The sequence below is a fragment of the Desulfobacula sp. genome (assembly GCF_030145145.1).
Classification (GTDB): Bacteria; Desulfobacterota; Desulfobacteria; order Desulfobacterales; family Desulfobacteraceae; genus Desulfobacula.
Window position 1 is genome coordinate 57,672 of record NZ_JAQYWD010000009.1, and the last position, 94,781, is coordinate 152,452.

The 94,781-nt window shown below is 45.7% G+C and carries 88 protein-coding genes, 1 pseudogene and 1 riboswitch (1 of these 90 only partly in view); of the genes and pseudogenes, 42 read left to right on the forward strand and 47 right to left on the reverse strand.

From position 1 onward, the window contains the following. On the forward strand, positions 1 to 220 hold the 3' portion of the coding sequence (minE, locus tag Q1Q15_RS06700) for a cell division topological specificity factor MinE (protein WP_300457869.1). It extends 47 nt beyond the left edge of the window; only the last 220 of its 267 coding nucleotides appear in the window; the start codon falls outside the window, past its left edge; it ends in the stop codon at positions 218 to 220. A gap of 126 nt (positions 221 to 346) precedes the next feature. Here the strand turns inward: minE and Q1Q15_RS06705 are convergent, their stop codons facing one another. Both Q1Q15_RS06705 and Q1Q15_RS06710 read right to left on the reverse strand, forming a co-directional pair. After that, entirely contained in the window at positions 347 to 1,300 is a 954-nt protein-coding gene (locus Q1Q15_RS06705) for an MBL fold metallo-hydrolase (protein WP_300457870.1), read from the reverse strand. A gap of 35 nt (positions 1,301 to 1,335) precedes the next feature. Beyond that, positions 1,336 to 1,827, reverse strand: coding sequence for a response regulator (locus Q1Q15_RS06710; protein ID WP_300457871.1), 492 nt, complete (start codon positions 1,825 to 1,827; stop codon positions 1,336 to 1,338). A 475-nt stretch (positions 1,828 to 2,302) separates the two neighbouring features. Between Q1Q15_RS06710 and msrB the strand changes: the two genes are divergently transcribed. Then, positions 2,303 to 3,319, forward strand: coding sequence for a peptide-methionine (R)-S-oxide reductase MsrB (msrB, locus tag Q1Q15_RS06715; protein ID WP_363320889.1), 1,017 nt, complete (start codon positions 2,303 to 2,305; stop codon positions 3,317 to 3,319). Between the two features lie 67 nt (positions 3,320 to 3,386). On the opposite strand, the gene aspS is transcribed toward msrB, so the two are convergent. From aspS to Q1Q15_RS06740, 5 genes are all read right to left on the reverse strand, one after another. Then, complete coding sequence (gene aspS / locus Q1Q15_RS06720; RefSeq protein WP_300457876.1) at positions 3,387 to 5,174, reverse strand: aspartate--tRNA ligase; 1,788 nt, start codon at positions 5,172 to 5,174, stop codon at positions 3,387 to 3,389. 18 nt (positions 5,175 to 5,192) lie between these two features. Next, positions 5,193 to 6,449 (reverse strand): histidine--tRNA ligase, encoded by a 1,257-nt coding sequence (gene hisS / locus Q1Q15_RS06725; RefSeq protein ID WP_300457878.1) that lies wholly within the window; start codon positions 6,447 to 6,449, stop codon positions 5,193 to 5,195. Positions 6,450 to 6,557: 108 nt separating this feature from the next. Beyond that, positions 6,558 to 7,853, reverse strand: coding sequence for a histidinol dehydrogenase (hisD, locus tag Q1Q15_RS06730; RefSeq protein WP_300457880.1), 1,296 nt, complete (start codon positions 7,851 to 7,853; stop codon positions 6,558 to 6,560). A 236-nt stretch (positions 7,854 to 8,089) separates the two neighbouring features. Beyond that, positions 8,090 to 9,817, reverse strand: coding sequence for an aldehyde ferredoxin oxidoreductase C-terminal domain-containing protein (locus Q1Q15_RS06735; RefSeq protein WP_300457882.1), 1,728 nt, complete (start codon positions 9,815 to 9,817; stop codon positions 8,090 to 8,092). 521 nt (positions 9,818 to 10,338) lie between these two features. After that, positions 10,339 to 10,530, reverse strand: a complete 192-nt coding sequence (locus Q1Q15_RS06740; protein ID WP_300457884.1) for a hypothetical protein — start codon at positions 10,528 to 10,530, stop codon at positions 10,339 to 10,341. A 282-nt stretch (positions 10,531 to 10,812) separates the two neighbouring features. Between Q1Q15_RS06740 and Q1Q15_RS06745 the strand changes: the two genes are divergently transcribed. Beyond that, complete coding sequence (locus tag Q1Q15_RS06745) at positions 10,813 to 12,384, forward strand: PAS domain-containing hybrid sensor histidine kinase/response regulator (RefSeq protein WP_300457886.1); 1,572 nt, start codon at positions 10,813 to 10,815, stop codon at positions 12,382 to 12,384. A 31-nt stretch (positions 12,385 to 12,415) separates the two neighbouring features. On the opposite strand, the gene Q1Q15_RS06750 is transcribed toward Q1Q15_RS06745, so the two are convergent. The 7 genes from Q1Q15_RS06750 to Q1Q15_RS06780 all read right to left on the reverse strand — a co-directional run bounded on the left by Q1Q15_RS06750 (position 12,416) and on the right by Q1Q15_RS06780 (position 18,373). Beyond that, complete coding sequence (locus Q1Q15_RS06750; RefSeq protein ID WP_300457888.1) at positions 12,416 to 13,096, reverse strand: ABC transporter ATP-binding protein; 681 nt, start codon at positions 13,094 to 13,096, stop codon at positions 12,416 to 12,418. A gap of 18 nt (positions 13,097 to 13,114) precedes the next feature. After that, positions 13,115 to 14,275: an FtsX-like permease family protein gene (locus Q1Q15_RS06755; RefSeq protein ID WP_300457890.1), complete on the reverse strand. Its 1,161-nt coding sequence runs from the start codon at positions 14,273 to 14,275 to the stop codon at positions 13,115 to 13,117. Further along, positions 14,262 to 14,702: a hypothetical protein gene (locus Q1Q15_RS06760; RefSeq protein WP_300457892.1), complete on the reverse strand. Its 441-nt coding sequence runs from the start codon at positions 14,700 to 14,702 to the stop codon at positions 14,262 to 14,264. The genes Q1Q15_RS06755 and Q1Q15_RS06760 overlap by 14 nt, the downstream gene beginning before the upstream one ends. A 12-nt stretch (positions 14,703 to 14,714) precedes the next feature. Further along, complete coding sequence (locus Q1Q15_RS06765; RefSeq protein ID WP_300457893.1) at positions 14,715 to 15,182, reverse strand: DUF2318 domain-containing protein; 468 nt, start codon at positions 15,180 to 15,182, stop codon at positions 14,715 to 14,717. A 17-nt stretch (positions 15,183 to 15,199) separates the two neighbouring features. Continuing rightward, positions 15,200 to 15,703 carry a heavy-metal-associated domain-containing protein gene (locus Q1Q15_RS06770; protein ID WP_300457894.1) on the reverse strand — a complete coding sequence of 168 codons (504 nt, stop codon included), beginning with the start codon at positions 15,701 to 15,703 and terminating at the stop codon, positions 15,200 to 15,202. 203 nt (positions 15,704 to 15,906) lie between these two features. Then, positions 15,907 to 17,247, reverse strand: coding sequence for a sigma-54 dependent transcriptional regulator (locus tag Q1Q15_RS06775; protein ID WP_300457895.1), 1,341 nt, complete (start codon positions 17,245 to 17,247; stop codon positions 15,907 to 15,909). Then, positions 17,240 to 18,373, reverse strand: coding sequence for a HAMP domain-containing sensor histidine kinase (locus Q1Q15_RS06780; protein WP_300457896.1), 1,134 nt, complete (start codon positions 18,371 to 18,373; stop codon positions 17,240 to 17,242). The genes Q1Q15_RS06775 and Q1Q15_RS06780 overlap by 8 nt, the downstream gene beginning before the upstream one ends. A 250-nt stretch (positions 18,374 to 18,623) precedes the next feature. Between Q1Q15_RS06780 and Q1Q15_RS06785 the strand changes: the two genes are divergently transcribed. The 8 genes from Q1Q15_RS06785 (at position 18,624) to prxU (ending at position 26,275) form a co-directional block, all read left to right on the forward strand. Then, positions 18,624 to 19,904, forward strand: coding sequence for an L-serine ammonia-lyase, iron-sulfur-dependent, subunit alpha (locus tag Q1Q15_RS06785; protein ID WP_300457898.1), 1,281 nt, complete (start codon positions 18,624 to 18,626; stop codon positions 19,902 to 19,904). Beyond that, positions 19,901 to 20,995 (forward strand): A/G-specific adenine glycosylase, encoded by a 1,095-nt coding sequence (mutY, locus tag Q1Q15_RS06790; RefSeq protein WP_300457899.1) that lies wholly within the window; start codon positions 19,901 to 19,903, stop codon positions 20,993 to 20,995. Before Q1Q15_RS06785 ends, mutY begins: the two co-directional genes overlap by 4 nt. A gap of 188 nt (positions 20,996 to 21,183) precedes the next feature. Continuing rightward, entirely contained in the window at positions 21,184 to 21,771 is a 588-nt protein-coding gene (locus Q1Q15_RS06795) for a sigma-70 family RNA polymerase sigma factor (RefSeq protein ID WP_300457900.1), read from the forward strand. A 65-nt stretch (positions 21,772 to 21,836) separates the two neighbouring features. After that, positions 21,837 to 22,460, forward strand: a complete 624-nt coding sequence (locus Q1Q15_RS06800; protein ID WP_363320885.1) for a hypothetical protein — start codon at positions 21,837 to 21,839, stop codon at positions 22,458 to 22,460. 156 nt (positions 22,461 to 22,616) lie between these two features. Further along, positions 22,617 to 23,051, forward strand: coding sequence for an MOSC domain-containing protein (locus Q1Q15_RS06805; protein ID WP_300457903.1), 435 nt, complete (start codon positions 22,617 to 22,619; stop codon positions 23,049 to 23,051). A gap of 49 nt (positions 23,052 to 23,100) precedes the next feature. Continuing rightward, complete coding sequence (locus Q1Q15_RS06810) at positions 23,101 to 24,831, forward strand: YcaO-like family protein (protein ID WP_300457905.1); 1,731 nt, start codon at positions 23,101 to 23,103, stop codon at positions 24,829 to 24,831. Between the two features lie 235 nt (positions 24,832 to 25,066). Continuing rightward, positions 25,067 to 25,513, forward strand: a complete 447-nt coding sequence (locus tag Q1Q15_RS06815) for a flavodoxin domain-containing protein (protein WP_300457907.1) — start codon at positions 25,067 to 25,069, stop codon at positions 25,511 to 25,513. A 42-nt stretch (positions 25,514 to 25,555) separates the two neighbouring features. Then, positions 25,556 to 26,275 carry a thioredoxin-dependent peroxiredoxin gene (prxU, locus tag Q1Q15_RS06820; protein ID WP_300457909.1) on the forward strand — a complete coding sequence of 240 codons (720 nt, stop codon included), beginning with the start codon at positions 25,556 to 25,558 and terminating at the stop codon, positions 26,273 to 26,275. A gap of 123 nt (positions 26,276 to 26,398) precedes the next feature. On the opposite strand, the gene Q1Q15_RS06825 is transcribed toward prxU, so the two are convergent. The 5 genes from Q1Q15_RS06825 to Q1Q15_RS06845 form a co-directional block, all read right to left on the reverse strand. Then, positions 26,399 to 27,847 (reverse strand): diadenylate cyclase, encoded by a 1,449-nt coding sequence (locus Q1Q15_RS06825; protein WP_300457912.1) that lies wholly within the window; start codon positions 27,845 to 27,847, stop codon positions 26,399 to 26,401. A 3-nt stretch (positions 27,848 to 27,850) separates the two neighbouring features. Further along, positions 27,851 to 28,324 carry a DUF2914 domain-containing protein gene (locus tag Q1Q15_RS06830; RefSeq protein ID WP_300457914.1) on the reverse strand — a complete coding sequence of 158 codons (474 nt, stop codon included), beginning with the start codon at positions 28,322 to 28,324 and terminating at the stop codon, positions 27,851 to 27,853. A gap of 34 nt (positions 28,325 to 28,358) precedes the next feature. Further along, positions 28,359 to 29,318 (reverse strand): DMT family transporter, encoded by a 960-nt coding sequence (locus Q1Q15_RS06835; RefSeq protein WP_300457916.1) that lies wholly within the window; start codon positions 29,316 to 29,318, stop codon positions 28,359 to 28,361. Positions 29,319 to 29,615: 297 nt separating this feature from the next. Then, positions 29,616 to 30,551: a DUF4338 domain-containing protein gene (locus Q1Q15_RS06840; protein WP_300457918.1), complete on the reverse strand. Its 936-nt coding sequence runs from the start codon at positions 30,549 to 30,551 to the stop codon at positions 29,616 to 29,618. 269 nt (positions 30,552 to 30,820) lie between these two features. Then, positions 30,821 to 31,243, reverse strand: coding sequence for a universal stress protein (locus Q1Q15_RS06845; protein WP_300457920.1), 423 nt, complete (start codon positions 31,241 to 31,243; stop codon positions 30,821 to 30,823). A gap of 324 nt (positions 31,244 to 31,567) precedes the next feature. Between Q1Q15_RS06845 and Q1Q15_RS06850 the strand changes: the two genes are divergently transcribed. Continuing rightward, positions 31,568 to 32,821: an aminotransferase class I/II-fold pyridoxal phosphate-dependent enzyme gene (locus Q1Q15_RS06850; RefSeq protein ID WP_300457922.1), complete on the forward strand. Its 1,254-nt coding sequence runs from the start codon at positions 31,568 to 31,570 to the stop codon at positions 32,819 to 32,821. Between the two features lie 89 nt (positions 32,822 to 32,910). After that, positions 32,911 to 33,270: a ribosome-associated translation inhibitor RaiA gene (gene raiA, locus Q1Q15_RS06855; RefSeq protein WP_300457923.1), complete on the forward strand. Its 360-nt coding sequence runs from the start codon at positions 32,911 to 32,913 to the stop codon at positions 33,268 to 33,270. Here the strand turns inward: raiA and Q1Q15_RS06860 are convergent. Next, positions 33,267 to 33,905: a hypothetical protein gene (locus Q1Q15_RS06860; protein WP_300457924.1), complete on the reverse strand. Its 639-nt coding sequence runs from the start codon at positions 33,903 to 33,905 to the stop codon at positions 33,267 to 33,269. The two genes, raiA and Q1Q15_RS06860, sit on opposite strands and share 4 nt — an antisense overlap. Before the next feature lie 97 nt (positions 33,906 to 34,002). On the opposite strand from Q1Q15_RS06860, the gene Q1Q15_RS06865 reads away from it, so the two are divergent. From Q1Q15_RS06865 to Q1Q15_RS06875, 3 genes are all read left to right on the forward strand, one after another. After that, positions 34,003 to 35,007, forward strand: coding sequence for a methyltransferase (locus Q1Q15_RS06865; RefSeq protein WP_300457925.1), 1,005 nt, complete (start codon positions 34,003 to 34,005; stop codon positions 35,005 to 35,007). Between the two features lie 252 nt (positions 35,008 to 35,259). Next, positions 35,260 to 36,237 carry an SPFH domain-containing protein gene (locus Q1Q15_RS06870; protein ID WP_300457926.1) on the forward strand — a complete coding sequence of 326 codons (978 nt, stop codon included), beginning with the start codon at positions 35,260 to 35,262 and terminating at the stop codon, positions 36,235 to 36,237. A 46-nt stretch (positions 36,238 to 36,283) separates the two neighbouring features. Next, positions 36,284 to 39,598 carry an AAA family ATPase gene (locus tag Q1Q15_RS06875; protein WP_300457927.1) on the forward strand — a complete coding sequence of 1,105 codons (3,315 nt, stop codon included), beginning with the start codon at positions 36,284 to 36,286 and terminating at the stop codon, positions 39,596 to 39,598. A 13-nt stretch (positions 39,599 to 39,611) separates the two neighbouring features. On the opposite strand, the gene Q1Q15_RS06880 is transcribed toward Q1Q15_RS06875, so the two are convergent. The 8 genes from Q1Q15_RS06880 to Q1Q15_RS06915 all read right to left on the reverse strand — a co-directional run bounded on the left by Q1Q15_RS06880 (position 39,612) and on the right by Q1Q15_RS06915 (position 49,118). Beyond that, positions 39,612 to 40,127 carry a hypothetical protein gene (locus tag Q1Q15_RS06880; protein WP_300457929.1) on the reverse strand — a complete coding sequence of 172 codons (516 nt, stop codon included), beginning with the start codon at positions 40,125 to 40,127 and terminating at the stop codon, positions 39,612 to 39,614. 118 nt (positions 40,128 to 40,245) lie between these two features. After that, the gene (gene floA, locus Q1Q15_RS06885) at positions 40,246 to 41,220 is read right to left on the reverse strand and encodes a flotillin-like protein FloA (RefSeq protein WP_300457930.1); all 975 of its coding nucleotides are present in this window, start codon (positions 41,218 to 41,220) and stop codon (positions 40,246 to 40,248) included. A gap of 15 nt (positions 41,221 to 41,235) precedes the next feature. Further along, positions 41,236 to 41,712 carry an NfeD family protein gene (locus Q1Q15_RS06890; RefSeq protein ID WP_300457931.1) on the reverse strand — a complete coding sequence of 159 codons (477 nt, stop codon included), beginning with the start codon at positions 41,710 to 41,712 and terminating at the stop codon, positions 41,236 to 41,238. 16 nt (positions 41,713 to 41,728) lie between these two features. Then, positions 41,729 to 43,189 carry an NfeD family protein gene (locus Q1Q15_RS06895; protein ID WP_300457932.1) on the reverse strand — a complete coding sequence of 487 codons (1,461 nt, stop codon included), beginning with the start codon at positions 43,187 to 43,189 and terminating at the stop codon, positions 41,729 to 41,731. A gap of 139 nt (positions 43,190 to 43,328) precedes the next feature. Next, positions 43,329 to 43,814, reverse strand: a complete 486-nt coding sequence (locus tag Q1Q15_RS06900; protein ID WP_300457933.1) for a pyridoxamine 5'-phosphate oxidase family protein — start codon at positions 43,812 to 43,814, stop codon at positions 43,329 to 43,331. Positions 43,815 to 43,834: 20 nt separating this feature from the next. Next, a complete protein-coding gene (glnE, locus tag Q1Q15_RS06905) occupies positions 43,835 to 46,735 on the reverse strand; it encodes a bifunctional [glutamate--ammonia ligase]-adenylyl-L-tyrosine phosphorylase/[glutamate--ammonia-ligase] adenylyltransferase (protein ID WP_300457934.1) in 2,901 nt (966 codons plus the stop codon). 157 nt (positions 46,736 to 46,892) lie between these two features. Beyond that, positions 46,893 to 48,341, reverse strand: a complete 1,449-nt coding sequence (gene cls / locus Q1Q15_RS06910; protein ID WP_300457936.1) for a cardiolipin synthase — start codon at positions 48,339 to 48,341, stop codon at positions 46,893 to 46,895. 9 nt (positions 48,342 to 48,350) lie between these two features. Then, positions 48,351 to 49,118 (reverse strand): endonuclease/exonuclease/phosphatase family protein, encoded by a 768-nt coding sequence (locus tag Q1Q15_RS06915; protein WP_300457938.1) that lies wholly within the window; start codon positions 49,116 to 49,118, stop codon positions 48,351 to 48,353. 210 nt (positions 49,119 to 49,328) lie between these two features. Here Q1Q15_RS06915 and carA point away from each other — a divergent pair, with 210 nt between their 5' ends. Genes carA through Q1Q15_RS06935 form a run of 4 tightly spaced genes read left to right on the forward strand, consistent with a single transcriptional unit; the run spans position 49,329 to position 56,105 of the window. Beyond that, positions 49,329 to 50,471, forward strand: coding sequence for a glutamine-hydrolyzing carbamoyl-phosphate synthase small subunit (gene carA, locus Q1Q15_RS06920; RefSeq protein WP_300457940.1), 1,143 nt, complete (start codon positions 49,329 to 49,331; stop codon positions 50,469 to 50,471). Beyond that, positions 50,458 to 53,688, forward strand: a complete 3,231-nt coding sequence (gene carB / locus Q1Q15_RS06925) for a carbamoyl-phosphate synthase large subunit (RefSeq protein ID WP_300457942.1) — start codon at positions 50,458 to 50,460, stop codon at positions 53,686 to 53,688. Before carA ends, carB begins: the two co-directional genes overlap by 14 nt. Continuing rightward, a complete protein-coding gene (purF, locus tag Q1Q15_RS06930; protein WP_300457944.1) occupies positions 53,681 to 55,108 on the forward strand; it encodes an amidophosphoribosyltransferase in 1,428 nt (475 codons plus the stop codon). Before carB ends, purF begins: the two co-directional genes overlap by 8 nt. 1 nt (position 55,109) lies before the next feature. Next, on the forward strand, positions 55,110 to 56,105 hold the full coding sequence (locus Q1Q15_RS06935) for a radical SAM protein (protein WP_300457946.1): 996 nt from the start codon (positions 55,110 to 55,112) through the stop codon (positions 56,103 to 56,105). 72 nt (positions 56,106 to 56,177) lie between these two features. Here the strand turns inward: Q1Q15_RS06935 and Q1Q15_RS06940 are convergent, their stop codons facing one another. The 3 genes from Q1Q15_RS06940 to Q1Q15_RS06950 form a co-directional block, all read right to left on the reverse strand. After that, positions 56,178 to 56,342 (reverse strand): hypothetical protein, encoded by a 165-nt coding sequence (locus Q1Q15_RS06940; RefSeq protein ID WP_300457948.1) that lies wholly within the window; start codon positions 56,340 to 56,342, stop codon positions 56,178 to 56,180. Positions 56,343 to 56,440: 98 nt separating this feature from the next. Continuing rightward, entirely contained in the window at positions 56,441 to 56,641 is a 201-nt protein-coding gene (locus Q1Q15_RS06945) for a cold-shock protein (protein WP_300457950.1), read from the reverse strand. A gap of 101 nt (positions 56,642 to 56,742) precedes the next feature. Then, complete coding sequence (locus Q1Q15_RS06950; protein ID WP_300457952.1) at positions 56,743 to 56,865, reverse strand: hypothetical protein; 123 nt, start codon at positions 56,863 to 56,865, stop codon at positions 56,743 to 56,745. Between the two features lie 306 nt (positions 56,866 to 57,171). Here Q1Q15_RS06950 and Q1Q15_RS06955 point away from each other — a divergent pair, with 306 nt between their 5' ends. Genes Q1Q15_RS06955 through Q1Q15_RS06965 form a run of 3 tightly spaced genes read left to right on the forward strand, consistent with a single transcriptional unit; the run spans position 57,172 to position 59,968 of the window. Continuing rightward, complete coding sequence (locus Q1Q15_RS06955) at positions 57,172 to 57,618, forward strand: thioesterase family protein (RefSeq protein WP_300457954.1); 447 nt, start codon at positions 57,172 to 57,174, stop codon at positions 57,616 to 57,618. 24 nt (positions 57,619 to 57,642) lie between these two features. Further along, complete coding sequence (locus tag Q1Q15_RS06960) at positions 57,643 to 58,773, forward strand: SPFH domain-containing protein (protein WP_300457955.1); 1,131 nt, start codon at positions 57,643 to 57,645, stop codon at positions 58,771 to 58,773. Continuing rightward, positions 58,751 to 59,968 carry a hypothetical protein gene (locus tag Q1Q15_RS06965; protein WP_300457956.1) on the forward strand — a complete coding sequence of 406 codons (1,218 nt, stop codon included), beginning with the start codon at positions 58,751 to 58,753 and terminating at the stop codon, positions 59,966 to 59,968. The genes Q1Q15_RS06960 and Q1Q15_RS06965 overlap by 23 nt, the downstream gene beginning before the upstream one ends. Before the next feature lie 85 nt (positions 59,969 to 60,053). On the opposite strand, the gene Q1Q15_RS06970 is transcribed toward Q1Q15_RS06965, so the two are convergent. Continuing rightward, positions 60,054 to 60,236, reverse strand: a complete 183-nt coding sequence (locus tag Q1Q15_RS06970; RefSeq protein WP_300457957.1) for a hypothetical protein — start codon at positions 60,234 to 60,236, stop codon at positions 60,054 to 60,056. A 220-nt stretch (positions 60,237 to 60,456) separates the two neighbouring features. Between Q1Q15_RS06970 and Q1Q15_RS06975 the strand changes: the two genes are divergently transcribed. Both Q1Q15_RS06975 and hcp (Q1Q15_RS06980) read left to right on the forward strand, forming a co-directional pair. Then, entirely contained in the window at positions 60,457 to 60,996 is a 540-nt protein-coding gene (locus Q1Q15_RS06975; RefSeq protein ID WP_300457958.1) for a gamma carbonic anhydrase family protein, read from the forward strand. Positions 60,997 to 61,023: 27 nt separating this feature from the next. Next, a pseudogene (hcp, locus tag Q1Q15_RS06980) lies at positions 61,024 to 61,821 on the forward strand (hydroxylamine reductase); the annotation flags it as partial. 10 nt (positions 61,822 to 61,831) lie between these two features. Here hcp (Q1Q15_RS06980) and Q1Q15_RS06985 read toward each other — a convergent pair. Then, the gene (locus Q1Q15_RS06985; RefSeq protein WP_300457959.1) at positions 61,832 to 63,067 is read right to left on the reverse strand and encodes a DEAD/DEAH box helicase; all 1,236 of its coding nucleotides are present in this window, start codon (positions 63,065 to 63,067) and stop codon (positions 61,832 to 61,834) included. A 180-nt stretch (positions 63,068 to 63,247) separates the two neighbouring features. Between Q1Q15_RS06985 and Q1Q15_RS06990 the strand changes: the two genes are divergently transcribed. The 7 genes from Q1Q15_RS06990 to Q1Q15_RS07020 all read left to right on the forward strand — a co-directional run bounded on the left by Q1Q15_RS06990 (position 63,248) and on the right by Q1Q15_RS07020 (position 71,063). Next, on the forward strand, positions 63,248 to 63,859 hold the full coding sequence (locus tag Q1Q15_RS06990; protein WP_300457961.1) for an ATP-binding cassette domain-containing protein: 612 nt from the start codon (positions 63,248 to 63,250) through the stop codon (positions 63,857 to 63,859). Position 63,860: 1 nt separating this feature from the next. After that, the gene (locus tag Q1Q15_RS06995) at positions 63,861 to 64,655 is read left to right on the forward strand and encodes an ABC transporter permease (RefSeq protein WP_300457962.1); all 795 of its coding nucleotides are present in this window, start codon (positions 63,861 to 63,863) and stop codon (positions 64,653 to 64,655) included. Positions 64,656 to 64,664: 9 nt separating this feature from the next. After that, complete coding sequence (locus Q1Q15_RS07000) at positions 64,665 to 65,261, forward strand: bifunctional metallophosphatase/5'-nucleotidase (RefSeq protein WP_300457963.1); 597 nt, start codon at positions 64,665 to 64,667, stop codon at positions 65,259 to 65,261. A gap of 74 nt (positions 65,262 to 65,335) precedes the next feature. Then, positions 65,336 to 65,527, forward strand: a riboswitch (cobalamin riboswitch). A 136-nt stretch (positions 65,528 to 65,663) separates the two neighbouring features. After that, positions 65,664 to 65,939 carry a hypothetical protein gene (locus Q1Q15_RS07005; protein ID WP_300457964.1) on the forward strand — a complete coding sequence of 92 codons (276 nt, stop codon included), beginning with the start codon at positions 65,664 to 65,666 and terminating at the stop codon, positions 65,937 to 65,939. A gap of 698 nt (positions 65,940 to 66,637) precedes the next feature. After that, a complete protein-coding gene (locus Q1Q15_RS07010) occupies positions 66,638 to 67,150 on the forward strand; it encodes a cob(I)yrinic acid a,c-diamide adenosyltransferase (protein ID WP_300457965.1) in 513 nt (170 codons plus the stop codon). After that, positions 67,147 to 68,610 carry a cobyric acid synthase gene (locus Q1Q15_RS07015; RefSeq protein ID WP_300457967.1) on the forward strand — a complete coding sequence of 488 codons (1,464 nt, stop codon included), beginning with the start codon at positions 67,147 to 67,149 and terminating at the stop codon, positions 68,608 to 68,610. The genes Q1Q15_RS07010 and Q1Q15_RS07015 overlap by 4 nt, the downstream gene beginning before the upstream one ends. A gap of 185 nt (positions 68,611 to 68,795) precedes the next feature. Next, the gene (locus tag Q1Q15_RS07020) at positions 68,796 to 71,063 is read left to right on the forward strand and encodes a FapA family protein (protein WP_300457969.1); all 2,268 of its coding nucleotides are present in this window, start codon (positions 68,796 to 68,798) and stop codon (positions 71,061 to 71,063) included. Here Q1Q15_RS07020 and thpR read toward each other — a convergent pair. Both thpR and Q1Q15_RS07030 read right to left on the reverse strand, forming a co-directional pair. After that, on the reverse strand, positions 71,060 to 71,644 hold the full coding sequence (gene thpR, locus Q1Q15_RS07025; RefSeq protein WP_300457970.1) for an RNA 2',3'-cyclic phosphodiesterase: 585 nt from the start codon (positions 71,642 to 71,644) through the stop codon (positions 71,060 to 71,062). The genes Q1Q15_RS07020 and thpR overlap by 4 nt on opposite strands. Further along, on the reverse strand, positions 71,644 to 71,928 hold the full coding sequence (locus Q1Q15_RS07030; protein WP_300457972.1) for a MoaD/ThiS family protein: 285 nt from the start codon (positions 71,926 to 71,928) through the stop codon (positions 71,644 to 71,646). Before Q1Q15_RS07030 ends, thpR begins: the two co-directional genes overlap by 1 nt. Positions 71,929 to 72,237: 309 nt before the next feature. Here Q1Q15_RS07030 and Q1Q15_RS07035 point away from each other — a divergent pair, with 309 nt between their 5' ends. Together Q1Q15_RS07035 and Q1Q15_RS07040 are read left to right on the forward strand one after the other, a co-directional pair. After that, positions 72,238 to 74,355 carry a PAS domain S-box protein gene (locus Q1Q15_RS07035; RefSeq protein WP_300457974.1) on the forward strand — a complete coding sequence of 706 codons (2,118 nt, stop codon included), beginning with the start codon at positions 72,238 to 72,240 and terminating at the stop codon, positions 74,353 to 74,355. A gap of 3 nt (positions 74,356 to 74,358) precedes the next feature. Beyond that, a complete protein-coding gene (locus Q1Q15_RS07040) occupies positions 74,359 to 74,997 on the forward strand; it encodes a response regulator transcription factor (protein ID WP_300457975.1) in 639 nt (212 codons plus the stop codon). A 179-nt stretch (positions 74,998 to 75,176) separates the two neighbouring features. On the opposite strand, the gene Q1Q15_RS07045 is transcribed toward Q1Q15_RS07040, so the two are convergent. From Q1Q15_RS07045 to hcp (Q1Q15_RS07085), 9 genes are all read right to left on the reverse strand, one after another. Next, a complete protein-coding gene (locus Q1Q15_RS07045) occupies positions 75,177 to 75,629 on the reverse strand; it encodes a MarR family transcriptional regulator (protein WP_300457977.1) in 453 nt (150 codons plus the stop codon). 208 nt (positions 75,630 to 75,837) lie between these two features. Continuing rightward, on the reverse strand, positions 75,838 to 77,568 hold the full coding sequence (locus tag Q1Q15_RS07050) for a TRAP transporter fused permease subunit (RefSeq protein ID WP_300457979.1): 1,731 nt from the start codon (positions 77,566 to 77,568) through the stop codon (positions 75,838 to 75,840). A gap of 129 nt (positions 77,569 to 77,697) precedes the next feature. After that, a complete protein-coding gene (locus tag Q1Q15_RS07055) occupies positions 77,698 to 78,663 on the reverse strand; it encodes a TAXI family TRAP transporter solute-binding subunit (RefSeq protein ID WP_300457980.1) in 966 nt (321 codons plus the stop codon). Positions 78,664 to 78,838: 175 nt separating this feature from the next. Beyond that, entirely contained in the window at positions 78,839 to 79,159 is a 321-nt protein-coding gene (locus tag Q1Q15_RS07060) for a cupin (RefSeq protein WP_300457982.1), read from the reverse strand. Positions 79,160 to 79,215: 56 nt separating this feature from the next. Continuing rightward, on the reverse strand, positions 79,216 to 80,406 hold the full coding sequence (locus tag Q1Q15_RS07065) for an anaerobic nitric oxide reductase flavorubredoxin (protein ID WP_300457983.1): 1,191 nt from the start codon (positions 80,404 to 80,406) through the stop codon (positions 79,216 to 79,218). 98 nt (positions 80,407 to 80,504) lie between these two features. Beyond that, positions 80,505 to 81,311: a 4Fe-4S dicluster domain-containing protein gene (locus Q1Q15_RS07070; protein ID WP_300457985.1), complete on the reverse strand. Its 807-nt coding sequence runs from the start codon at positions 81,309 to 81,311 to the stop codon at positions 80,505 to 80,507. Next, positions 81,308 to 82,048 (reverse strand): 4Fe-4S binding protein, encoded by a 741-nt coding sequence (locus Q1Q15_RS07075; RefSeq protein WP_300457987.1) that lies wholly within the window; start codon positions 82,046 to 82,048, stop codon positions 81,308 to 81,310. Before Q1Q15_RS07075 ends, Q1Q15_RS07070 begins: the two co-directional genes overlap by 4 nt. Before the next feature lie 67 nt (positions 82,049 to 82,115). Next, positions 82,116 to 82,850: an HD domain-containing protein gene (locus tag Q1Q15_RS07080; protein WP_300457988.1), complete on the reverse strand. Its 735-nt coding sequence runs from the start codon at positions 82,848 to 82,850 to the stop codon at positions 82,116 to 82,118. Between the two features lie 112 nt (positions 82,851 to 82,962). Next, positions 82,963 to 84,606 (reverse strand): hydroxylamine reductase, encoded by a 1,644-nt coding sequence (gene hcp, locus Q1Q15_RS07085; protein ID WP_300457990.1) that lies wholly within the window; start codon positions 84,604 to 84,606, stop codon positions 82,963 to 82,965. A gap of 220 nt (positions 84,607 to 84,826) precedes the next feature. Here hcp (Q1Q15_RS07085) and Q1Q15_RS07090 point away from each other — a divergent pair, with 220 nt between their 5' ends. Continuing rightward, on the forward strand, positions 84,827 to 85,447 hold the full coding sequence (locus tag Q1Q15_RS07090) for a Crp/Fnr family transcriptional regulator (RefSeq protein WP_363320890.1): 621 nt from the start codon (positions 84,827 to 84,829) through the stop codon (positions 85,445 to 85,447). 82 nt (positions 85,448 to 85,529) lie between these two features. On the opposite strand, the gene Q1Q15_RS07095 is transcribed toward Q1Q15_RS07090, so the two are convergent. Then, positions 85,530 to 85,712 (reverse strand): hypothetical protein, encoded by a 183-nt coding sequence (locus tag Q1Q15_RS07095; RefSeq protein ID WP_300457992.1) that lies wholly within the window; start codon positions 85,710 to 85,712, stop codon positions 85,530 to 85,532. Positions 85,713 to 85,808: 96 nt separating this feature from the next. Continuing rightward, on the reverse strand, positions 85,809 to 86,801 hold the full coding sequence (locus Q1Q15_RS07100) for a YhdH/YhfP family quinone oxidoreductase (RefSeq protein ID WP_300457993.1): 993 nt from the start codon (positions 86,799 to 86,801) through the stop codon (positions 85,809 to 85,811). Positions 86,802 to 86,976: 175 nt separating this feature from the next. On the opposite strand from Q1Q15_RS07100, the gene Q1Q15_RS07105 reads away from it, so the two are divergent. The 7 genes from Q1Q15_RS07105 (at position 86,977) to Q1Q15_RS07135 (ending at position 93,713) form a co-directional block, all read left to right on the forward strand. Then, entirely contained in the window at positions 86,977 to 88,119 is a 1,143-nt protein-coding gene (locus tag Q1Q15_RS07105; protein WP_300457995.1) for an MFS transporter, read from the forward strand. Between the two features lie 111 nt (positions 88,120 to 88,230). Further along, the gene (locus tag Q1Q15_RS07110) at positions 88,231 to 89,436 is read left to right on the forward strand and encodes a THUMP domain-containing protein (RefSeq protein ID WP_300457997.1); all 1,206 of its coding nucleotides are present in this window, start codon (positions 88,231 to 88,233) and stop codon (positions 89,434 to 89,436) included. A gap of 27 nt (positions 89,437 to 89,463) precedes the next feature. Further along, entirely contained in the window at positions 89,464 to 89,631 is a 168-nt protein-coding gene (locus Q1Q15_RS07115) for a hypothetical protein (RefSeq protein ID WP_300457998.1), read from the forward strand. 257 nt (positions 89,632 to 89,888) lie between these two features. Further along, positions 89,889 to 90,089: a hypothetical protein gene (locus Q1Q15_RS07120; protein ID WP_300458000.1), complete on the forward strand. Its 201-nt coding sequence runs from the start codon at positions 89,889 to 89,891 to the stop codon at positions 90,087 to 90,089. A gap of 288 nt (positions 90,090 to 90,377) precedes the next feature. Further along, the gene (locus Q1Q15_RS07125; protein ID WP_300458001.1) at positions 90,378 to 91,019 is read left to right on the forward strand and encodes a succinate dehydrogenase cytochrome b subunit; all 642 of its coding nucleotides are present in this window, start codon (positions 90,378 to 90,380) and stop codon (positions 91,017 to 91,019) included. 10 nt (positions 91,020 to 91,029) lie between these two features. After that, positions 91,030 to 92,943, forward strand: coding sequence for a fumarate reductase/succinate dehydrogenase flavoprotein subunit (locus tag Q1Q15_RS07130; RefSeq protein ID WP_300458003.1), 1,914 nt, complete (start codon positions 91,030 to 91,032; stop codon positions 92,941 to 92,943). A gap of 17 nt (positions 92,944 to 92,960) precedes the next feature. Next, entirely contained in the window at positions 92,961 to 93,713 is a 753-nt protein-coding gene (locus tag Q1Q15_RS07135; RefSeq protein ID WP_363320891.1) for a succinate dehydrogenase/fumarate reductase iron-sulfur subunit, read from the forward strand. Positions 93,714 to 94,670: 957 nt separating this feature from the next. Here the strand turns inward: Q1Q15_RS07135 and Q1Q15_RS07140 are convergent. Next, positions 94,671 to 94,766: an SEC-C metal-binding domain-containing protein gene (locus Q1Q15_RS07140; RefSeq protein ID WP_300458011.1), complete on the reverse strand. Its 96-nt coding sequence runs from the start codon at positions 94,764 to 94,766 to the stop codon at positions 94,671 to 94,673. Positions 94,767 to 94,781 lie beyond the last annotated feature (15 nt).

Consider the following 94,781-nt stretch of genomic DNA (forward strand, 5'->3'; position numbering starts at 1 on the left):
AGATACGGCTAAAAAAAGGCTTCAATTCTCCTTAATATATGACAAGCTTGAAGTGAATGACACCACTTTAACGGATCTTCAAAAAGATATTGTAGCGGTTATTTCAAAATACTTTGAGATTGATAAAGACTCTCTTGAGCTGAAGGTTAAAAGAGACGATGAAGTATCTGCACTGGTGTTTAATACACCGATACTTCATGTAAAACGGAAAAGCGCATAACCCCTTCTTTCTTTTTTATCAAAGCACCAAATTGAGATGGCACCTTATTTTGGTGCTTTTTGTTTGTTGTTGGTCCCAGTCAAACCAGCCAACGGATGCCATTCATGGGATAGCCCAGTTGAATGGCTAAAGGACAATCCTGCTGCCGACACTGGAAAGCACAAACGCATCGGGCAGCTCTTCTGCAAACCGTGAAATAGCCTTGAAACCCGTACAATGCATTGGAGAGATGACCTGTAAAGACAGTTTTTTCATCTCTTCAATGGTGGGCTCTATGGACGGCTCCATCACCGCTCCACTCAGGTGAAATCCGCCAATCACAGCACAGACGTCCTGTTGACCGGTTAATTCCCGGGCATATGCGATAGCGTTGATGATGCCGGAGTGGGCGCACCCTGAGATCACCACCAGTCCCTTATTGTGAAGGTTTATGACCAGGGACTGGTCATCCCTAAAGGTGTCGGAATGAAACGCACCCTTTTGTTTTATTTGAGCCCCTGGCAGTCCTTTCTCAAAAGCGGTGATTCGGGGAATTTCACCGGTAACCAGAATGGTATCCCGGCCCAGCAGAAGGGGTGATTTGTTTTCCATTACATCTGCCCCCCACGATTTGAGTTCATCCCTGGAAGGAAAGGAAGGAAACGTTAATCGGTCATCTGAAGGAAATTGGATGGCGCGGGGTAGAAAAGCATCCGGATGCAGGATGACGCTGGTTTCTGCTCCGGTTAAATTAAGAATTTCCTTTAAGGCCCCGATATGATCCATATGGCCGTGGCTGAGAACAATCGCCTCAACATCTTTCAGTGTCAGCCCCAGATATTCAAGGTTGTAAGGAACGGCCACATTGGTATAACCTGCATCAAGAACAATGGCATGTGTTTCTCCCTCCACCCGGACTTTCACCAGCAGAGACAGGCCATGCTCAGCCAGCACGGTATTTTTTGGAATGACCCCCTCTTTGGCCAGGGGGGGCCGAATGATGGTCTCATTTCCCGGCAAAAGGACATCGGAAAAATTGTCCACAAGGGTTATCACCTCAACACTGTCTGCCGGACGCAACCATACAGTTTCTTTTTTCATTTATCCCCTCTCTTTCATTCGCATGGGTTCGGACTTTAATACAGTATTTTGTCGTTCCAGAATTTTTTTTCTTGTTCCCGCCAATTTGTTCCATGAAACCGTCGATCGTAGAATTCGCCAAGCCTGTAAAACATTTTTTCCCAGGGGTTTTTTTTGTTCTTCAATGCCGTAAGGACATCCGCAACAAAAACATCAATTTCAGCCATTTTATCTTTGGGTACAAAATAGGCAGCGCCTTCTTCGGCGGATTTTTTAAGGCTTTCTTCCGATAACGCATGGGCTGTGAGCATCAGCGCCGGTATTTTGTGGTCATTGGCAATTTTAAGCAACTCAAAGCCTTTTACGCCCATGATATCCAGAATGGCAATGTCATAGTACTGATCTTCCAGCAGCTGTTTGGCCTCCTCAAAGGAAGATGCCGTATCTAATCTACACATATCCAGCAGTTCAATTAACGACTCTAACACATCCGGTTCATCGTCTACGACAAGAATTTTTTTGCCGTTTAATATTTTTTTTGACGTCATTTTTGTATTCCTTTTTTTATAAGGGCAGTTTGAATCCGTTATCTTTAAAATTCATTTTGAATTTTATCATCAAATACAATTTTGTTCATTTTGTCAATATGCTTATCAATAACTCGCGTTTCGGTCTTCAGCTTTAATGGACAGGGCCAGGCTTTTTTATGGTGCTTTTTATGACTATTTCATGACCAAACAGGCAAAAAGTGCCCAAAAGAAAGCCTGATACCAGGCATATGTTTGTAGCCGTTATCTCTTTTTTTGCTTTGTGATACATTTGTGATTATTTTATCATTAAACAGTGATGGTTACGTTTATTTTAATGAGGAAACACGCTTAAACAAGGAGATGGATCATGAAAATAAAAATGATGATCTTGATAATCACAACGGTTTTTCTTTTTGGCTGTCAGTCCTTTGCCGAAAAGCCATCCTCCCCGGGAAATGAGATGAAGTCAGGGATGACCGAAATGAAAGCAGCTATGGATAACCTGGAAATGGCCACCTTTGCCGGAGGGTGCTTCTGGTGTACGGAATCGGATTTTGAAAAGGTTAAAGGTGTTAAAGACGTCGTGTCCGGATATACCGGCGGACATCAAATAAATCCCACTTACAAAGCCGTGTCCGCCGGAACCACCGGTCATACCGAGGCGATACAGGTCTATTATGATCCGGATATCGTCACGTACATAGATCTTTTGGATGTGTTCTGGCGGCATATTGATCCCACCGATCCAGGGGGACAGTTTGTCGACAGGGGCACCCAGTATCGGGCGGAAATTTTTTACCATAATGAGGATCAAAGAAGAAAGGCCCTGGCATCCAAGATGGCGTTGGAAACCGCCAGGGTGTTTGACCCCCCCATTGTGACCCCTATTACGAAATTTGACAAATTTTATACGGCAGAAGCGTATCACCAGGATTACTATAAAAAAAATGCATACCGGTATAAATATTACCGCTGGGGTTCCGGCAGGGATCAGTTTTTAAAAAAAGCATGGAAAGATGTGACAATGGAGAAAAAAACAAAGATGAGAAATGAGACAGCATCCATGACTGTGGCTGCCTGGTCAAAACCCAGTGATCCGGAAATTAAACAACGGCTGACACCACTGCAGTACAAGGTCACCCAGAACAATGGGACAGAGCAACCCTTTAACAATCTCTACTGGAATTATAAAAGAGAGGGTATTTATGTGGATATTGTTTCAGGAGAGCCGCTTTTCAGTTCTAAGGATAAATTTAAGTCCGGCACTGGGTGGCCCAGTTTCACAAAACCCCTGGAGCCGGATCATGTGATAGAGAAAATAGATAAAGGTTTTTTCACGGTTCGCACAGAGGTCAGAAGTAAAATAGCCGATTCTCACCTGGGCCATCTGTTTGATGATGGTCCGGCGCCCACGGGTATGCGATATTGTATTAACTCTGCGGCATTGAGATTTGTTCCCAAAGAAGACCTGCAAATGGAGGGGTATGGCAAATACCTTGGCCTGTTCTGAGTCGGCCGTCCATTAAGACAGGGGCCTTCCCCATAGTTGAGGAAGGCCCTGTTATTTTAAAAAATGGTTATTCTTCCAGTTTGGATACTTTGATGGCAAGCTCCTGGAGCTGTGCTGGTGAAGCCTTTGATGGCGCTTCCGTTAACAGGCAGGTGGCTTTCTGTGTTTTGGGAAATGCAATGACATTTCGAATGGAGTCTTCACCGCACAACAGCATCATCAACCGGTCCAGTCCAAAAGCAATTCCCCCGTGGGGCGGCGCCCCGGATGCCAGTGCATCTAAAAGAAATCCGAATTTTTCATTGGCTTGGGTGTCATCAATGCCAAGGCAGTGTAAGACCTTTGACTGGAGCTCTGGGGAATGAATCCGAATACTGCCGCCACCGATTTCAATTCCGTTCAACACCAGGTCATAGGCTCTTGATTTAACGGCAAGGGGATCGGACGTCAGCTTTTCAATATCTTCTTCCAGGGGGGCGGTAAACGGATGGTGCAGGGCCTGATAGCGTTTTTCCGTTTCATCATAATCCAGCAGGGGAAAATGGGTCACCCAGGTAAAATTATAGGTATCGTCGGAAATCAATTCAAGCCGTCTTGCCAGTTCGTTTCTTAGCTGACCAAGGGCCTCGTTGGTGATTTTCGGCTGGTCTGCCACAAAGAAAACAATATCCCCGGGTTCAAGGTCCAGTCGGTTTTTTAACGCCTCTTTTTCATGGTCTGTAAAGAATTTGGCAATGGGCGACTGCCATTCCGCTTCTTTAATCTTTATCCAGGCAAGTCCCTTTGCCTTGTAAACGGCTGCAAATTCAGTCAATTCGTCAATCTGTTTTCGGGTAAAGGTTGCACATCCTTTTGCATTAATGGCTTTAACAAGACCGCCGTTTTTTACGACATTGGCAAACACCTTGAATCCGGCATCTTTTACAATATCGGAGACCTCACACAATTCCAGGCCAAATCGCAAATCCGGCCTGTCCAGGCCAAATCTTGAAAGGGCGTCATCATAGGTGATTCTGGGAAACGGTGTGACAAGGTCAAGATCTCGTACGCGTTTAAAAATTGCCACAATCATCCCCTCGGCAATTTCCATGATCTGCTCTTCATTAACAAAGGACAGCTCCATATCGATCTGGGTAAATTCGGGCTGCCGGTCTGCTCTTAAGTCTTCGTCCCTGAAACATTTGACAATCTGGTAATATTTGTCAAACCCTGCGATCATCAATAATTGCTTGAACAACTGGGGTGACTGGGGCAATGCAAAAAATTCTCCCTGGTTGACTCTGGAGGGAACCAGGTAATCCCTTGCACCTTCAGGCGTGCTTTTGGTCAAAACAGGTGTTTCAATATCCACAAACCCTTTGTCATCCAGATAATTTCTGATGGCCATGGTGGCCTGATGTCTTGCCAGGATATTTTTTTTCAGCTGGGGCCGTCTTAAATCCAGGTATCTGTACTGCAACCGAATGGATTCCGAAGCTTCCACCCGGTCTTCGATGAGAAATGCCGGTGTTTTGGCTTTTGAAAAAATATACAGCTCATCTATCAACACTTCAATGGCACCGGTTTCCATATTCGGGTTGAGCATATCATCGGGTCGAGCAATCACCTTTCCTTTTACGCCAAGGACATATTCACTTCGAATGTCTCGGGCCTTTTCATGAACTGCTTTTGAATTTTCCGGGTTAAAAACGATCTGGGTGATACCTTCCTTGTCCCTTAAATCAATGAATATGACGCCTCCGTGGTCACGGCGGTGCTGAACCCATCCCATCAAAATAACGTGTGTATCAATATCCGTGTTCCTTAATTGGCAACAATGATGTGTTCTTTTTAGATTTCCTAGTAAATCAGTCACTTAAATATTTCCTCTATGTTATTTTTTAAATATCTTGATCAGTTCAGGAACCAGGGTTTCAACTGGGAGTGAAACCTGCTCTTTGGTATTCATGTCTCTTAAAATAATGGCATTTTGTATCAGCTCATCTTCCCCTGCAATTAATACATAATGGGCATTGAGTTTGTTCGCCCGTTTCATAAGGGCTTTCATGCTTTTTCCCCGAAAATCCATTTCCGTTCGGATGCCGTTCTGGTTCAATGCGCAGGACCAGTGATATCCTTTTTCCGTGGCCATATCCCCTAAACAAATGAGAAACAGATCAAGGGCGGTTGCTTGGGGTGCTTTGTCCAGCTGTTCCATGACCTCTACTAGCCGGTCAAATCCAATGGCAAACCCAATTCCCGGCGTTTGCGGGCCGCCCAGTTCTTTGACAAGGCCGTCATATCGGCCACCGCCTGCAACAGCACTCTGGGCACCAAGGGTGGTGGTCTGAATTTCCCAGGCGGTTCGGGTATAGTAATCCAGGCCCCGGACCAGGGATTTGTCCACGATAAAGTCAACCCCCTGGGTTTCAAGGGTTGTTTTGACCGTTGCAAAATGGTCTTCACAGTGATTGCACAGATGATCCAGGGTTGCCGGGGCATCCTGAAGGACGTCTTTGCAAGACGTGACTTTACAGTCAAGGATTCTTAACGGATTTTTATCTATCCGTCTCAAGCAGTTGTCACAAAGCCGGTCTTTTTTTGATGCAATAAAATCCAGAAGCGCCCGTTGAAAGGACGGTCGGCAGTCGGGGCACCCAAGGGAGTTCACATGTGCTGAAAGCCCGGTCAGACCCAGTCGTTTAAACAATTCGGTTAAAATGAAAATCAACTGGCTGTCAATATAGGCCGATTCGACACCAAAGACCTCTGCATCAATCTGATAGAATTGACGGTAACGCCCTTTCTGGGGCCTTTCCCGCCTGAACATGGGACCCATCATGAAAAATTTTCTGATGGGATCTGTGGCATACATCTTATGCTGGATGTAGGATCTGACAATGGAGGCGGTGGCTTCCGGCCTTAATGTGAGCTTGTCCCCTTTTCGATCGGCAAAGGTGTACATCTCTTTTTCAACAATATCGGTTGCCTCTCCGATACTTCTGGAAAAAAGCTGTGTTTTTTCAAGAACAGGAATCCGGATTTCTTTAAACCCGAAGGCGTCAAATAAACGTGTCGCTTCTTTTTCTACTTTCTGCCACAGGGCAATATTTTCTGGCAGGATATCTCTAAACCCTCGTATGGTCTGCATTGTTTTTTTCTTTTTCGCTAAAATTAGTATCAAAAAATAAACCAAACCTTATTTATATATTAAAATCAGACTGTTAGTCAATATATAAAATAAAGTTTTACTAAAGTGTCATTTTCTGATTTTGATGGAATTGGCATGGGCTCCCAACCCTTCGGTTTCCGCCAGTCGAATGACATCATCGGCCTCTTTTTTAAAAGCGGTTTCAGAATAATGGATCAAGCTGGTTTTTTTTGTAAAATGATCAACACTTAGGGCTGAAGAAAACCGGGCTGTCCCGGCAGTGGGCAGGACATGGTTGGGACCGGCAATATAATCCCCCATGGGTTCCGGTGTATAGGCACCCAGAAACAGGGCACCGGCATTCTGTATCCGGCCGATATAATCAAAGGGATCTTTGACGATCAACTCCAGATGTTCCGGGGCCAACCGGTTGGAAAGATCAATGCCGGTGTCAATATCCGGAACCAGCATAATGGCACCGAAGTGATCAATGGATTGCCGTGCAATCTCTTTTCTGGGCAGTTGTTCTATCTGTTGTTCAAGCGCGGTGATGGTATCGTTGGCAATGCGTTGCGAATCTGTCACCAGTATGGCAGACGCCATGACATCATGTTCTGCCTGGGACAGAAGGTCCGCTGCTAAAAATTGGGGATTGGCATGTTCATCTGCAATGATCAGTATTTCACTGGGGCCTGCAATCATATCAATGCCAACGGTTCCGGCAACAATTTTTTTGGCCAGGGTCACGTAGATATTTCCGGGTCCCACAATCACATCCACCTTTGGAATGGTTTGGGTGCCATAGGCCAGGGCAGCAATGGCCCAGGCGCTTCCTGCTTTAAAGACAGAGTGAATCCCGATTTTTTGGGCGGCAGCAAGGATGTGCGGGTTGATCTCTCCGTTTTCCATGGGCGGGGTCACAAGGTTGATGGACGGGACACCCGCGACTTTTGCCGGAATGCCGCCCATGAGTACCGAAGATACCAGGGGGGTTTTCCCGCCCTTTGCTCCCGGGGCATACACACCGGCCGCTTGAACGGGCGTTACCAGTTGCCCCACCATGACCCCGGGTCTGGGGGTATCAATCCAGGCGGTTGCTTTCTGTTTGGAATGAAAATAGTCCAGTTGATGGATAGACCGGTCCAGGGTCTTTAAAAACAAGGGATCAACACTTTTCATGGCCTTGTCAAACTCTTCCGGAGTCACTTTTAATGTGTCGATGGAGACGTTTTTTGAATCAAATTTGCGGGTGTACTCCACAAGGGCCGCATCTCCCCTTATTTTGACATCTTCAAGATATGCTTCAACCGCCTCATACTCCTGTTTTGAAAATCCTAAACCACGTTCTATGGTTTCTTTCACTCTTTTTTCTGCTTTTTTTGAAGGATATTGATATATTTTCATCTTTTCATTATTCCAAACACTAGGGGTTATACCGTCACATGGTCTTAAAATGACGTTAAATTTCAGACATATATAACAGCTTCAGATCCTTTTTATAGCAAAAGAAAAAGTATAAATCCATCAAATAAATGTGAACCGTGTGATTTCCAAAAAAAGGTTCCCCCGTCAGTTGAGTCATTAAAAAAAATAAGGGCAGAAAACCTGCCCTTATTTTGTCCATGGTATGCCGTATTTACTTAAAAGGTGAGGGTTTTTGATAATTCCTCGGTGGAGAAATCCCATTGTGTGTTATGGGGGGGAAAGGTCTCTGTAAACATTCCCGGCAGCTGATCATCTATCGTTGTAAAACCGGCTTTTTTATTGAATTCCCTTTCGTTGTTCAGGATGGATTTCCCCAGTTCCAGAACATCATCCGGTGTCAGGGAAAGGCCATGTTGTGCATTGATCATTTCCACGATGGTGGGAAGCCCGTCTTCATTGTCCAGAACGGCAAAGGCGACAAAGAGGCACAGCCCGGCGGCATCAATAGCAGCGGTGGCAATCTGAAGTCCCTGGGACAGTTCGATATTGCCTTGTTTTTTTGTGGGATCAACCGTTCCGCCAACGCCCAGGATGTTGGCCGTAACACCGTATCCTGCTGTATGATCTGCGCCCATGGGGGATGTGGCAAAGGTCACGCCAACCCCTTTGCAGGATCTTGGGTCATAGGCGGGAAGGGCCTGATTTTTAACCACCGGGATCCGGTCCACACCCAGGGCATCGCCTGTGAATGCGGCGCCATTGCCGATAATTTTGCCCTCCGGTGCTGACGCACCAATTTTGGACAGCAGTTCTATGGCGGCTTTGCCGTCACCCCAGGGAATCATGCCGCCTTCCATGGCAATCCCGATGGTGACACCCATCTCAATGGTATCAAGGCCGAAATCATCACACAGCCTGTCCAGCATGGCGATATCATCCAGTTCTTTAATCGTGGTATGGGCACCAAAGGCCCAGATGGTTTCATATTCAAATCCCGAGGTGAGATACTTGCCCGCTTTATCATGGTAAACATTTGAGCATTTAATCACGCAGCCAGGATGGCAGGCCTCTGTTGTAATGCCCCCTCTTTCCTCGATATTTTCCGCCATTTTTTCACCACTGATAGCCTGGGCATGCTCAAACCGACCGGATCGAAAGTTCTTTGTGGGCAGGGTGCCGGCTTCATTGATCAGATTGACCAAAACGGCCGTACCCAGAGCGGGAAGGCCCTGGCCGGTAACCGGATGCGTTCTTAACATGTCCACCCATCGTTTATTGGCGGCTTTGAAGGCATCGGAATCTTTAATGTCAACTCTTCCTGCGCCTTTATCGTCCACAACAATGGCTTTGATTTTTTTGGCTCCCATGACGGCACCCAACCCGCCTCTGCCGTGAGCCCGTCCCGGCCTCCCATTCATGTCCGCTTGTTGGATACTGGCACCCTTCAGGCATTGTTCGCCTGCCTGACCAATGCTTAAGACCCCAACGGATTTGCCATATTTTTTCCACAGGGCTTCCATGACGGCATAATTGCCTTTGCCCGCAAGATCGCCGGCATCAAGGAGCTCCACCCCATCCTTATTGATAACAAGGACACTAAACGCCGATGTTTGAGGCTTGCCTTCCAGGACAAGGGCGGTGATCCCCAGTCGGGCCAGTTTTTGTGAAACAAGTCCGCCGGCATTGCTCTCTTTAATCCCCCCGGTGAGCGGTGATTTGGCTCCGGCGGAAAGCCGCCCCGAATCTGCTGCAGGAGATCCTGCCAGGATACCGGGTGCAAAGATCAGTTTGTTTGCTTTCCCAAGCGGATGACAGGTGGCCGGCACTTCATCCAGTATCATTTTCGATGTGAGTGCCCGTCCCCCAAGACCGGCATATGCCTGTGGCACTTCTTCAAAACCAAAAGTTTTTTCCTGGGTATTTACCCTTAACAATTTCCCCATTTTTTCCTCCTTGGCAACGGTTAATAAAAATGATTCGCCAGTATTTTTTTAGTTGTTTTCTTCTGTCCGACGACGCGATTTTTCCCTTTTAGGTGTAGGTGTTGTCACTTTATCAACATGACCCTTTTGTCGATCCATGACGGCTTAAATGAGTATTCCACCAAATCCAGTAGAAATCAATGGGTATCATTTTTTTTTGCAAGGAATAACGTCAGTCCCCTTTGTTTTGTCTGCAGGGGATATCTTTTAATGAAGAAATATTTTATGCGGCAAAAGACTGGACTGCCAATCGCGCCAGGCCAGCAGAGAGTTTAGAGATTGAACACGTGGGCATCCATAACGCCCAATAAAATTTTACCCGGCCATGGCGGTTATTGCCATGGCCGGGACTGTGGTTAAAGCAGGGTATAGCCTGCTTCTTTCCAACCCGAGATTCCTTTATCCAGAACCTGGACATTGGTGTATCCCTCTTCCGTGTATTGTACGGCAAGACCTGCCGAAGACTTATCATCGGCTCAGCCTCAGTAAAAAATAATGCCTGTGTCTTTGGCAAGATCGGGTTTTAATTTTAAAAATTCACTCATTGGAATGGCCCCTTCAAGGTGGGCCTGGGTGTTGAATTTGTCATCATCATAAATGCAAACAAGTAAGGACAGGTTGGCGGTCACTTTTTTTTTTGCATCTGCTGCTGAAATTCTGTTCAAAGTTGTCATTTTTATCATACCTCCATGGGTTGTGAGTGTTATCCATGACTGCTGAGTCCATAATATAGGCATGAATTTTGATTGGGCAAATCGGTTTTCCGGCATACCCTCCCCAAGGCGTTAAAAATAATTTTCATTTTGTTAAAAGTCAGGGTTTTCCCGGATTGTATTTTTTTTTCAGGTGATATAAACTTGATTTTATCACTAGAATAAAAGAAATTATTCATAAAGTTTGTAATAACCAGAAAGGGTTCCAACCTTACTTAAAATGGTTAGAATACACTATTACGTATGACGAAAAAAAAACGACTTCTCCTAGTGGATAAGGAAGAGGGAGTTGTCATCTTCAAGAATATATTTGATACCATGGAGGCCATTGTTTATGTCTCTGATATAGAGACCCATGACTTAATCTACGCCAATAAAAAATTTAAAAAAACATTCGGGTGTGATGATCCAGACGCCCTTAATGGACGAAAATGCTGGCAGGTTACCCAGAAAGGCCAGACCGGTCCCTGTCCTTTCTGCACGAACAAACGCTTGATCTTAACCGATGGGAAACCGGGCGAACCGTATGCGTATGAATTTTGCAATACACGCAACCAGCGTTGGTACAGTATCGTTGACAAAGCCATTGAGTGGTATGACAAGAGAATTGTCCGGCTTGAAACGGCATTTGATATCACTGATAAAAAAGAACATGAAAAATTATTTCGGGAATTCGAAAAAGCCATTGAAACATCTAAAAAACTGGAAATCATGGGCACCCTTGCCGGTGGGGTGGCCCATGATTTTAACAATACCCTGTCCGGGATATTGGGAAACATCAATCTGGCACAGCTCAGCGCCTTTGACAGCAGCTCACAACATTATCTGGAAAATGCTGAAAAAGGGGTGATGCAGGCCAAGAGCATCTCATCAAAGTTGATCGCCTTTGCCAAAGGCAACAAACCGTTAAAAACAAAAATTGAAATTGAAACATTGATTCGTCAAATTCTTGAAACCAACCTTGATCCGAAAAAAATCCACGTTTCTTTTAAACCGGATAGAATTTGTGATGCCTTTTATGCTGACGCGGATCAACTTAAGGTGGCCATTGAAAATATACTTCAAAATTCAGTGGAAGCAATGGGGGGTATGGGCAGGATCGAGGTGGCCCTGACATCCCTGGCGCCTCCCCAAGACCCCCCCCGGATTACCATTTCCATTTCAGATTCAGGTTGTGGCATCCCCCGGGAGCAGATGGATATGATTTTCAATCCATACTTCACCTCCAAGCCCCTGGACCGGCGAAAAAGCACCGGCCTTGGACTGAGTGTTGCCTGGTCAATCATCACAAGGCACGGCGGTACGATTCATGTGGAATCAATCTTAAAAAAAGGAACAACCTTTCACATCATTTTGCCGGTTTTTGATAGAGCAACGGCAGAGGGCAGGATCAAGGAAACGCTTGAACAACCGGTTGAATCGGTTTTGAATAAGATGACAGCTCGGGTTCTGGTGATGGATGATGATGAACTGATTCTGGATGTCGTCTCCCGCCTGTTGATGCGGTTGGGATACGAAACCCTTGTCGCATCCAACGGGCATCAGGCCGTAGAAATGTGCAAAACAGCCATGGCCTGTGAAAGAAAGATTGATATTGCACTGCTGGATTTTGATATCCCGAACGGAATGGGCGGATTCCCAACCATGTCGCAGCTGAAGAAAACAGATCCGGATATCCGGGGGCTTCTCATTACCGGACACGATGATGATTTGGAAGTTAAAGATTTTCAGCAGTACGGCTTTAGCAGTATCCTTCACAAACCGTTTTCCATAACATACTTGGACGATAATATCAGGCACCTTCTGGCGCAATAAACATCCAGGATTTTTTCACCGTTTTTTGTTTTTACACAAAACATTTCCCGTCCTGGACCCTGATACATCTGCTTGCATAGGCTTCCATATCTGCGTTATGGGTCACCACAACAACCGTATGCCCATCAGTATTCAAAGATTGCAGCAATATCATGATATCTTTGGCTGTCTTTGAATCCAGGTTTCCGGTGGGCTCATCCGCCAGGATAAGGGGGGGCTTGTTTACAATAGCCCGGGCAATGGCCACCCGCTCCTGTTCTCCACCTGACAGTTGATCGGGCAGGCGGAGGGCTTTGGTTCCAAGTCCGACCCGGTCAATGACGGTCATTGCCATCTGGGTTTTCACCTTTTTTTTCTGGCCTGTGACCGCCATGGGAAGCGTGACATTCTCCAGTACGGTCAGATAGGGAATGAGTTGAAAAGACTGAAAAACAAAGCCGATATACTCACTCCTGAAATCTGCCCGTTGTTCTGCGGTTAAAGCATACAGATCAAGGGAATCTATGAAAACCTTTCCCTGGTTCGGATGATTGAGCCCCCCCAGGATAGACAGCAGCGTACTCTTGCCCGATCCGGACGGTCCCATGAGGGTGATGAACTCTTCATCATCAATGAAAAAATCCATCTGTTTAATGGCCTCTACCCGGGTATCCCCATTGAGATATGCTTTGTTTAACCCATGAACTTCGATTAAATGATTCGCCTGTGTCATTTTTATGGTTTTCCTATTTTAAAGCGCTCTTAATGCTTCGCTGGGGTCCATGTTACTGGCTTTAACCGCCGGGTAAAGACTTGCCAGCAGGCTCAGGGCAACGGCCATAAACAGGGAGACGATCCCAAGGGTTGAATTGATTCCGGCAAAGACGCCGTCTTTGATCACCATTGGAATGAGACTGCAGGCCATCAGGTTCCCGGTAACAAATCCCATTATGCCCCCAATGATCCCCAGCAATAAGGCTTCCAGTAAAATAATCTGCATGACATGCCCCCTTCTGAACCCAATGGCCCTGAAAATTCCGATTTCCCTGGTCCGTTCGTTGACGGATCCCATCATGGTGACCATGACCAGTAGGGAACCAATGAGAATGACGAGAATGGAAACCCCCAGGCTGAAAGACTTAAACATCTCAATGGACTGCATTTTGGACATGACAGCTTGTTTCATGGCGGTCACCTTTGCATGGGGAAATTTTTCTGCAATCTGCAATGTCATTTCTGAAATGGGACAACCCTGGCAAAATGCGGATATCTCCACCATTGAAAGCTTGCCTTCCTTTCCCAGAACTGTCTGTCCGGCAATTAGGCTCACCATAATGGCGTCATCCTCAGAAGCCCCGGTGGGCCTTAAAATAGCGGCGATGTTAAAAGCACGGTCTGAAAGGCGGATGGTATCTCCCACCTTATACCCCAAAAGGGCAGCCGCCCGGGAGCCCAGCATGACGTCATTCTCTCGTTCGGGAAACCTGCCTGCGCTTTTATGCCACCAGGTTTTCAAAGCCAGTTCTTGTTCAAACACGACACCCATCAACAGAACGGTTTTGTTTTTTACCGTGACAGGTCCCAGGACTTTCGGGGCGATGATGGAAAGGTTTTTATGGTTTTTTATGGTTCTGATGTCTGACAGTTTTTTCTGGTCAAATTCCCGAACCTGGTAGTTGACCCCCCCCACATTGATCCCGCCGTAATGGAGTGACAGGCGATCGCTTTTCGGGACCATGACAATATTGGCCCCAAACTGGTTGAGCCGCTGTTCAATATTCCAAGTCATGCTTTCTGTGATGGAAACAAGGGTGACAACCGTTGAAATACCCATCACAAGTCCCAGGACAAGGAACAGCATTTTGCCTTTTCTGCGTTGAATGTTACCCAAAGAGATATTATGGAGTTTCAAGGTCTTTCTCCTCCTGGTTCAAGGTGTTTTGATGTTGACGATGGTTGACCTGATTGAGCAGGGTTACCGTCAGGCCCTGCCGGTCAAACACCGCTGTGATATGGGCAATTTTTATCCGGCGGCGGTCATATGTGACCACAAGGCGGGGGGGATGCCTGCCATTATCAGTACTTTTTACACCATCAAGGGTATTGATTTCTGCGATGAGGCTTGCGGGCCAGGCAGATGCCGATTCCAGCTTGAAAATCGCATCCTCCAGATGACGTGTGGTCATATAGGACACAGCCTGGGGAACCGTGGCAATACTCAGTCCCATGAGGATGACCAACGATACGACCATGGCAATGGTGCCGAATCCCAAGCCTCTTTTTTTTATTCCCAGGACTTTTTCTCTTTTTCCGCGATATTTTTCCGGATCATATGCCATGGAAACTTCCTTTTATTTGAATTTGCAATACCAGGCATTGGTATTGATGTCCTGCATGGAAATGACCAGCATCTTCCCTGCTATTGTTCGTGCCAGCGGTGCCGGATTACATCCGCCTTTGACCACATTGATCCGTTCCGTGCCAAACCGCCTGTTGCAATTGGTGCAAATCATGACATTGCCGTCCTGAACATATCCTTTGCCGGATCGGTAACAGACATCACAGGAATCAATGGCGGCCCGGATCACCCCATCTTCACTTTGAACCAGAAAAAAATCTACCCGGGTTCCATCATCGGCGTTTACCTGAAAATAATGGGCTTTCCCATCATTAAGCGTTTTGATGGGAATCAACAAATTCCCTTCTGAAGGGGTTAACAGTTTAAATTTATTTCTAAAAAATGCAGATGCCGTGGTTCCCGCCAACAATAGTACGAGCAGGAGGGTGATGGGGAGGATTGTTTTATGAAATATGGTCATTGGGATTTCCTTATCGATTAAAGGGTTGATGGCGAAATACCCGGCAGGGTGCAGCAGGTATCCTCCGGTGGTGTGACCCGGTGGGATGAACCTCGATTTTCACCGCTGTTCCCGGGCGGACCTTCCCTGCTGCAGCAACGGCCGCCATTGGATGCAAAACCGGTTCTTCTGGAGTCAAGATGAGCAAAGGATTCTTTTTGAGAAATAATACCAATGGTTTCCAGCTTTCCCGGATACCCGATTTCAGAAAGTTTCCGGGATATTTTTTCATCCGTTAACGGGGCCGTGAAATCAATGGCAATTAATTTTCTGAACAGATTGGCCCCAAATCCTGAATACCCTTCCAACGATGCAAGGCGGTCAGCAATAATGGAAAAGCAGCTTCCACAGGACAGGTTGTCTATCTTTATAATTGCTCGATTTATCGGTTTGATCTGGGGAGGGGCAGCCCATGCCCACCCTGCCGGTAACACCATGCCCAATACAACAGATCCCCAAATGATATACAATGATTTCTTCACAGAACCCTCCTTTTTTGAATCTCTTTTTATGGCAACACACTCCCATAATTCAAAAGTTGTGCCAACAGGTCCTGTTTGATGAAATTGGATTCTAATGTACTGAAAAGCGCAGAAACGCGTTAAAAGGTGCACCCGGCAAAAGCCAGCGAAAAGAAAGGCAGTTGAAGACTATTCCCCAGGCAGGTGTGGAATAGTCTACAGGGTTAAAGGCCATACTTTTCCAGCCGGTATAAAAGAACGTGTCGGGGTATTTTTAACAACCTGGCTGCCTGGGAACGATTTTGATCCGCTTTTTCAAGGGCTTTTATAATATAAGTTTTTTCAATATCCTCTAAAGCAATGCCGTCATCGGGTATTACCGGTGAAAGGATATCTGCCAAGGGCTTGTTGACAATGAATTGAAGGTCTTCAGGTCCAATCACACGATGCTTTCTTAAAATAATACATCGTTCAACAACATTCTGCATTTCCCGGATATTCCCTGGCCATTGATAGGCTTCCAGTATCGCCAGGGCCTGGGGGGAGAAGAGAACATCCCGGGGGGCATCAAATTTTTTTAAAAAATGGTTTACCAGGGCAGGGATATCTTCGGTGCGTTCCCTCAATGGGGGGATAAAAAGGGGGATGACACTCAGCCGGTAATATAAATCTTCCCGGAAGGTTCCTTCTGTAATTTCTTTTTGAAGATCAAGATTGGTGGCCGCAATAATTCGGATATCAACACGCCTCACCCTTTCCGATCCCACCGGCTGGACTTCTTTCTCCTGGATGGCCCGTAACAGCTTTACCTGGATATCCGTCGTCAGTTCACCGATTTCATCCAGGAACAATGTCCCGCCGGAAGCGGTTTGGAAATGCCCTTTTCTGTCCTTTATGGCGCCGGTAAAAGATCCTTTCACATGGCCGAACAGCTCGCTCTCTATGAGTCCGGCAGGAATGGCCGCACAATTAATGGCCACCATTGGCCCCTGGCTTTTCGGGCTGTTCTGGTGTATCAGCCTTGCCAGCACTTCTTTGCCTGTGCCTGATTCACCGGAGATTAACACCGTTGCTGAACTGTTGGCTGCCCTGGATGCCGTGTTCAACAATTCTTTCATGACGGAACTGGCAGACACGATCCCCTGGGTACCGGTCAGGCGGTTAATTTCATTGGTCTGCAGTTTGGTTTTAAACCGTAATCCCCTCAGTTCCAATGCCTTTTTACAGGATAGAATCAGGGTATCCCGGTCAAAGGGTTTGGTGATAAAATTGAACGCCCCCTTGTTCATGGCCTGAACGGCCATTTCAATGGACCCGAAAGCCGTCATGATAATCACTGGGATATCCGGGGCCTCTTTTTTTATGTGTGTGAGAATTTCAAGCCCGTTCATATCCCCCAATTTAACATCTGTCACCACAAGGTCCGGAGAAAGGGTTTCGAAATATGCCAGGCCGTCTTTTCCCGACGCTGCTGTAACGACATTAAAGCCTTTTGCGGCCAAATTGTATTCTGTTAACCGTCTAAGACTTTGGTCGTCATCAATCAATAAGATTACATCAGACATGTTGGATACTTTCATTGTTTGAAAAAGGGGTTTCAGGTAAAAATATTGAAAAGCGGGCACCGCCCAGGGTAGCTCGGTCAATGGTTATGGTTCCCCCTAAGCGTTCAACCACCCGTTTTGAAATGGAAAGTCCAAGGCCGGTCCCGTTTTCCTTGAACGTGACAAAGGACTGGAACACCTCCTGGACAAGGTTTTCGTCTATACCGGGGCCGTCATCTGAAATTTGAATAAGGCCGCCGTTTTCGTGTTGACAAAAATCAATGATGATGCGGCCGTTTTTTTCCACCGCATCAATCGCATTGATAATGATATTCATCAACACTTGAATCATGGCGGCCTCATCTGTCAAAAACCGGTTTCCGCTGGTTGCCGGGTTGACGGAAACCTGGATGGCTTTTTCCTTAATCCTGGCATCAAGCAAAGAGACCACCCGGCGGATAATCGTCCCAACGGATTCCTGCCGGCCGCTGTCATTGTGATGGTGACCCCGGCAATATTCCAGGACATCGTTCACTGAATGATTCAGCCGTGAAATTTCAGAGCGCATGATGTTAATAAATTCATGTTTTGGATGGTCTTCGGATACTTCATCCGCCAGGATTTCAGCAGCCCCTTTTATGGAAGCCAGCGGATTTTTTATTTCATGGGCCAGGGAAGCGGACACATGGCCCAGCATGGAAAGCATCTGGCTTTGCCCCAGTTGTTTTTCCGCTTCTAACAGCTGGGAGGCCTGTTCGTGAAGGCGTTGATATGATCCGGTCAATTTTTCCGAAAGGGTTTTATATTTTTCCCTTAATTTGGTTTCCCTGCTGGAAATAAGGCCGATCACAATGCCTGCTGCCAGGTAAAAGACAATTTCCGACAATTCACTGAAATAGGCTTGCGGCCCTGCTGCCCAGAACATATAAAGATGCGGAACAAATGCCAGGCAGGACAGAACCGCAAGACAAATCCCTCCCCGCAACCCGTACAGGATGGCACCGATGGCAATGGGAAAATAGCTTAATCGACGGTAGGTGTCATGGTAAAAAATCATGTACCCCGGGGTAAGGGCGTGAAGGACACCAATCCCGGCAACAACGGCCAGGAGCAGGTAAAATAAAATACATTTCATATTGAGTTTCATGGCCAATCCTGGGAAGACAACACTATCCAGTTTTTAAACTCAATAGATCGTCGGGTCTGAATTTTGTGAGCGGTTTCCATGATATTCAAAGTATCTTAAGAAAACAGTGAATTTACAAGGGTTAATTCATCTTTTTCACAAATGGCTGACGCTGTTGCGAGAGAAAAAGGGGCCATGCTAACGGTCTGTTCTTGTTATTTATTATTAAACGGGTTAAAATTTTAAAATTAAACCTTGCAAAGGAATATATATGGACAACACGGATAACCGGTATAGAGACTATCTTGACATATTGCATGAAGAGCTTGTGCCGGCCATGGGCTGCACAGAACCTATTGCTGTCGCGTATGCTGCAGCCCGGGCCAGGGCGGTCTTGGGTATCCAGCCGGACCGGGTCGTGATTGAAGCCAGTGATAATATAATTAAAAACGTCAAAAGTGTGGTCGTTCCCAATACGGGCAGCCTAAGGGGTATTGAAGCTGCAGCGGTTGCAGGGATTGTGGCGGGTGATGAAGACAAGGTGCTTGAGGTTATCTCCTCTGTGGATGATGAAGGGCGGAAGAAAATTAAACATTTTCTTGAGAGCAGGGACGTAACAGTTTGTAAATCAACAAGCCCTTTGACATTTGATTTGCGTGTTACCGTTTTTAAAGGAGAGTCAAAAGCATGTGTGAAGATTTCCCACTTTCATACCAACATCGTCTTGATAACAAAAGATGATGAAATCATTTTCCAGAATCAGGACTGTGATGAGATCAATACTGCCGGCCTGACCGATCGTTCCATGATGAATGTGAAAGATATTCTTGACTTTTCCGAATCCGTAGACATATCTGAAGTCGAGGATCTGCTGCAACGCCAGATTGAATACAATACCCGTATTGCAGCGGAAGGTCTTAAGGGGGATTGGGGGGCCAATATTGGCTCCGTCCTGCTTGAAATCTGGGGGGATGACATAAAGACACGGGCGAAAGCAATGGCGGCTGCAGGATCTGATGCCAGAATGAGCGGATGTGGACTGCCGGTTGTGATCGTATCAGGGAGTGGGAATCAGGGAATCACCGCTTCAGTTCCTGTGATTGAATATGCCAAAGAACTGGGTGTTAAAAAAGAGGCTTTGTATAGAGCCTTGGTCGTGTCCAATCTGGTTACCATTCATCAGAAAACCGGCATTGGACGGTTGTCAGCCTATTGCGGGGCCGTCAGTGCCGGTGTGGGTGCCGGTGCTGGAATCACCTGGCTTCATGGCGGCCGATTTGTGGAAGTCGCCCACACAATTGTCAATGCCCTTGCAACGGTATCCGGGATCATCTGTGATGGTGCCAAACCGTCATGTGCTGCTAAAATTGCTGCTGCCATTGACGCGGGGATTTTAGGATTCCATATGTATCAAAAAGGGCAACAGTTTTATGGCGGGGACGGGATCGTCAAAAAAGGGGTTGAAAACACAATCGCCAGCATCGGCCGGCTTGGCCGTGATGGCATGCGTGAAACCGATAAAGAGATCATCCGCATCATGTTAGGAGAATGATTATCCCAGATTTAGACATCTGCCGGTTTCAAGAGAAACTGGTGACATGGTATCAGGCCCATCATCGACAGCTGCCCTGGCGGGAAAGCAATGATCCGTACCGTATCTGGATATCCGAGGTCATGCTTCAACAGACCCAGGTCAAAACGGTTATTTCGTATTTTTATAAGTTTATTCATCACTTTCCCACCCTTGACGAGCTGGCACAGGCGGACCTTGAAAGGGTCCTGAAAATGTGGGAAGGGCTTGGATATTATGCCAGGGCCAGAAATTTTCATAAAGCCGCCAAGCGCATATCAAAGGACTTGAACGGGATCATACCGGATGATTTTTCCCAATTTAAAACCTTACCCGGTGTAGGCGATTATATTGGTGCCGCCGTCCAGAGCATTGCCTTTGGCCATCCGTTTGCGGTTGTGGACGGCAATGTCAAACGGGTTCTGGCAAGGCTGTATTGCCTCAGGCATCCGGTGAACAAATCGTCTTCCCATCAATATTTTAAAGGTCATGCCGACCTTTTGCTGGAGAAAAAAGATCCAGGGACATTTAACCAGGCCATGATGGAACTGGGGGCATTGATCTGCACCCCAAGAAATCCGCAATGCACGGTTTGCCCTGTGTCCCAGTTCTGCAAAGCTTTTTTATCCGATAGAATGGACGAATACCCCCGGCGGGTTAAGGCTAAAAAGGTTCCCACTTACCATATTGCCGCAGGAATTGTCCGAAAAAAAGGTCAGATGCTGATCACCCGGCGGAAACTGGATGGTCTGTTGGGTGGATTATGGGAATTTCCAGGGGGAAAGCTTAAAACAGGAGAAGATGCTGCCTCGGCCTGTATTCGGGAGATACAAGAAGAAACCGGTATTTGTGTGCAAACAGACGCTCACCTGACAACCGTTCATCATGCCTATACCCATTTTAAAATTCAAATGGACATTTACTATTGTACCTATGTCTCCGGCAGCGTTCATTTAAACGGACCCATTGATTTTAGATGGATCAGGCTCAAAGAGCTTGACACGTTTGCCTTTCCAAAAGCCAACTTAAAGTTTATTCCCATGATCGAAGAAAACTTAAGCCATTCTGTTTGACGTTTGCTTTCAATTATCTGTACCGTTGTTTTTACCTGGAGCCGAAAGGAATCCATCTGATTTGGAATAAAAAAAAACATTTTCCCATCATAAATTCAAATATGTTTTGTCCTTAAATTAAATGCAAACAATTGAATTGATCCATAACCTGATTAGTATATGTAAAGGCAACATCAGGAAAGGATCATATGATATTTAAAAAAACCATATCCAGAAAAGAATTTAAAACGCTTACATATCCGCACATGAAGCTGTTATACAATGTAGCGCTTAGATACTGCGGGAATGTGTTTGATGCAGAGGATATTGTCCAGGAAACTTACTTGATGGCCTTTAATAAATTTCATCAACTAAGGGAAAAATCAAAATGTAAGTCCTGGATGTTAACCATATTGAGAAACAATTTTTTAAAAAATTATCAAAAACAGAAAAGTAGGCAAAAGCTGTCAGAGATCGATTACATAAATTTTTTAAAAACCAGTCTGTCTGTGGATACGGCAGAAAAAATGCTTGAAAAAGCAATGAATCAGCAACTGGTTCAAGAGGCAATAAATCAATTGCCGATAAAATATAAAGAGGTGTTGCTTTTGTATTACATGGATGAAATGTTGTATAAAGAGATTGCAGATGCCCTGGAAATTCCCATTGGTACAGTCATGTCCAGACTGACACGGGCAAGGGAAAGCGTAAAGATTATTTTATTGAAACAGATGACGTCATTGAATAATATAGTAAATGTTAATTTTAAGACAACCGGTACCCTTAAAAGAAAATGAAGTGTAACGATTTTCAACATTGGCTCTTAACCCGAGATATTTTTACGGATGAGGAAAACCCTGATGTGCTGGATCATCTGAAAGGGTGTGCCAGCTGTAGAAACCTTTATACCATTGATTCAAAACTTGAAGAGACTATCATACGGGCTTTTCACCAGCAGGAAGTCCCCAAGGGCCTGCCGGAACAGATTGAATTGAGCCTTGACCATGTGAAAAATCCCACTAGACTGACGCCGCATAAAATAGTCGGTTTTGCTGCTGGTATTGCCCTGGTGGTAATAATATCCATGGTGATGTTTAACAAGCCGTCTCATTATCAAACGCTTCAGCAATTGAGTGAAAAAGCCATTGTTAGGCATCTCAAAGGAGATATGACCCTGTCATTTGGTGCGGATGAAATTGAACAGGCCGTGGCCATGCTGAGCCAGGAACTCAAGTTTAAAGTTATTCTTCCTGATTTAAAGGCTCAGGGATATGTCCTGCTGGGGGGAAGGTGCTGTGTTCTCGGCAAATGCAAAACAGCATATCTTTTTTATAAGAAAAACGATAAAATTTGTTCCCTGTTTATTCTGGACTATGGGCACCTTGATTTTCAGATGGCTGAAGGCAGCCGGTTCAGCAACGATACAAAAGGCTGTCATACCGATATCTGGAAAGAAAAGGGACAGGTCTATGCAATGGTTTACTGATCCGAAGTAACACATTGCAGGTCTTGCCACATTGTGGTATTGTTTTGGGATATGGACAGTGGTTTACAAAAGGACACACGGGTGAAAGGGGGGATTGACAAATGCCTTTCTTCACAAAGGATAAGCAGACATCACGCTCTAGAACAAGGGGGTAAAATGAAAATTGTTTCCATTGCTGTCAGCAGGAAAAAAGGGACAACCAAAAAATGTATCCAACAGGCGGAACTCATAGAAAATCACGGGATCAAAGATGATGCCCATGCGGGTGACTGGCACAGGCAATTAAGTTTTCTGGCGTCGGAAAGTATTGAAAATGCCAGCAGCGAGGCGTTTAAACTGAGCTTTGGGGATTTTGCTGAAAATATCGCAACCACCGGGATTGATTGGAAAACACAACCCATTGGCCAACAGTTTAACCTGGGGGAAGATGCGATTGTGGAAATTACCCAGATTGGAAAAGAGTGTCATCAAAAATGTGCTATTTTTTATCGGACCGGGGATTGCATTATGCCCAAAGAAGGTGTATTTGCTAAGGTTCTCAACGGTGGCATCATTAAGGTTGGAGATAAGATAGAACGGGTTGTCAAATAAGATGGACAACCGGATGGATAAAAGATAAGGAATTTGTTAAGGACACTGCATGAGTTATAAGATCGAGTTAACCGATGCCTTTAAAGGCTATACCTATGATCAGGACAAAATCATGTCTCCGGAAGAGACGGTGGCAAGGTTTAAACAGAAAACAGGCCGCCTGAATCTTGATATTTTAAGCCGAACCCAGAGGATTGATAACGGACGGCTGGGCATACCGGTTTTTTTCAGTGAATGCGGCACCGATGCCATGCAGGTGATTGGAACTAAAAAGCAGATGGGCAAAGGCGGGACCCCTGACCAATCCGAAGCCAGTGCCGTGATGGAGCTTGCAGAACGATTTAGTTTTTTTTCGTTTATGAAACAAGAAGATCACTTTTTTTATTCAACCCCGAAACAAGTGGGAGAAAAAGCCCTTGCCTATGAACAGATCATAAAATCCGTTCATGATAACACCGAAGATGCCATGCGGGTAAAATCGATTTTTGATGACCTGCCGTTAAAATGGACCAACGGATATAACCTGACAAAAAAACAAGCCGTTCTGATTCCCTTTAACTGGTTCTACATGATTAATGAATTCAATGGTCCCAGTGCAGGGAATTGCACGGAAGAAGCCTTAAGTCAGGGGATTTGCGAACTGGTCGAGCGGCATACCTCTTCCATTATCAGCCATGGAAATTTGAAAGTTCCCCAAATTAATCTTGCCTCGTTCACAGACCCGCTGGTCATTGAGATGCTGGACAATTTTAAAAAAGAAGGGATAAAGGTCTATGCATCAGATTTTTCTCTGGACACGGGTATCTCCACCATTGGTGTCCTTGCCTGGGACCCTGCCACCTTTCCGGATTTAAGTGAGATTGTCTGGACGGCGGGAACATCACCGGACCCCCAGAAAGCCATGAGCCGTGCCCTTACGGAAACAGCCCAGCTTGCCGGAGATTTTAACACCGGTTCCAATTATGTGGCCAGCGGCCTGCCGAAATTTACCAATATTGAAGCGGCCCGGTTTATTACCCATCCTGGAAAAACAATCAACATGGATGCCTTGCCCGATCTTTCCAGTAACAACATTAAAACCGAGGTGGAAAACCTGATCCATGCCCTGGATAAACGGGGATATCAGGTGCTTGCCATCAGCACCCTGCATGATGACCTCAAGGTGCCGGCCTTTTATACGATTATTCCCGGCGCACATTTCCGGGAGAGAGCTGCTGCTGCCAGTGTGGGCATGTTTTCTGCCCGACTCATCACGGAAAGTTTTGATCCTGTCCAGGCCCTGTGCCGTCTGGACGACCTGGAAACGGCCTTGCCCGGCAAATACTATACCAGTTTTTACAAGGGCCTGATGCACAGCGCGATGGATGACCCCAAAACCGCGTTAACGGAATTTGAGGCGGCATTGAACCGGGATCCGGCACGGCTGAACATGCCCGATATCTGCTCCCATATGGGGGCCTGCCTAAAAGATCTTGAACACTATGAACGGGCCATCAAGGTCTGCCAACAGGGACTTGAAATTGATGCCCAGCGCCCGGATATGTTAAATACCCAGGGGGTCTGCTATTTTATGCTGAAACAGCATAACACCGCCATCACCTGTTTTGAAACAGCCCTGGAGGTAGACCCTTCCCTTGCCATCAACTATGCGAATATCGGTTCAAATTACAGGGAACTGGGCGAAAATCAGCTGGCCGTCAAATACTATGAAATGGCCCTGAAAATTGACCCATCCATAACCTTTGCCCGGGAGAATATTGAAAAACTGACCCCCTTCTAAGAGAAGAACTCAACGCTTCTTGATGTATCAAACACTTGTGCGCCGCTGAGACACAACCTGCAATACAAATTTGTATCAAAATGATATTTGGAACGATTAACATCAGAAATTCTCATCAAAATTCTGATGTTTTTCTTGTGGCACAAAACTTGTAGTGATATCCTCTGAAAATCAATTGTGTTTTAAGGTCCGTTGTGCATGGCGTTTAATCACTTAATGATAAGGAGAAAAAAGCATGAAGAAAGTATTGATAGCATATACCAGCAGAGCCGGTACCACTGAAAAAATGGCCAACTATTTGGCAGAAGGTATTCGAATGTCTGGAAATGAAACAAAAGTTGCAAAAATTTCATCGTTAAAAAATGAGAAGGACTTGTCCGGATTTGACGGATATCTTTTCGGATGCCCAACCTATCATAAAGATATGACCAGTGGAATGAAGCAATTTCTTTTTTTAGCTGAAAAAGCCAATTTAATCGGAAAGATGGGAGGCGCTTTTGGGTCTCATACCCATAGTGGAGAATCCGCCCCCATGATTTTTGACACCATGCAGCACGTCTTTAAAATGGATGTGCTGGACCTGGGGCCTTTAAATCTAACCGAAGCGATCATGGAAACGGATGAAGGCCTGAAAGCCTGTCAGCAATATGGGAAGGCATTGGGTCAGAAATTCGACGGGTAACCATTTCATCAACGGCTAATCATCAACTATAGGAGAGGGACGATGGCAGAAAAACTAAAGGCGGGATGTGCACGTCCGTCAGGTGGACCAGTGGAAGACCCATCCCCTGAGGAATCAACTGAAAATCAAACCCAGAAAAAGGAGACCAGGCCAATGATGCAAGTTGGAAAAAAAGCACCGGATTTTACGGCTCCCGGTTATCAGAACGGAACGTTTAATACGATAAAATTATCAGATTACCTGGGTAAATGGGTCCTTCTTTGTTTTTATCCTGGGGATTTTACTTTTGTCTGAGCAACTGAGATTTCAGCAGTTGCTGAAAAATACGCCGAATATCAGACATTGGGAGTGGAAGTATTGTCCATGAGTGTTGATAGTATGTTTGTACACAAAATGTGGGATGATCGAGAACTTTCCAAAATGGTAGAGGGGGGCGTGCCATTTCCCATGTTGTCTGATGCCGGCGGGAGAGTCGGTAAGGTGTATGGTGTTTATGATCAAGACGCCGGCGTGGAAATGAGGGGACGATTTATCATCGATCCGGATGGTATTGTTCAAGGGTATGAGGTCTTAACCCCGCCCGTGGGACGAAATATAAATGAAACATTGCGGCAGGTTCAAGCCTTTCAGCTGGTAAGGGCGACCAAAGGCGCAGAAGCAACCCCTTCCGGCTGGAAACCGGGCAAGATGACCCTCAAGCCCGGACCTGAACTGGTCGGGAATGTGTGGAAGGAATGGAAAACATCCATGGCCTTTGATTAACTCAACTTTCCGGGTTGGCCATGCTTGGGGTCAGGCTTTCCTTTAAAGCGGAAGACTGGAAGACATGAGAGGGGAACGGCAGCAGGGGGTTGTTTGTTGATTAAACTGCCCCGGGGATACCGTTTAGTCGCCGTCCTGTTTCCCTTCTGGTTTTTTTGAAATAAGATATTGAATCTGGATTTTATTGTTGTTTTCCAATTTAAGGGATGCCGGGTTTAAAACCAGACCAACCGAGGCTGTACCGGACTCCGTGAGTGTGTCCAATGAGATCGGTTCTGTGAAAAGGGTGGCCATGTCCTGGAGTATCAACCCCCCGCCAATGACCCGAATGGTTTGGGGAATGGCCTTTGCCTCTGTCATGACAAGCCCTTTGGGCAGTTTTCCTATCCAGTACGGCTGGATGGGGAGGTCTTTTTTCATCAGGGTATCCAGGCTGATATCCAGTTCTGTGGGGTCTATCTTTTTCAACCGGATCCCCGGGGGAAGTACAATGTTTTCCCGGGTGATGGACAGTTTGTTCATGCCGACCACAGAATGGGTCAGGTTGAGTTTGACCTTGATCTGATCCGGTTTGATGGCATTGATTAGCGGCTTGGCACCGCTGATCAAAAGCTTAACATTGGATGCAGAAGAAGAGATGATTTCCATTTTTTGATCCGGGTTCATAAACTCCACTGGAACATCCTGTGTGGCAAAGGTTTCCATCCCTGTTGAAAAGCGGAGCCAGATACCAGTAATGCAGAACAGGCAGATCGTTCCAGCCGTGACAAGTTCGATGGTCTGATGTCTAAATCCTTTTTTTGATGAATCATCTCCGGTATGTTCCCGGAGTTGTTTTTCAAGATCGGCCCGGTTTTTAATGGCATAGAATTGATTTTCTTTGAACAGGGAAACCTTTCCCCGTTCTTCTGAAACAACAATGACCAGAGCATCTGTTAATTCTGTCAGCCCGGAGGCCGCCCGGTGCCGGGTTCCGAAAAAAGAGGGCAAGTCCCCTCTTTTTGACAAGGGAAGAATCTGACCAGCGCTGATGATCCGATCCCCCTGTATGATCGTGGCACCGTCGTGGACGGGATTGTCGGGCCAGAAAATGCTCACCAGGATTTCCTGTGACAACCGGCCATTCAGCCGAACCCCCCCTTGAACGACCGAGGCCAGTCCTTGCTTTAAGGGCAGCACGATCATGGCACCGATTTTTTTTTCCGCCAGTTCATACACACTTTCAACAATGATATTCAAAGGGGTATGAAATTGATATCGGGGGATTCCCCATAAAATGGATTTCAGATCTTTGGTCTGCAGAACGCTGGAGATTTCATTTCTGAAAATAATAATGATAATAAAGGCTGCCACGGTAATAAAGCCCTGCATGGCCCAGTTGGTTATGATCAGGCCTAAAGGGACGGCGGTCTGACTGACGGCCCAGAGCGCACAAACGGCCACCAGTACCCGGATGACATTGGTTCCCCGGAAAAGCACATAGAGCCGAAATAAAATATAGCTGTTCAGCAGTATATCCAGTGCATCCTGCCAGCGAAGCCCGGAGAATAAATAAAAAAACGGTTCCATCATCAATCAGTCTGCCATGCTGAATCTTAAGGTTTTCAATAGGGTGTCATCAACATCCCGTATTTCGACACGCCAGGGCCCCTTGTCCGCATTCCGGATCTGCATACTGCTGAAAGAAGACCATTTGGGTGGAGAAAGGGTCAGCCGCATGGTGAAAATCAATTTATCTTTTTTATACCATTTGTGAAAAATATAGGTTTTTTCAAACACCGGATCAAAATTTGAAAAACAGAAAACCTCCCCCTGGGAGATGGAAAAAACCACGGCCGGGTTAACCGGTTTAAAATTTTCAATGGATTCACACATGACAGCCTGGGTCAATATCATTTTTGACGCTGACGGTTCTGAGCTGACAGCATAGGGGAGCCATAAGCAGATGACAACAATAATAAAAAGGGCGGGTATTGATTTGCCGGGAACCTGTAGTTTCATGTCTACCACTATATCGAATGCCGTATTTTTTTCAAGACTAAACCTCATGCATCCGGGAAAAAAGGGGGGGCAAACCGCTAATTTATGGGAAGCCTGGCAATTTTAAGTGAAGAACCATCAACCCGGTTGTCACCAGTGCCAGCGCGGCCAGAAGATGAGACGTCACAGGTTCGCCCAGAATTAGCCATCCAAAGCATACCCCGGCGATGGGCATCAAAAAAACAAATGAATGCAGTGAAGCGGCACCATATTGTTTTAATAATGTATTCCAGGCCACAAAGCCCAAAGAGGCGATGGCGATGCTCTGGTATAGCAGGGCCCAGATAATGGTCCGATCCAGTCGGATCACCATGGCTGGGTCCAATAGTACCCCGCAGGCCAGCAACAGGGGGGCTGCAAGCAAGAACGGATAGAGGACCAGGTGGAAGGGCTCAAAATCCTGGATCACCTTTTTTGTGAAAATGATTCGGCAGGCCCACACAAAAACCGCCGCCAGGACAATCAGGTCACCGGTCTGGTATCCAGATCCCATCCCTTCCTTGTCCATGAGGATCAAAAAAACGCCGGAAAACCCCATTAACATGCCCACCACTTTTCTGGGGGTGATACGGTCTCCGGGAATAAAAAAATGGGATAAAACAAGCACAAGAAAGGGGAGCAAATTGGTGATCAGGGCACCGTGGGAGGCATTGGTTTTGGTCATGCCAATGTAAAACAGGGACATTTGAGTCGCCAAAATCATTCCCAGGGTAAGGGTCGAGCCCCATAAGTGTTTTTGTATTTTTAACGGTTGCCGACTCAACAGGGCCCACAATAGGATAACAACTGCGGCAATGGCAAATCGAATACCTGCATTTGTGAAAGATCCCAATCCGGCCAGGGTGATTTTAACGGCCACAGGATTGGCACCGAATATGATGCACAATAAAACAATGGCGGTGGTGGTGACGGCTGAAAACTCATTTTTAGAGGTCATGGTCAGGTCTTTAAAGGGCTTCCTGGGTAAGTATTTTATCCCTGTCGGTTTTTTTGGCCAGGGCAAGCGCATCATCTGCTTATTTTATAAGGTCATCAAGGGTTATATCGGCATTTCCAACTCCTATTGCCCAGCCCGCAGCTACAGAATGACCTGTACGTCATGGCGTGATATCAAAAATATCATTGTATGTCAAAATATCAGCAAAAAGTGATTTGTAATTTCATCCATCTTTTACAAAACCTGCCGTCTTTCTTACCCGTTAACCGGTTGAAATCGCAGAGGACATGAAATCAAAGAAAATCAATCTCGGCCTTGCTGGTAGCTTCTGCCGCCAGTCGTTCGAGACGTTCTTCAGCATATTCAGTCAACAGATTGAGGTGTTTGGAGATCTTGCTCCCCCTCTCGGACCAAATTTTCTGAACATAGAATTTTGCGAAAATCTTTAATCAAAGGCCTCGTATAAATTTTTTTTGGGCTGGTTTTATATGATTTGTCCTTGCGGACGAGCCCCTTACCGGTGGTCATGCCAAGGTATTCCCAGTTGGCAGCTTGATAGCAGGTTCCATGGAAAAATTGTGGATCAACAAAGGTCTCCATTAAAACCGGCTGAAACCCCCATTTTTCATGCCAGTCATCTCGTATTCTGCGGGCAATCTTCCCCAATGTGTGACTGGCAAGATTCTTGATGGTGACCCAGGGAAAAATCAAAAATCGAGAGTTATTAATCACCCATGCCAAATTGTTCAGTCGTTGGTTGGTTGTCCATCCGATCCATTTGTCTCTTGCCTGCATTGATTTTGCTGCTCCTGAAAATAATATGCAACCCAGAGTGGTGTGGTCATTGTTGATGAAATACCGTATAACATATCCAAATGGCCGGCTATAGCCAAGATAATGATACCGCAACATATACTCATTCCAGAGTGTGATATTCTCCTTGTCTGTTACGACCTCCAGATGAATACTACAGAAATTACCGGCGATGCTATTGATAACTGGTTGGGGGTTCGTTCTGGAAGTGAATACGATGGTTTGTTTGTTTGGTTTGCCTTGAATTTTTTTTTCAGGAAGGTGCAAAATCCCCTTGGCTTCTAATTTTTCCAACATCTTCAGGCAGGCATCCTGTTTATTGCTGCCCGCAGCTGTCCGCCAGTTCAAATGTTCACAAATTGTTTCTGTTAATTCAGAACGACTTAAATTGGAAAACAGCTGGACAGTTTCCTGTACAATTTTTATTTCTTTATGGGTAACGGGACGACCGCAGCAAACCATGGCAGGATCCGTTTTGTCAAGCATCGCTTGGTTCCTTCTTGTTTGGTTCATATTTTTAGGGAGTAAGAATCTCCGTATATATTTTATCCACAGCACACATAAGAACCATTTGGTTCCGTTTGTCCCATCTGATGTCTCTTGAATGTTGGCGATGCTCTTCCCTGCGGCCCCGCACTGGATTCGGCAGGGGTGTCAGGGTTTTTATTAACGAAAGAAAGCCATCTGTCTTTGCATATAAATGGCTTCCGTTTTGAAGTTCGTCTGCCAAGGGTTTCAGTGCTTCAGTGCCAGCACTATTTTGTTATAAAAACGGGACATTCTGCCTTATGAAGCACCTGGTGGGCGACACTGCCGAGAAGCAATCCGGTAAAATCCGTAACCCCTCTTGACCCCATAACGATCAGGTCGATTTTTTCAATCCTGGCCACCTCGGGTATTTTGTTGCCTGGAGCCCCTTCAAGAATACGGATATCAAATGCGACATCTCCTTGTTGAAGCAGTTCTAAAAAGGGCTGGACAAGCGCTTCCGATGATTTGTTGATTTCATCAATGGCCTGCTGGAAATACGGTTCTGCCAGGACAATGGGAAACCGTGCATGGCAGTGCAGCAGGATGATTCTGGCATCTAACAGTTTTGCAAGTTCAATGGTATTCTGGGTTGAGCGCATTGAATGATCTGACCCATCAACCGGGTTCAGTATTTTTTTAATATTCATTTTCGCCTCCTTTTCAGCCTGTTTTGTTAAGGCTGATATCCTGTTCAAAGTATAATCTCTTTCCGAAAGAATGTCACTTGATTTGTCGACATAATAAAGTAAATATTGACAAAAAAAGCCGCCATTTGATACTTGATGTCTCAACTTTCGGAGTTGGTCATTTCTACATGGGGTCAGGCTTTCCTTATGGCACTTTTTACCCGTCTGGTTATGAAATAGTATAAAAAGCACAATAAAAAAAGCCTGACCCCATTGATTAAAGCTAACGTCCGAAAGTTGAGTGGATGTTTATCAAAGCAAAAGGACAAAAGGAATAACCGAATAATGCAAAAAAAAAATAATTATCATTTTGAAACACGGGCAATTCATGAAGGGGAAACAGGAGATGGATGGTCGGGTGCAACCCTTCCTCCCATTTTTCAAAGCGCTGCCCATTACCATGAGAGCGCCGAAAGCTTGAGCAAAACGTTTGCCGGTGAAACCCAGGACCATATTTATATGCGGTTGAGCAATCCGACAAACCGGTTTCTTGAACAAAAGCTGGCTGCCCTGGAATCCGGTGCAGGTGCTGTGGCAACAGGTTCCGGCATGGCCGCCATTAACAATGCCTGCATGACCCTGCTTCGATCGGGAGATGAATTTGTCGCCAGCAGATCTCTTTTCATGTCTTCCTATACACTTTTTACCACTATTTTTAAAAAATACGGCATTCGCGTTCGACTGGTTGATCCGTTGAATCTTGATGATATTGAGCAGGCCATCAATGAAAAGACACGCTTTGTTTATATGGAAACCATCACCAACCCGGGAATGGAAATTGCCGATATCAAACAGATTGCACAGATTTCCCACACAAAGGGCATCCCGCTGATGATCGATAACACCCTGGCTTCCCCCTGGCTTTGCCGGCCCATTGAACTGGGGGCAGACATTGTGCTGCATTCAACCACCAAGTACCTGTCCGGTCATGGCGGTGCACTGGGGGGCGTGGTGGTGGATGCCGGAAACTTTGACTGGACCCGTGAAAGATTTTCTGATTTTGCGCCCTTTGTTGAACAAAGGGGACGTCTTGCCTTTCTGCACCGGTTGTTCAAAGAGATTCATGTCAATTTTGGTACCACGCCTGCCCCCCTCCATTCCTATCTGACCGCCATTGGATTGAATACCTTAGGCCTTCGCATGGAACGTCATATGGAAAATGCCATAAGGGTGGCCGATTTTCTCAAAGACCAGCCAAAGGTTGAATGGGTCAATTTCCCGGGGTTTGAGGATCATGGGTGTCATGAGATGGCCAAAACACAGTTTTGCAACAAAGGCTTCGGTGCCATGCTGACCTTTGGGCTAAAGGATCAGGCAGCGTGTTTCAAGTTCATTGATCATCTGGATATGATTTTAAATATCGCCAATCTCGGTGACTGCAAAACCTTGATTATTCATCCGTATTCATCCCAGTATATTTCCTTTTCCCCGGCGCTTAAAAACAAACTGGCCGATCCTCAACTGCTGCGATTTTCCCTTGGTGTGGAGCATGCTGAAGATATTTGCAATGATGTCGCACAAGCCCTTGAGGCGATATAACCGGTGCGTGAGGGGATTAAATCCCTTGTGAGTGATTTTGGGATGTGGTAATGTGAAATACAGAAATTCACTTTTTTCAGGAGGTTCTTATGCACATATCCATTACATTTAAAAACATTGACTCTTCAGATGCCCTGAAATCAAAAATCCAAGAAAAATTTGGTCGGTTTGACAAAATGCTGGATAGCTCTACGGAAGCAGATGTTGTTCTCTCTGTTGAAAAAATTCGACACATAACTGAAATAAGACTTAAAAGTGATAAATTTCATATCCATGCCAAAGAAGCATCCGAAAACATGTATTCGTCCATTGACGCGGTGGCGGACAAAGTAAAATTACAAATTCAAAAGCACAAGGAAAAGCTTAAACGTCATCTGGCCGGTGACAAGCACAGCATTAAGAATAATCCATTAGACTCCGATTCTCCAGACAGTTTGCCGGACAATTAGGACGGGGTCGGCGGGGGGATCTTTCTAAGTTTTGGCTGGCCGCTGATATGGACGGTTCCACTTTCCGTATGGATACTGGTAAGATGCAGATCAATATGGAACTGGTCGTTGCATATTTGGGTGATAACGGGCTGGAACTTTTTAATTTCCATGGCATATTCCACCCCGTTGGCCAGTGATAGCAATTGAAGCAGGTTAGCCGCTATCTGTCCACCGTTGTTTTTATCCTGTTTTTGTGACAGATAAGGGGTAATATACAGCAGGCGGTTGGGCGGGTCATACCGTAAAGAAAGGGTGCAGTTGAAAACGACATTTAAGTCGCCGATATCCATCAACAGGGCCTGACGACCCAACCGGGTTTCAAATTTGATGTTGTTGCCCCGGAGATTCATGTCAAAGGCCACCTTATCCGAACCGATGGTGAGGTGCTCAATGGTGTGAATCCATAAGTCGCCTTTAAAATAAGGCCCTTTTTCAAGGTTCAGCGGTAAGGCCGCTTCAATCATATTGAGGATGACATTACGCGGAATGGTAAGGTGGATTTCATCCGTTGAAATATTTTGGGCATGACTGGTGCAAACGATTATCACCATAAGCCAACACATCAACAGTATGCCCGGATATTTATTTTTCATGGCAAAGAAAGCCTCCATTTTATCTGTTGTTTTTGATATTCAAAAATCGAATTCCAAGGACCTCGTCCGCATACAATAGCATAAAAAAGGAGTCATTATGAAATCATTTGAGTGGAATCCGGGAAGTCTTCTTGAAATGTCAGGCTATTATTGGAAAACCTGCACCCTTCATACGGGTGTAAAACTGGATGTTTTTACGACGATTGGATCAGAGGTCTTATCCGCTGATGATATCAATGAACGGCTGAGGACGGACAAAAGGGGGCTTGTCATGCTGTTGAATGCCTTGTCCGCAATGGCGCTTCTTGTGAAGGAAAATGACACCTATACCAATTCTCCCCCGGCCTTAACCTTTCTTTCAAAAACATCCAAACACTATATCGGGTTTATGATCCTTCACCACCATCATTTGATGGAATCCTGGCATAAAATGGATACCGCTATTCTTGAAGGCAAGCCCACCCGGAACCGGTCTTCTTTTTCCGATGATGACTGGCGTGAAAGCTTTCTCATGGGCATGTTCAACATGGGGATGGCCATTGCACCCGGCCTGTCAAAAGCATTGGATTTGTCAGGATGCAGGCGCCTGATTGATTTCGGCGGGGGGCCCGGGACCTTTGCCATTCATTTTTGCCTGGCCAATCCCGGATTGACCGCGTCTGTCTATGACCTTGAGACCACCCGCCCTTTTGCCGAAAGAACCATTAAACAATTTAATGCATCAGATCGGGTCGATTTTATTTCAGGAAATTATATTGAAGACGATATTCGGTTTCCCAATTCCTTTGATGCTGCCTGGCTTTCCCATATCCTTCACGGTGAAGGGCCTGATCAGGCCAGCGACATTATTCAAAAAGCGGTTTCAGCCCTGAAACCCGGCAGCAAAATTTTTATCCATGATTTTATCTTGAACGATACCAGGGACGGGCCGTTATTTCCCGCACTTTTTTCCATTAATATGTACCTGGGAACCCCGGAAGGCCAGTCTTACAGTGAGACTGAAATTTCAGACATGCTCACCGCAAACGGAATAAGTCATATCAAGCGGCTGTCTTTTGAGGGACCGACTCAATCCGGTATTATCAGTGGTATCCTGTCATGAAAAACTGGTTATCCCAAGGATTTTTGCCAATCTGCTTTCCGATCCCACTTGACCGATTGCCATAATTAGTTTGCCGTAAATAATTTTTGACTCATCAGATGTCTTGATGTATACTTGGCCCATATTGAACTTCATACGGCTATTTTTTCCATTTGATCGCGGATTCATCAAGTAAATTTCATGTGTTAACTATTTATCAACGGAACTGTCTTTTTCACAACACTTGGGTTTTATTAAAAGAAAGGAGCAGCTATGACGGATCAGTCCTCACAAGTATTTCTTCAGCGGGCACGGGTGATGACCTTAATCAGAAGAATCGCATTTGTCTGTTTTATTATCGCTGTTTTATATTCTTTGGCTGCGGTGGTGTATTCAACCAAGGTCATTTACAAGGTCAAGCTCAATTATGCGGTTATCCTTGAACAGTTTGGCGGGAAACGACAGGCGGTGACCGATCTTGGCTGGCATTACAGGCTTCCTTTTTTCACCCGACTTGAAAAAGAAGTCCCCTTGATGAATCAAAATTTGTATCTGGGTGGCAGTTCGGCCCCCATAAAAATTATTTCCCAGGAAAACGTCGCCCTTTGGACATCTGCTTTGATGACGTTTAAAATAACAGATTTAAAGGTCTGGGGGATTGAGAATCTTTCAGCTGAAATTCTTCTCCAGGGGGATTTTGATGGTATTGCCAAAGATACACTGCAAGCCCAGGAAGTCAATAAACTGATCAGTGAAAGGGAACGAATAAAAGAGATTATTTTCCAGGCATTGAAAAATCGCCCCATCAACAAAAACGGCCCGACCATCGAAGGAAAGTACGGGATTGAGGTGGTTAGTTTTGTGATCAATGAAACCCGGTTCGGCGATAAACTGGTTGAAGCAACCGAAGAGAAAAAACGACGTCAGCTCATCGCGGAAGCCGATAATTATGCGGCAGACCAGGAAGCCGAGAGGATTAAGAAATTGTATACAGCCTATCTAGAAGGGATCCGATCCCTCCACCTTGCCTTGGGCGGGTCTGACAAGCAACGTGTCAACCCGGCATTGTTTGAGTTTTTATCCCAGCAAAAATGGGCCACGGCCTATGAAAAAAATCAATCTGATCAAAAAACGTTTGTCCTCCATGGTGCAGGGCAACCACCTTCTTTAACCCTGCCTTCCCTGCCTGACTCCCGCCCCCCTGTCCTGTTGGGAGAAGGCCAGGCAACGACATTACCACAGGCTGATTAAAAAAACTTAACCCCAGGTTGATTTCATTTTATTCAGGGAGAAGGGTATGGCCAAAAGAACGACAAAAGAAAAAACATTGATCAGGCTTCCGGAAGAATCCATAAAGAAGTTAGAAAATCTTGTAAACGCATGGAGTTATGACACCAAAGCATTTGTCCGATCCCGTCTGAACCAGTACAAAGTTGTTCACCCCTTTATTTCATTTTTAAAAGAGTCCTTCTTTTTTCTCTTTTTTATGAGACGGAAAAAAAGAAAAATGAATGTGTTAAACAACCCGGAGATTCTCAGGGACTGGAAAAAGCGATTTTTATACTCCGGGGAGACAAACCCCGGCGCCTCCTGGAACATGATCATTGAAAAAGAACTGACAAAACCGGAATATCATTATTTGATTGCGGTGTTAGATAAAGAATTAACCGACCTCCATGTTCCCTTTGAACTGGAAGAAACGTTTGACAAGATATACCGGGTCCATATCCGGAAAGAACATATTGAAGACCCGGATGTTCCTAAAGCCCCCATCGTTCTCATAGAGGGCACTTCCGGCAGCGGCAAGAGTGCTACGGTCAGGGAAACATTGGAAAAGGTGGTGTTCAGGAATGAAGTGATTCCCATGGTGGACTGGAAAAAGAAAAAAGAAGAAATCCTGGCAAATCACAGTCTGTTTACCAGCCTGGAAGATGTGGACCCTGAATTTGCCATGAAGATTGCAAAAAAAAGAAAGCAGGTCTTTTACAGCCGCCTGGCTCAAATTCCGGTGTTACGGTTCCTGTTTAAAAAGCGAATCATGAACAACCTGACCTACTTTGAAGAACGCGGGATTACGGTGGATTCCTCTATTATCACACCCAATGACTATCAAACGGCGTTATCAGGAGAACCGGGTAATTATTTTAAACGGGCCATGGGTCACCCAAAAGTCACGTCCATCCGACACATCGAAGAAGCCCATTCTGCCTTTGGAAAGTCCGAGAGCTCCCCTGGCAGTGGCGGCGCTGAAAAACAGCAGCGGACCCTGATTGATACCTCCAATATTGTACTGGATGAAATTATTGAGGGAAGAAGAGACTGTTTCATTATTGCCACCAGTGACCAGACCCATCGATTTGATTCCGCCATATACCGGCGGTTTGTGGAAAAAGGGTGTATCATTGATATGGCCAAATACTGGATGAATGCAGAAAATTTGAAAAAAATTATTTACCTTGAAATCAAACGGCACCAGATCCCCACAACGTATGCCCCGGATTCCGACAGCCTTGATGATGCAACCCGGAAAATATACGAGGTGTTTAAAGAAAGAAGCCTTAAAATAAGCCCGGCCTACGTCAGAAAACTCATTGAATCCATTATCAATATCCGGGGGGATTTCATCCTTGATTTCCTGGATAGCAGTATCCTGGTCAGAAATGCATTTCAACTGGTGGCCAAAAATGTCTATGGTGAATTATACAACAAGGTCGTTGACCGAATGGATCGAACGGTTAAATGGGATGAGTATGTGGGGGATATCAAAGATAAATTTTCTGAAATGGCCAATAATTGTTTCAGTTATGGGATCAGTGAGGAAAAAGGTGTTGTTCTGACCGGACCGCCGGGCAGTGGGAAGACATTTCTTGTCCGGACATGGTTGTCTTCAAACCTCAAGGTTCATGATATTGCCACGAGCCCTTCGGCTCTCCAGGACCCGTCAAGCCCGGTTCACGGCGCTGTCTCAAATCTTGAAAAAGTCTATGATATTGCAAAAATGATTGCTCCCACGATCATTTTTTTTGATGAGGGTGATGCCCTGGCCCCCCGAAGAAGTGCCACAGGGGGTCAACCATCGGATGCATTAACCAATAAATTCTTAAATATTATTGATGGGGAAATTCCCCTCAATAAGGTCTTTACCGTTCTGACCACCAATCGTCTGGACATCCTTGATCCTGCCCTGATCCGTTCAAAACGATTAAAAACCCTTGAAATATCCGGCCACATGAGACAAAAAGACATCTTTGACATTATTAAAAAGCGATTTGAAACCCTGCCCCATAATCGCCAGTTTAAAATTGAAAAAATTATTGAGACCGCCCAGGGCATCTGTAACACCCCGGCGGACTATACGTCTTTTACGGAAAAGGCCATTGCCCTGTGCAGTACAGAATACAAGGTCCTGTTAAAGCTTCGCCAGTTGAAAAAATCCACCCAGGAGGAAAAATGGGATTTTATCAAGCTGAATTTTAAAACCATCATCGGCATTCTTGATGCGGTCAAGGCGCCCCCCCTGATAAAGTCAAACATTAAAAATGATATTAAAAATTTTGTTGCCCATTATGCCCAGATCCTTGTCTACGTCGATCATATCTATTCGGAACAAGACTATCCCCTTGTGGAAGCCCATCTGGAATCCGCGCGAAGGGAAATTTCTCAAAGTCCCGTAAGAAAAGGGTCTATCCAGCTCAATGAATTTCTGGAAACAGAGTTGAGCCAAGAACCCCAGGTCGGGTTTATCATTGGTGTGGGCGCCAATGATCTCACCGGGATGCTGCTGCCCATAGCCACCAGCCTCACTGGAAGAGTGGACGGATCCCAGATTATTGTCACGGGTGCGGTATCCTCTTCTTCAGCCAATTCGGCGGAACTTGACATGGCGGTTCAAATGACAAAACAATCTGCCCAGGAAGCGTTGACCATGGTGAAAAACTATATTCAGGAGTTGTCGCCCAATTACAGTATTCCATGGATTTTTGGAGATTTTTTACAGCGATATTCCATTCACCATCAACTGCTTTCCGCGTCCTATAATGTCGGGGGACCATCCGCGGGTTATGCCCTTGCCTTGAATACGCTTTCCGCATTGTTAAGAATTCCCCTGTGCATCGATTTTGGTATCACCGGCGCTCCCTGGACCAAAGGGGTTAGAAAAGATGAGGTTGGCGGTTCCGTCATTATCGGCGGGCACAGGAAAAAGACGGAAAAAGTGCTGTTATACCTGAGGAGAATGTACATGCCCTTACAGAATTATAAGGACCTTGAACCTGAATTTGTAATGGGATACTGGCAACGGAAAAAAGACATCATTGCCGTCACCCATTTTGCCGATTTAATGCCGGAAGTCCTGTTTCTGGATGACGAACATAACCAGAAGCGGGAAGATCTCATCGCGATGCGGATAAAATTGAAAAGCGAAAAATACTATGCCACAGAACGGACACCAAATCTTAAGGAAAACATTATCCAGACAAAAAAGGAAATGAGAAAACGGGCGGAAAATGAAATATTAAAGCGGGTGGGTGCCATCCGAAACTATCTTACAGATCCTGACAGGGAAAGATATATCTCCCATGAAAAGATTTTTAAACAGTATATGGAAGAATAACGGGCCACTTTTTTTATTCATCCCTTAATCCCACGGGTTTGGATAGGATTTCCAACCAGATAACGGCATTTTGAAGGGGGTTGGATTTGAAACAATAAGGCCCTTCCAACCGGCGTATGGGTTTCCCGGGAGACCCGGATTCTCTCCGGGACCGATACCGAGGTCTTTCTTCCGGCAAAACCCCCTTTTCAGGAGCGACCTTGTCCGGGGGGACAAGGGGCGGGGTGCCATCCATATCCGCATCTTCACCGGTGGTGTCCATATCAGAAGCACCATCATTGTCTTCGGCCAGTGTATCCCACAAGGTATCCGGGGTCTTTTCTGTTGGTTGGGATTGCTGGCCCTGTTGTTCAAGTCCCTGGATAAATTGGCTGATCTGTTCACCGACCCGGTCAAGCAAGGAGGGATTCTTTTTCGGTGTTTTCGGTGCTGCCGTCTTTTTTTTTCGAGCCTGAAACTGCTTTAAAATGGATGGCAATATAAAAAAGCCAATAATAAAAAGAATGGTGATGATGGAATCAAAATCCATGGGGGAATCCTTTTAGCTCAACTTTCGCGTTTGGTTATTAAAGTGAAAGACCGAAAGTTGAGTTTTCAAGTAACCGGTCCCTGGCCCGTTATCGGGTCAGGGGACCGGCTTGTTTAAGTTATTTTTCAGGGCCTGATTCCGGTGTGGCAATCTGGTCCCGCATCCGTGTATCTGCAGAAATATTTTTCATTCTATAATAATCCATGATCCCCAGATTACCGCTTCTGAAAGCTTCTGCCATGGCCAGGGGCACCTGGGCCTCAGCTTCAACAACCTTGGCCCGCATTTCCTGAACCCGGGCTCTCATTTCCTGTTCCTGGGCAAAGGCCATGGCCCGTTTTTCCTCGGCTTTTGCCTGGGCAATTTTCTTGTCGGCCTCGGCCCGGTCGGTTTCCAGTTCAGCCCCGATGTTTTTGCCCACATCCACATCGGCAATATCAATGGATAAGATTTCATAGGCGGTTCCGGCATCCAATCCTTTTTTCAGGACGGTTTTGGAGATCATATCCGGGTTTTCCAGTACTTCTTTGTGGGTGACAGCGGATCCGATGGTGGTGACAATCCCTTCCCCCACCCTTGCCAGAATGGTTTCAGCTCCGGCCCCGCCCACAAGGCGGTCAATATTGGCGCGAACCGTGACCCGGGAAATGGCTTTCAACTGGATACCATCTTTTGCCATGGCGGCCACCAGGGGGGTTTCAATGACCTTGGGATTGACGGACATCTGAACCGCCTCAAGCACATCCCGGCCGGCCAGATCTATGGCAACGGCCCGGTTAAAGGTCAGTTCTATATTGGCCTTGTCTGCTGCAATGAGGGCCTGGACCACCCGGCTGACATTCCCGCCGGCAAGAAAGTGGGACTCCAGGCTGTCCGTGGGGATGTCAATACCGGCTTTGACTGCCATGATTTTAGATTCAACAATCAGCTTTGCCGGCACTTTTCTGAACCGCATAAAAATAATATTGATCAACCCGACCTTTGCACCGGACACCAATGCCTGTAACCACAGGGCTAAATAAGAAAAAATAAAATAAAACAGTACTAACCCAACAAGACCTGCAACAATTAATAAAATAACCATTAAATCCATTGAACCTATCTCCTATTATTTGGTTTTTTCAACGATAATCCGGTTGCCGGCGACACCTGTGACAACAATGGGCGTACCGGCTTCAATATATTCTCCATCGGTCACCACATCCAATCGATGGGAGTTTACTTCGGCCATTCCCGCCGGGCGAAGATCGGTGACTGATTTTCCTTTCATCTGTATATAGGCTTCAAGTCCCTGGTTTTGTGACACCACGCCCTCCTGTTTTGACAGCTCCCGCTTCAGGGACAGGGGGGAGTGGGCCAGGATTTTCATCCCCACAACAATTAATACCGGAATCAGGACCAGGTCCATCCCGGTGAAGAGTATCCCTGCTGCCGTAGATATGGTGGTAAAGACCAGGTACAGGGAATACAAAAAGATGCTAAGGGCGATGGCCGATAACAGTCCCAATGACGGGATAAAAATTTCGGCAATAATGACCAGAATGCCAATCACTTGAAGCAGAATGGGTAACAGATAGGGTTTCATTCCGTGCCTTTATATGTCAGGATGTTTTGGGTTTAACAATTACACGATTCTGGTCTATTCGATCAATAACAACAATGGTTCCCTGTTCAATGAAGTCTCCCCGGGTAATGGCATCAATTTTTTTGTCGTTTATCATCACTTTTCCTGCCGGCCGGAGAAAGGTGTGGGCCAAACCGGTATCACCCGGTTCTATCCCTAAAGCGGTTGTGACATCCACATGGGAGCTTTCAAGGGTTGCGTCAAGATAAGGGCCATTCACTATTTTTGAAAACTGCGGTAAAACAAAGCGGATCATAAACAAAGAGATGAAAAAGGCCAGCATAAAAGACCCCAGAACCTGGGCCAGATTTTTCATCAACAATTTGCCTTCCCAGGGAAAGGCGGGGTCAGGGACCACAAATCCCTGAAAAGAAAGGACAAGGCCTGCGGCAATGAACAAAAGGCCTGAAATACCGGCCACACCAAATCCGGGAAGAACAAACACTTCCACACCCAGCAGCAGCACACCGATGAGCAGGAGCAACAATTCCGTATAGTCTGCAAGGCCGACCAGGTATTGGTTACAGAAAACCAACCCCAGGCAGAGGATACCGACCATGCCGGGCAGGCCAAATCCGGGCGCCTTTATTTCCGTATAAATGGCACCGATTCCAATGAGCATTAATATGGGTAAAATCGGTTGAAGCCGCCTTACCAGGCTTTCAGACCAGGACTCTTCAATGGTGATGATATCCATGGATTCATACCCTAAAAGGGAGAGGACCTCTTGGATGTCAGTGACACTTTTTTGTGAAAACCCGAGATCAAAGGCTTCAGCATCATCCATGGTGAGGAGTTCTCCCTTGGCCACAATGGTCTTTTTAGCAGAGATCTTTTTTTTCTCATCTTCAGTCAGATCGTCAAAGGATATTTTATCCATATACGTTTTCTGACCCTCCATCACCACGGAATAGACTTCCATATCAATGGTGACCATGGACTCTGCCAGCACTACAGGATAATTGTTTTTCTTGGCCAATGCACGAAATCTCGCCCTCAGGACCGTCTGAATCTTTTCACCGGCCATTTTCTGGCCTTCCTGGGTTTGGGTGATGGGCGCGCAATCCCCGATGAGGGTATTTTTTTTCATGAACAACACGTTTGAGGACAGGGCGATCAGGGCGCCTGCGGAAATGGCTCTTTTCTCTACAAAGGCAATGGTTTTTCCCTGGGGAATATTTGAAATAAAGTCTACAATATCCAGGGCGGCATCCACCCTGCCGCCAAAGGTATCCAGTTTAAACACAAAGACCGCCTCTTTTTCATCCTGGATTTCTTCCAAAGCTCTTTTAACATAGGCGGCCATGCCCGGTTCCACAGTTCCGGTAACCGGAATAATATACACTTTTTGTCGGTTTTCAGCAGCACACAAAGGGTTTCCCAAAAAAAGAAACCAACATCCCAGCAGGATAAATATCAGGTATATTCTTTGCTTCATAGAGACAGTCTTTTTTTAAATGATGGTGTATATGATTATAAGATAGATAATTTTCTCTTTAAGGTCAAGAACGCTTTTCAGGCGAGTACAAGGAAAATGGACCCGGATGACGGATATGCCGGCCAAACTGCCAAAAGGATCAGGTGATTTGGTTCAAATCAATTTCAGATCGTTTGTCGGTTGTTTTGGAATTATCTGACAAAAAAATTTTATCCGGGCGAAAACAATAGAGTCGTGATTTGAATTTTGTTAAAAAAAAATTTTTGTTTTCAACAATCTGGGGGCCGAAGATTTTTTTTAAGAAACTGAACTTGGCGACATATTTTTTAACAATCAAGAGATATACCGTTGTTTTTGAGACATTTTCAAGCACCCCTGACATCTGGAATCCAAAAATGTTGTCCATCCGGTCCGAATCCTGGAAAATTGAAGCGGAAAGGACCTTCTGGTCTTTTGCACATTGGATGTGCCGGGAAGTTTCATTGGAAAAAAAATAGAACCGGTTATTATGAAACACAAAATATACGGGGGAGGACCACGGGATATCCTTATCTGAAACCGCAAGGGTCATTACCCTTGTTTCCTGGATCAGCTGTCTTGTTTTCTGTTGAATGGTGTTGTCCATGAAGTATCCTTTTTTATCCCTTAATCCTGGGGCGTTGATAAATACCGATCATATATGTCCATGACATGGCTCCTGATGTCAGAAAAAGAGGACTCCGGTATCTCAAGGCGTTTTTCCTGGAGATTGAGTCTGTGTATGGCCTTTCGCATGACCAGATAGGCCTGTTGGAGGCGTTCGCTTTCGCAACCGGTAATAATGCCTTCTCCGTCAAGGCTTTCCAGAAGCCGGATATTATCTGTCCAGATGATTAAATCCGGACAGACATGGGCATGTTTTAAAATGAGATATTGAACCAGAAACTCAATATCCACAATACTGCCCCGGGATTGTTTTAAATCAAAACACTCTTTGGTGCAAGTTAAGCGGTCATCCCGCATGCGTTCCCGCATGTCGCGGACCTCTTTTTTTAAGATGGCGGCATCCCTTTTTTTTGTCAGAACCGTTTTCCTGATCTCATTGAACCGTGAACAAAGCGACCGGTCTCCGGCAACCGGTCGGGCCCGGATCAATGCCTGGTGTTCCCAGGTCCAGGCCTGGTCCTTCATATAGTCTTCAAAGGCGTTGATGTGGGAGACAATCATTCCTGAAGTTCCCCCCGGTCTCAGCCGCATGTCAGCGCCATACAGGGTGCCGGCGGGTGTATGCATGGTTAAGGCATGAATGATTCGCTGGCCCAGGTTTGAATAAAACCGGATGGTATCAATGCTTTTCTCTTTTCCCACGGTAACACCGGCGTCTTCTTTGTGCAGAAAAACAATATCAAGATCTGATTTATATCCCATTTCAAGGCCGCCTACTTTTCCATACGCAACAATGGCAAACCCGCAATGGTCAATGTCTTCTCCGGATAACCCTTCCGGTATTCCATATTTTTGTGTCACAATATTCCAGGAGATCTGAAGTACCTGGGCCAGAACGGTTTCTGCAATATAGGTCAAATGGTCACTGACTTTCATCAACGGGTAATTGCCGCTGACATCTGCCGCTGACACCCTCAACATATTGATTTGTCGAAAGATACATAATTCTTCAAGCAAAAATTCCATATTGTCCGGGGGGATATCGGCCATCCGAATCGTCATCTCTTTTTCCAACGCTCGTTTGCCGGGGGGAAAATATAGGGTGGCCGGATGCATGAGTTCATCCAGCAATGCCGGGTGTTTTGACAGAAAAGAGATGATCCAGGGACTTTTCCGGGCAAGGGTGATCAAGGTTTTAAGCGCGCCTTTGTTTTCCATGAGCAGGGACAGATAGCAGGTCCGTCTTTCAATGGTGATGATCAGATCAATCAATTTGATCAATACCGTGTCAGGATCTTTCTGCTCCCCGATTTTTTTGACCAGCACGGGAATCAGCCGTGCCAGTTTTTTGCGGCCATTGGGTGTCAATCGTTTGGTATTTGGATGTTCTTCCAGGGATCGTAAAATGTCCAGCATCTTGTTTGGGTCTTTAAACCGGCCAATGACCATGGCATCTGCAGCAAACTGGGGGTCATTAATATTGACCCATAATTCTTTAAGGCGCTGTATTTCTTTGTCTGGTTTGTCCTGTTCTTCTGAAACCAGTAATTGATTGAAATGAAAATGAACGTTTTGCATGTGACCGTTTAGACTGTCAGCAAACTGCTGCCAGGTTTCATACCCCATGGACAGGGCCAGGATTTCCCGCTGGTCTTGTTTTTTCGGGAGATCATGGGTTTGAAGATCAGCATAGGCCTGAAGCCTGTTTTCAACCATTCTCAAAAACGTATATGCATTTTTTAGATCTTTTTTTGTTGCTTCATTAATGCAATGATGGGTGTGTAACAGATCCAGAACCGTTAAAATTTTTCGTTCCTGGAGTTTGGGCTCCACCCCCCCCCGGATCAATTGAAACAATTGACCGAAAAATTCGATTTCCCTGATGCCGCCGGCCCCCAGCTTGATATTGTGTTGTAAGCGTTTGTTTTTTACCTGCAAGGTAATCCTATGTTTCATATCCCGAAAAGAATCAAAAGACCCATAATCAAAGTACCGCCTGTAAATGAAAGAATTCAACACTTTCAATATCTTAAAACCAGCCGCAATGTCACCGGCAATGGGTGTTGCTTTTATCATGGCATATCGTTCCCATTCTCTTCCCTGGGCCTGATAATAATCTTCAAAAGCAGAACTGCACATCACCAGGGGGCCGCCATCCCCATAAGGCCTCAATCGGGTATCAATCCTGTAAAAATTGATTCCATGGGAGCCTGCTGAAAAAAATTTTAAAAATTTGCGGCAGACTTTTGTAAAAAAGACTTCATTGGGAATGATATTTTCCCCGTTGGTATACCCTTTCTCTGGATAGACAAAAATAAGATCAATGTCCGAAGAAAAATTCAACTCCCCTGCCCCTAACTTTCCCATTCCCAGCACGATAATTCTCTGGAAATTTCCCTGGCTGTCCACAGGAATCCCATGGTGTTGACACAGGTCATCATGAATAACCGTTATGGCCGCATCAACAATGGCCGTTGCAAGACCGGAAAGATCGCAAATCGTTTCTTCGAGCCGGGCCGCACCGGTTAAATCCCGCCATGCGATTCTGATGGTTTCATACAGTTTGGTCTGTAAAAGGACGTCCTTGACCATTGACACATCCATGTCTGGAGAAATTTTCGTTTCAAGTTTAGTCGCATAGGTCTGTTTTGAATAGGATTTGAACAGATCTTTTGAGTCCATCAGGTCATTAAAAATATCTGGATGTCTGGTAATGCTTGATGCGATATATTCACTGAAAAAAACAGCCTTGATAAAATCAGCGGTTAATTCCGGCGCCATATCAAATTGAAGCCCTTCTTTGTCCAGGCTTTCATTAAAAGAATCAAGCCGGTTCTGTATGGTTTCTCGAAGCGGTTTCTCAAGATGAGGAAAAAGTGTATCAATTATCGTCTGATCCATTGGTCACCCTAAAATTACAGGATAAAAAATACACCATAATATTACCCGCACATTTTATCAAGGACGGATCAGCACATGGAATGAATCCATGGGTATTGATTCAAGGCTTGCCCCGGGGTTACACCGGGGTGCCGCGACGGCGACAGGGGGGGGGCGGCTATAACAATGGTGCAAACAGCCGTGCCAGGCTGTTTCTCAGTCGCTTGATCCTGGGCTGGCGATCATAGTCCTCCCGGGTAAACTCCCGGGAGGACTCAAGATCAACCATAAACTGGGTCTCCAGGATGGTGGCAATGCCCTCATCATAGATCAGGGCATTGATTTCATAATTCAGTGAAAAGCTGCGGATATCCATGTTGGCGGTTCCAACGGAGCAGGTTTGGGCATCCACAACAATGGTTTTGGCATGCATGAATCCCCCTGTATAGTAATAAAACCGCACACCAGCGTCCAACAGGCCTTTCATGAAAGTATAGGCTGTCCAATAGGGCAGGCGCTTGTCAACCCATCCAGTGAGCATGATGCGGACATCAATGCCGCTTAAGGCAGCTGTCTTGAGAGCCATGACAATGCTTGCGTCGGGAATGAAATAGGGTGTCTGAATGAAAATGGCGTGTTCTGCGGAGGATATCAGGAGAAAATACAATTGTTTGATGGACTCCCATTGTGAATCCGGGCCTGATGCCGTCACCTGAATATGGGTATTGACTTGGTCAGGGTATTGGACCGGGATAACGGGCTTCATGTCCAGGGTTTCTTTTGTAGTATTTGTCCAGCTGACGGAAAAAATACCTTGCAGAACGGCAACGGATTCTCCCTGTATCCGGATATGGGTGTCTCTCCAGGCGGGAAATCGCTTGCCGCCGGTTATGTATTCCTCTCCCATGTTCATTCCGCCCAGATATCCGGTGGTATCGTCAATGATAATGATTTTCCGGTGGTTTCTGTAGTTGAGGGTATGGGGCTTCAACGGTGATAGAAAATTATAATAGGGATAAATCTGTATGCCCGCTTTCCTGAGTTTTGTCAGATATCGACTGGAAAGATAATTCCCCACTGCATCATACAGAATCTTTATCTGCACCCCTGATGCCGCCCTTTCCTTGAGCACATTCACCACCCGGACGGTCAGTGTGTCAGAGGTCCAGATAAAGTATTCCATGTGAATATATCGGGTTGCTTTTTTCAGATCATCAATTAAGACATCAAATTTTTCTTTTCCATTAAAAAAAACCTTTACCGAATTCAATCGTGTCAGGATGGAGTCTGAATTCCTATAAAGCAGCTGAATCAGCTTTCTGTTACCAGAAGAGACATATCGGTGATGAAGAATTTTAATTTCATGTTTCTGTTGTTCGATAAGTTGATCATGGGTATATGACAATCGATTCACAAGGTCCTGCTGAATAAAGGATTTTTTTGTCTTTCGTCTGAGCCCCCGACCAAAAAGAAGATAGAAAATAATGCCGGCAAAGGGCAGAAAAATAAAAATCAGGAGCCATGAGAACGTGGTTGCGGTCTCTCGATTCTCCAGCAGAAGATAGACAATCACAACAAAGATGTAAACATATAAGGCAGCAATAAATATGGTGTTCCAGGGGAGCATGTTTTTTCCTCAAGCGGTTAAGGTGAAATCACATATCAGGGGAAGGTGATCCGATAACCTGATGTGCGGCACCATCATCCGGTTCACCGTAATGTCAGGACTGTGGAAAATAAAATCCAGTTCCCATCTGGGTTTTCTGCTGGGAAAAGTGAAGGCATTCAACTGGTTTGCACTCTCAAGCCGGGTCGTGGCCACAAAGTCGGTCAACTCCCGGGTTCCGAAAAAAATATTAAAATCTCCCCCCACCACCACGGGTTTTTCACAGAGGTTTACAAGCTGTCCCAGTTCCTTTAGCTGGGCATGTCGACGCTTAACCCGGATGGAAAGGTGCACCAGAAAAAAAATCATATTCTCGAGTTCAACCTCAATGATCAGGCGCTTGAATCCTCTTTCAAAATAATGGTACCGCTTGGTTAACATTTTATTTTTGGCAAAAAAAGCATTGCCCTGTCGTCTGATGACGGGGACGTGACGGGTCATGGTCAGTTGTTTGTATTTGGTTTTAAAAACAAAAGAATACCCCAGTCTTTCGGCGATCTGTCTTGCCTGGCTGAGACCTTCAGCTCTGCGGGACCCGCCGTCCACCTCGATCAGACCCACCAGGTCCGGATTCTGCAATCGAATAAATTCTATAATTCCCGGAATATTTTTTCGGGTCTTTCTCAGGTAACCGCTGAAGGGCAGCGGGGTGTGAAATCGCCACCCTGATCCGGTTCCATACCGGATGTTATAGAGTAAAAATCTGTAAGCGTCTTTCATTATAAAAATAAGAACCATTTTTAAGACCCAAAGTCAAGAGATCCTTTCACGACTGAAATACCGGAAAAAATTGGGCAGGGCGGTCTGCTGACCGCGCAAGAAGTAACTTGCCAAAATCACACGAATTGTGTTATTTAAACAGCTTCGATTTACAAAGGCATTTTACAATGATCCGGGGGTGACCTGGATAATGAATATTAAACCGATGGTGAACAGGTGTGAACTTTTATGAAAGCATTATTAGCCCTTGAAGACGGAAGGATTTTTCCCTGCAGAAGTTTTACCGGACCGGGTGAGGCAACCGGAGAAGTCGTTTTCAATACCAGCATGACAGGATACCAGGAGATCCTTACCGATCCGTCCTATTATGGTCAAATGGTCACCATGACCTATCCGTTGATTGGAAATTATGGTGTCTGTCCCGAGGACATTGAATCTGACAGGATTCAGGTGGCGGCATTTATTGTGAAGGAATACCAGGATTTTCCCAGTAATTTCAGATCCCGGGGAACCCTTGGCGATTATCTCATCAAAAGCCACGTGCTGGGGATTGAAGACCTGGATACAAGGGCGCTGGTCCGTCATATCCGGAAATTCGGTGCCATGCGGGCGATCATATCCACATCTGATTTTGATCCTGACGTACTGGTTCAAAAGGCCAGACAGATTCCTTCCATGCAGGGCCGAGACCTTGTGGACAAGGTCACCACGAAGAAACCCTATTTCTGGAAGTATAATCAGCCGGATTATATTGATATCAAAAAACTGGATGATCCTCTAATCTGGCGTTTCAAAGGGAAAAAACATTCTGTTGTCGCTTTTGATTACGGTATAAAATACAATATTATTCGAAGCCTTGAGCGCGCAGGATGTGAAGTGCTTGTGGTTCCGGCGAAAACAGATGCCGGCACCATTAAACAATTGAGGCCTGAAGGTGTTTTCCTGTCCAATGGTCCGGGAGATCCTGAACCCGTGACCTATGCGGTTGATACCATCAAAGCGCTCCTGGGAGTGGTGCCTGTTTTTGGAATTTGTCTGGGCATGCAGCTGCTGGGTATTGCCATGGGGGGAAAAACCATGAAAATCAAGTTTGGTCACAGGGGGGGGAACCAACCGGTTAAAAACCTCTCCACCAATAAGGTTGAAATTACCTCCCAGAATCATGGTTTTGCTGTGGATCTGGATACCATTGGTAAAGATTCCTCTGTCATGACCCATATTAATCTGAATGAAGATTCTCTTGAGGGTCTTAAAAATGATACCTTCCAGGCATTTGCCGTGCAGTATCATCCTGAAGCGTCCCCTGGCCCCCATGATTCAGCCTATCTTTTTAACCAATTTGCAAAAGTGATTGAAGATGCCAAAGCGTGAAGATATTAAAAAAATCCTGATTATTGGTGCAGGCCCCATCATCATCAGTCAGGCCTGTGAGTTCGATTATTCGGGTACCCAGGCCTGCAAGGCCCTGAAAGAGGAAGGGTATGAGGTCATATTGATTAATTCAAACCCGGCCACCATCATGACCGATCCCGAAACAGCCGACAGGGTCTATATTGAACCGGTCACTGTTGAAACGGTGACCAAGGTCATTGAAAAAGAACGGCCCGATGCCCTGCTGCCCACCCTGGGCGGTCAGACCGGTTTGAATACGGCCATAGAAGCGGCTCAATCAGGCGTTCTTGAACGGTATAATGTTGAGATGATCGGCGCATCGGAAGAGGCGATTAATAAAGCCGAAGACCGGGAACTTTTCAGGGATGCCATGAACAGAATCGGCTTGAGAATTCCTAAAAGCGGGTTTGCCACTAATATGCAGGAAGTTGAAGATGTTTCAAGACGGATTGGCTTTCCCATTATTGTCAGACCCAGTTTTACCCTTGGCGGAACCGGCGGCGGGGTTGCCTACAATATGGAAGAGGTTGTCCACCTTTCAAAGGCCGGCCTTGATGCCAGTCTCATCACCCAGGTCATGCTGGAAGAATCCGTCATCGGCTGGAAAGAGTACGAACTGGAAGTGATGCGGGATCATGCCGACAATGTGGTGATCATCTGTTCCATTGAAAATGTGGATGCCATGGGCGTTCACACGGGTGATTCCATTACCGTGGCTCCGGCCCAGACCCTTTCCGACAAGGAATACCAGAACCTTCGGGATGCGTCCATCGCCATCATAAGGGAGATCGGTGTGGATACAGGCGGATCAAATGTCCAGTTTGCCATCAATCCTGAAAACGGGGATATGATTGTGGTGGAGATGAATCCAAGGGTCTCCCGAAGCTCGGCCCTGGCTTCCAAGGCCACGGGATTTCCCATTGCCAAAATTGCTGCCAAACTGGCGGTGGGGTACACCCTGGATGAAATTCCCAATGATATTACCGGAGAAACCCTTGCCTGCTTTGAACCGTCCATTGATTATTGTGTGGTAAAAATTCCCAGGTGGACCTTTGAAAAATTTCCCGAAGCCCAGGATATTCTGACCACGGCCATGAAATCCGTGGGGGAAACCATGTCCATTGGCAGGACGTTTAAGGAAGCATTTCAAAAGGGAATTCGATCCCTTGAAATCGGCAGGGCCGGGTTTGGGGCAGACGGAAAAGATCCTGCTCCCGGCAGTGTTGCCGGCAATGAACTGGAGTACAAGCTGTCCACCCCCAATTCCCAGCGGCTGTTCTATTTAAAGTATGCCATTGAACACGATATGCCCATTACCATGATCTATGAAATGACCGGTATTGATCCCTGGTTCCTCAACCAGATGAAACAGATCGTTGATCTTGAGAAACAGATCAAACTGGCCGGCAAAGATCTTCCCCGGGATCTGTTTGAACGGGCAAAAAAATACGGGTTCTCGGATGTACAGCTGGCATTTCTGACAAAACTGACGGAAAAACAGATTGAACAGTCACGAAAAGACCTGGGCATTGTCCCGGTTTATAAGCTGGTGGATACTTGTGCTGCAGAATTCAGGGCTGCCACGCCCTATTACTACTCCACTTATGAAACAGAATGTGAGGCCAGGGTATCGGATAGAAAAAAGGTGATCATCCTGGGGGGGGGGCCCAACCGAATCGGCCAGGGAATTGAATTTGATTACTGCTGTGTCCATGCCTCTTTTGCCCTGCGGGAAGAAGGTGTTGAATCCATCATGGTCAACTCCAATCCCGAGACGGTCTCCACGGACTATGACACCTCGGACAAACTCTATTTTGAGCCCTTGACCAGGGAAGATGTGCTTCATATCGTTGAAAAGGAAAAACCCTATGGGGTGATTGTCCAGTTTGGCGGTCAAACGCCCCTGAACCTTGCCTCGGCGCTTCAAAAAGCCGGGGTTCCCATTATCGGGACCAGCCCGGACAGCATTGACCGGGCAGAAGACAGGGACCTTTTCCAGGAGATGCTCAATAAACTCGATCTTCGACAACCGGATAACGGTATTGCCTTCAGCTATGAAGATGCAAAAAGCGTGGCAATGGATATCGGCTATCCGATTATGGTTCGACCCTCTTTTGTCCTGGGCGGCCGGGCCATGAAAATCGTTTATGATGAAAAAGATCTTGAAGAATATTTTAACCTGGCGGTCCTGGCATCTCCTGACAAGCCTGTCCTCATTGACAAGTTTCTTGAAGAGGCTTTTGAACTGGATGTGGATGTCATTTCCGACGGAGAGCAAACCATTATCGGCGGCATGATGGAACATATTGAAGAAGCCGGCATCCATTCCGGAGACTCAGCCTGCGTGCTGCCCCCCTATTCCATTTCTCAAACCCATATCGATGAGATGGCATCTGCTGCCCGGGCTATTGCAAAGGAACTCAACGTTAAGGGGTTGATGAATATCCAGTTTGGCATCATGAATGATACGGTCTATATTATTGAGGTCAACCCCAGGGCCTCCAGAACCATTCCCTTTGTATCCAAAGCCATTGGTATTCCCCTGGCCAAGCTGGCAACAAAAGTCATGCTGGGTAAAACCCTTGATGAGCTGGGATTTACCAGGGAAATCATTCCGCCTTATTATTGTGTCAAAGAAGCCGTCATGCCCTTTGACCGGTTTGAAAATGTTGACCCGGTTCTGGGGCCTGAAATGAAATCCACGGGTGAAGTCATGGGAATCGATAAGGACCTGGGTGCTGCCGTTGCCAAGGCCCAGTTGGCTGCCGGACAAAAACTTCCCACCCAGGGAACGGTTTTTATCAGTATCCAGGACAAGGATAAAATGGCGGCCCTGGAAGTGGCCAGAAATTTTCATAACATGGGGTTTACCATCATGGCCACACGGGGAACCTGTAAGTTTCTTGAGGAGAATAATGTCCCCGCAAAACTTGTCAAAAAAGTCTCGGCCGGCCGGCCCCATGTGGTGGATGCTGTGACAAACAATGACATTCAATTGATTTTAAATACCAGTGCTTCCAGCCAGACCAAGCAGGATGGATATGATATCAGACGGTCCGCCATCAAGTATAAGATTCCTTATGCCACCACAACAGACGGGGCAAAGGCCATCTGCAGTGCCATCCAGGCCCTTAAAAAAGAAAGCCTTTCCGTCAAGGCCCTTCAAGATTATCACCAGGAAAATAGCCATGAATAATCCATTTGTTGATGAAGAAAAACCCAAGGATGAGTGTGGCGTATTTGGCCTGTATAAACATCCTGAAGCAGCTAAAATAACTTATTTCGGCCTTTATGCGCTCCAGCACAGGGGTCAGGAGAGTGCCGGTATTTCCGTAAACCGGGGAGAAAATGATGAGATTTTTTCCCACAAGGGAATGGGCCTTGTCCCTGAAGTCTTTAACATGGAGGCCCTTGAAAGAATTGAAGGCGGTTCTGCCATCGGTCATGTCCGGTATTCCACAACCGGGAATTCTGTTTTAACCAATGCCCAGCCCTTTGTGGCCAACCACCGGCACCGGTCCTATGCCGTGGCCCATAACGGGAACCTGGTGAATGCCCATATCCTGAAAGAAGAACTGGAAGAGCAGGGGTCTATCTTCCAGACCACCATGGACTCAGAGGTGTTTCTTCACCTGTTTATTCAAAACCTGATTAAAGGGGATTATGAAAGTGCGATTTTAAAGGCGGTGTCTAAAATTGAAGGGGCCTATTCCATGATTCTGTTAACCTGCAAAGGGGAGATCATCGGCATGAAAGACCCCAACGGTTTCAGACCCCTGGCCCTGGGAAAACTCCATGGCCATTATGTCCTGGCATCTGAAACCTGTGCCTTTGATCTGATCCAGGCGGAGTTCATCCGGGAACTGGATCCCGGAGAGATCGTCATCATCAATGAAGACGGCATCAAGAGCATTCGACATCCCAAGGCTGCCAAACATAAGTCCCTGTGCATCTTTGAATATATTTATTTTGCCAGACCCGATTCCACCATTGACGGTAAAAATGTCTATGAAATGAGAAAAGCACTGGGTCGGCGACTGGCCCAGGAAGCCCCTGTGGAAGCAGATCTTGTCATGCCATTTCCCGATTCCGGCAATTATGCCGCCATCGGGTATGCCAGGGAATCGGGCATTCCCTTTGAGATGGGCATGATCCGGAACCATTACGTGGGCCGCAGCTTTATCCAGCCCACCCAGTCCATGCGGGATTTTGCCGTCCGGGTTAAGCTCAACCCGGTCAGGGAACTGATCAAGGGCAAGGATATCATCATTATTGAGGATTCCATTATTCGCGGTACCACGGCAAAAACCCGGGTCAAGGCATTGCGGGAACTGGGGGTTAAAAAAGTTCACATGCGCATCTCCTGCCCGCCCCATGTATTCCCCTGCTATTATGGGATTGATTTTTCTTCCAAAGGAGAATTGATCGCCGCCCAGAAATTCGGTGACGAGCTCAGGGATTACCTGGGCCTTGATTCTCTGCATTATCTGACCATTGACGGCATGATGGAAGCAACGGGGATAGAAAACCCCGAGTTAAATTTTTGTAAGGCCTGCTTTGATGGTGACTACCCGGTTCCTTTTGATCCGAATTTTACCAAGCAGTGTATGGGATAGCATGCAAAAACAAACAGTGGCATTTTCAAAGGACTCTTCCAATCTCTTTTTTCATATTCTGACAAAGTGCAACCTGTCCTGTACCCATTGTTATATTAATAAAGATCAGCACGGGGCCAACACCCTTGATATGGAGACCATCAACGCCTGGCTCACGCTTTTTTCAACCCATGCCCCCAGAACCAATGTCATTTTTCTCGGGGGGGAACCCACCCTTCACCCGGATCTCCCCCAGGCGGTCCAGGCGGCAAATCGTCTGGGATTCAAATCCATCACCATTGATACCAATGGGTATCTTTTCCATAACATCCTGGACAAGATAACCCCAAATGATATCGATTTTCTTTCTTTTTCTTTGGATGGTGCCACTCCGGAAACCAATGACGCTATCAGGGGAAAAGGCTGCTATGACCAGGTAATGGCGGGTCTTAAAACGGCAGTGGCCAAAAATTTTTCCTGTTCCATGATCTATACCGTGTCGGATAAGAACATTCATGAGCTTGAACGCATGCCGGATCTTGTGAGCCGTCTGGGTCTCAAGCGATTTTTTATCCAGGTGATCGGCATCCGGGGCAAGTCTTCAAAAACGGATGGACGGCTCCAGGTATCAAAGGAAACCTGGCTTTCCATCATTCCCAGGGTGGCAGAAACCATTGCTGGCCAGGGTATTATCGTGACCTATCCCAAGGTCTTTCTCAACACCAATGACATCTTTCAATGTGCCGGTCATGTGGCGGATAATTACTTTATCTTTCCCAATGGAAGGGTTTACCAATGCCCCATCTGCGAAGACTTTCCCCTGCATTCCTATGAAATCAGGCATAACAAACGCATTGCCACACCAAAGATCAATGAAAAAGATCTGTTCGGTCTCACCATCCCTGAAGGATGCGTTATGAACAAAATGATCCAGCCCCAAAATCTGTCTTACAACAGCGCCGGTGATCCTGAATATCAGATTGCCTGCTGCATGCTCAAAGAAGAAATATCCCTGTAAAAAAGGTGCCAGATTCCTTGATGAATGGATTTGATATGCCCGGATCAGTTTTGCAGAATTTTTATGCAGGGCTTAAAGCTGTTCATCCTCCTGGGGCGGAAGGTCCTCGGTTTCCTCAACAGCAGATTCGGCAGCATTTTTCTGTCTTTCCAGCTTGAGCTTTTTTTTTTCTTCTTTCTTTTTTTTCTTTGCTAATTCTTTTTGACGCTTTTGAAATGAATAATTTACTTTGGCCAATATTTTTTCCTTATGATTGTTTTATGTGATGTGTAAACACACCCTGTGGTAAAAAAGACCCTGCAAAGCGGGGTCTTTACACTGGTCGATGTCCATTTTTACAGCTGGACAACATTTTCTGCAGCGGGACCCTTTGGACCTTCGACAACATCAAAGCTTACCCGTGCGCCTTCTGCCAGAGATTTGAACCCCTGGGCCTGAATTGCGGAATGATGCACAAATAGATCTTTGCCCCCATCCTGCTCAATAAATCCAAATCCTTTTGCATCGTTAAACCATTTTACTGTACCTTCAGCCATTTTGAATTACTCCTTTGTGATAGGTTCCTTTAGGGAACCACTTTGTTATGGAGTCGAGGTATCCTTTGATACGTCGACGGACGTCTGGGTGCCCAGACAAATTATTGTATCAATCCATTGTCTTTTTTATACCAAAGCTGACGAACCATGGTGGGGAGGGCAAAAATGGTACAGCCGTTTGTTATTGCAGCGGTTCGATAAAGGGTTTTGACATAAAAATTCATGCTGTTTCTCCAGTTTAAGTAATCAGCATAAACTTCTACGTCAACGAACAATGCTTGGAAAACAACGAGGTTAACGAGGACAACCAGAAGAGAGCTTTGCTCCCCACGGGGAATTTGCTTTTACTTGAATGTTAATAAAGATTATACACGATTGGGCAGATTGTGCAATGAAATAAAAATGGAAGACTGAACCGGTCTAATACAGTGGTCCGTTTCCCGCATCAATAAAACCTTTTGAGAGATTATTCAAAATAAGGTATATCAGGGGGTAACTTAACACAATAAACTGGATACTAAAGGAAGATCATGGCGCGCATTGAAATTGAGATGATAGAAGAGTTTGTATTTGAAACTGAACTGGCAATAAGAATTAGAGATATCAATTATGGGAACCACCTTGGACATGACGTCCTGGTTTCTCTTATGCATGAAGCAAGGGTAAGGTTCCTGGAAAGTTTTGGTTTTTCAGAAGCCGATATTGACGGAAATGGTTTGCTTGTTTCAGACCTTGCCGTTATTTATAAATCACAATCCTTTTATGGGGACACTTTGAAATTCGAAATCGGAGCGGGTGAGTTTAATACCTATGGATGTGACCTGTTTTACAGGGTAAGCAACACAAAAACAGAGACTCTGGTTGTTCTTGCTAAAACCGGTATTGTCTTTTTTGACCATGCCCGGAAAAAAGTCGTTAAAACCCCCAGGGCATTTTCTTCTCATTTTTCCAAGTCAAGGTGTGGTCTTTTGGTTTAAATGATCGTTTATCAGGAGAGGGCTATGGGACAAAATAATCTTGTGCTGCTGGAAATTCTTGAATGGTTTGACAAGACAGGCAAGGAAATGGTGCAGCGCATTCCGGCCCAGGGGTCCGGAGAAATCAAATTTGGGGCTCAAATGATCGTCAGGGAGAACCAGGTCGGTATTTTTTTTTATAATGGAAAAGCGGTTCATCTGTTCGGGGGAGGGCGACATACCCTGAAGACTGCGAATATTCCCCTTCTGACGAAGATCTTGTCCATTCCCTGGGGGTTGACCAGTCCTTTGCGGGCTGAAGCTTATTTTATCAATATGAAAGTGTTTCCGGATTTGAAGTGGGGAACCCGTGATCCTGTGGCCTTCAGGGACAGCGAACTCGGTTTGATCCGACTGCGGGCCTATGGTATCTTCAATATCCGGGTGATCCAGCCGTTATTGTTCATCAACTCCCTGATCGGTACCATGGCCAATTTTACCATTGCGGATATTGAGGCATATCTGGGCACTGTCATTGTCTCCCGGTTAAATGACTATATGGGAGAGAATCTGGATACCCTTCTGAACCTGCCCGGAAAATATGAAGCCTGGGCCCGGGGCCTTCAAAAAAACCTTGTCGATGAATTCAGCCGTTTTGGGCTGGCATTGACGGATTTGTTTATTAATGCCATCACCCCGCCCCGGGAAGTGCAGAAACTCATGGATGACCGCAGTGCCATGGGATTGTTTGATGATATGAACAAGCTCATGCAGCTAAAGGCCGCTTCATCCATGGAAAAAGCGGCTGAAAATCCAGGAACGGCAGGCCAGGGGATGGGGATGGGCTTAGGGTTTATGGTGCCGTCCATGATTTCCAGGATGATGGATCCCCCTGTAAAGGCAGCGGGTCCAACAACGGCAGACGATCCCCCCAAATGCCCGGACTGCGGGAAGGTGATACCACAGGATGCCGGATTCTGTCCCTTTTGCGGACATCAGATCCTGATATTGGAGAAATGTGCTGCCTGCGGTAAAAATTTATCCCTCAATGCCGTATTTTGTCCCCAATGCGGGACAAAGGTGAAAAAAAAGGAATCAACCAGGGGTTGTCCGGGGTGTGGCACAGAAAATCTAATGACGGCAAGGTATTGTAATGGCTGTGGTGAGCGGATATAATTTCCAGATAGACCTCCTATGCCCCCAGTGCGGGGCTCCCGCTGTTTTAGAAGAGACACAAACCATAATAAAATGTGACTTCTGCAGAACCCGGAATATTCTTCATTCCCATCCCTATCCTTGTTTTTATATGGCACCCGGGCTTAAAAATCCTGCCGGTCTTTCCGTGGTTTATGTTCCCTATTGGCGGTTCAAGGGACTTGAATTCAGTCTGGGAGAAAAATCGCCGGGGTTCCGGGTTATGGATCGTTCCCATCTGGCCGTCGACAAGATTCGATTGCCACTGTCCATTGGACTGCGGTCCCAGACCCAGACGCTGAAATTTATCCGGGAAAACCTTGTCGGGAAATTTTTGCCCCCCACCATTTCCCGGAAAGAGATGCTCCAGCAGATTGCCGGCACTGGAGAGAAAAAAATATATATTGGTGAGATTTTCAGCCTGATTTTCATGCCCTTTTTTCAGGATGCAGACATTCTGTATGACGGGTTATCCGGTAAAAAGCTTGCCATAACAGCTTCAACGCTCATGGCAGATACGCCGGCACCGGTATATCGTCTTGAATATACACCCAGCCTGTGCCCGAACTGTGGATGGGATTTAAGGGGAGACGCCGATTCCCTTGTTCTGCAGTGTAACCATTGCAATACGTTCTGGGTGATCCATCATAAAAAATTAATCAAGGTCAAGGGCATGTTTTTTGATTCATGTCCGGGTGCAGATCTGTGCCTGCCGTTCTGGCGGATGCAGATTGGCTTTAAAACCCTTGAGTGTGGCACCTATGCCCATTTGATCAAACTTGCCAATATCCCAGAATCCATCCAGGAGGAACATAAACATCAGGCTGTCTATTTTTATGTCCCGGCATTTAAAATTAATCCCAAATTGTTTTTAAGGATCGCCCGGCAAACCACCCTGGCGCAGATTGAACCAACCCGGACAGATAAGATGCCCACAACCCAATTTTATCCGGCAACCTTACCCCTTGAGGAAGGCCTCCAGGCTGTTGTTCCTCTTCTCATGGACCTGTGTGCAAACAAAAAAGAAATATGGATACTCCTGGCAAAAGAAAAAGTGACACTAAACGCTTTCACTCTGGTGTATCTTCCATTTCAAACATCCGGGAGCGAGTATGTTCAGGATACCCTTTGCTTTAGCCTTCCGAAAAACTCCCTCAAGTTTGGCCGCAGGTTATAGGGGATATAGTATTCCCCGTTATTTCCGGCGTTCTTCTGAATGGGGCATGCGTAATGGAATATCCGGAAATCCTGCAAGGATTATTTCACGTATCAGAATTTATCTGATACGTTCCATCCAACCGCTCCCACATCTGTTCCAGTTTTTTATCCAGGATCTCAACGGCTTCATCATAGTCATCCGGTGTTATTTTACCGGTTTTTAGTTTTGATTGAATAAAATACAATTCATTGTCATACCATTTGTCCGGATCAAAATTATATGTCATGTTGCTTAACATCTACTCCTTCATCAGGGAAGTTAAATTCGGTCTGTCTCATCCTTGAACAACGTATCAGAAAGCGGATATACTGAATATGGAACCGAGTTTACTATGGGTATATTGCACTGGGCAGGGGAGAAATTCAAGGGAATTTAAATTGAGGAATACGAAATTTTTTGATAATTCAATAGGGAAGATTCGATTCATTTAAAACGACAGGAGATCCATGACACTTTACGCATATAAAACCCATCAGCCCAAACTCCACCCCACTGTTTATGTGGCACCAACCGCCCAAATCATTGGAAATGTCCATATTGGCAAACACGCTTCAATATGGTTCCAAACCGTCATTCGTGGTGATTTAGACAAAATCCGCATTGGTGCCATGACAAATATTCAAGATCTTTGTATGTGTCATGTGGATAAAAACATCCCATTGAACATTGGAAATCGTGTTACCATCGGTCACCGGGCTGTAATCCATGGCTGTACAATTGAAGATGATTGCCTCATCGGGATGGGCGCCATTGTCATGAATCAAGCGGTGATCGGCAAAGGATCTGTGGTTGCTGCCGGTGCTGTTGTGCTGGAAAAAACAAGTATCCCGCCATATTCATTGGTAACGGGTTCGCCCGGAAAAGTTAAGAAAACATATGAAAATCTGGGGGAGCTTAAACAGAAAATGAGCATTATGTCGGAATCTTATGTGGACAGCGCCCGGAATTTCGGTTCAAGTGAAATATTTTATCGGATAGAGGATTAATATGCTCCCAAAACGGTTTACATGCACACAATGCGGGAATTGTTGATCATTGGTCTCAAGGGGGTTGCCGCCTATGCTGACCATGCGGCCATTCTGGGAGTTGAAAAGGATGAAATTTATGATTTCCTGCTCAAAGCCCTGGCATCCACAACCGAAGATCTCAGCGTTGACGAGATGGTGGGTCTGGTAATGCAAACCGGTGAATGCGCTGTCACCGCCATGGCCACCCTGGATGAAGCCAACACCAAGGCCTATGGAAATCCTGAGATATCAGAAGTCAACATCGGTGTCAGTGACAAGCCGGGTATCCTGATCAGCGGTCATGATCTCAAGGACATGGAAGAGCTTTTAAAACAGACCGAAGGCACGGGGGTGGACGTTTACACCCATGGTGAGGTGCTGCCGGCAAACGACTATCCGGCCTTTAAAAAATATGGTCCCCTCAAGGGCAACTACGGCAGCTCCTGGTGGAAACAGAACGAGGATTTTGAGACCTTTAACGGTGCCATCCTCATGACCACCAACTGCATCATTCCCATTAAAAAGAACAACACCTACACGGATCGCATCTTTACCACCGGCGTGGTGGGATACCCTGGCTTAAGCCATGTTGCAGACAGACAGGATGGAAAAACCAAGGACTTTTCAGGGGTGATTGCCGTGGCCAAAAAATGTGAGTCCCCCCAGGAGATTGAAACCGGCACCATTGTTGGCGGATTTGCCCATAACCAGGTACTGGCCCTGGCCGACAAGGTGGTGGCGGCGGTTAAATCAGGCGCCGTGAAACGATTTATTGTCATGGCCGGATGTGACGGCAGGCAAAAGGGCAGGGGTGTTATTTTTTCTTTCGTTTTTTCTTTGTTTTTTCCCAGGCTTCCTGTTCTTTGATCAGGTCTTGAACGCTTTCTTTTTCATTGGAAAAAACGATAGTGTCGGCATAGTCTTGTTTGCTGACGGATAGCGGTTCAATGGGCTTGTTTAAGAACAATTGAATGGCTTCCAGGCGGTCTTTTTCTTCGGTGCTGCAAAAGGAGAGGGCAATGCCTTTTTTAGTGCCCCTGCCGGTTCTTCCCACCCTGTGGACATAATTTTCGCTTTTTTCAGGCAGATCATAGTTAATCACATAATGAACATCGGCAATATCAATGCCCCGGGCACTGACATCCGTGGCTATCAAAATATTCATCTGGCCCTTTTTGAACCGGTTCATCACATCGGTCCGGTCCTTCTGGTCTTTTTCCCCATGAAGGGTTTCCGACGTGATATTTCCCCTTTCAAGGGCTTTGGCCACCCGTTCCGCCCGAACCCGGGTTCTGACAAAAACGATGATTCTGGCTTCTGGGTTGTCATTGATGAATCGTCGTAAAAAAAAGCGTTTGTCATCCATTTCAACAAACACCACAAAATGGGATACATTTTTGGAGACCGGATCTTCCGGGGATATTTGAATTCGGATGGCTGAAGATTTTACCTGGGAAAATGCCAGTTTTTTGATCTCTTTATTAATAGTGGCAGAAAAAAACAGGGTCTGGTGCTTTTGGGGCAGTTTTCTTTTCACCGCGCTGATATCATCGATGAATCCAAGATCCAGCATCTGGTCGGCTTCATCAAGAACAAGGGTGTCCACCCGTTTCAGGTTGATGGCCCCCTGGTGAATCAGGTCAAACATCCGTCCGGGTGTGGCCACAATCACATCAATACCATCGGCCAGTTTTTTGATCTGGGGATCCTGTTCAACGCCTCCGAAAACCGCAATGGTTTTGACTTTGGTGTGTTTTGACAGTGCATCAAAGACACTGCCAATCTGGGCGGCCAGTTCCCTTGTGGGGACCATGACAATACACTGGATTCCCCAGGATCGCTTTGAACTTTTTGAGCGGTGGATCTTGTCAATGATGGGAATGGCAAAGGCAGCTGTTTTCCCTGTGCCGGTCTGGGCAATGGCCAGGACATCTTCTCCTTTCATGATGGAGGGAATGGCTTTATACTGGATGTCCGTGGGTCGCTGAAATCCGAGATCGGATAAATTTCTCTTTATATCTGACGATATATGGTATGTTTCAAATTTCATGGATGCTTTACACTGATTAAGGTTAAAATGCTTAAAATACAGCTTATTCTCATAAAAAACAACCACCTTCTGTCAAATATGGTGAAATGATTACATATCAGACAGAAAAAATAAATATTTACAGCACTGCAGTTTTGTTTGTATCCTTTACAGGCTGATATTTTTCAGAAGGGATAGAAAATGATCCAGATGAGTTCCGTAGACCTGAACCGGAAGGGGAAAAAGATTTTTTCCGATTTGAACCTGACCGTCATGAAAAACGAAAAAGTTTTAATCCAGGGAAAATCCGGAATTGGTAAAACAACCTTGTTTAAAGTTCTGCTGGGATTTGAAACCATTGATAAAGGCAGTGTGACGATTAACGGAAACCGGATTGATAAAGACCATATTCAAGACATCAGGGAACAATTGTTTTATTTGAGCCAGGATATTGATCTGAAAAATGATACCGTCGGCGCTCTTCTGGAAGAAATTTTCATCCAGAATCATAAAAAACCCCTGGAAAGCACCCGGCTAAATCAATTGATGGGGGTCTTTGAATTGAATGTCACGCTGCTGGAGCAGCAAGTCAAGGAGTTGTCCGGCGGTGAGCGCCAAAGGATCGGCCTGGTAATCTGTTTTCTTCTGGACCGTCCGGTCTGGCTTCTGGATGAGCCGACCGCTTCGCTTGATGACATCATGAAAAAGAAAATAGCTGATTTAATCCTTGGTCAGGAAAAAACAATGATCATTGTTTCCCATGATGATGTCTGGAAAAATAATCCGGCTGTTAAAATAGAAAGGTGGATATAAATTGGGCGCCCAGGATCTTGGTGTTTTATCATTGGTATCTTTATTGGTTTTTCTTATCCCTGTTTTCTATATCAACAGGCGGGTAGGGCTCTTTATCGACAAAACCATTATTTTCTCCATTGTAAGGATGTGTATTCAATTGAGTTTTGTGGGGGTGTATCTTGAATTTCTATTCAAGTTTAACTCGCCGGTTTTAAATACGGTTTATCTGTTGATCATGATAGCCATTGCGTGTCAGTCTATTTTGAAATCAAGCAACCTTAAAGTCAGAAAACTTTTTGTTCCCATGTTTTTTTCCCTGCTGATACCATTTGTCCTTATCCTGTTTTTCTTCAATGCCGTGGTGGTGAGAATCGATAACCTGTTTGAAGCAAAATACATGGTGCCGGTGGGGGGCATGCTGCTGGGAAACTGCCTGAGGAGTAGCATTGTCGGGCTCAATAGTTTTTACTCCGGAATAAAAAAGGAGGAGAAGGTATATCTGTATTCCCTGTCGTTATTGTGCTCTCGTATTCAGGCATTAAAACCCTATTTAAAGTCAAGCTTTCTGGCAGCCATCACACCGACCCTGGCATCCATGGCCACCATTGGTCTGGTCTCTCTGCCCGGGATGATGACCGGACAGATCCTGGGGGGCTCCATTCCCATGGTGGCCATAAAATACCAGATTGCCATCATGTTCTCCATTTTTTATACGGAATACTTCAGCACGCTGCTGGCTATCCTGTTTTCTTTAAAGGTTGGCTTCAATGACCTGGATGTGTTAAATCAGGACATTTTTGCTTCTAAGAATTAAAGGGAAAGAATGACCTCAATTTATATCGATATGGATGATGTATTGTCCGAGAGTAATCAGACCTTTTTGCAGATACTGGAAAGAGAGTTTGGGAAAAAGGTGGCCTATTCTCAAATCACAACCTTTGATTTACAGGCATCCTTTGGATTATCCGATGAAGAATATGCCCATTTTTTTGAGTGCATCCATGCACCGGACGAGATGATGCTGCATGCGCCGGTGACAGGTGCCAGAGAAACGCTCAAGCACTGGCAGGAGAACGGATACCGGATTTGTGTGTTAACCGGACGACCCCTTGATACCCGGGAGGTTTCTCTCGAGTGGCTGGCGCTTCATGAGATCACCCATGATTCCTTCGCCATTGTCAATAAATATGGGAGAGAGGCATCCAAAGGAGAACAGTCCCTCTCCCTTGAGATGCTTTCAACCTGTTCTTTTGATCTTGCTGTGGAAGATTCAGGCCAAATGGCACGATTTTTAAGTGAACAGATGGGGGTGACCGTGGCATTGCTGGACAGGCCATGGAATCGATCCATGTCATTTAACAGCAATGTGAAACGATGTGCGGATTGGACGGAAATTAAAAAAAATTTCGAAAGGCTATAGACATATCCGTCCAGACGATCAATTTGAAGCGGGAAGGGTAAAGTTTTTTCTTGACACCGGGTTGGAATCCGTTTATTTTGTTTGAACATTCAGGTGCTGCGAGTGCAGTCAAAAGAGAATCCTGTGAAAATCAGGAGCGGACCCGCCGCTGTAACCGGGTATGAACGTCACTGTTACCACTGTTTGATAAGTTGGATTTAACGGGAAGGAGTGATTAGTAAATTGATCCGGAAGTCAGAAAACCTGCCTGAATATTTGATCGATGTGCTTGCGAGGACTTGGGCAGATCATTAACATGTGGATAAAAACGGTTCCCATATCAAAAGTGTTTTGATATGGGATTTTTTATTTGCGTCTGGCCCTTCCCCGCGTTATGGTTATTCATATAGTGTAGGAAATGTTATGGGAAAATTTAATTTTATCACACTGATTTTTTTTCCGGGCCGGGTTCTCTGTTCATATCTACGAACCATAGCAGCCATAGCTGTTATCACTTTCGACGCCACCGCACCTGATATGCGTCATTCCATAAATCGTATCATATGCAAGGGAGAATTGACGTTTGGGGAACGCAAAAGCCAGGGATTAATCCATATGATGGTTCAGCCGTTCCATCTGTTTCACATGGAACAATACCCGTTGAAATTGGCAATCCTTTATATGAAAGTCGTGCGCTAGGAGTGTTGAACGGTGAGAGGATATGCCTTTTTAATACCCATTCCTCACCGCTCATGACCTTCATGTTTTTTTGTGCCCGCCAGGGCATAAACGATAGTATGGCAAAGATTTGAGTATACCGGTTGCCATATCACAAGGGAGAAAAGGATTTCTGGTGGTCCTTTTCTCCCTTGTTCTTGTTTATAGGCAGTGTTTGAAAGAAAACTCACCCATCTGCTGCGTTGCTGCAAAACTCTGAAATCCTCATGTACATTAGTACACTCCGGTTTCAGAGTTTCTTACGCCTTGCATATGGGCAACTTTTCATCCAAACACGGGTTTCCGTTCAGGCACTAGGTAGAATTAAACCATTGACCCAGGGGGGGGATCATTTGGATAATTTCAGGCTCAAAATCCGAACAAAGGGAAAGGATATGAAGAAATATAGGAACGCGGTTGTTTTTGCCGGTCCGGGCCCGGGGACAATACCCCTGTCCCGTGGGTTCCTTAATGGGAATCGTTTTGTGTTCCCATTAGATCAAAGCAGTTTCACGTGAAACGCTAGTTTTGAAGGTCCGGGTCATGGCCATCCCTATCAGATGTACCACTGTTGGTAATCCGGGCACTTATGTCTTGGCAGATTTCGTCATTGTATTGTATAGTCCACATAGACAAACATACGCTATTAAACCAGGCAACATATTATTGGGAGATAAGAGATGAAAGGATATATTCAAGTTTACACCGGCAATGGCAAAGGGAAAACAACCGCGAGTATAGGGCTTGCCCTCAGGGCTGCCGGTGCAGGCCTGTCCGTTTATATTGCTCAGTTCTTGAAAAAAGGGGATTATTCTGAAATCAAAGCCTTGTCCAGATTTGAGAATATCACAGTGGAACAATACGGCCTTGGAAAATTTGTAAAAGGGAGCCCTTCTGATGAAGATAGGGCAGCGGGTGCTGCAGGATATCAGAAATTATGTGAAATTTTAAGCCAGAACACCCATGATGTGGTCATTGCAGAAGAGGGAAATGTTGCGGTCATGTGCAACATTATAACGGAACAGGCCCTTCTGGCACTGATGGATATGAAACCCGATAATATTGAATTGATCATTACCGGGAGAGGTGCTACGCCAAAAGTAATTGAACGGGCAGACCTGGTGACCGAAATGAAAGAAATCAAACATTATTACCATCAGGGCGTAACGGCAAGGGTTGGAATCGAAAAATGATGAAAAAAAATATGGCTGTCTTTGGCACCGGTTCTGATGTGGGGAAAAGCATCATTGCGGCCGCCCTTTGTCGGTCCCTTGCGGACAGGGGGGTGACGGTTGCTCCTTTCAAGGCCCAGAACATGTCCAACAACTCGGGCATTACATTGGAAGGCCTGGAGATGGGACGGGCACAGATTGTCCAGGCCGAGGCAGCAAAAATTGTACCCCATGTCGATATGAATCCCATCCTTTTAAAACCGACAGGGGAGAGCCAGTCCCAGGTGATCCTTAACGGAAGGGTTCATGGGGATCATACGGCCATGGCATACCATAAAAACAACGGATTCTATTTCGAAAAGGCGTGTGAGGCCTTTGACAGACTTTCCCGGACCCATGACCGGATCATCCTGGAAGGCGCAGGATCCTGTGCCGAAGTCAACCTGATGCCCAATGACATTGTGAATTTTGCCATGGCAGAATATGCTGATGCAGATGTTATCCTTGTGGCGGATATCCACAGGGGGGGGGTATTCGGGCAGATTATCGGCACCCTTGCGTGTCTGCCACAACCGTATCGGGACAGGGTAAAAGGATTTATTATCAACCGGTTCCGGGGAGATATCACCCTGTTCAAGGATGGCGTTGACTGGATTGAAAAACAGACAAAGATAAAAGTGCTGGGTGTTCTACCCTGGTACACCCATTTTAAAATTGATGCTGAAGATTCTGTTGAAATTGAAAAATGTAATGATTTTGAGGGGTTTCGTAAGAACCTGCCGGCGATCGGTATCATCCGGCTGCCCCATATTGCCAATTTCACTGATTTTCATGGGCTGTCAAAGATAAAAACGATTCAAACCATTTTTTTTGACAACCCGGATCATCTGTCCAAATTCAGCGTGGTGATTATCCCGGGATCAAAAAATACCCGGGCAGATCTTGACTGGTTAAAACATCATTTCCAAGGCCCCTTGGAAAAATACCTCCGGGTAAACGGGTGTGTTTTCGGCATTTGCGGTGGATATCAAATGCTGGGTGAGTTTGTTGATGATCCTGATGGGCTTGAAGGCACACCGGGCCGGTCCATGGCTTTGGGTTTTCTGCCGGTTCAGACGGTATTAAAAGCTCCTAAAACAACGACCTTGAGTGATTTCCAGTGGGATAATGTTGCGGGTAAAGGGTATGAAATCCATATGGGGGATACCTGTTTAAGTGGGGGAACATCCCTGCTGGCTGTCAATTCCAGAAATTCCATCCCCTGCACGGACACAGATGGCTGCCAATCTGAAACCGGCAGGGTGGCCGGAACCTATATGCATGGGTTTTTTGATTCTCCCCAAATATTATCAAAATGGTTAACCACCCTGGGAGTGGATATTCATTTTTCCCCGGCAGATATGATATCGGTAAAAGAAAGAGACTATTCCCTTTTAAGGGAACATTTTGAATCCCATATTGATATCAGTGAGATGATTTAAACAGGAACGAATCCGAACAGCAATTCACAATATGGCGATAACGCAAACCTGCCCCACTGTCCGACAAGTATTGCGTTTTATAATGAGAATTGCTGGAATCCAAATGAAATCGTTTACTTTATGCTGGAAATTCTTTATCGTTAGGAAAAAATAGCTTTTTAATCCAAAATTTAAGAGAAAAAACTTTGGAACAACAGAACCAAATCCCATCCCTGGCTGAGCTTGCCCTGCAATACGGTACGATTAATAATGAACAATTTGCCTATATCCATGGCTTATCTGCCCCAAATGCCAAACAAGATAACAAGATTGGCTTTGACCACTTGCTCTTACACCACGGGATTGCCACCGGATACCAGGTCGGACTGCTAAAACTGATTCAAGAATATCTGATCATCAGGAAACGCGGAGAAGCGTTTGGTAAAATTGCCATAGAAAAAGGATTTGCTGCACCGGAAGATGTCATCAAAGCGCTTGAACATCAGAAAAAAGAATTCAAACGGGCCAAGATCAAACGATTGATCGGTGATATCCTGGTGGAATCCAGGGTCCTGACAATTAAACAGAAAAACGTGGTCCTGAACGAGCAGATATCGTTGAATATCCAGGCGGAAAAAATTTTTGTTCTAGATGAATCTGATCAAACAGGTTCGGATGAAGACAGGTTCATTGAGAACGGCATACCACTGTCAACGTATGAAAAACAATTTTTAAAAATAAAAGGGCTGGACCAGAAATTTGCCCAACGGATTATTGAAAAAGGCTTTAGTTCAAAGCGACAAGTCAAAATTGTCCAGAAAGTCCAGGAAGAGGCATTTGAAAAAGCGCATACAATTCGGATTCTTGCTGATATCATGATTGAATTCAAATATTTAACAACAGATCAGAAAAACCGGGTAATCAAAGAACAGGACCGGATTGAAAAAAATGGTGGGGGCTTAACCATACCCGGTGTCCATGTCCGGATTTGCAAGGATCAAATGGTGGCGACCATTCATATCAGCAAAGATTTGGCAGATGTTCGTCTGGCGGATATCAAACAGGCACTTGACTCGATGGGAATCCAGTATGGCATTTACCCGGATGCTGTTCTTCAATGCAACCTTGACCTGGGAAATGATTCGTTTGTGGCCGCAAACCAAGGGTTTTCGCTGGAAAATTTGGAACATGCAACGCCTGTTTATCATTTTGATTCAGACAAAAAAGAAGTGAAAGTCAAAAAAGGGGCGCCTTTGGCGGAAGTCCATTTTGGAGGAGACGCGTATTTTGGAAAAGATCTTTTTGGAAATCGGGTTGAACACCTCAATGGGAAAACATTACGCTTCAGGTGTGCCAGCGGCGCCCGGCTTTCACGCGATGACACAAAGGCCCTGGCGGATAAAACAGGGATTCCGTCCCTGTCTATTGAAAGAAAACTATATGTGCATTCATTGATTAACATTTTGGAAGATGCAGATCTCAAGTATGGACCTATTGAATCCTATGCGAATTTAACCGTTTCAGGTGTGTTAACCGGTGCATATCCTGTAACCGCCGGACAGATTAATGCCCGGGAAATCAGAGGGGCTTCCATTGATGCCCTCGGCTGTGTCAGGTCCCATATTGGGATAACCGATGCGGTCATCCGGACCCAGGGAGATGTCCATGCCAGATATCTTCATCATTGCAGGATCGAAGCCTTTGGGAATGTCTATATTGAAAATGAAATTATTGATTGCCAGATCTTATGCAGCGGCAAAATAGATTCCGGCCATTGCCGGGTTATTTCTTCAATCCTGTATGCGAAAAAAGGGATTGAACTTGCCGGAGCCGGAAGCAACAGAACAAAAGCATGTATCCTTGGTGCCGGAAGTGAGCATCATCTGCTTGAAAAAGTCAGACAAATTGATTTTGAAATAAAAAAAATCACACAACCGCTGGATGAATTGCAAGAAAAACGGGATGAAAAAGATCGTTATGCAAAAAAGCTTTTCCGAAAAATGATCGAGTTAAAAATTTTTCACGACCGTGCAAAAAATAAAAAGCAAAAACTTGCCAATGAATTTAAAAGTAGAAAAAAAGCGTTCACAAAAAAAGAATTGAAAAATCTTGTGGCGCTGATAAGCAATTTTGACAACAAAATGACGTCTTCTATTTCCTCTCTAAAAATTTTGAACGAAAAAAAAAAGGAATGCGAACGGGAGAAAAAAATCATTAAAATCAAAATTGAAACCCTGAGTCCAAAAATAAACACGGCAGTTTCAGGTCTACAAATGGACAAGTTTTTATTCGTTGAATGGACTAGGCAACAGGAGAATATTCCTCAAATAAAAATAAATCATAAACTATTTCCCGGAACTATTTTGAAAGGAATTTTTTCATCATTGAAAATAGAGAAAGACGTGAATAATTTTTTAGCCGTTGAAAGACATCCGTCAACAGCGGATGGACAAATGGTGATCCAAAAATTCTAACGTTTAAACGGTGCAGAAAAAAGAAATTTATGAACGGCACCGGATGAGGTTAATTTACTTTGATAAAGCGTGATCTCAGAAATTGAAAAATCATCAGATCGAATATTTTTAAACGCTTGCAGGAGTCGGGCCATGGTTTTGGCACAAACGGGTTTTTTTATCCGGGCCAGGGTCAGGTGAGGGAAAAATTTTCCAGGCTCCCTTTTGAATCCCAGGTCCCTGGTAAGGGTGTCTTCCAGGCGGGTGGCAAGTTTTTCCAAAACATCTGTCTGTCCCTTTGTCCCGGACCAGATGACCCGGGCATTTTTTATGGACGGGAAAACCCCGATCCCTGATGCGTACATAGTATGAATCGGTATGCCTTCCACGGCTTGGGTCATGGCATTTTTGATGCGCTCAATTTCACGGAGTCTTACATTTCCAAGAAACGTTATTGTTAAGTGCATCGTGGCCGGCCGTTGCCACGATGCCTTGATACCGGATTTTTTTAATTGTGTCTGAAGATCCTGTAACCACTTGTTTATCCGGTTTGGAAGGGAAATGGCAATGAACGAACGGATATGGGGGGTGTCATTTTTCATTATAAATGTTTGTTTTTGAAGCCCAGCAGTACCCTGTAAGGCCCAGGCGTTCCCGGCGGCACCAGGGCCACCCGGTCATTTTCCTGGAGTATCGTATCAAAGGAGGCCACTTTTCCATTTATAAACACCACCTCAACCTCTTCAGGCATCAATTGAACCTGGCGGATTAAATCTGCTGCACAACTTCCCTTATTCACTTTTAAGGTCACATTGGCATATTCAATGTGCTTTTCCTTCAATTTTTTTTGTAGAAATGAAAAAGCATTAAATGTGATGTTCGGCATACATGCCCCCTTTTATTTGTGCTTGGGCTCAGGCCTTCTTTATGGCACTTTTTACCCGTCTGGTCATGAAATAAAGATGAAAAGTACTATAAAAAAAGCCTGACCCTGTCCGTTAAAATCGAAAATGTTATGGTTTATAATATAAGGTATCTTCCGGATTCACAATGATTTTTAAGTGTTTGTCCAACCCTTTGCTGGTCAGCCAACAGATGGCTGCAAGTTTATCAACTCTTTTTAAACCCCAGTATCCGTTAAATGGTCTGTGTAAATTTATTGATAAAATTTAGTCATACCGGTATAGTTATTTTCATGCGACTGCGAATCATCATATTGATTTTGGCCTTGTTTGTAATTTTATCGGCTTCAACCGGCGGATTTTTATATTACTACTCTTTTCGGAAAGTGGCATTTCAAAAAACAGAAGCCAATGCAAGGTCCAGACTCGAACTGTTGACCGATCAACTATCTTCTTATCTTTCCGAATATATCAGACCCGTCAAGACCCTTTCCATGATCAAAGAATTACAAACCGTATTGAACGATACTAACCTGGACACGATTTACGCAGCAAACAGGATTCTTGACAAGTTTACAACATCCCTGGAGATTCAAGTCAGCTATCTCATGGATAAAAATGGAATCACCTTATGCTCCAGCAATCGAAATGCCCACGACAGTTTTGTAGGACATGATTTTTCTTTCAGGCCTTATTACAAAAAGGCCATCAATGGTATCCCGTCAACTCTCCTTGCCCTTGGCACCACTTCCCAAAAAAGAGGGGTTTATTATTCTCACCCGGTGGTTGATGAAAACACCCGTGATATCCTTGGGGTGGCTGTCATAAAGGCCTCGGTGGAATTTGTTGAAACAAAGCTGTTTTCCACGTCCGATGACATTCTTCTTTTTGTCGATCCACAGGGTGTTATTTTTATCTCAAACAAGGAGGAGTTGAGGTTCAAGCTTTTATGGAAGCTGAACGAAGAAAAAATCAGTGTACTTGAGAATTCGCGACAATTTGGGAATGGCCCCTGGGCCTGGACAGGGTTTTCTAAAAATCAATCCCAGGACGTCGTCAATAAAAGCAATGTTCGATACCTGTTTACAAGCCTTAATGTCCCCCATTATCCGGATTGGGCAATTATTAATTTAAGAAATTATAAACAAATGGAAAGCCAGGTATTAAAACCCTTTGTCAGGGTCATCGGACCGGTGATTTTTTCCGTGTTAATCCTGACCGGTATTCTGGTGTTCACGCTTTACCAGTTGGGAATTCATGAAATCACAAAACGGAGAAAAGTAGAAAAGGAACTCCGGCTCAGCGAAGAAAGATACCGACATATCTATCATAAAACCCCGGTCATGCTTCACTCAATTGATATTGAAGGCCGGATTATAAGGGTTTCCGATCACTGGGTGGAGGTAATGGGCTACAAAAGGGAAGAAGTCATTGGCAAACTCCTTATCCATTTTTTTTCACCGGAATCAAAGAAATATGCCCTGGATGTTATATTCCCCAGATTTTTCAGCACAGGGTTTTGTAAAGATGTTCCCTATACCTATGTGAAAAAAAATAACGAAACCCTGGATATTCTGCTGTCCTGTTACGGGGTCAGGGATGAAAATGGTGATATTGTCAGATCGCTGGCGGTGAGTGTGGATGTAACGGAAAAAAACCGGACTCAGCGAGACCTCCAGGTTGCCAAGGAAAAGTTGTCGCAATATTCCTATGACCTGGAACAGCAGGTTACCAAGAGAACCCTTCAGCTTGAAAAAACCAGGGATAATTTGAAAAGCCTTTCTAAAAACATTATTGCCTCCCAGGAAAGGGAAAAAGCCACCGTTGCAAGGGAACTTCACGATCATTTAGGCCAGGTGCTGACGGCCCTCCGCATTGATGCGGTATGGGTTGAAAAATATGTAACCCATATTGATGAAATCGCGGGCAAAAGGACCGGAAAAATGTGTTCCCTAATTGATGATACTATTAATGATGTCCGGGACATGGCCTATCGCTTAAGACCCCGAGTACTGGATGACCTGGGGCTGGCCGATGCATTGGAATCGCTGCTGTCTGATTTCGAAAAGCGGTCCAATGTGTCCTGTGTCTTCAAGTCCGGCCGGATACCAAAAATAGAGGATACCCTTTCCACCGCACTCTACAGGATCGGTCAGGAAGCGGTTACCAACGCCCTTCGCCACTCCAATGCCACCACTGTTACGGTTGAATTGACGACAGATGAAGACGGCATTGTTTTAATGATACAGGATAACGGATGCGGCTTTGATGTCCGCAATGATAAGGGGTTTAACGGATTTGGTTTGGAGGGAATGATAGAGCGGGCCAATCTTGTGGACGGAAAACTTACCATATCTTCTCGACTGTCAGAAGGAACCACCATTCGTTGTAAAGTCAAACTAAAAGGATAATTCATGATTAATGTACTGCTTGCAGATGACCACAGTATTGTCAGGGAAGGCTTGAGAAAGGTGCTGGAAGACAGCAATGAGATTGCGGTGATTGCGGAGGCAGCAGATGGTGAATCTGCCTTGGATGAAGCCATAAAGAAAAAGCCCGATGTGGCAGTGATTGATATTTCCATGCCGGGAATGGACGGGCTTGAGGTGGTGAGCCGATTGAGCAGTTACTGCCCGGAGGTTCCGGTCCTTATTTTAACCATGCACGATGAAGAACAATACGTTATAAGGGCCATAGAAGCCGGTGCCATGGGATATGTTACAAAGCAGTCTGCTCCTGAGCAGCTGGTGGCGGCTGTCATAAAAATTCATGCCGGTGGACGGTATTTGACAGAAAAGGCCAGTGAAGCATTGGCCCTGAGAGTGATTCGGGGAAATAAAAGTCAGACATTGATCGAATCCCTTTCCATGAGAGAGCTTCAGGTTTTGCGAAAACTGGCCATGGGAGCAACCAATAAAGAAGTCGCCATCTCTTATAATATCAGCGTAAAAACCGTTGATACCTATCGCGCAAGAATATTAAAAAAACTGAATCTAAGAAATAATGCCGAATTGTCCCGGTATGCCATTCAAAACAAATTGGTAGAATTATAAATTCAAATCATTAACGATCAGCAATTTTCATTATGGGATAACTAAATCGGGTCAGGCTTGTGTTATTGTGCTTTTGACCAAAACCTGAACTATTAAGGGTATAAGCTGACAAAAGTGTCAATAACGCAAGCCTGACCCATTGTCCGACGACTATTGCGTTTTATAATGAGAATTGCTGATTAACGATTCAATTGTTCGAAATTTGAAAATATTTTATTTAAAATGGTTTTGCACTGGTTCATTTCTTCTGAAGAGATGCCCTGTTCTGCTTCCCCCAACAGATCAATCACAACAGCAATCAACTCGTCTTTGAAATCTTTGGCTTTATGGGTCAGATAAACCAATTTGCTTCGCTTATCATTTCTGTCTGGAATTCTTAAGACCATATTCTTTTTTTCCAGGACATTTAACAACCGCGTAATGGCAGCCTTATCTTTTACCGATATATTGGAAAGCTCCTGCTGGGTCTGACCATCCTTTCGATACAGGTGGACAAGGATGCTCCATTGTTCATAGCTCACGTCAAACCCGGCATCTGAAATTTTTTTAGTCAGCCGCTTAATAATCGATCTTGAAGTGCGCCCCACTAAATATGCAATAGATGAATCAATAACCGTATCAAATGTGTCCATATAAATATATTTTATCTTTAAGTTAAAAGTATTACCAAATCAATGGGGAATCGTTATCCTGTTTAGATAATATTATATAAAATCGTTGATGTTGCAACTATTTTTTTCATATTCGTGCAAAATAAAAACATCCCCCCTGACAAGAATCAGTGTCAGAGGGGATGTTGCGTTTTTACAGGTAAACGGGTCTAAATGAATATAACGGTTTTTATGCGGATGTTTTTTTAAAAACGCCCTTGATGGTGCTGATCCAGATACCGCTGAGGACATATGAATAGAGCCAGGTACCAAAGAAGATCAAGACAAACGCTTTAATAATATCACTTGGCCCGCCGTTAAGGGAAAATCCGGGTACATACCCGAACAGGATGGGGCCCAGGTATAGGAATTTTGCAAACTTAAAGGAGGTAAAGGCGGTTTTCCACATGTTGGCCTTTGCAATGGTTGCACCGGCAAAGGCGGCAATGCACACCGGAGGCGTGATATTGGAATCCTGGGACAGCCAGTAAACAATCATGTGCGCGGCAATTTCATTGACCCCCAGATGGGTGAGAGCGGGAACCGCCACGACTGCCGTAATCAGATAAGCGGCTGTCACGGGTACGCCCATGCCCAGCACAAGGGAGGCAAGGGCTATCAGGAAAATGGTCATCAACAATGAACCGCCGGCCAACTCGATCATGATATCGGCAAAGGTCAGCACCAGGCCGGAAAACGTTAGAACACCGATGATGATACCGATAACGCCCACGGTGGCACCAATTTTGAGACTGTTTTCAGTCCCATCCCTTGCCGCTTCAATAAATCTTTTGGGACCGATCCGGGTATCTTTTCTGACCCAGCTGATAATAATACAGGACACGAGGCCTAAAATGGCCGAGTATCCGGGCGAAAATCCATAGAGCATAAAAATGGTGATGACGACCAATGGAATGATATAAAACCATTCTTTCTTAAAAATTTCCATGGCTGAAAATTTTGATTTTTCGCCCACAATATTATATTTTTTGGCTTCATAATGGACCATACAGAAAACTGAAAAGAAATACATTAACGCCGGGAAAATGGCCACCAGCATGATGGTGGAATAGGGCACACCGGTCAGCTCGGCCATGATGAATCCGCCGGCCCCCATAATCGGGGGCATGAACATGCCGCCGATGGAAGCGGCCGGTTCTATTCCCCCGGCCACATGGGGTTTAAAGCCTGCTTTTTTCATCATGGGAATGGTGAACATGCCGGTGGAAACCGTGTTGGCAATGGCAGACCCTGATATGGAGCCAAAAAGCCCCGATGCAATTACCGAAACCTTGCCCGGCCCGCCGATTTTGTGACCCACGGCAGCCAGGGGCCAGTCAATAAAAAATTTTTGGGCCCCGCATTTTTCCAGGAATGCGCCAAAAAGCACAAACAAAATGACATAGGTGGCCAGAACATTGGCCATAATGCCGAACACCCCATCACTCTTGTAAAATATGCTGACACATAACTCCGTAAACGGGGCCCCGGCATGGGACACCAGATCCGGTGCCAGATATCCGTAAACACCATAGGTCAGCATGACGACGCCTAAAATGACAAACACACCGCCCACCACCCGGCGGGCCAGTTCAATACCGATTAAAACACCGATAATGGCAAACACCATATCCGTTGTCGTTTCAGCACCTGTCCGGTAATTGATGACCTCAAACATGAAAATCCAGTACCCGATGGAGGCAATGGAAAGGACAATGAGCAGATAATCCACCACTCTCATAATTTTGGATTTGCTTTTGTACAGCAGGAAGGCAAGGATATAGGTGATAATGACATAAATTCCCCGGTGATACTGGGTTGCCATGGGCTGAATCACGGCAGCATAGGCGTAAAAAAGGACCAGGGTAACGGAGCAAGCATCAAACACGAGTTTTTCAAATTTATTTAGCTTTTCATACACGGGTTGCCGTCCTATTGTTTCGAGTAAATAATTTTAACGTGTTGCCGGTCCTTGGTGGTAAGACACGGTTTCTGTATGTTTAAAAGAAACCGTGTCTTTATTTGTACACCTGTTAACCGTGACGTGTGTCTATTTTAAGGATCCTTTTTCTTTCCAGAATTTTTCAGCACCTGGATGGAAAGGCGTTACAATACCATCAGCACCCGTTGCAATGGCCATGTCTTTAAACGTCTTTTTCTGTGCTTTCATATGGGCCAGTCCCTCATCTGTATAGATCAGGGAAAGCATTTGATACACAACATCGGCAGACACGTCTGAATGGGCGACCCAGAGGGCGGAATCCTGGAAAGAAGGAGAATCGTAATCTGCACCCTTATAGGTATTGGCAGGAATGGTCAGCTTTGAAAAGTATGGATATTTTTTGTAAAATCCACTGGCTGTGGCATCTGCATCAAGGTTGACCAGTTCAATATCATTGGTCTGTGCTGCCATGATGACCGCACCGCTGGGGAAGGCCGTGAACAGCCAGAAAGCATCCAGTTGGTTGTTGCCGAAGGCCTGGGCTGCATCATTGTACCCCATTGCATTTCTTTCAATTTTATCCCACACACCCATGTGGTTGAAAAAGAGTTCACAGTTTGCAAATGCACCGGAACCGGCATTTCCAACGCCTACTTTTTTCCCCACCAGGTCTTTTGTGCTTTTAATACCGGAACCTGATCGGATAATCAGCTGAGCCGGTGCACCGTAGAGCCATGCAACGGCCAGGACATCTTCATATTTTTTAGTATCATTTTTCATCAACCCGTTTCGACCCAGATACACATGACCCGAGTATACAACGCTCATCTGCTGCTTGCCGTCATTAGTTTTTCTCAAGTTTTCCACTGACCCTGCAGAAGACTGTGCCTGTACTTTAAATTCTGCCGCCGCTTTTATGGGTTTATACACCTGAATGGCATTTGCAACCACCTGGAATGTCCCGCCGGCAGGTCCACCGCCAAAGACAACTCTGTCCTTTGCAAATGCGGACTGGCAAAACGACATAGAGACCACTGCAATAAACCCCATGATGAATAAATGTCTTTTTTTCATACGATTCTCCTGTTTTTTGATGTTAAAACATAAAATCTCTTTTTTTTACCGAGTAAAAGATTAACAAAGATAGTGTCAAAGAATCAATCCGAGGATTTCTGATTATGGTGTAGGTAAATTTCTTACAAATCTCATCCAAAGATATGTTCAGGGCCTTTCACTGCGGAACGTCATATCAAATCGGTGGCGCAATAGTGACCACTATCCGCATATTCGTCTCCGCCCTCACGCCATGGGGTTCCCTGATCTCTGATATCAGGAGGTCTCCCACCCCGGCGGGAATAGCCGTATCCCCCTCACCCAGAAAGTACCCTTTCCCCTCAATCACTTGAATGGACAGTTCCCCGTCAAGGTCATGAGAATGGACCGGAAACGTAACGCCGGCATCGAGATTGAAATTAATGATTTTAAAAAATTCTGAATCTTCCACCAGGAAGAACCGCTTCATTGCACCGGGTGTATATTCATTTGTTTCACTCAGCTTTTTAATTTTCATATCCTGTCTCCGTTTTCTATTTTGAGGATGTGTGTGCAGCACCCCGTTGTTGTTCATCACTCCAGGCGGCCGGCAAAGACTTTCCCATATTCCCTGCAGGTCTGCCGGCTCTCTTCATCCGGCGCCCAGGTGATGCGCAGACCTTCATCCATCACTTCCAGGCCGGATGCGGTCAGTCGTTCCGACATTATTCGGACGGCCTCCCCGCTCCAGCCATAACTGCCAAAGGCGCCGGCTTTTTTATTTTTGAATTTCAGTCCCTGTATCTCTTCGAGAAGTGCGGCCACATGCACCAGGATGCCATTATTGATGGTGGATGATCCCATCAGGATGGCCTTTGACTTGAAAATTTCCGTGATGACGTCATTTTTATCTGTCTTTGCCAGGCTATAGAGTTTTACCGTCACCTCATGGTCTGCTTCCCTGATCCCAGCGGCTATCTGTTCCGCCATGACCCGTGTGCTGTCCCACATGGTGTCGTATAGGATGGTGATCTGATTTTCCTGGTAATTATCCGCCCATTCAAGATATTTTTCAACAATCTGGGCTGGATTGTCACGCCAGATAATGCCGTGACTGGTGCAGATCATATCCAGCGGCAGATTGAATCCCAGGACTTCTTTGATTTTCCGGATGACCATGGGGCTGAACGGGGTCAGGATGTTGGCATAGTATTTAATACATTCCTGGAAAAGTTCGGCCTGATCGACAAGATCGTTAAACATGAATTCCGACGCGTAATGCTGGCCAAAGGCATCGTTGCTGAACAGGACTTCGTCTCCGCTCAGGTAGGTGAACATCGTGTCCGGCCAATGCAGCATGGGGGCTTCCACAAAAATGAGATCCTTGGACCCGAGGCTGAGTTTGTCACCGGTTTTGACAACTTTGAAATTCCAATCCTGATGGTACAATCCCTTGAGGATTTTTGCACCGTTCTTTGTGCAGTAGACCGGTACATCAGGGATATGGCGCATCAACTCGGGCAGGGCCCCGCTGTGATCGTTTTCAGCATGGCAGGCAATGACATAATCGATTTTTTCCAGGTCAATCGTCTGCTGGAGATTTTCGACATATTCTTTGGCAAATGGCTTCCAGACCGTATCAATCAAAGCTGTTTTTTCTTCTTTTATCAAGTAGGAGTTGTACGAAGACCCTCTATGGGTGGAGTACTCATCACCATGGAAGTTACGCAGTTCCCAGTCGATTTTTCCCACCCAGTAAATATTATTTTTTACCTGAAAGCTCATGTTGTCTCCTTTTTTTAACGAAGTATATCATTGATCTTGACCCATCGCGGTATCCCTTAAGATGGTAATGGAATTGCGCCAAGTCAAATCCCTTTCCTTCATCCCCTGGGTTGACCCGTATTTATCACCTGATCCGGAGAAGAGAGGAGATGGGCGAATCTTTGGCCGTTTTTAGACGTTTTTTTATAAAATTCCAGGCAGTTTTTTACCATCTGTAACACCTGGTCATGGGTATGGAGCCCCGCAACTTCCATGGCAAGCCTGGGATGGCGCCCCAGTCTTCCCCCCAGCATCACCCGGAAGTTTTTCTGTTTTTCCCGGAGGGTTCCGGTGGGACAGACGCTGATGCACCTGGCACACATCAGACAAAGATCATCATCAATCAACACGCTGTCCTTTTTGTCATCCAGGCGAATGGCGGCTTCGCCGCAAACGTCCACACAGGCATTGCAATGGGAACAGGGTTCATGGGAAATCCCCGGAAGAACCGATCCAATGATCCCGATATCCACAATCTGGGGTCGTGAGCAGGCATTGGGGCAATCCGCCAAAGCCACCCGAAATTCATGATGAAATTTTACGTCTTGTTTTACATGTGCTTTTAAAAAAGCCAGGATATTGGCCTGTTCAAAAATATTTTCAATATCCGCTGCCAGCCGGGCGCAGGCATTTGCCGTGTTCGGGCATCCTGCACCCCCGAAGCAGGTCATGACTTCATATCCTTTGATCGCTTTTTCCATGCCGCCTTTGGATAGAAATTTTTTCTTTAATTCCGTCACGTCTGACAGGTCAACGCGGGATTTTCCCTTTTGCGCAACATAGGCCTCCACTTTTTTTTTTACTTTTTTCCGTATAAAAAAAGGGATCTTATGTATGGCCTGGTCTGCTGGTTCAGACCATTTCATCGAAGGATTTCCCCCCGGGAACTGACCACCACTTCTTTAAACGGGATATCCACCCCGGACTTTGCCAGGGCTTTTTTAACGATCACGGGCATGGCTGAACAGCAGGGCACTTCCATGACGACACAGGTGATGGTGTGGATGCCGGACGTCTTGAATACCTGGGCGAGCTTTTCAACATACTCTTCCGCATTATCAAACTTGGGGCAGCCGATCATCACGGCGTTTCCTTCCAGAAAATCTGCATGAAACGTTGGATATGCCACAGGAACACAATCGGCTGCAATCACCAGGTCTGCGTTTTTGAGAAATGGTGCCCCCGCCGGAATCAGTTTGATCTGAACCGGCCAGTGGCCCAAGCTGGATTTGCCGCCGGACACATGACGTGTGGGGGTGTTGGCACAGGCACAAGAAGATTCTTTATCCGCCGTTGGAAAGGTTTGCAGGGTTGTGGAAGGACAGCCGCAGGCTGCAGGCCCGGTCTCTTTTTTTCCCTGGGTTTTCAACAGCACTTCAACGGCTGCTTCATCAAAATCGTCCGCCTCTCTTTCTATGATTTTCAGCGCATCTTCCGGGCAATCACCAATACAGGCCCCAAGCCCATCACAATACTTGTCCGCGATCACTTTGGCTTTACCATCAATAATCACAATGGCACCTTCTGCACAGGCAATCACACAATTACCGCATCCGTTACATCGCTCGTCATCTATTTCTATTATTTTTCTCATTATTTTCATAAAGCCCTCTCATTTTATATCAAGTTGAATACTAGCGTTGATGCAGCCTATTCTTCAACGGAATGTCTTAATTCATTTCTATTAAAACCTGTTTGGCAAGCTCATTTCCCGCTTCGGTTAAAAACAGCCGGTCAAGCTTGGCAATAAAGTCGCGATCATTAACACTGGTTTTCTTTTCGCAGGCGGCCATATGGGTGAGCATGTCGGCATCATGCAGGATTTTCCGGTTCACGCTGTCCGCTTTTGTCACTTGGCTGCGGTGTCCGACCAATTCAATGACGTCATTGATCAACGCGTCTTTGGCCCCTAATTTTACCATGAGCTCTCTGGCCACAGTCACACTTTCTTTTTCCATGAATTCCGGTGCAACAGAATTGTATTTTTCCTGGGCATTTTTTATACCAATATCATATAAATATGCCGCACAAAGCACCACGGCCAGGTTTGCCCGTTCTTTTTTTCCGATTTTTTCTGCAAAATTTGCCACCTTTGCTGCATGCCCAATCCGTTTAAAATCCGTTCCAAAATGTCGCTTCATTTCTACTGCCACCCGGTCTTTCAATAGATCATCTCTTTTGGCAACAAACTCTTCCGGCAGTGTTCCCAGGCATTGCTCGGCAAACTTGCAATAGGCGGCACAGCCGAAATCCATTCTGGGATTGACGATTTTTTTCTTGCAATGGGCGCATCTTCTCGTGGCATCGTCTTTAAAAAATTCCATGGGATGACCGCATTCCGGGCATTGGGTTTCAAAGATGGCGTCTCCGTTCCAGTATTGGGTATCTTGTCCAGGGCATTTCATATTCAGCCTCCTTTTATGAGAGGAGAGTAGTGAGACAATGATATTGTCTGTTCTCCTCATATCTCACTACTCACAACCATTTGACTCAACTGTCGATCTTCAGCATATTTGATTACTTACCCTGCATCATGGCTTCTACGTCAGCATCAGGCGCTGTAATGGGTTTAATATCAAAGTTTTTTACCAGCACATCCAGTACAGCCGGGGAAATAAATGCCGGCAGTGTGGGCCCGAGTCGGATGCCTTTAATTCCCAGGTGGAGCAGTGCCAGAAGCACGGCACACGCTTTTTGCTCATACCAGCCAATATCAAAGGAAATGGGCAGGTCATTGATGTCTTCCAGGCCAAACACTTCCTTGAGTTTAAGGGCAATCACGGCCAGAGAGTAACAATCGTTGCACTGTCCGGCATCAAGCACCCTTGGAATCCCACCGATATCCCCCAGGTCAAGTTTGTTGTACCGGTATTTTGCACATCCGGCCGTCAGGATGACAGCATCTTTTGGTAGTTTCTCGGCCACTTCGGTAAAATAATTTCTGTCTTTTTGACGACCGTCACAGCCTGCCATGACAACAAATCGTTTGATCGCACCGGATTTTACGGCATCAACCACTTTGTCTGCCAGGGCCAGTACCTGATTATGGGCAAATCCACCGACAATTTTACCGGTTTCGATTTCTTCCGGTGCGTTGCAGGTTTTGGCCAGGGCCACCACTTCGGAAAAATCTTTTGCACCACCGTTCACCCGGTCCGCAACATGTTTTATGCCGGGATAAGATACCACACCCGTGGTAAAGACCCGTTCCTTGTAAGTGGTTTTCTTTTTCATGGGAATAATGCAGTTGGTGGTCATGAGAACAGGACCGTTAAAGGTTTCAAAATCCTCATTCTGGTGCCACCAGGAGCCGCCGTAATTGCCTTTCAGGTGGGCAAATTTTTTAAAGGCAGGATAATAATTGGCCGGGAGCATCTCCCCATGGGTGTAAACATCCACGCCGGTGCCGTCTGTCTGTTTTAACAATTCTTCCATGTCTTTAAGATCATGCCCGGAGATCAATATTCCAGGATTTGATCCCACGCCAATGTTGACTTCCGTCAGTTCCGGGTGTCCATAGGCGGTTGTGTTGGCTTCGTCCAGGGCTGCCATGGTGGTCACTGCCATCTCACCGGCCTTGAGCACCAGGCCGACCATTTCATCCACAGACAGATCCTGGGTGGTGGAGGCCAGGGCTTCAAAAAAGAAATCATAGATTTCATTTTTTTCTACGCCCAGGATGGCAGCATGATCTGCATATGCCGCAATTCCTTTTAACCCGATGACCAACAGTTCGCGAAGGGATCTGACGTCCTCATTTTCAGTCGCCAGGATGCCCACGGTTTCTGCTTTGGCTTTATAGGACGACACATCATCGGAATACCAGGTCGCACTCGCATGAAGGTCGGTTCCCACGTTATCCTTGACGCTTTCAAACAGCTCTTTTTTGACTTTCTGGGACTGTTGAATCCACTTCACCAGGTTTTCGTCATTAAAATTTGTATTGGTTATGGTGGTGAAAAGCGCTTTAGCCACAAACAGACCCACCTCTTTTGGCGTTTCAGCACCCTGGGCCTTGGCCGCAGTGGCAATCACACTGATGCCTTTGAGATCATAAATTAATAGATCCTGAAGATTGGCTGTATCATTTTCTTTTCCACAAACACCTTTGATGGTGCATCCTTGATTTTTTGCAGTTTCCTGGCATTGAAAACAAAACATGTTGTCGTCTCCTTGTATTAGGGTTGATGAACAATTGATCTTTACATCCTGGCATGAACTTATTATACAACAGAAGATAAGTCCTTGACATAGATCAAGCAAGGTTGGTTTTTGTTACTTTTTTTGGTTTTAATTGTTTTAGAACGTCACCAGAGGAGAAGTATACGATATTAAAAATCTAAAAACAATCTCTCTTTTTTCGGGTCTCTCCGATGAACACCTGGAAAAAATAGCCGCCATTGCCTCAACGCTCAAATTTGATAAAGGAGAAATGATTTTCCATGAAGGGGATAAGGGAGACGGGTTCTATATGGTTGACAAGGGAAAGATTAAAGTGTTCAAACTTTCTTTTGACGGCAAAGAACAGATCCTTCATATTTATGGGCCGGGCCATATTTTTGGAGAAGTTCCCGCGTTTGAAGGCAAAAACTTTCCCGCTTCTTCCATGGCCCTGGAAAAAGCCACTATTCTTTTTCTTCCCAGAGATAAATTCGTCCGTTTAATTACCAGCACACCCGGGCTTAGCATGAACATGCTGGCGGACCTTTCCAGGCGGCTCCGGGAATTCACTGTGCAGATTGAAAATTTAAGTTTAAAAGAAGTGCCTGCGCGCCTTGCTGCCTATATTCTCACCCTTTCAAAAGAACAGAAAAATGAACGGCAGGTGACCCTTCCCATATCCAAAGCACAATTGGCCAACTTGATCGGCACAACGCCTGAGACTGTTTCCAGGATATTAAAAAAAATGATGACGTCTTCTTTTATTGATGTGCAGACCAAAATTATTTTGATTAAAGACCTCCAGGGGCTGCTGGACCTGTCTGAATCCGGTCGTCTGTAAACATCCCGATTTTTACGCATTTGAACCGGAAAGGATCAAGGGTTAAAACCAGGATGTTTTTTAATCTTTAATCGGTTTGAATTTAGCCGGCTTCATAGGTACATGAAGTGAAATCTATTTCTTCGCCGCATTTGTCGCATTTATGGGTTTTGTCAAATTCGTCTGAGAAGATTTCTTTTTTTGCATTGCATTTTGGGCAATTGCAGGTGAAAGATTTCAACTCTTTAAATTGTTCAAAACCGGGGCAGTGTTGTGGGGTTGTCATCATATTCTCCTTTTTTATTGCTTTGGTTAAATGGGAAACTCGGTGAAAATTAAATGTCAATTTGTCATCCTTGTCAAGCGAAAACAAAGATTTAATTTAGTTCAAATTGACAAGGGTTCGGCCGTTCAATTCTCCTTTTAACATCCGTTCGATTTTATCATTTAACTGGTCCAAAGATATTTCATCAACCAGTTTTTCAAAATAGTCAAATTTCCAGTCTGAAGCAAGCTTGTTCCAGACAGTGGATCTAAATGCCATGGGGCAGTCCTGGGAACCGATTCCCAGAAGGGAGACCCCCCTTAAAATAAAGGGGAAAACCGTCATGGGCAGATCTGCAGAGGCCACATTTCCGCAGCAAGTGACAATCCCTTCCGGTTTTGTCGATTTGATAGCGGTCGCCAGGATTTCGCCGCCTACTGTGTCAATAGCGCCGGCCCATTGTGGCTTTAAAAGGGGCGATGTCGTATTTTTCAGAAAATCATTCCGGGCAATGATGGTTTTAACGCCCAGGTTGTTCAGCAAAGTGGTGTCTGTTTTTCCGGACACTGCAACGACAGTATACCCAAGGTGGGATAAAATACCTGCGGCAAGGCTTCCGACGCCGCCCGTAGCACCGGTGACAAGGATATCGCCATGGTCGGGCCCAAGGGTTTGGGTCAGTTTGAAAACAGACATGCCGGCCGTCAATCCGGCGGTCCCGAATATCATGCTCTGCTTCAGGTCCAGACCATCCGGCAGTTTGACGACCCAGTCCCCGGGCACACGGATATACTGCCCGAATCCCCCTGCCGTGTTCATGCCAAGATCGTAACTGGTAACAATGACCTTTTCTCCTTTTTTTATGGTGTCAACACGGCTTTCTTCAACAATGCCGGCGGCATCAATTCCGGGTGTATGGGGGTATTGTTTTGTCACGCCGCGATTTCCACTGGCGGATAAAGCATCTTTATAATTCAGGGAAGAATAAAGAACCCGAACCAATACGTCATTGTCCGGAAGGGTATCGATCAAGGCTTCTTTTACCTGTCCTGTAAAGTTATTTTTTCCGGTTTCCTCAACAATGAATGCGTTATATGATAAATTATCCATATCTGTCATCCTTATACGGTTAATGATGGGAAGGCTTTAACTTTTATCTGCTCAGTATTTCTCTATCAGAATTCCATGGGATATCCAATTGTTTTTAAAATTTGGTTGAAAAAAATGATATTGACCCGGCATATATATTTTTACTTTCGTACCTAAATTTGCTAATCATGTCGGGATGAAAAATCAAAAATTCCAAACAGGCCGGGTAACCCTTGTCGCATTCTCCCATTTTATTCATGATGCCTATACCAGTTTTCTTGCGCCGCTGCTGCCCATCATTATAGAGAAGCTGTCGCTGACCTTAAGCCAGGCCGGTTTGCTGACAACGGTGATGCAGATTCCAGCCATACTCAATCCTTTTATCGGACTGTTTGCCGATAACAAGGGACTGGCACGATGGCTGGTTGTCCTTGCACCGACGTTCACAGCCATACCCATGAGCCTTATTTTAAGCGCCTCTTCATACTATTATCTGCTGGTTCTTGTCTTTTTTGCCGGGATCAGTGTGGCGCTCTATCATGTCCCCTCACCTGTTCTGGTGGCAAAATATTCCGGGAAGAAGAAGGGCCTGGGCATGAGTATCTTTATGACAGGAGGGGAACTCTCCCGGACCCTGGGTCCCATATTGGCACTGCTGGCACTATCCTTTCTGGGAGCGGATCATTTTTATGGGGTGATGGGAGTTGCCATGTTAACTTCGGTGGTGTTGTATTTCACCCTTGAAAAAGAACCAGAAAAAACCAGTATTAAACGGAGCGGTTCTTTAAAATCGTCCTATCATGAAATCAAGCATGTGCTGATCCCCTTGTCCGGTATTTTATCGGCCCGATCCTTTATGATGGCATCCATGGGGGTTTTTCTCGCCGTTTTTGTGGAACGGGAGACCGGAAGCCTCTGGTATGGCGGGGCTGCCCTTGCTTTGTATGAGGCCTTTGGTGTGGCCGGGGTTTTCAGTGCGGGAACGCTCAGTGACCGGCTGGGAAGGCAACGGGTCCTGTTCTGGGTATTGATGGTGGCACCGGTTGCCATTCTGAGCTTTGTTTTTACAACGGGCATTATACAGATTGTCATGCTGGTGATCGCCGGGTTTACGGTTTTGTCAACCACCCCTGTCATGTTGGCCATCATCCAGGAAAATGCCAGGGAAAATCCCTCGGTAGCCAATGGCCTGTTCATGATGATCTCCTTTGCCGTCAGATCTATAGCCGTTTTTTTGACCGGTATTATCGGTGATGTGGCAGGGCTTGAGAATATGTTTATCGTGAGTGCTTTGATCGGGTTCACTGCGATTCCGTTTTTATTAAAACTGGACCGTTAAGACTGCAGCTAAAATACATGGAAAGGTTATCTTTTTCAGGACATTTTCAAACGGATGAAATCCTGTTATGATGAGCCCTGTTATGTGGAGAACAATCAAAGGATTTAAACAGTGAACACAGTGAAAAAAAGTATCCTTCAAAAGGGAAAAGGCAAGACACGAAAACAGGCAAAACTTGACTATCTATATGAAAAAGAATCCCGTTATTTTGCCCAGGTTGCTGAAACAGTAAAAGACATTGCCATAAAAGAACTCAAAGAACTGGGGGCCGATCATGTACAGCCGGTTTTCCGGGGGATATGGTTTTCAGCATCCAAAAAGAATTTTTATCGGATCGTTTATTTTTCAAGGCTTCTTTCAAGGATTCTTGCCCCCCTTGTTTCTTTTGAATGTCATGATAAGGATGACCTGTATAAAGCGGCAAAAAAAATCAGGTGGGAAGAGTTTTTAACCCCTAAAAAAACATTTTCCATTGTGGCAAATGTGTCTGAATCGGAAATTACCCATTCTAATTTTGCCGGGTTGCGGATCAAAGATGCCATAGCCGATTATTTCAGGGACAGGACCAATAAGAGACCGAATGTGGATGCACGAGATCCTTATCTCATTGTCAATCTGCATATTCACAGGAACATGGCAACCCTGTCCATTGATGCCTCAGGCGGGTCATTGCACAAACGCGGTTACCGGGAAGAATCCGTATCCGCCCCCATGCAGGAAACCATAGCTGCAGCCATTATCCGGCTGTCTGAATGGGATGGACAAGTCCCGTTATACGATCCCATGTGCGGATCAGGCACCCTTTTGTGTGAGGCCCTTATGGCGTACAGCCGGATACCGGCCCAGGTGTTCAGAACCCAGTTCGGGTTTGAGCGCCTACCGGATTTTGATGCTGCGTTATGGGAGCAGATCAAACGAGAGTCCCGGGACAATTTCAGGGAATTGAAAGCAAACATGATTTCGGGAAGTGATGTGTCCGAACATTCGGTTAATGCGGCAAGAATCAATATCATGGGGCTTCATTTCGGCAGTGAAATCACCATTGAACTCAAGGATTTTCAGGCGATTGAAGCCATAAAAAACAGTGTGATTGTCACCAACCCGCCCTATGGTATCCGCATGGGCAAAGACCAGAATCTCAATCTGTTTTATAAGAACCTGGGGCTTTTTTTTAAAAGCAGGTGCCGTCAATCCACCGCTTTTGTCTATTTTGGAGAACCCAAATACATTAAAAAAGTGCCGCTTTCTCCTGCCTGGAAACGTCCTTTGGAAATCGGCGGCCTTGACGGTAAATTGGTAAAATACGATCTATATTAGCATCAGTCCGGGAAGACTTAGCAACCTATGGAAAAATCAAAATCAAGTGGAAAATATACCTGTAATGAGTACCGGGAAGAAATGATCCTTTTGGGGCTGCAAAAAAGACTGGCCGCCCCAAATGTAACCCCTGAAGAAAAAAAAGAGTTGCTAAGGGAGATTGCCAGGGTTGAACAGCAGATGGGGATCGCTTGAAATTTTTTTACCTGTTCAGCTGGGCGCTTAATTTATGGTCTTTAAGATCCCGTTTAATTAGAGGCAGTGTGTTTCCGAACCCCTTGATCTGTTACCGGGATAGGGAGCAATACCCCAAGAATTTAAAAGGATAAACTTTTCTATTGATTTGGTATAATAATTGCTTATTATTTAATTAATAACTGTCAAGGAAAATCAAAGCACAAGGTGATTATGACAGGCAACGTTATGCTATTTATGGATAGGAAGGACTGATCATGAAAATTGAAGAAAAACCTTTTGAAGTCACAAAAACATTTGGACTGGGTGTTCTGTTGAAGTTAACAAAGAAAAATATTCAAGGGATCGAAATAATAAGTGACGGAGAAAAATTCAGATCCAATGTGACGCTGAATAAACTTTCCGATGCTGTTAATGCCACGATAAAGGCACATAATATTAGTTTGAAAATTAAGTAAGGGAAGCATGGGGAATGTAAGTCACCTTCATAAAATTGTAAAGCCAATACTGACATAAAATGGCGCTAACCGAGTGGATCGGTTTTCCCCGTAGGTTCGACACCCGTTTTTTAATCTTTAATCAGGTCTGACTTTTCTCCCTCAGTTAGGTCTCCAATTTATTCAAAGGCTATAAGCATATCGAAATTGCGTATAGCTTTTTCAATAATTCCATTGACAGATCTAACTTTAAGCAATAAATATTATTTTTTTAGACGGATTTACTCATAATAATTTCCGGAGGAATATATGAACTGGTTAACACAAACCCTTGGATCGTCCATCGGCAAAAAACTACTGATGGCACTTACCGGCTTTTGTTTTGTCGGCTTTTTAACCGTCCACCTGGCTGGTAACCTCACCGCGTACATGGGCTCGGAGGCCTTTAACGCTTATTCCGAGCATCTGCATTCTTTAGGCCCCTTGATTACCCTGGCCGAATGGGGGCTATTGACCCTGGCACTGGTCCATGTGCTTACCGGCACGGTCCTCTTTTATCAAAATGTCAGCGCCCGTCCGGTTCGCTACAAAGTCAGCAAGCGCGCCGGCGGCCGTACCATCGGATCCGCCACAATGCCCTATACCGGCTTTTTTGTGCTTGCATTTGTTATTTTCCACCTGATGAACTTTCACTTTGTGGATAAAACCGGTACCACCATCTTTCAAATTGTCTCTCACGCATTTGGGAATCCGGTCTATATCGGTATCTATATCACGGCCATGATTATCGTCGCCGTGCACATCAGCCATGGATTCTGGAGCGCCTTTCAAACCCTGGGCGCCAACCATCCCAAATACACACCCTTTATCATGGGATTCGGAATTGCCGTCAGCGTGATCTTCGGCATTGGTTTCGGTTTTCTGCCTATCTATATTACGTTAATTGCATAAGGAGGTTTCAATGCAGCTTGATGCAAAAATACCGGCCGGTCCGCTTGCGGAAAAATGGGACAACTACCGCGGCAAAATGAAACTGGTCAATCCGGCCAATAAAAGAAAATTCAATATCATCGTGGTGGGCACCGGTCTGGCCGGCGGCAGTGCTTCGGCAACCCTGGCCGAACTCGGCTATAACATAAAAACATTCTGTATTCAGGACAGCCCCAGGCGGGCGCACAGCATTGCGGCCCAGGGCGGCATCAACGCTGCGAAAAACTACCCCAATGACGGGGACAGTATCTGGCGTCTTTTTTACGATACCATCAAAGGTGGTGACTTCAGGTCCCGGGAAGCCAATGTCTACCGTCTGGCCCAGGTGAGTAACAACATCATCGATCAGTGTGTTGCCCAGGGCGTGCCCTTTGCCAGAGAATATGGCGGGCTCCTGGCAAACCGCAGTTTTGGTGGTGCCCAGGTATCACGAACCTTCTACGCCCGGGGACAGACAGGACAGCAACTGCTCTTAGGGGCCTACAGTTCACTGTCCCGACAGATCGCCGCCGGTAAGGTACAGATGTTCACCCGCCGTGAAATGGTGGATCTGGTTCTGGTGGATGGCAAGGCCCGGGGCATCATCGTCAGGAACCTGATCACCGGAGAGATGGAACGCCATGCCGCAGATGCCGTGATCCTTGCCAGCGGGGGCTACGGGAATGCTTTTTATCTGTCCACCAATGCCACCTCCTGCAATGTGGGCGCCGCCTTCAAGGCCTACCGGAAAGGGGCCCTGTTTGCCAACCCCTGTTATACCCAGATCCACCCCACCTGCATTCCCAATACAGGAGAATATCAGTCCAAACTGACGCTCATGAGTGAAAGCCTGCGTAACGACGGAAGGGTCTGGGTGCCGCGTGACCCCAATGATAAACGGCGGCCCAACCAGATCCCGGAAGAAGACCGAAGCTATTACCTGGAAGAAAAATACCCCAGTTTCGGCAATCTGGTACCCCGGGATGTGGCTTCCCGCAATGCCAAGGAACAATGCGATGCCGGCAGGGGCGTGGGGTTGACCGGCTATGCCGTTTACCTGGATTTTGCCGATGCCATCCACCGCGACGGCAAAGAGGCGATCCGTAAAAAATATGGCAACTTGTTTGATATGTATTATAATATCACCGACGAAGACCCCTACCAGACCCCTATGATGATCTATCCGGCGTCCCACTATACCATGGGCGGATTGTGGGTGGATTACGAACTCCAGAGCAACATACCGGGACTGTTTGTCCTGGGTGAAAGTAATTTTTCAGACCACGGGGCCAACCGACTGGGGGCCAGCGCCCTGATGCAGGGACTGGCCGACGGCTATTTTGTCATTCCCTACACCATTGCCCCCTACCTGGCTGAATCCGGCGTTTCCAATGTGACCGCGGACCACGTAGCCTTTACCGATGCGGCCCGGCAGGCAGATGCCGCCGTCAAAAAACTCATGGCCATCAACGGCAAACGAACTGCTGATAACATTCATCGGGAACTGGGCAAGATCATGGTGGATCATGTGGGTATGGCCCGCAATGAATTCGGTCTTAAAAAAGCTGTCGGGCAAATTCAATCCCTGCGCGAAGAGTTCTGGCAGAACCTCCTGATCCCCGGAACCGACACGGATTACAATCTCAGTCTGCAAAAAGCCGGCCGACTGGCCGACACGTTGGAGTTTGCCGAACTCATGGCCGAGGATGCCCTGGCACGTGTAGAATCCTGCGGCTGTCATCTGCGGGAAGAATCCCAGACCGATGAAAATGAAGCCCTTCGGGATGATGACAATTATCGCCATGTCGCTGCCTGGGGATATGCCGGTTATGGTGAAAAACCAACCCTTCACAAAGAACCGCTGACCTTTGAAAATGTTGAATTAACGCAAAGGAGTTACAAGTGACACACGCAACCGATACCATCAATATAACGCTGAAAGTCTGGCGCCAGAAAGGCCCCAGGGACAGGGGCCGGTTTGAAACTATTTTGGCCAATGATATTCATACCCACATGTCTTTTCTGGAAATGCTGGATGTGGTCAACGAACAACTGGCCCTGGACGGCAAAGAACCCATTGAATTCGATAATGACTGCCGGGAAGGCATCTGCGGCATGTGCGGCTGTGTGGTCAACGGAACGGCCCATGGTCCTGAAAAGGCCATGACCTTGTGTCAACTGCATATGCGCAAATTCAAAACCGGTGACACCATCGTGGTGGAACCGTTCAGAGCCAGAGCATTCAAGGTCGTCAAGGACCTGATTGTCGATCGAAGCCCCCTGGACAAAATCATCCAGGCCGGGGGATATGTCAGTATGAATACGGGGGGCGCAGCAGACGCCAACAGCCTCCCTGTTCCTCAGGTCACCGCCGAAAAAGCCATGGACGCCGCCGCCTGTATCGGATGCGGTGCCTGTGTGGCCGCCTGCCCCAATGCATCGGCCATGCTGTTTGTCAGCGCCAAAATATCCCAGCTGGCCCTGCTGCCCCAGGGACGTCCCGAAGCGGCCCAGCGCGCCATGAACATGGTGCATATTATGGATGCCTGTGGGTTCGGCAACTGTTCCAATGAGCGGGAATGTGAAAATGTATGCCCCAAAGAAATTTCCATCGTCAATATTGCCCGGCTGAATCGTGAATTTTTTAAAGCTGCATTTACTTCAGATGCCGTGTGAATCGAGTTCCGGAATTCAATCGAATTCCGGAACAGCATATTTAATTCTAACAAAAAAATGAACCGAATTTCCCCGGTTATTTTTAGTGTTGGCTATATCGAACGGTTTGCCCGTCCGGCTGCTCTTGCCAGCATTTTTAATATCAGCACGTCAACAGTCCAAAAATGGGAAACAAGGCAAAAAGAAACCTGCTGGTGCATCAAGAAACCTGTTGGATATCATGGAAAGAAAGGGCTTGGCGGCTCTTATCTGAAACCATCCAAGAGGGTAAAAAGCTGAAAGGTTTTAATAAAAAGGTGCTGACTTCTTTTGCCAGTACTGCCTGGAATCAAAATCAACACGGTGGGTCTTGTATTTATAGTCCGGGGTCTTTTTTTTGACCATGAGAAGCGTGGACAATAGCCAGGGCAACAGAATTTTTGTCAACCATTTTTTAAAAAAAATCACCTTGATAAAATTAATTTTTAATTTGTGTCCATGATAAAATGATAAAGGTTTCATACAGAGATCTTTCCGACTATCAGGTGCGGTTAAGAAAAGGCGCTTTAGAATACTATTTGAATGGTTGAATCTTTGAAAAGTTATGAATTGTTGCAAGTATCATTGACTCTTGAAATTTGAAAAAGCCTCCATATTCTGGTTTAAACAATTTGAGATAAAGCGTGGACTCACTGGGATAGTCTGGGGTTTTCATCCAACTAAAAAATGGATTTTGTGACGTAAGTAGTCATCACCTCAAGCACTTCGATCTGATCGCCAGATTTTATATATCAGGCCCCCAATAACAAAAGAAGTCAAAGATAGTTTAAACGACAGTCTTGGTCAACAAAAACAAATTGTGGGGGGGGGTGGAATTTTTCCCCTGTCATGGCCAATCTGGAAATGATCTTTTTAACCTTCGGATTGCTTTATCTCGTATGACTGTTGTCCAGGGAATCTGAGAAATGGAGACAACCGTCAATAACAACACTTCTTAAATTTTTTCCCAGATCCACACGGGCAGGGATCATTCCTGCCGACCGTTACTGCTAACGTTTTTGAAGTGGTTGGCACTTTCTCGGACCCTGT

Bases quoted from the DNA above. Each gene is read 5' to 3' on its own strand.
- Q1Q15_RS06705 (WP_300457870.1), bottom strand. From the start codon at position 1,300: ATGAAAAAAGAAACTGTATGGTTGCGTCCGGCAGACAGTGTTGAGGTG.
- Q1Q15_RS06710 (WP_300457871.1), bottom strand. From the start codon at position 1,827: ATGACGTCAAAAAAAATATTAAACGGCAAAAAAATTCTTGTCGTAGAC.
- msrB (WP_363320889.1), top strand. From the start codon at position 2,303: ATGGATAACCTGGAAATGGCCACCTTTGCCGGAGGGTGCTTCTGGTGT.
- hisS (WP_300457878.1), bottom strand. From the start codon at position 6,449: ATGCAGACCATACGAGGGTTTAGAGATATCCTGCCAGAAAATATTGCC.
- hisD (WP_300457880.1), bottom strand. From the start codon at position 7,853: ATGAAAATATATCAATATCCTTCAAAAAAAGCAGAAAAAAGAGTGAAA.
- Q1Q15_RS06735 (WP_300457882.1), bottom strand. From the start codon at position 9,817: ATGGGGAAATTGTTAAGGGTAAATACCCAGGAAAAAACTTTTGGTTTT.
- Q1Q15_RS06740 (WP_300457884.1), bottom strand. From the start codon at position 10,530: ATGACAACTTTGAACAGAATTTCAGCAGCAGATGCAAAAAAAAAAGTG.
- Q1Q15_RS06745 (WP_300457886.1), top strand. From the start codon at position 10,813: ATGACGAAAAAAAAACGACTTCTCCTAGTGGATAAGGAAGAGGGAGTT.
- Q1Q15_RS06750 (WP_300457888.1), bottom strand. From the start codon at position 13,096: ATGACACAGGCGAATCATTTAATCGAAGTTCATGGGTTAAACAAAGCA.
- Q1Q15_RS06760 (WP_300457892.1), bottom strand. From the start codon at position 14,702: ATGGCATATGATCCGGAAAAATATCGCGGAAAAAGAGAAAAAGTCCTG.
- Q1Q15_RS06765 (WP_300457893.1), bottom strand. From the start codon at position 15,182: ATGACCATATTTCATAAAACAATCCTCCCCATCACCCTCCTGCTCGTA.
- Q1Q15_RS06775 (WP_300457895.1), bottom strand. From the start codon at position 17,247: ATGTCTGATGTAATCTTATTGATTGATGACGACCAAAGTCTTAGACGG.
- Q1Q15_RS06780 (WP_300457896.1), bottom strand. From the start codon at position 18,373: ATGAAACTCAATATGAAATGTATTTTATTTTACCTGCTCCTGGCCGTT.
- Q1Q15_RS06785 (WP_300457898.1), top strand. From the start codon at position 18,624: ATGGACAACACGGATAACCGGTATAGAGACTATCTTGACATATTGCAT.
- mutY (WP_300457899.1), top strand. From the start codon at position 19,901: ATGATTATCCCAGATTTAGACATCTGCCGGTTTCAAGAGAAACTGGTG.
- Q1Q15_RS06795 (WP_300457900.1), top strand. From the start codon at position 21,184: ATGATATTTAAAAAAACCATATCCAGAAAAGAATTTAAAACGCTTACA.
- Q1Q15_RS06805 (WP_300457903.1), top strand. From the start codon at position 22,617: ATGAAAATTGTTTCCATTGCTGTCAGCAGGAAAAAAGGGACAACCAAA.
- Q1Q15_RS06810 (WP_300457905.1), top strand. From the start codon at position 23,101: ATGAGTTATAAGATCGAGTTAACCGATGCCTTTAAAGGCTATACCTAT.
- Q1Q15_RS06815 (WP_300457907.1), top strand. From the start codon at position 25,067: ATGAAGAAAGTATTGATAGCATATACCAGCAGAGCCGGTACCACTGAA.
- Q1Q15_RS06825 (WP_300457912.1), bottom strand. From the start codon at position 27,847: ATGATGGAACCGTTTTTTTATTTATTCTCCGGGCTTCGCTGGCAGGAT.
- Q1Q15_RS06830 (WP_300457914.1), bottom strand. From the start codon at position 28,324: ATGAGGTTTAGTCTTGAAAAAAATACGGCATTCGATATAGTGGTAGAC.
- Q1Q15_RS06840 (WP_300457918.1), bottom strand. From the start codon at position 30,551: ATGCTTGACAAAACGGATCCTGCCATGGTTTGCTGCGGTCGTCCCGTT.
- Q1Q15_RS06845 (WP_300457920.1), bottom strand. From the start codon at position 31,243: ATGAATATTAAAAAAATACTGAACCCGGTTGATGGGTCAGATCATTCA.
- Q1Q15_RS06850 (WP_300457922.1), top strand. From the start codon at position 31,568: ATGCAAAAAAAAAATAATTATCATTTTGAAACACGGGCAATTCATGAA.
- raiA (WP_300457923.1), top strand. From the start codon at position 32,911: ATGCACATATCCATTACATTTAAAAACATTGACTCTTCAGATGCCCTG.
- Q1Q15_RS06860 (WP_300457924.1), bottom strand. From the start codon at position 33,905: ATGAAAAATAAATATCCGGGCATACTGTTGATGTGTTGGCTTATGGTG.
- Q1Q15_RS06865 (WP_300457925.1), top strand. From the start codon at position 34,003: ATGAAATCATTTGAGTGGAATCCGGGAAGTCTTCTTGAAATGTCAGGC.
- Q1Q15_RS06870 (WP_300457926.1), top strand. From the start codon at position 35,260: ATGACGGATCAGTCCTCACAAGTATTTCTTCAGCGGGCACGGGTGATG.
- Q1Q15_RS06875 (WP_300457927.1), top strand. From the start codon at position 36,284: ATGGCCAAAAGAACGACAAAAGAAAAAACATTGATCAGGCTTCCGGAA.
- Q1Q15_RS06880 (WP_300457929.1), bottom strand. From the start codon at position 40,127: ATGGATTTTGATTCCATCATCACCATTCTTTTTATTATTGGCTTTTTT.
- floA (WP_300457930.1), bottom strand. From the start codon at position 41,220: ATGGATTTAATGGTTATTTTATTAATTGTTGCAGGTCTTGTTGGGTTA.
- Q1Q15_RS06890 (WP_300457931.1), bottom strand. From the start codon at position 41,712: ATGAAACCCTATCTGTTACCCATTCTGCTTCAAGTGATTGGCATTCTG.
- Q1Q15_RS06895 (WP_300457932.1), bottom strand. From the start codon at position 43,189: ATGAAGCAAAGAATATACCTGATATTTATCCTGCTGGGATGTTGGTTT.
- Q1Q15_RS06900 (WP_300457933.1), bottom strand. From the start codon at position 43,814: ATGGACAACACCATTCAACAGAAAACAAGACAGCTGATCCAGGAAACA.
- glnE (WP_300457934.1), bottom strand. From the start codon at position 46,735: ATGGATCAGACGATAATTGATACACTTTTTCCTCATCTTGAGAAACCG.
- cls (WP_300457936.1), bottom strand. From the start codon at position 48,341: ATGCTCCCCTGGAACACCATATTTATTGCTGCCTTATATGTTTACATC.
- Q1Q15_RS06915 (WP_300457938.1), bottom strand. From the start codon at position 49,118: ATGGTTCTTATTTTTATAATGAAAGACGCTTACAGATTTTTACTCTAT.
- carA (WP_300457940.1), top strand. From the start codon at position 49,329: ATGAAAGCATTATTAGCCCTTGAAGACGGAAGGATTTTTCCCTGCAGA.
- carB (WP_300457942.1), top strand. From the start codon at position 50,458: ATGCCAAAGCGTGAAGATATTAAAAAAATCCTGATTATTGGTGCAGGC.
- purF (WP_300457944.1), top strand. From the start codon at position 53,681: ATGAATAATCCATTTGTTGATGAAGAAAAACCCAAGGATGAGTGTGGC.
- Q1Q15_RS06935 (WP_300457946.1), top strand. From the start codon at position 55,110: ATGCAAAAACAAACAGTGGCATTTTCAAAGGACTCTTCCAATCTCTTT.
- Q1Q15_RS06945 (WP_300457950.1), bottom strand. From the start codon at position 56,641: ATGGCTGAAGGTACAGTAAAATGGTTTAACGATGCAAAAGGATTTGGA.
- Q1Q15_RS06950 (WP_300457952.1), bottom strand. From the start codon at position 56,865: ATGAATTTTTATGTCAAAACCCTTTATCGAACCGCTGCAATAACAAAC.
- Q1Q15_RS06955 (WP_300457954.1), top strand. From the start codon at position 57,172: ATGGCGCGCATTGAAATTGAGATGATAGAAGAGTTTGTATTTGAAACT.
- Q1Q15_RS06960 (WP_300457955.1), top strand. From the start codon at position 57,643: ATGGGACAAAATAATCTTGTGCTGCTGGAAATTCTTGAATGGTTTGAC.
- Q1Q15_RS06965 (WP_300457956.1), top strand. From the start codon at position 58,751: ATGGCTGTGGTGAGCGGATATAATTTCCAGATAGACCTCCTATGCCCC.
- Q1Q15_RS06970 (WP_300457957.1), bottom strand. From the start codon at position 60,236: ATGACATATAATTTTGATCCGGACAAATGGTATGACAATGAATTGTAT.
- Q1Q15_RS06975 (WP_300457958.1), top strand. From the start codon at position 60,457: ATGACACTTTACGCATATAAAACCCATCAGCCCAAACTCCACCCCACT.
- Q1Q15_RS06985 (WP_300457959.1), bottom strand. From the start codon at position 63,067: ATGAAATTTGAAACATACCATATATCGTCAGATATAAAGAGAAATTTA.
- Q1Q15_RS06990 (WP_300457961.1), top strand. From the start codon at position 63,248: ATGATCCAGATGAGTTCCGTAGACCTGAACCGGAAGGGGAAAAAGATT.
- Q1Q15_RS07000 (WP_300457963.1), top strand. From the start codon at position 64,665: ATGACCTCAATTTATATCGATATGGATGATGTATTGTCCGAGAGTAAT.
- Q1Q15_RS07005 (WP_300457964.1), top strand. From the start codon at position 65,664: ATGGGAAAATTTAATTTTATCACACTGATTTTTTTTCCGGGCCGGGTT.
- Q1Q15_RS07010 (WP_300457965.1), top strand. From the start codon at position 66,638: ATGAAAGGATATATTCAAGTTTACACCGGCAATGGCAAAGGGAAAACA.
- Q1Q15_RS07015 (WP_300457967.1), top strand. From the start codon at position 67,147: ATGATGAAAAAAAATATGGCTGTCTTTGGCACCGGTTCTGATGTGGGG.
- thpR (WP_300457970.1), bottom strand. From the start codon at position 71,644: ATGAAAAATGACACCCCCCATATCCGTTCGTTCATTGCCATTTCCCTT.
- Q1Q15_RS07030 (WP_300457972.1), bottom strand. From the start codon at position 71,928: ATGCCGAACATCACATTTAATGCTTTTTCATTTCTACAAAAAAAATTG.
- Q1Q15_RS07035 (WP_300457974.1), top strand. From the start codon at position 72,238: ATGCGACTGCGAATCATCATATTGATTTTGGCCTTGTTTGTAATTTTA.
- Q1Q15_RS07040 (WP_300457975.1), top strand. From the start codon at position 74,359: ATGATTAATGTACTGCTTGCAGATGACCACAGTATTGTCAGGGAAGGC.
- Q1Q15_RS07045 (WP_300457977.1), bottom strand. From the start codon at position 75,629: ATGGACACATTTGATACGGTTATTGATTCATCTATTGCATATTTAGTG.
- Q1Q15_RS07055 (WP_300457980.1), bottom strand. From the start codon at position 78,663: ATGAAAAAAAGACATTTATTCATCATGGGGTTTATTGCAGTGGTCTCT.
- Q1Q15_RS07060 (WP_300457982.1), bottom strand. From the start codon at position 79,159: ATGAAAATTAAAAAGCTGAGTGAAACAAATGAATATACACCCGGTGCA.
- Q1Q15_RS07065 (WP_300457983.1), bottom strand. From the start codon at position 80,406: ATGAGCTTTCAGGTAAAAAATAATATTTACTGGGTGGGAAAAATCGAC.
- Q1Q15_RS07070 (WP_300457985.1), bottom strand. From the start codon at position 81,311: ATGAAATGGTCTGAACCAGCAGACCAGGCCATACATAAGATCCCTTTT.
- Q1Q15_RS07075 (WP_300457987.1), bottom strand. From the start codon at position 82,048: ATGAAAATAATGAGAAAAATAATAGAAATAGATGACGAGCGATGTAAC.
- Q1Q15_RS07080 (WP_300457988.1), bottom strand. From the start codon at position 82,850: ATGAAATGCCCTGGACAAGATACCCAATACTGGAACGGAGACGCCATC.
- hcp (WP_300457990.1), bottom strand. From the start codon at position 84,606: ATGTTTTGTTTTCAATGCCAGGAAACTGCAAAAAATCAAGGATGCACC.
- Q1Q15_RS07095 (WP_300457992.1), bottom strand. From the start codon at position 85,712: ATGACAACCCCACAACACTGCCCCGGTTTTGAACAATTTAAAGAGTTG.
- Q1Q15_RS07100 (WP_300457993.1), bottom strand. From the start codon at position 86,801: ATGGATAATTTATCATATAACGCATTCATTGTTGAGGAAACCGGAAAA.
- Q1Q15_RS07105 (WP_300457995.1), top strand. From the start codon at position 86,977: ATGAAAAATCAAAAATTCCAAACAGGCCGGGTAACCCTTGTCGCATTC.
- Q1Q15_RS07115 (WP_300457998.1), top strand. From the start codon at position 89,464: ATGGAAAAATCAAAATCAAGTGGAAAATATACCTGTAATGAGTACCGG.
- Q1Q15_RS07120 (WP_300458000.1), top strand. From the start codon at position 89,889: ATGAAAATTGAAGAAAAACCTTTTGAAGTCACAAAAACATTTGGACTG.
- Q1Q15_RS07125 (WP_300458001.1), top strand. From the start codon at position 90,378: ATGAACTGGTTAACACAAACCCTTGGATCGTCCATCGGCAAAAAACTA.
- Q1Q15_RS07130 (WP_300458003.1), top strand. From the start codon at position 91,030: ATGCAGCTTGATGCAAAAATACCGGCCGGTCCGCTTGCGGAAAAATGG.